Genomic DNA, 115,343 nt, shown 5'->3' on the forward strand with positions numbered 1-115,343 from the left:
GCCGCAACCGGATCACACCGGGCGCGGTGGTCACCTCCAGTTGTTCCGCGTTGGTGATACCGGACTCGGTAAGCCAGTCGCCGCCGATAATCACCTCGCCGTTCTCCCGTACCCAATCCGCCCCCAAATCCTGCCTGACCTCACACAGCGCTTCCCAGGTGGCCTCATCGGTAACGCTCGTCATCCATAACCGGTGGTGCTGGCGCGTCAGTTGCAACGGTGTGCCGGGGGTAAATCCCAATGAGAAAAACTGACTGGCTCTGCCAACCTGAGCATCAGCCTTGACACGGGTACACTGGGCTTCAGCAATATTGAAAACAAAGCCGATTTCAAGGCTGAACATCAGGGCGGGAGTTTGAGCACTGGCGGGCCGGTGGGTTCTGACCTGTTGAGCAATCTGGGCGGTGTGGCATTGTCAGGGCTGGGCAATGACGGCCATGCCGAGGGCACCACGCAGGCGGCAGTCGCGGATGGCAGCATAACCATCCGAGAAACGGACAAACAGCAGCAGAATGTTGATGACCTGAGCCGGGACACCGACAATGCGAACGACCGCATCGATCCGATATTTGATAAGGAGAAAGAGCAGAGGCGGCTGAAGGAAGCGCAACTGATTGGCGAGATAGGCGGTCAGGCAATGGATATTGCGCGGACGCAGGGGGATATCAACGGGCTTGAGAAGGCTTTGAAGCATCATCCCGAGTTGAAAGGTGATGCGAAAGCGCTGCGCGAGACAAAAGAATACCAAGCTGCAATGCAGAAATACGGCACGGGCAGTCCCCTGCAACAAGGCCTCCAGGCGGCGACGGCGGCGATACAGGGTCTGGCCGGTGGTGATATGGCGAAAGCGCTGGCAGGGGCTTCCGCCCCGTATCTGGCTGAAGTGATTAAGAAAAGTACGGGAGATAATCAGGAGGCCAACCTGATGGCTCATGCGGTATTGGGTGCCGTCGTCGCCAAAATAAATGGCGACAGTGCGCTGTCAGGGGCTTCGGGTGCAGCGATGGGTGAGTATATCGCCCAGCAGATGTACCCGGGGGTGAAACGTGAAGATCTGAGTGAAGAACAGCGTCAGACCCTGAGCGCGTTAAGCACCTTAGCTTCAGGACTGTCGGGGGGATTGGCCGGAGACAGCACCGCTGACGCCGTTGCCGGAGCGCAGGCTGGGAAGAATGCGGTTGAGAATAACTATCTGAGTGCTAAACAGATAGATGCCTGGTCAGCAGAAATGAAATTTTGTCAGGCTGGCGGCGGCGACTGTAGTGGGATCATTAAGAAATATGAAGAGCTGAGTACTGCCCAGCAGCAACAGCTAATCAGTGACTGTGCAGCCAATCCGACAACTTGCCAACAGAAATATGGTGATGTCTTGGCGGATAGTCTGGCAGTGAAGCAGGCTATAGATCGTGCCTTGGGTGAAGATATCCCGATCAAGATGGTGTATGACCTGACGGCGACTTGGATGCATCAAATGCAGGTCGACGGAGTTATAGCGACCAATAAAGTCTCTGAGGCTCTCCAGAAAGAATATGGACTGGATGAAGTTCAGGCTGGCATTATAGCAAGTACAGCGGCTTCGGCATTTGGAGGAATTAGTAAGGCTGGTAAGCCTAATTATACCTTAAATAAAGATGGTTCTATGCTCGGTATAAATGGCCCAACGGTTCCAAGTAAAACATTGTGGATGGGTAAAGGGAAAGAGAGAATTGATGTTGAGAATCCTGCACCAGGAAAGAGAGCAGGCCAAATACATTATCAGGATAATAGTAATAACAAGTACTATTATGATCCTGTTACACAAACATTCCCTGAAGCACCTAAAAGTGTGAATGATAAGTTGAAAGATCCTGCTTTCAAAAACGCTATAGATAAAGGTATGACTAAATACCTGGGGGAAAAATAAGATGTTAGTTAACTACTTAATGCTCCCTCATCTTGAGGCTGCTTGTTGGGAGGATATAGAAAAACTCAATCTTCCTTGTGAGTTAAATGAGATTATAGAACAAGGTTTTGTTGAGTTACATGGTTGTTTTTTATCAAAAAAACTACTTGCTTATTGTAACTCTGTTACTCCTGATGTTTTCGAGGATGAAATTGCCTTCGAATGTTTTGTAAATTCTATTCATATAGAAGATTACGTAAGTGAAAAGTATTTTCAATATTCAATTGTTTTTTGTAATTCAATAATTAAGAAATGGAATGAAAATTATGTTGACTGTTTGAATGTTATTATATCGTTAGATGATGAAACATTATTGCCAACAGTAAAGTTCCATTTAAAAAGAAAAGGTGTCTCATGGTTGGATGAAGATAATCTTGACTCAAGTATTCAAGCTGTTTTAGTAACTGTGAATGAAATTAATAAGAATAAATTATAAATCATCAAATTTACTGATTAAGAAACCCCGGCCAGTTGGCCGGGTTTTTTGCTTTTATACCCTAAAAACTTCCACTTCCCGCCGCCGCAACCGGATCACACCGGGCGCGGTGGTCACCTCCAGTTGTTCCGCGTTGGTGATACCGGACTCGGTAAGCCAGTCGCCGCCGATAATCACCTCGCCGTTCTCCCGTACCCAATCCGCCCCCAAATCCTGCCTGACCTCACACAGCGCTTCCCAGGTGGCCTCATCGGTAACGCTCGTCATCCATAACCGGTGGTGCTGGCGCGTCAGTTGCAACGGTGTGCCGGGGGTAAATCCCAATGAGAAAAACTGACTGGCTCTGCCAACCTGAGCATCAGCCTCGACACGGGTACACTGGGCTTCAGCAATATTGAAAACAAAGCCGATTTCAAGGCTGAACATCAGGGCGGGAGTTTGAGCACTGGCGGGCCGGTGGGTTCTGACCTGTTGAGCAATCTGGGCGGTGTGGCATTGTCAGGGCTGGGCAATGACGGCCATGCCGAGGGCACCACGCAGGCGGCAGTCGCGGATGGCAGCATAACCATCCGAGAAACGGACAAACAGCAGCAGAATGTTGATGACCTGAGCCGGGACACCGACAATGCGAACGACCGCATCGATCCGATATTTGATAAGGAGAAAGAGCAGAGGCGGGCTGAAGGAAGCGCAACTGATTGGCGAGATAGGCGGTCAGGCAATGGATATTGCGCGGACGCAGGGGGATATCAACGGGCTTGAGAAGGCTTTGAAGCATCATCCCGAGTTGAAAGGCGATGCGAAAGCGCTGCGCGAGACAAAAGAATACCAAGCTGCAATGCAGAAATACGGCACGGGCAGTCCCCTGCAACAAGGCCTCCAGGCGGCGACGGCGGCGATACAGGGTCTGGCCGGTGGTGATATGGCGAAAGCGCTGGCAGGGGCTTCCGCCCCGTATCTGGCTGAAGTGATTAAGAAAAGTACGGGAAATAATCAGGAGGCCAACCTGATGGCTCATGCGGTATTGGGTGCCGTCGTCGCCAAAATAAATGGCGACAGTGCGCTGTCAGGGGCTTCGGGTGCAGCGATGGGTGAGTATATCGCCCAGCAGATGTACCCGGGGGTGAAACGTGAAGATCTGAGTGAAGAACAGCGTCAGACCCTGAGCGCGTTAAGCACCTTAGCTTCAGGACTGTCGGGGGGATTGGCCGGAGACAGCACCGCTGACGCCGTTGCCGGAGCGCAGGCTGGGAAGAATGCGGTGGAGAATAACTATCTGAGCGTGTCTGAAAAGACAGAGCTTGAGTTAGCGAAGCAGAAACGCCAGAACAGCAAAGACCCGGCAGAACGCGAGCAGGCGCAGCAGAAGATCAATGAACTGCGTGAAAAGGATATCGCCAGCGACAAGAAAGTGATTGATGCCTGTAGCAATGGTAATGCAGGGAGTGCGGCATGTGCCAGTGCGAGACTGGAGGTTATCACGGCCAAAGGTGAGTATGAAACCGGGCCATACAACTCGAAGGTGAGCCAGCAATACTCTGATGCTTACGGCCAGATAGTGAACCTGTTGAATATCACCAGTGTTGATGCGCAGAATCAACAGCAGGTGAACTATGCCATGGTGCAACTTGGCGTAGATAAAGCCACGGCAGCGGCATATATCGAAACCTATGATGGGATGAGGATTATTGCGGCGTCATTATCACCAGTGTTGGGTAGTGCTGCTGCTAGTAAGCTAGGAACACTTACAAATACGATTACTACAGCAGAAAAAGCACAATCCTCTCAGATAATTAAGAATTATGGTCCTCTTGAGTCAGGTCCATTGGGTAATCCTAATGATCCACGAGCACCTGCATCTACGTTCAGAAGTGGAACTTATAGCGAAAAAGTTGCCGAAAAAGATATTTATTTATACAGAGATTACGGAGGATCAGCCAAAGCAGATGGTCGTTTTTGGACGCCGGAACCATCAAAAGGACCTTTGCAGTCTCAGATGAATAGCGCGGTATTGCCGGAGTGGGGAAATACATTCCAAAACCAAGCGATTATAAAAATACCAAAAGGAACAGTGTATTATGAAGGTGCTGCTGCATCACAAACTGGCACAACAGGAACAAAACCAACTTTATCTGGAGGAGGTACACAAATATTCCTACCAACTCCTGAAAGTGAGTGGGTCATTAAAAAATGAATACTAAAGAGCTGATCGAAAAATGGGCATCAGGGCGTAAATCATTTTACTTTTTTTTACCTGATGGCCCTTATGGTAGGCCTTTTGATAATCAATATCTCATTGATAAAGTGGAAGAAGTCAATGGTGATATAATCATTAAATTTAAAGAAGGTTTAGCTCTACGCTTTACAGGAATGGTGAATGTTGTTGATGATGGCTGTAACCTTTTGATAAATAATTATAATTCATGTGATCTTGTGATAAATGGTTCCCTTGAAAAAAGTTTTGATTACGGTGAAGTAGCGTTAAGTGGTTTTTAAAGTACCCCCGGCCTTGGCCGGCGTTCTTGCTTACCCTTTAGCCGCCAACTTGATCACCAGTTTCCCCTGTTCGGCGGTAATACTCACCGGCTGGCCGTGGGTGAAGCCCAACGCCTCCAGCCATCTCCCCTTGATGGTCAGTTGCGGCAGCTGGTGCGGCCTGCCACCGTTGGTGCGATACCCAATCCGCCCCCAAATTTTGGCGCTGCTGACTGGCCTCGCACGTACGGGCAGTCCCCTGCAACAAGGCCTCCAGGCGGCGACGGCGGCGATACAGGGTCTGGCCGGTGGTGATATGGCGAAAGCGCTGGCAGGGGCTTCCGCCCCGTATCTGGCTGAAGTGATTAAGAAAAGTACGGGAGATAATCAGGAGGCCAACCTGATGGCTCATGCGGTATTGGGTGCCGTCGTCGCCAAAATAAATGGCGACAGTGCGCTGTCAGGGGCTTCGGGTGCAGCGATGGGTGAATATATCGCCCAGCAGATGTACCCGGGGGTGAAACGTGAAGATCTGAGTGAAGAACAGCGTCAGACCCTGAGCGCGTTAAGCACCTTAGCTTCAGGACTGTCGGGGGGATTGGCCGGAGACAGCACCGCTGACGCCGTTGCCGGAGCGCAGGCTGGGAAGAATGCGGTTGAGAATAACTCGCTGAGCGGTGACCAGGCACGTGAAGTGGCGAAACAGGCCGCTGAATCTTTGAAAAATCAGGTCAGGGATAAGCTGGGTGAAGGTACAACGTCTTCCATTGCGAACGGCATTATCAATGCCCTTGCAGATACCGGTGATGCAGCATTAGGTTCTGCGGACTATGCTGCTGATGCAGCAATGGCGCTGGCAGCGTGTGCAGTCGGAGACAGCTACTGTAGCAAGGCAATGAGCGACCTGTCTGGGAAGAATCAGGCGGTGGCGGACAGTGTCACCGCGCTGATGAAGAGTGAAACCTGGGAAGCGCTGAAAGATAGCGTGATACAGGCGTCAGAAGGGGATCAGGCGGCGCTGGAAGCCACGGGCGGGATGATCGCGGGGATTTTGCTGCCGGGTAAGAAAGTACCGGATCTTGTTAAAGCGGTTGATCCAAATATCAAGATCGCTATGGGTACAACAGTTGGTGATTTTGAGAAAAACCTGGCATTCCTTTCTCCCTGAGAACGAGTGGCGATGGTCAAGGAGACAGCTCCACAGGTCGCAGCAGCAAACGGAATGGTCAAAGACAACAAACTGACCAAACTAAATAATCGTGATGTATACCGTGGACTGGATGGGAATCTTTATGCTCTTGACACGCAACATGGCCGATTTGAGGCTGTGACATCAAAGGGTAAGCATTTGGGTGAGGTTGATTTCTCTATGCAAAAAATCCCTAACACCATAGATAAATCCGGTGGCCATGATTTAAAGGTGAAGTAATGAAATTAGTTGATTATAAAAATAAATCTATCAAACGCGGTTCAGTCTTCAGATTGCCAGCCGTTTGGCCTTATGAAGCGTGGGTAGATTTTATGGTTATTGACTTGTTTGATGCTCACGGCTTGGTTGTATCTTCAGGTCACAAGGCTGGATTAATTTTAATATCTTTACCTGTTGAAAGTGGTTCAACTGAAGGTAGGGCTTTAAGCACCGAATGGGTTATCAACAATTGGGCTGAATGGATTTATCCAGAATGCGATGTAGGAGATGTTCATATACTTGATGGATATGTAGTGATGCCCATCGAATAATACAAATCCCGGCCAACAGGCCGGGATCTTTGCTTTTAAGCCCGAAATCCTCCCACTTCCCGCCGCCGCAACCGGATCACACCGGGCGCGGTGGTTACCTCCAACTGTTCCGCATCAGTGATCCCAGACTCGATGAGCCAATCCCCGCTGATGATCAGCTCGCCGTTCTGCCGTACCCAATCCGCCCCAAATCTTGGCGCTGCTGACTGGCCTCACACAATGCGTTCCCAGGTGGCTTCATCGATGACGCTCGTCATCCATAACCGGTGGTGTAGTGGATCAGTAATACCGGACACCTCAATAGCCTGTTAATTTAATGACAGCCAATTGAGGTAATTGATAATGACTCAACCTAAACAGGCCAAACGTCATTTTTCTCCTGAATTCAAACTGGAAACTATTGAGCAGGTCGTTAAGTATCAGCGGTCAACCATTGAGGTTGCACGCGCTCTGGAGCTGGATCCCAGCCAATTGCGTAAATGGATACACCAGTACAAAGAAGAAGTCAGCGGGGTGACGCCGGACAATCCTGCACTGACACCAGAGCAACGTGAAATCCAGTCGCTCAGAGCGCAGATTAAACGGCTGGAAATGGAAAAAGAAATACTAAAGCTGCGCTCTTGATGTCAGATTCCCTGAACAATTCTCGTTAGTTAAGAAACTCAGGACGCGCTTTCCTGTTGCCTTTATTTGCAATGTGTTCGGGATCCATCGTAGCAGTTATCACTACTGGTTAGGTCGGCCACGGCAACCTGATGCAAAACGCATCGTCTTACAGGGACGGGTTTGTGAAGTACACCGTGTCAGTAATGGCTCAGCGGGAGCAAGAAGTATTGCCGAGATGGTGAGTGCAAAAGGTGTCCAGTTAAGTCGCTGGCGAGCCAGTAAAATAATGAAAGAGCTTAATATTGTCAGTTGCTAGCAACTGGAGCATCGCTACAAAAAAGCCCCAAAAGAGCATGTGGATATTCCTAATCATCTGGACCGCCAGTTTGCAGTAACAGAGCCTAATTAAGTCTGGTGTGGCGATGTGACCTACATATGGGAGGGTAAACGCTGGGCTTATCTGGCGGTTGTTCTGGATTTATTTTCTTGAAAACCAATAGGTTGGGCGATGTCGTTTTCGCCGGACTTAGCCCCGACAGGAAAAGCGTTAACGATGTCCAGAGAAGCTCGGGGGAAACTGACAGACGTTATGTATCATTCTGACCAGGGAAGTCACTATACCAGTAGATAATTCAGACGTTTACTGTGGCGGTATCGGATGAAACAAAGCATGAGCCGGCGTGGAAATTGCTGGGATAACAGTCCAATGGAGCGTTTTTTTCGTAGCCTGAAGTCGGAGTGGGTGTCAGACAGTGGGTATACTAATTTTAACGAGGCCAGCAGAGCAATAACGAATGACATCATTGGCTATTACAGCCAGTTAAGACCCCCACCAATATAACGGTGGATTGACGCCCAATGAGTCAGAGCGATTATTTTTGGAAAGTTCTAAAACCGTGACCACTTCAGTGTTGCAGGAAACGAGGAAAAGCGCGGATGACTGGTTTTCTTAGTAACCACCACGGTTGCCGCCCGCTTTTCGTGCCGGGTGGCAGTGTACTATTGACTGAGTCATAACTTTCTAAGTTGCCAAGCCGGCAGTGAACTGAAACATTATATCAGCCCTCCCATCAGAAACGTCTTAACCCAACGCCGCCAGAACCATATTTTATTCGTGAAAATATACTCGTAGCATTTCCCGCCAGCTGGCTGTACCCGCACGAGCATATACAGTTCAGTAGTGGTATGCTAATGTAAATTTCCTAAAAAATTTATAAACACTGAGATTGAAGACTGCTATTATGTATATTCGTCAGAGAGATGATAATTATAGTGTTGACTCATTTGTAAAGATCTCGTTGGTCATCCCTGTATTTAATGAAGAGGAATCAGTTGAGTTATTTGTCAACTATGTAGACAACCTATTTTCTAAGAATAAAGAATACCAGATTGAATTTGTGTTCATTGATGATGGTAGTGTCGACAGGACTTTACCTAAGCTAATCTCTTTGCAAGAAAAAGAAGACCGGGTTGTAATTGTTGAGCTTACACGTAATTTTGGAAAAGAAGCCGCATTAACTGCAGGAATATTTAATGCGACAGGTGATGTCGTTATTCCGATTGATGTTGATTTTCAGGATCCGCCAGAAGTCATCCTCAAAATGCTTGATGAGTGGAAAAAAGGCTATGAAGTCGTACTTGGCGTGCGAATTGATCGATCGTCCGATACCCTGATGAAACGGAAAACCGCCAGTTGGTTCTATAGGATAATAAACAAGATGTCCAGAACCAAAATACCTGAGAATGTAGGTGACTTCAGATTAATGGATAGATGTGTTGTCGAAGCATTGAAACAATTACCTGAAACCCATCGTTTTATGAAGGGAATTTTTTCTTGGCTGGGATTCAGAACCACCAACGTTGAATACATCCGCCCTGAAAGAATCGCAGGTACCACTACATTCAATGGCTTTCGCTTATGGGGACTCGCACTCGAAGGCATCACAAGTTTTAGTTTAGTGCCATTGAAGATATGGACTTATATCGGAATCATTTTTTCAGTTTTATCGCTGTTTTATGCGGTATTTATTTTCTTAAAAACACTATTTTTTGGGACAGACGTGCCAGGCTATGCATCATTAATTATTACCATTCTTTTTATTGGTGGCTTGCAGTTAATGAGTACAGGTATTATCGGTGAGTATCTTGGCCGTACCTATATGGAATCAAAAAGAAGACCCATTTTTTTAACTCGCCAGATCTATAAAAAAAACAAGGATTAAATATATGGATCTTAAAGAAACAGAAATACTCGGCGATGACGTTAATACACATTGGTATTACCTTTCAAAGGCCAAAGCGCTCACCAATCTTCTGGGTGATTTTTCACCAAAAAAAATCATGGACATTGGTGCCGGTTCTGGTTATTTCTCAAAATCATTGCTTAATAAAACAGCGGCCAAAGAAGCCTGGTGTGTCGACATCAGCTACGAGAAAGAAGAATCTTCTAGGGAAAACGGAAAGCCAATCCACTTTGTGCGTAGCGTAGGTGAAACCGACGTCGATCTGGTATTGCTAATGGATATACTGGAACATGTTGATGATGATGTTGGTCTTCTTCAGGAATATGTGGATAAAGTTCCTTATGGCACAAAATTTTTAATTAGTGTGCCAGCCTTCGAATGGTTGTGGAGTTCACATGATGACTTCCTTGAGCACCGAAGAAGATATACCTGCCACCAGCTAGAAAATGTCGTTAAGCTAACAGGTCTGTCTATTGACAGGTCATGCTATTATTTTTGTTCCGTGTTACCATTAGCTATTGCAACGCGTCTTATCTCACGAAATACAGAGAAAAAAGAATCTCAGCTTAAAAAACACAGCAAGTTGGTGAATGCTTTACTAAAGATGCTTTGTTCATTAGATTTTCTGTTCTTTAAGAAAAATAAGATCGGTGGTTTAACGGTGTTCTGCTATGCCGAGAAAAAAGAAAAAAAACATTTATAACATGCATATTAATATAATGATGTCAGTAAAGTCGGTAACGTTTCGGCGATTTGTTATTACAGGGATGTTAGCGACAATTTTACATTTTATCACTGCTCTTTTTTTAATCTTCAATCACTTGCTAACGCCAGCATTTGCTAATGCTTTTGCTTTCACGATGACGACAATTATTTCGTACTTTATTAACACATTATGGTCTTTTTCACAAAAAATAAGAGCCAAAAACACATTTAGATATGCAATCACAGCATGTATTGGATTTACACTCTCTTATTCCATTGCTTCAATTTCCGGATATTTATTTGTTAACCCAGTCATCAGCATCATTTTTGTCGCAGCATTTGTTCCCCCTGTGATTTTTTTTATTCATAAGAAATGGACGTACCTGAATTAGAGGAAATAAAGATGTTTAAAAACATAGCTAACAACAAAAGTATTCTATTGCTGATAATATTCATTCTCCTGTACATTCCCGTACTCTTTTCGAGAACAGATATGTGGGATGGTGTAATACTTGACCATGCAATATCATTAGGGCGTAGCGACGTTTATCATGAATGGTTTAGCGAGGCCGGTTTATATCTCACGGCATTCTTCTATGACCCATTGGCTTTTTTGAAAGAATTTTACCCGTTTTCCGGGCAGATATTAACATTATTTTTCTTATATTTTTCCGCACTAGAAATAACTCGACTGTCAGAGACGATATACAAAATATCAGAAAAAGAATCGACCTTAGTAGGTATTTTTTATTTACTTCTTCCTCTCTGGTCAACTTTTTTTTCGACAATTTATTTGATGCATTCAGCTACAATTTTCATAGCTCTGTTAAGTGCAAGGTTGGTGATATGCAATCGTTATCCATTGCTCACGATAATATTAATTCCAGTTACGTTTCAGCAAGCATCAATGGCACCCCTTATTCTTTCGATCTTTATGCTATACGCGATAGAGAATAAATTTAAAAATATCACATCTATTTTTTTATTCTCTCTATGGGTTATTGTGTCATTTTTCATATTGCGCTCAATTTTTACAACAACAGATCTCTATTCTGGCTACAATAAAATTTCTATAAATAACTTACAGAATATCTATCTATGGGAGGCCTTTTCGTTAAGTATTGCACTCTGTCTTGGACCAGTTGTTGTTTATTTTATTCTAACTGCTAAGAAGATGAGTAAAATATCTAGTGCAGGCTTAGTCATTGCGCTTATCGCAACAATAATCCCATACATTACAGTAGGGAAAGAGCCATCAACTTCTGACTTTGTAAATATGCAGGGAAATTCAATGCGTTTCCTTTTCTCTTGCGCTCCTATACTGGCACTAATATTTGCCTATACATTACAATATAAACCACTCAAGAAACCAATAATAATAATTATCATGTTATATATGTTTTCATTATTTATTAGCGCGCAACATGCAAAAGTTAATGAAGTAATGTATCAACGAGCTTTCATCGCAAGTATAAAAAAACATCCAGAATTGAATGGAAAGGTTATTACTATTATCACAACAGACAATCTTAACCTCTATGAGTACGCCTATTTATTCACTAAGGCTTTTGGTGTTAACAAAAGCATTATACTTACAAATGATTCTGTCCCAGATCCTGTTATTTACAAAAAAGACTCATACCGCGTAAAATATATGCAAGCTAGCATAGAAAATATGACAGATGCCAAGATTATTGATGTAACATCACATATGGATAAGGTGGGTCCGTTACGGATGTATTGGGAATATTTGTCAAATGGCAGCCTGCCTGAGCTGGTAACCATCAAAGAGAGGTGATTCACAACACAGCAGACATTCAGCTAACAGGGACTGAATAAAACCACAGGTCACGTGGAGGGGGAAAGAATTCTTAGGCCACAGCAATAAGACCAACCGGCTGCTGATGCACATCAATACGTCTGCAGCCCCTGATATCGCGTAGCCCACGCCGCCCGAAGTGTAGTCCAGTTAACATTCAGGTTAGCCAGTCGACAGCTTTTTTGGGCGGCATAAATGTCGCCACTGGTTCATGATCACGATGTGGATTCCTCACTGACCTGCAACTGTACTCCCCCCTGAATTTAGGTCTTAGTGCTTAGTAGAGTTCTCTGGTTAAAATACAATCAACAGGAGAACCATCATGAAGAAAGTACGTTTTACTGAAACTCAGGTCCTGATGGTTCTGAAATAAGTTGAGGGTGACCGGCATGTAAAAGATGTCTGTCGAGAAAATGGTGTTTCAGAAACCAGCTACTACAGCTGGAAATCTAAATATGGAGGGATGGAATCCTCTGATATCAAGCGCATGAAAGAACTTGAAGAGGAAAATCGCCGACTAAAGCAGATGCATGCCTCCCTGAGCTTAGACCATGAAATTCTTAAGGATATCGTGGCAAAAAAACTATAATGGCATCAGAAAAACGCGAACTGGTTCAGTACGTTATGACGGAGCATAAGATCAGTGAGCGCTGCGGATGCCGAGTTATCGGTATCAGTCGTAGCCTTTTACATTATCGCCCGAATACTGTACGCGATATTCCGGTGATAGAAGCGTTGCAGAAACTGGCACAGTAGTATCCGGCGTATGGCTTTGGCCTGATGTTCGACAAATTACGCCAGTCAGGGCGGATATGGAATGCGGAACGTGGGACGTGGGACGTGTTTACCGGATATATTACCTCTTGCAGCTCAATCTTAGGCGTAAGGGGAAAAAACGATTACCAAACAGGGATCCCCAACCGTTGGTTGCCCCATTAAAAATGAACCACTGTTGGTCAGTTGATTTTATGAGTGATGCTTTGATTGATGGGCGGGCGTCGACTCAGGTTGTTCAACGTAGTTGATGATTTTAACCAGGAGGCACTGGCCGTCAAGGTTGATTTAAATATACCAGCTCACTGCGTAGTCAGAATATTAGAAAGGATCAGTGCAGAAAGTGGTGTAGTGGATCAATAATTCAGGACACCTCGAAATCCTGTTAATGTTAAAACAGTGAACGTGAGGTGATGCATGATCAAAAATCGTCGGATTAAACGCACATTTTCCCCAGAGTTCAAACTCGAAGCTATCGAACAGGTTGTTGAATACCAGCGAGATGTACGGGAAGTCGCTCAGGCGCTCGAACTCAACCCTGACCATTTGCGCAAATGGATACGGCTGTATAAGCAGGAAATTCAAGGTATTGAGCCCGTTGGCAATGCCATTACTCCTGAACAACGCGAAATTCAGCAGCTTAAAGCACAGATAAAGCGTCTTGAGATGGAAAAAGAAATACTAAAGCAGGCTGCCGTGCTGATGAGCGAAGCCCCCGGAAAGTTATCGCGCTAATCACACGGCTAAAAGCAAAGTTGGCCTGTGCAGATCCTTTGTCATTTATTCGGTATTCACCGTAGCGTTTATTACGCGCAGGTAAAGCGTCCTGTTAATGCACAAAGAATTGAAAATGCACAAAGAATTGAATTACGAAGTCGGGTGAGAGAATTCCATGACTCTCAGTCGTGGTGCTGCAGGTAGTCGGGCAATCAGTCAGATATTGCGCCAGAGTGGCGTTAATGCAGGTCGATGGCTGGCGCGACGACTGATGCAGGAATGCGGGCTGACTAGTCGCCAGCCTGTTAAACATCGCTACCGGGTAAATGAAGACAACAGTCCGGCATTACCAAACTTATTGAACCGGCAGTTTAACCCCGCCACACCAAACCGCGTCTGGTGTGGTGATATCAGTTTTATTCGCCTGCAGGACAGATGGTGCTATCTCGCGCTTGTTATTGATTTATATTCACGCCGGATTATCGGTTCAGCCCTCTCATTAACCGCTGATGCTGATGTGGTGTGCCGGGCTTTGCGTAACGCTCTGGAAACACGACCTCGTGATGGCCGTCTGCTGTTTCATTCAGATCAAGGGGTTCAATATAAAAGCAATAAATACAGGAAATTACTCTGGCGTGATGGGGTAATGCAAAGTATGAGTCGCAGAGGGAATTGCCTGGATAATTCGCCGATAGAAAGAGTCTTTCGCAGCCTTAAAAGTGAATGGCTTCCGAAAGGTGGTTATAGTGATTTTAGCCATGCAGTACGCGATATAAACCAGTGGATAAATGGTTATTACAACGTTTATCGCCCTCATACGAACAACGGTGGTTTACCGCCTTGCCTGCATGAAGAAAAGTGGAGACAGGTTATTCCGGTGTCCTGATTTTGTGATCCACTACAGATACTTACAGTGATCGAAAAAACGCAAAAACAATGCCAATGGAAATTGGCGCATGTCGGCCATGGAAGAAGACCAGATAGCAGCCCCCATCGGTAACAAGTAATGCTGGGTAAAATAGTGGGAAAATCCTTCTTGTTGCAGAAAATCGTCCACCGTTTGAGTCGCAATACCGCCACTTGCCAGGTTTTTCTTACATCGGCGATTGAAACGCATAATCTCTGCCAGTAAGCGATAAAAACGCGGGCTAAGCAGGTTAAGACGTTGGGCAAACAGGGTATTGAGCGTATGACCGTTGTATTCCAGTCCACTACGTGGATGCGTAACCGAGAAGCTCATCTCCGTGGGTTGACCACTAATGCCCAATTCGGCTAATCGAGCAATAAATTGTGGATAGGTCCGCTCGTTATAGACAATAAATCCGGTATCAATAGCGTAGCTGCGCCCTTCCAACGTGATGTCCACGGTCGCGGTATGCCCACCGGGGTAATTATTAGCTTCAAACAGTGTAACCTGATGTTTTTTCGCTAACTTCCATGCACAGGTCAAACCGGAAATTCCGCTACCAATAATGGCAATTTTCATTGGGTTACCTCACCAAACGCTTGGCAAGCCAGCGTTGTAGAGCTTGTGGAAGTAGACCTGTCAGTCGTAACAGCGCGGCGAATAATGGAGGGAAAGCAATTTCAGCGGCTCCTTTTCCCAGGCCACGGCGAATATAGTGCGAAGCCTGCTTAGGGGTGATTATCATCGGCATGGTAAAATCGTTGCGGTCAGTCAGCGGTGTGGCAACGAAACCGGGTAATATCAGCGAAACATTAATACCGGATTTTGCCAAATCCACTGCCAAGCTACGGGCAAAATAGGCAAGTGCAGCTTTTGAAGCGCCATAGGCTTCTGCGCGCGGCATGGGTAGCATGCTGGCTGTTGATCCTACCAGAGCGATGCGACTTCCGGACGACAGTTGTGGTAACAGAACATCTAAACAATTGATTGGACCTAGAAAATTAGTATTAAGTACCCGAGCAACCCGTTCAGCCTCTACGACACCATTATCAAGGTATTCACAGGTTCCAGCACACAAAATCACCAGATCGGCCGGACAGTGCGCTAACGCCTTACGCGTGGCAGCTAAGTCGGTTATGTCGAAATGGCGCGCTGTAATCGCAGGGTTATGCATGCCAAGATCCATCAGCCGATTTTCATCACGCCCACAGGCCGTCACTTGCCAGCCTTCTGCAGCATAATCAAGCGCCAGTTGCTGTCCAATACCGGAACTGGCTCCAGTGACCACTACGTGTTTCATGCTTGTAGCCTCTTCTTCAACTGGAGAATAACGCCGCCGATCAGCGGTATGTGTTCATAAAGCATGGCTCCCATATCGTAATAGTCGCGCTGATAAATAATCCGCTGTTCGGTAAAGCGCAACAGGCTGATACCCTCTAAACGGAGTAAGGCACCACGGCGCAGGCGGGGATGGGCATAAGCCATTTGCCAGCACACGGAGACTTGTTGATCATGGTGTTGAATATCCGTGAGGGTAAAGCAGCAAGTGTTTAACTTACTGATCAACCGTTGAAAATAGGCTTCAAGGGAACTCAATCCCTGATGTTCTCCGACTGGATCGATAAAGTGGATATCGCGATGATAAACATCAGGTAGGTCAACCAGACGTGCCGCATCCAGTGTGGTATAGAATTGCGTAAAACGGGCCAGCAGTGCTTCTGCGTCACTCATGGCGGAGCTCCGAAGTAAGGGGTAGCGCTGTATGGTTATTAATAAGTGTAATGTTCAACTCAGCATCACACCAAACAGCTAACTCGTCGTCATTGAACTGTTGACGACGCACCTTCAGTGCGTTGTGGTTTTAACCAGCCATAGCGCCGTTGCCAGGCACGTAGCGTTACCGGATTAATGCCACAAAGTTGAGCTACCTCACTGATACTGCATATCGCTATACTATTTACTTTGCCTAAAGCACCAGTACATTAACCATAGTGAATAAATCTAAAACTATACAATAAATTACCAATCGTAAAAGTTTCTATTCAATGGGGTTCACTTCAGCGTGGCCCTACGCCACTAAGCCTATTTAAACTGGCTAAATAAAAAAGGCTAAATGTCGGATTCTGTGACATCTAGCCTTAGTAATAAAATAGCCAACCCAGTTTTTAAAGCAATGCTTTAGCTTTTAGTTGCTGATATTCGCTTTCTGTAATTGTTCCTTCATCCAACAATTTTTTGGCGTCAGAAATCTGTTCTGCTGGAGACTTACCTGCAATATGACGAATATAATCATTGGTATCAGCAACAGATTTCTGCACTGTTGAGCGATACCGCTGCGCCATACCTTTGCCTCGGGTAACGAGATACAAAAGAGAGGTAAGCAGTGGGATGAATAGCAAGAATAAAATCCATATTGCTTTGTAGAACCCATTCAGCTCATGGTCTCTAAATAAATCGGAAATAACTTGGAATAGAATCAATAAGTAAGCGATAAAAAAGAAAATTGAGAACGTGGTCGCCAGAATATCCCAAAGAGTAAGAAAGTGATTGGTCATAGTGTCTCCCGACAGTAAATAAATTAAGGGAATAATATTACAATAAAACTCCAATTATCTGTTTCATATTAATAATAGCTACTATCGCGAGTTTAAGACTAAATTATTATCGCTTCTGATAAATAGCGTAATCACTGCCCGATAGATCGGGCTATCAACCGATAAAATTGTGCCGCAGGCCATAATCCATCACTTTGCGGATGTTGATATTGCTCTTTGCGTATTATATGTATTAGTTCGATGCTGACCAGTATGTGTCATAAACGTTGCGGTGATCTATTGGTGCTGAGTGAATCGGATTTTACGCATGGTACTTTCCTCCGGGACACATTCAGTGTGTCGGAAGATCTCTAAAAGTGAATGGTTTTTTTAAGCGGGAGACTGACAACTTAGCTGCGGTATCCTAGAAAAGACTAAGAGCCTACGTTTTCACGTAAGCCCTTGATATTTGGTGGCCCCTGCTGGACTTGAACCAGCGACCAAGCGATTATGAGTCGCGTGCTCTAACCAACTGAGCTAAGGGGCCATACTTGGGCGCTGATTATACGGTAGTTTTTATCTTGCGGTCTAGAGCTGAAAAATCAGATGGACGTTTTATGCACAAAATTAAGGTTTTTTACGAATATAGTGGGGAATAGTACCAAAATAGAGAGCGACTTCAGGCTGAAAAGAAAAACCCCGACATGAACTGCGCCTTAATCAGTTGGTGTCCAACTTTTGGGGTACAGTTCAATCTGCCGGGGTTTATTGCTGCTGCCGACGATTAGTCGTCGAGGAAGCTACGTAGAACTTCGGAGCGGCTTGGGTGGCGCAATTTACGCAGTGCCTTCGCTTCGATCTGACGAATACGTTCACGGGTAACATCGAACTGCTTACCGACTTCTTCCAAAGTATGGTCAGTGTTCATGTCGATACCAAAACGCATCCGCAGAACTTTAGCTTCACGGGCGGTCAGGCCAGCCAACACATCGTGAGTTGCCGAACGCAGGCTCTCGGAAGTTGCAGAGTCCAACGGCAGCTCTAACGTTGTATCTTCGATGAAATCGCCCAGATGTGAATCTTCATCATCACCAATTGGCGTTTCCATAGAGATCGGCTCTTTCGCGATCTTCAGCACTTTGCGGATTTTGTCTTCCGGCATCAGCATACGTTCTGCTAATTCTTCCGGTGTAGGTTCACGCCCCATTTCCTGCAACATCTGACGGGATATACGGTTGAGTTTGTTAATCGTCTCAATCATATGTACCGGAATACGGATGGTGCGCGCCTGATCGGCGATAGAACGGGTGATTGCCTGACGAATCCACCAGGTAGCATAGGTCGAGAATTTATAACCGCGACGGTATTCGAACTTATCTACTGCTTTCATCAGACCGATATTACCTTCCTGAATCAAATCAAGGAATTGCAGGCCACGGTTGGTGTATTTTTTAGCAATAGAGATAACCAAACGCAGGTTAGCTTCGACCATTTCTTTCTTCGCGCGACGTGCTTTGGCTTCACCGATAGACATGCGACGGTTGATGTCTTTTACCTGCTCAATCGTCAGACCGGTTTCTTCTTCGATCTGACGCAGTTTTTGCAGGCTGCGTTGTACATCATCCGATACGTCTTTCAGTTTTTCTGACCACGGTTTACCCATAGCCAGTGCCGCTGCAAACCAGGTATCGCTGGTTTCGTTGCTAGCAAACAGTGTGACGAAGTTTTTCTTCGGCATTTTGCACTGTTCAACACACAGTTTCATGATAATGCGTTCTTGAGTACGAACGCGATCCATCATGGTACGCATGTTGTTAACCAGATAGTCAAACTGCTTAGGTACCAAGCGGAACTGCTTGAATACTTCGGAAAGCTTCAGGATCTCAGCCGCAGCACTGATATGGCTACGACCGTTTTTCTTGATTTCTTTCCGTGCGTTTTCATATTGTTCACGCAGGTCAGAGAATTTCTGACGCGCCAGTTCCGGATCGATGCTGTTATCGTCTTCGCTGTCGTCGTCTTCATCTTCATCTTCGTTTTCATCATCGCCCATTTCTGCGGTGGACAATTCTGAACCTACGTGGGTTGCTGTTGGTGCAATATCTTCTTCGGCATTAGGGTCAACGAAGCCGATGATCAGGTCGGACAGACGAGCTTCGCCCGCTTCAACGCGATCATATTGTTCCAACAGGTAAGTGATGGCTTCAGGGTATTCTGCAACTGAACATTGCACCTGATTAATACCGTCTTCGATACGTTTGGCGATGTCGATTTCGCCTTCACGAGTCAGAAGTTCAACGGTACCCATTTCACGCATATACATGCGGACCGGATCGGTCGTACGACCAATTTCGGATTCGACACTGGATAACACCTGCGCTGCAGCTTCAGCCGCGTCATCGTCGGTATCATTGGTGTTTTCGGCCAGCATTAAATCATCAGCATCAGGCGCTTCTTCCAGCACCTGGATACCCATGTCATTAATCATCTGGATGATGTCTTCGATCTGATCGGAATCGACGATATCTTCCGGCAGATGGTCATTGACCTCAGCATAGGTCAGGTAGCCTTGCTCTTTACCACGGGTGACAAGTAGCTTCAGCTGTGACTGCGGGTTTTGCTCCATAAGACGGTATCCACACTTCAGAGTATTTGGGTTGGTGTCGGTCGGCGAAACCGCCAACAATAGCATTTGGGGCCATTTTTTTCGCCGCTGCCCGCTATGGCGGCATATTGCAGGGAGTCGCCCCTGCATTTATCGGCAATTAAGCCGTTGGGTAATTCATTTTTTCTTGGCTAACGCAAGATTCAAAGACCAAAGCTCTTTACGTTCTTCGGCGTTTAATCCGTGTGTGCGATCGCGGGCAATCAATGTTTCCTGACGCTGTTCTAAAATTGAGTCATAAAGACTCGTCAGCGTATCGACAAAGGTTGGTTCGATCATCTCCTCTGCAATCATGTGGTTCCAAGTTGCTAAGGTTTCAAGCTGTTGGCTGAATTTATTATCACGATACAGCTCCAGTAACTGGCCAGTAGTCAGCCCCGGCTGGGCTAGACAGGTATTTACCAACTCAATGAATAGCGGTAAACCTGCTAGTTTTGCTTGCTCAACTCCCTGTAGTGAGGGAATAAGTGTAGCCAGTTGTGGGTTTTGTACCAGTAGCCCTATAAGTATACGCATGGTTGTGCGTTTTAGCTGGGGCGGTTGGTAGCTATTCGTATTTTCAGCCAGTTTAGGCATCAGTTTATCCAACTGACTATCATCCAGGATGCCTAATTTGTTACCTAATTGCTGACGCAGATACAGCCGCAGCGTTTCTCCCGGCACCTGACTGATTAAAGGTAGCGCAAGGGTGCTTAATTTGGCACGTCCGTCTGGGCTGCTCAAATCCACCTGTGGCATCAATGTTTCAAACAAAAAGGTTGAGAGCGGCTGCGCCTGCTCCATCCGTTGTTCGAATGCATCTTTGCCTTCTTTGCGTACCAAAGTGTCGGGATCTTCTCCATCAGGTAAAAACATAAAGCGTAGCTGACGGCCATCGGTCAGATAGGGCAGTGCAGTTTCCAATGCTCGCCAGGCGGCATCTCGGCCAGCCCTATCGCCGTCATAACAGCAAATAACCTGATCGGTGGCGCGGAACAGCAGCTGAATATGTTCAGCCGTCGTTGAAGTTCCAAGTGAGGCAACGGCATAATCAATGCCGAATTGCGCTAACGCCACCACATCCATATAGCCTTCCACCACGAGTAAACGTGTTGGATTGGGATGAATAACCTGTGCTTCATACAAGCCGTATAACTGGCGGCCCTTATGAAAAATCTCTGTTTCCGGGGAGTTGAGGTATTTAGGAACGCCATCACCCAGAATTCGCCCACCAAAAGCGATGACACGCCCACGCTTATCGCGGATCGGGAACATAACGCGTTCACGGAAACGATCGTATGTCCGTCCTGTATCATTAGTCACCAGCATGCCAGCATCGTTCAGTGCTGTACGACTTTCGGCATCACGGCCAAAGCGTTTTAACGCGTTGTCCCAGCCTGCCGGAGCAAAACCAATGGCGAAATGACGGATAATATCTTCACTCAACCCGCGGTGTTCAAGATAACCACGTGCCTGTTTGGCTGTCGGGCTGTTGAGTGATTGTTGATAGAACGCGCTAAGCTGATCCATCAATTGATACAGATTTTGTCGTTGGTGACGTTCTATTTGCGTGCTGCCGGTTCCTGCCTCGTAAGGTACTTCCAGCCCGTGCATAGTGGCTAATTCTTCGATACTTTCGACAAACTCCAGTCGATCGTAATTCATCAAAAAATCTACCGCATTGCCATGAGCACCACAGCCGAAGCAATGATAAAATTGCTTGTCGCCATTAACGGTGAATGAAGGCGTTTTCTCATGATGAAACGGACAACACGCGTGATAATTTTTGCCTTGCTTCTTCAGCTTTACCCGGGCATCGATCAGATCGACGATATCGGTTCTAGCCAGCAAGTCATTGATAAATACCCGCGGGATTCGTCCAGCCATAAGCCCCTATTCGCTAGTCCATAAACGAGAATAAGCCGCGCATTCCTTTCGGAAAGCACGGCCTTCGTTGCAACTACTCGGTCTGCGCGTTCTTGGTAACTAACAAATCACGCTGTAGGGTTGCCCCCAAAGAATTAATACAGACGAGTGCGGCGTGCGTTTTCGCGAGCCAATTTCTTCGCGTGACGTTTTACAGCAGAAGCTTTAGCGCGTTTACGTTCGGTAGTCGGTTTTTCATAGAACTCACGACGACGAACTTCAGCTAAAACACCTGCTTTTTCACAGGAACGTTTGAAACGACGAAGAGCTACGTCGAATGGCTCGTTTTCACGTACTTTAATTACCGGCATGTGCCTCTCACCTCAATAGAAATCGGTTTCTGCTGGCCAAGTGCCAGCCTTCTCAAAATGGTGCGGAATTTTACTTCAATGGATGCTGCGTTGTAAAGCACCACAGCAAATTGAAACAGGCACGCCCCTGTATGACCGACTACTGTTTTAACGTCAGAAGTGCGGTGGGCGCTGATTATATACTAAACAGCGGTATGGGTCGAATGAATCAACAATTTTTTCAATTATAGTGAGACTCAACAACATTCTGACGTCCTTCCGCTGGGAAATCAGACTATTGGGTAGTGAAATGATACTTTCTGAAAAACTAAATAAATGGTAAATGGCAGAAACCATGACTGTCCGCTCGGTTGTGGTAAACTGTCCGCCGCACGTGAATGATGGGAAATGTAATGCGAGTTTTGGGTATAGAAACATCCTGCGATGAAACCGGAATTGCAGTTTATGACGATGAAACCGGTCTGTTAGCCAACCAATTATACAGTCAGGTCAAACTACATGCTGATTATGGCGGTGTGGTTCCTGAGCTGGCATCGCGCGATCACGTGCGGAAAACCGTGCCGCTGATTCAGGCTGCGTTAAAAGAAGCCAATCTGCGCCCTGAAGATATTGATGGCGTGGCTTATACTGCCGGGCCTGGTCTGGTTGGCGCGTTATTGGTCGGAGCCACCATTGGCCGGGCATTAGCTTTTGCCTGGAATGTGCCAGCAGTGCCTGTCCACCATATGGAAGGCCATTTACTGGCTCCGATGTTGGAAGACAATGCGCCGGAATTTCCTTTTGTCGCACTATTGGTTTCCGGTGGGCATACACAATTAATTAGCGTAACAGGCATCGGTGAATATCAGTTGCTTGGTGAGTCGGTTGATGATGCTGCTGGTGAAGCCTTCGATAAAACCGCCAAATTGTTAGGGCTGGATTATCCCGGAGGGCCAATGTTGTCGCGCATGGCTCAGCAAGGCAATTCCACTCGCTTTACTTTTCCACGTCCAATGACTGATCGTCCTGGGCTGGATTTTAGCTTCTCTGGTTTGAAAACCTTTGCCGCCAACACGATTCGAGCTAATGACAATGACGATCAAACTCGCGCAGATATCGCTCGCGCCTTTGAAGATGCAGTCGTAGATACGCTGGCAATCAAGTGTAAAAGAGCATTGGAACAAACCGGATTCAAGCGTTTGGTCATCGCCGGTGGTGTTAGTGCCAATACAACGTTACGCACCAAACTGGCCGAAATGATGCAAAAGCGTGGCGGTGAGGTTTTCTATGCTCGCCCTGAATTCTGCACTGATAATGGTGCGATGATCGCCTATGCTGGATTGATCCGACTGAAAACCGGTGTGGATAGTGAGTTGGTGGTGTCGGTGAGGCCGCGCTGGCCATTAGCTGAACTACCGAAAGTCTGAGCAGGGCTGCGGCTGTGTTGCCGCGTCATTTCGGGATGCTCACAGACCGATGTATGCTCCGCTCCCTCAATGTCTAGCGCCTTGCCTCGTACCTGCTCAGTCATTCGGTTTTTGTGGTCTGAGCAGGGCTGCGGCTGTGTTGCCGCGTCATTTCGGGATGCTCACAGACCGATGTATGCTCCGCTCCCTCAATGCCTAGCGCCTTGCCTCGTACCTGCTCAGTCATTCGGTTTTTGTGGTCTGAGCAGGGCTGCGATCATTGTTATTTCGAATATCGAGTGTCAGCTGCGTTAACTCAATCTTCTAATTCCTGTTTTTCAGCTTCTTCTGCAGCCGTTTTCTGTTTCTTCTTTTTCAGTTTCTCCCAAATCTTGCTTTCCTGCCCGCGCCATAAACGCTGAATATTATCGTGGTGACGCATCAGAATCAGGCAAGAGAGCATGGCGACAGGGAAAGTAAACTGTGGCTTGAACCACCAGACATAAAAAGGAGCAATTAGGGCACTGACAATGGCACCTAAGGAAGAGTAACCGCTGAGCAGCACCGTCAGTAGCCAAGTGCCGGTCATCAAACCGGTCAGATCCCAGCCGATAGGTGCAATAGCTCCGAATGCCGTCGCGACCCCCTTTCCCCCGCGGAAGTTGAAAAATACCGGATAAATATGGCCTAGGCAGGCTGCAATAGCGGTTATTCCGAGATAAAGAGGGGAAAGATGTAAGAGATAGGCGATCCACACCGGCAACATGCCTTTTACCACATCAAAAACCAATACCGCCGCTGCCGCGGTACGACCACCGATACGCAGTACGTTGGTGGCACCGGGATTACCCGAACCATGTACGCGAGGATCAGGCAATTTTGCGATCCGACAGACCAGAATCGCGCTGGAAATTGAGCCACACAAATACGCGAAGAGAATCATACCAAGCGCGATAGCACTCATAACGCCGCCCCGTTTAATAATGGTCGTTTTAATCGCAACATCTGTGGATAATACGCATATTCGGCTGGAAGTGATATCCAGTAGGCGTAAAAACAGAGAATGACGTGATGGACATCGTATTTATTGAACAGCTTAGCGTGATTACCACCATCGGTGTGTATGACTGGGAACAGACTATTCGACAGAAGTTGGTGTTCGATATCGAAATGGGCTGGGATAACCGTAAAGCAGCCGCCAGCGATGATGTTCGCCATTGTTTAAGCTACGCTGATATCAGCGATGCTATTTTACAACATGTTGAAGGGCAGCGTTTTGCGTTGGTTGAAAGAGTGGCAGAAGAGGTTGCCGATATTTTATTGCAGCGCTTCGCTTCTCCTTGGGTGAGAATCAAGCTGAGCAAACCTGGAGCGGTGGCTGAAGCGCTTAACGTCGGTGTGATTATTGAGCGCGGACAGCGAACCAATTGATTTTTCTGACAGTAAAATGCCATAAATATGCAACCATCCATCGGTAAGCTGGTCGTATTAGTTTGGGTGATATTTTTAATTTAACTGAATTTAAACGGCATTGTTTCTGCAACATTGCCGTTTTTTTGTGGTTTTCTTTGATTGGGATATGGGTAGCGTAGATGACGGATATGTATTCGCTGTTTGTGGCATTTGTTCTGGGCGTTGTGGAAGGTTTGACCGAATTTTTGCCGGTTTCCTCAACGGGTCATATGATCATCGTCGGCCACCTACTGGGTTTCACCGGTGAGAAAGCAGAAACCTTTGAAGTGATTATTCAATTAGGTTCGATTCTGGCGGTGGTGGTGGTGTTCTGGCGTCGTCTATTTGGTCTGATCGGGATTCACTTTGGCGGTAAAAAAGTGGCCAATGATGGTCAGACGGGGGGGCATTTGACCCTGGGACACGTTTTATTGGCGATGATTCCTGCGGTCATCTTGGGCCTGGTATTCCATGATGCGATCAAGTCACTGTTTCAGCCTCAAAGCGTCATGTATGCCTTGGTTATCGGTGGGTTACTGTTATTGGCGGCCGAATGGCTAAAACCTAAAAATCCTAAAGCGGTCGGGTTGGATGACATCAGTTATCGTCAGGCATTTATGATTGGTTGCTTCCAATGTTTGGCTCTATGGCCGGGTTTTTCTCGCTCGGGAGCGACGATTTCTGGCGGTATGCTGACTGGCGTCAGCCGCTACGCGGCATCTGAGTTTTCGTTTATTCTGGCGGTTCCGATGATGCTGGGTGCCAGCGGATTGGATTTGTATAAGAGTTTGCACTTCCTGACTTGGGGCGACTTTCCGATGTTTGCCGTCGGTTTTGCTACGGCGTTTGTGGTGGCTCTGGTTGCGATTAAAACCTTCCTGTCAGTGATTAAACGTATTTCTTTCGTTCCTTTCGCTATTTACCGTTTTGTGGTGGCTGCCGCAGTATATTGGGTCTTTATGTAAGTCCTTTGGTGTGGGTGACTCACCTAAATGGCCCTGTATTTGCAGGGCTTTTTGTTTCTGCGTCATTGATAAATGAGCTGGGATTGTCCGTCTGATACTACGCGCAGAGCGTATTTTAGCGAATTTGGCTAGAAGTTTCGCCTAGCGACAGTTTCCACTCGGCTAGCGCTTGCTGGCGGCGGCGTTTGACTTCATCTCGAATCGCCAGGCCTTGTAGGCCACTGGCAACCACTTCCTTGACCGACACGCTATTGGCTATGTTATAGGCTGCGCGTAAATAATCGGCCTGCGGATAAGGATTATGTTCAAAACCGGTACGGCCACGGGCATCTGCCTCGCTGGCGATAATCATTTGCTCCAATCTTTCAGGCTTGCGCCAGACATCAATAGCATCAAATAACTTCAACAAGGTTTCCGGACGAAGTCTATCGATTGTGTGAATCAAATCATGATATTCCGCCACCAATTTTGCCAAATCCCGCACCGGATTCGGTACCCGCAAGCGCTGACAGAGTCGCTCAACTAATTTGATGCCCGCTGGGCCATGACCGTGATGACGAGGCCAAAACTCTTTTGGTGTTAAACCTTTACCAAGATCGTGGCACAGCGCGGCAAAGCGAATAGCGACTTCCGAACTGAGCTGGGCAGCAATGGTTAGCGTCATCAGGGTATGAATGCCGGTATCAATTTCAGGGTGCCATTTTTCCGGTGCCGGTACGCCAAATAGCGCATCAATTTCAGGGAACAGTACTGCCAGTGCGCCGCAATCACGTAAAACCTGAAAGTAAGTCTGTGGGCTTTGGCTGAGCAAGGCTTTTTCCGTCTCTTTCCACACTCGTTCTGGCGTCAACGCTGAAAGTTCGCCATTGTCGGCCATTTGACGCATTAGAGCTTGTGTCTCCGGAGCAATGGTAAAGCCCAGGTTGGCAAAACGGGCGGCGAAACGAGCGACGCGCAGTACCCGCAGCGGATCTTCAGCAAAAGCAGCAGAGACGTGACGCAAAATACGGTTTTCCAGATCTTGCTGGCCATGGTATGGATCAAACAGTTCGCCGTCTGAATGCTGTGCGATGGCGTTTATGGTGAGATCCCGGCGCAGCAAGTCTTCTTCTAACGTGACATCAGGCGCGGCATAGCAGGTAAATCCGGTATAGCCTTGACCGGACTTTCGTTCTGTCCGCGCCAGTGCATATTCTTCGCGGCTAACCGGATGGAGAAACACCGGAAAATCTTTTCCAACCTGTTGATAGCCTTGGGAAAGCAATTGCTCTGGTGTAGCGCCGACGACGACCCAATCCCGCTCGGTAACGGGTAAATTGAGTAAGTTGTCGCGTACGGCACCGCCGACCAGGTAGATATTCACTGTGATGCTCCTGATAACCATCTTCTCAATGGTTCTGAAATAATAAGGCTTAATGTTGGGTTAGAGTATAGCGGGGCTGGCAGTGCAAAGAAAATCGGCCGCCGATGGCAGCCGATAATGTTCGATTTAACACATCCCGCGATTAATTCATCCAGCGGTTTTTTTTCTTACGACTTGGAATCAGGTGCGGTAGCATCAAACCCAGAATCAGGCCGAGGCCAGCAACACCACCACCGTACATAAACCATTGCAAAATAATGGTGCGTTGTTTGTCATCCAGTTGCAGATTGACGGCGTTGACTTTTTTCTGTGCCACAATCAGCTGATTTTTTAACGCGGTATTTTCTTGCTTCAACGCGTTAATGACACTATCGCTGGCCGCCACTTTCTGCTGCATTTCGGTGGTGCGCTGATTCCAGCTATTATCAATATTGGCCAGTTTATCGGTTAAGGTTTTAACCTGTTGTTCCAAATCGGGCAAACGCACTCGCATACTAGGCGATTGACTTAACTGATCCATGGGAATCCAGGTTGTCCTCCCTTTATTATCGCGAATTTGGCCATAATTTGCCGCTTCATTGACGCTGATCAGGGTGACTTCCTCGCCAGCATTCAGTGTGCCGAGGATACGGTATTGGTTACCGGGGCCGCTATGGACGTAGGTGATTAGCTCATCAGAGATGTAGCGTTTTTCTTCAGCGTGCGCGCCCCAACTTATGCTTAAACTCAGCATAGCGAGGCAGATTAGGCGTAATTTCTGCATTAGATCATCGTTTGTGAGTGAATTTATGGAGCGATAGTAGAGTGTTCAGTTTGCCGACGCAACGCATAAACAGGAATGAGAACTATCTTACTCTCAATGCCGGTGCGGGTTTGATGCCTTTTTTCACCGTTTTGGTAGCGACTCAAATTAGTCTGATCAAGCTTGTAGGGCAGACTCGCTAAATCAGGTTAAAATAAGCTTTGGCTCGCGCCTGTTGTCTGGGTTATTCGTTAGAATAAACGGTGTAAAGCAGGCAAACTATCGCGAATCGCGCATAATGCCCACAATCTCGTAATATATCGGTGTGAATGAAATTATGACTGTTGAAATAGAATTAAAATTTATTGCTACTCCAGCAGCCATTGCTGCATTGCCGGATCAGATTGCGTCCTGGCCCCATGAACATTCCGCGCCACAGACATTAACCAATATTTACTTTGAAACCGAAGACAACCGTCTGCGTGAGAAGGATATGGGGTTACGCATCCGTGGTTGCGATGACCATTTCGAAATGACGATAAAAGCCGGTGGCAAAGTGGTGGGCGGTCTGCATCAACGTCCTGAATATAATGTAACAATAGATAAACCCATACTGGATTTGGCACGTTTCTCCGCAGAAATTTGGCCAGCAGATTGGGATATTGCAGCACTCCAAGCAGAGCTGAAGCCCTTGTTCCAAACCAATTTTATGCGTGAGAAGTGGGTGGTTACTTACAAGGATAGCCTGATAGAGCTGGCTTTGGATCAAGGGACTATCAACGCTAACGATCTTAGTGAAGCTTTGCATGAAGTTGAGCTGGAACTGAAACAGGGGCATCAGGCTGATTTACTGGCGCTGGCGACCGAGCTGGCGCAAAACGGTGGTCTACGTCAGGGTAGCCTGAGCAAAGCGGCCCGTGGTTATCATTTGGCACAGGGCAATCCGGCACGTGAGATTCGTCCACTGTTGGTATTGCAGCCGCCAGCTAAATCTACCGTTGAGCAAGGAATGGTGGCGGGGCTGGAAATGGCGCTGGAACACTGGCAATACCATGAAGAACTGTGGCTGCGTGGTGATGCGGTTGCCAACTCAATGATAATTGAAGCTTTGGCGATGATTCGTCAGGTTATGACTGTATTTGGCGGCTTGGTTCCACGCAAGGCCAGCACTGAGTTACGGGCGTTACTGACGGAGTTAGAGCCTTTGCTGGCGGCAAAAAATGCGGATGCAGAAATACTGTGTTACAGCCCAGTTTATCTGAAATGTAAGTTGGCACTCACATCATGGCTAGTCAATGCGGGTTGGCGTCCATTTATCGATGCTAAAGGTCAGGCAAAGTTTGATGGTTCTTTTAAGCGTTTCGCCGATATCATGTTAAGTCGCAGCGCCGCCGATCTGAAAGAAACTTTTGCTCATCATATGGATGATGATGGTTATCTGGCGCAACTGCCGCGTTTGAATCGCCAGATTTTAGCTTTCCAACTGCTATCTGGTTTTTATCCGCAGAACGAATGGCATCCTTATATTGACGGTTGGTTTGGCCTGCAACAGGCAATTGCCGAGCGCCAAGGGCATTGGCGTGATACCGCTCGCAAAGAGGCGTTATCTCAGCCTGCGTTCTGGCTTAATGGTGCTGCTGCGAGATAAATGATTAACAGCCTGAGGTTAATGACAAAGTGCTCGCAGTGGTGCGCAAACAGGCAGATCGTCAAGATGTCGTGAATACGTCCTGGTAGGCTCGTTCCGCGCCATCCCTGGTGCGGACGCTTGACTCTTCACCCTGTTTTCCCCACCAGAGATTGCAGGATCGAGGTTTGTCAGCCGTCTGAGCCTGCTTTTGCCGGCTGTTTTTGTATAGGAATTCGAAATGTTGCCACTTTCATCAGAATTACAGCTACAGGTGCAGAGCATAAAACTGCGTTTTCAGGAACTACCAGTTTGTCCGGTATTGACCGATGAAGACGTTTCAGTGCTGGCGTTAAGTGATTTTGTCAGCGATATGTTGCTGATTCATCCTGAATGGCTGGAAGAACTGCACCAGCAGCCGCCACGGGCAGATGAGTGGCAATGTTATTCTGATTGGCTTGGGCTGGCACTTGGCGAAGTGCAGGACGAAGCAACTCTGATGAAAGCGTTGCGCCTGTTTCGGCGGCGGATGATGGTACGAATTGCCTGGTCGCAGACGTTGAAGACCAGTACCACTCAAGAGACATTGCAACAATTGAGCTGGTTAGCTGAAAGTATCATTGTTGCTAGCCGGGATTGGTTGTATCACACCTGTTGTAAAGAGTGGGGAACCCCTTGTAACAATGACGGAGTACCTCAGCCGCTGCTGGTTTTGGGAATGGGAAAACTGGGCGGTGGAGAACTGAATTTCTCCTCTGATATCGATCTGATTTTCTCTTATCCCGAAAATGGACACACTCGAGGCGGCCGCAGAGAATTGGATAATGCCCAGTTCTTCACTCGTTTGGGTCAGCGACTAATTAAGGCGTTAGATCAAAAAACCATTGATGGTTTTGTATACCGTGTCGATATGCGTTTACGGCCTTTTGGCGATAGCGGGCCGCTGGTGCTCAGCTTTGCCGCTCTGGAGGATTACTATCAGGAGCAAGGCCGCGACTGGGAACGTTACGCAATGGTAAAAGCTCGACTGATGGGTGGAACCGATGATCAATACAGTCAGGAGCTAAGGCAGACTCTGCGGCCGTTTGTTTTTCGTCGCTATATTGATTTCAGCGTTATTCAGTCGTTACGCAACATGAAAGGTATGATTGCTCGCGAAGTGCGGCGGCGTGGGTTGAAAGACAATATCAAACTGGGCGCGGGTGGTATTCGGGAAATTGAGTTTATTACGCAGGTATTCCAGCTGATTCGTGGCGGTCGTGAGCCGCGATTGCAAGAACGCGCTTTATTGCCAACATTGCAGGCTGTTGCTGAACTGGGATTGTTAACTCAGCGGCAGGTTGATGATCTTTGCTTCAGCTATTTGTTTTTACGACGATTAGAGAATCTATTGCAGGCGATTGGCGATGAACAAACCCAAACCTTGCCGAGTGATACACTGAATCAGGCGCGTCTGGCATGGGGGATGGACAAACGTAACTGGGCGGATCTCAACGAAACGTTAGATAATCATATGCAGACAGTCCGTTTGGTCTTTGATGATCTGATTGGCGACGATACGCCTGATGTAGGCGAAGATCCCAGTTACGGTGTTTATAACAGTTTATGGCTGGATGTATTGGAAGAGGCTGATTTAGTACCGCTGACGCCACATTTGGACGAAAATGCCCGCCGACAGTTGCTTAATCTGCTTACCTCTTTCCGCCATGATGTGGATAAACGCACTATCGGCCCGCGTGGGCGAGACAAGCTCGATCAACTGATGCCGCGCTTGCTGGCTGAAGTGTGCCCACGCAGTGATGCGGATATTGCTCTGAGCCGCCTGATTCAACTGTTGCTCAGTATTGTTACCCGCACAACTTATCTTGAATTGTTACTGGAGTATCACGCGGCACTGACCCATGTTATCAGGCTATGCGCTGCATCGCCGATGGTGGCCAGCCAACTTGCCCGTTATCCAATCCTGTTGGATGAGTTGCTTGACCCTCATTCTCTGTATCAAATCCTTGCCCCTGATGCCTATCGTGATGAATTACGCCAATATCTGTTGCGAGTGCCAGAAGATGATGAAGAGCAGCAATTAGAAGCTTTGCGTCAATTCAAGCAGGCCCAGCAATTGCGTATTGCGGCAGGCGATATCACAGAAGCGCTACCCGTAATGAAAGTGAGCGATCACTTAACCTATCTGGCTGAAGCCATTATTGATGCGGTGATCCAGCAAGCCTGGAACCAAATGGTCAAGCGATACGGTCAGCCGACACATCTACAGCATCGCGAGGGGCGCGGTTTTGCCGTCGTCGGATATGGCAAACTGGGCGGCTGGGAACTGGGCTACAGTTCGGATTTGGATCTGGTCTTCCTGCTGGACTGTCCGCTAGACGTCATGACTGACGGTGAACGCAGCATTGATGGTCGCCAGTTCTATCTACGTTTGGCTCAACGGGTCATGCATTTATTCAGTACCCGTACATCCTCAGGGATTTTGTATGAGGTGGATGCGCGGCTACGACCCTCCGGTGAATCAGGCATGCTGGTAAGCACCATCGAGGCCTTTGCCGAATACCAGCAAAGCGAGGCTTGGACTTGGGAGCATCAAGCGCTGGTGCGAGCACGTATGGTTTATGGTGACACAGCTTTGCATCAACAGTTTTCGGCTATTCGTCAGCGTATTTTATGCACGCAGCGTGACGCTCTGACTTTACGGCAGGAAGTCCGTGAAATGCGTGAAAAAATGCGTAACCATCTTGGCAGCAAGCAGCGGGATATCTTTGATATCAAAGCCGATGCTGGCGGCATTACTGACATTGAATTTATCGCTCAGTATTTGGTGCTGCGCTATGCTGCCGCAGAGCCACATTTGACTCGTTGGTCAGACAATGTGCGTATTTTTGAGCTAATGGCCAACTACAATATTATGGAACCACGGGAAGCGGCGGCCTTAACCAAAGCTTATGTCACCATGCGAGATGAAATTCATCATCTGGCGTTGCAAGAATTATCCAGTAAAGTACCAACAACTTGCTTTATGGCAGAGAGAGAGCAAGTGGCTGCTAGTTGGCAACATTGGCTGGAGTGAGTCAGTGTTGATGCATAATATGGGTTTCTGGGGCGTAAATCGCCCCTTTTTCTTGCCTTGTATTTGAGTTTGAGCGCGGGATCTCAAGCATTGTAAACGTCTGCTAAGCGGCACTATTTTTTTGCCATAGGCCACGCAAAAAATGAGAAAACCGCTATTCAAGAATGTCGAACTGTACTGAAATCTCGTTGCTACGGCGTAATAAGGCAAAGCGATTTTAATGGTATGTGAAAGCTTGTGATATTATCAGCCGCAATATAATGACCTGTTTTGGAGCTAAGGGATGAAAGTGACTCTGCCCGATTTTCGCCGCGCGAGTGTGCTGGTGGTTGGCGATGTGATGCTGGATCGCTATTGGTATGGGCCGACCAGTCGGATATCACCAGAAGCACCGGTACCGGTGGTAAAAGTGGATACCATCGAAGAGCGTCCGGGTGGTGCCGCCAACGTAGCGATGAATATCGCTTCCCTTGGTGCCGCGTCGCAGTTGGTAGGATTAACCGGCATTGACGACGCGGCAAGGGCACTGACCAGTAAGCTAAATGAAGTCAACGTACGCTGCGATTTTGTTTCCCTGCCGACTCACCCGACTATCACCAAATTGCGGGTACTTTCCCGTAATCAACAATTGATACGCCTGGATTTTGAAGAGGGTTTCGACGGCGTCGATCCGCAGCCAATGTTTGATCGTATTCAACAGGCCTTGCCGCACATTGGTGCGCTGGTACTGTCTGACTATGCCAAAGGCGCACTGGTTAGCGTTCAACAGATGATCACATTGGCTCGTGCTGCCAAAGTTCCGGTATTGATTGATCCTAAAGGTAGCGATTTTGAACGTTATCGCGGTGCGACCTTGTTGACGCCAAATCTGTCCGAATTTGAAGCCGTGGTTGGTCGTTGTAAAAATGACGATGAGCTTGTCAGCCGTGGCATGAAATTGGTCGCTGATTTTGAGCTGTCGGCGTTACTGGTAACGCGTTCCGAACAAGGCATGACCTTACTGCAACTCGGCCATCCGCCGCTGCATTTGCCTACTCAGGCGCAGGAAGTGTTTGATGTTACGGGTGCGGGTGATACGGTTATCGGGGTTCTTGCCACGGCTCTGGCCGCAGGTAAAACGCTGGAGGAATCTTGTTTCTTGGCTAATGCCGCTGCCGGTGTGGTCGTGGGCAAGCTGGGGACATCAACGGTTTCTCCTGTGGAACTGGAAAATGCCATTCGTGGTCGTGCCAGCACGGGTTTTGGCGTAATGACCGAAGAACAGTTAAAGACGGTGGTCCATCAGGCACATCAGCGTGGTGAAAAAATCGTCATGACCAACGGTATTTTCGATATTCTCCATGCGGGCCATGTTTCTTATCTGGCCAATGCCCGCAAATTGGGCGACCGTTTGATCGTTGCGGTAAACAGCGATGCATCGACCAAACGCCTGAAAGGGGAAAAACGCCCCGTTAACCCATTGGATCAACGTATGATTGTGCTCGGTGCATTGGAGTCTGTCGATTGGGTTGTATCCTTTGAAGAAGATACGCCACAGCGTTTGATTGCGGGTATTCTGCCGGATTTGCTGGTCAAAGGCGGTGACTATAAACCGGAAGACATTGCCGGTAGCACCGAAGTTTGGGCTGCGGGTGGTGAAGTTAAAGTACTTAACTTTGAAGATGGTGTTTCCACGACTAATATTATTCAATCGATCAAGAATGGACGGGGCTAACCCGGTCTGATTGGTTATGATAAGGACGTAGGTAAACTGACGCTTTGCCAGTTTACCTGTTTGAGTATCTGGCCTGCGGATATACCGAGAATGCCAATATCAACGGCACTCGTAATATTTTAGCTGTGGGCACGCCGCGCTGGCCGGTGAAGAGATGGCCGCTGTAGGCCGCTCGACGAAGTAGCAACCCAGCGAGGAGAGTCAGACCCCGCTCTGAACGTGCCAGGAATTCGTGCCCTTTAGAGCCACGAAGATGCCAAGTATGAGTGACGTCATCGGATTTTGACTGATATTGCCGAAGATGACAATATCGACAGTAAGAATATAATAAATTGATTTAAAAAGAAAAAGGGGCGATTTATTTAGCCCCTTTTTTGTCGATATTTTTTGGCAGGCATAAATTATGCCGCTAATTACTCGCCAGTTTTTTCTGTATTGTCTGGTGCGGCAACTGGCGCAACATTAAATTTTGCTTCCAGTTCGCCCATTCGTTGTTCCAGCATCGCCAGCTTCTCGCGGGTGCGCAATAATACCTGAGTCTGAACGTCGAAATCTTCACGATTAACCAAATCCAGACGGGTTAATTGGGATTGCAGTACCTGACGGATTTTCTTTTCGACATCATCCCCGAACTCGCGAATACCTTTAGGCATGGACTCATGCACCTGGCGGGCGATTTGTTCAATTTTTTTCGGGTCAATCATGGTGTTTCCCTAATTTGATGTTTAGTGACTGTCTATTAGTGTACTGCCTGACGCCAATTCTATAAACCTTTGCGCTAGGGTTTAATTCTGCATTTTGCCAATTGCCCGGACGAATCATTAGCGTTATAGTCTTCATGCTTATTCTCAGGGCGGGGTGAAAGTCCCCACCGGCGGTAAACCGTGATCAGGTACTTTATGTGCTGCATTGTGGAAGCCCGCGAGCGCTCACACTGGGTGGTTAATTCGACTCAGTGTAGAGGTCAGCAGATCCGGTGTGATTCCGGGGCCGACGGTTATAGTCCGGATGGGAGAGAGTAACGGTATCTGCTGGGCATACTGCTCACTTGCGTTATTTTTGCCGTATATTGGCGAACACTCCTCAAGACCGCCCTGATTCTGGTAATCGATAATTTAATGAGGTTTTTACCATGAATCAGACCCTTCTATCAGATTTTGGCACGCCTTTTGAGCGTGTAGAACATGCATTGGACGCTTTGCGAAATGGCAAAGGTGTGATGGTGTTGGACGACGAAAACCGCGAAAACGAAGGTGACCTTGTCTTCGCCGCTGAAACCATGACCGTGGAACAAATGGCTCTGACAATTCGTCACGGCAGCGGGATTGTGTGTCTGTGTATAACCGAAGAGCGCCGTCAACAGCTCGATCTGCCAATGATGGTGACGAATAATTCCAGCCAGTTCCAGACGGCTTTCACCGTGACTATCGAAGCGGCGAAAGGCGTGACTACCGGCGTGTCGGCCTCCGACCGTTTGACCACGATTCGTGCTGCGATTGACGATAACGCCAAACCTGCCGATCTGAGTCGCCCTGGTCACGTTTTCCCGTTGCGCGGTCAACCTGGTGGTGTGCTTACTCGCCGTGGTCATACTGAAGCATCAATCGATCTGGCAACGTTGGCGGGCTTTAAACCGGCTGGTGTACTGTGTGAATTGACCAACGATGATGGCAGCATGGCACATGCCCCAGAAGTGATTGCCTTTGCTAAACAGCATGATATGCCAGTGGTAACTATTGATGATCTGGCGGAATACCGTTTGGCTCATGCACAGAAAGCCAGTTAATCAATCAACGGCGGCATCACGGATGCTGTAAGGTTGAACTGACTGAACTCACCGGGTTTTATTTTCCGTTTAATGGAAGGTAGCCCGGTTTTTTTATTGTGTAATCTAGCTGATTTTCGGCTCAGGTCGTATCTATCTAGCCATTCAAATTTCTTGACTATCTTCTTCATACTTATCCAGCTGTGTAACGAAAAGAATGCGCGTAATCTAGCTATCAAGGCGTAATTAGCGCGGTGATTTCACTAAACAGTAAGGATTTTCTATGAATACCTCTCGTATGCCAGCACTGTTTCTCGGCCACGGTAGCCCGATGAACGTGCTGGAAGAAAACAGTTACACTTTGGCATGGCGTGAGTTTGGTAAGGCGATCCCACACCCGAAAGCCATTTTGGCTATTTCTGCTCACTGGTATACCCGTGGCACTGTGGTAACGGCAATGGAAAAACCACGCACTATTCATGATTTTGGTGGTTTTCCGCAGGCGCTGTTTGATACCCAATATCCGGCTCCCGGTTCGCCCGCGTTGGCAGCCCGAGTTCAGATGTTGCTGCAACCTGCTGATGTGATGGCCGATACCCACGAATGGGGTTTGGATCATGGCACATGGGGTGTCTTGATAAAAATGTATCCAGATGCTGATATTCCGGTCGTGCAGTTAAGTATTGATGGTACCAAACCGGCGGCGTATCACTATGAGTTGGGTCGTAAACTGGCAGCGCTACGTGAGGAAGGCGTATTGATTGTGGCTAGTGGTAACGTGGTACATAACCTGGGAATGGTTAACTGGAAGGATGAGGCTCTTCCTTACCCTTGGGCTGAATCATTCCAGCAGTTTGTCCGGGATAATCTTGATTATCAGGGTGATAATCATCCATTGGTTAACTTTATGGATCACGATGGCGCAGCGCTTTCTAACCCGACACCGGAACACTTCCTACCGTTACTCTACATTTTAGCTAGCTGGGACGGAAAAGAAGCGATTTCTCTGCCAACCGAAGGGATTGAAATGGGATCGCTGAGTATGTTGTCCGTTCGCTTGGGTTAATAGCATAATTTATTGATGTAAAAAGGGAAGACATTCGCCTTCCCTTGATCATATTACGGATAGAGGTTAGCCCAGAATAATATGCGGGTAGAAACGTGAAAGATCTTGAGTGATCAGATCGCGATCTTCCCGAAGTCCGATACCGCAGGGTTGATCGTTGACTAGCCAACTACCAATCAGCGTGTAGCTGTCGCCAAAGCGTGGTAGCGGATGGAATTGCTGGACGATCATGCCTTCTTCACCATAAGGGCCATCGACACGAGCAACTTCTTTGCCATTCTCTACGATTTGGATATTAGCTCCCTCTCGTGAGAATAATGGCTTGATCACATAGTGATCCATCGGTGGATGTTCGTCTTCGGCAAAATAAGCGGGTAACAAATTCGGGTGATTTGGGAACATTTCCCATAGCAATGGTAGCAGAGCTTTATTTGAGATAATGCTCTTCCACGCAGGCTCCAGCCAACGAACGCCAGCATCTTCAAGTTTGGTAGAAAACATCTCGCGGAACATAAATTCCCACGGATAGAGTTTGAACAAATTGCCGATCACTTGATTATCCAGATCGGTAAATTGCCCTTTCTCACCCAAACCGATTTCTTCCATAAACAGGAATTCGGTTGGTAAGCCAGCTTCCAGCGCACAATCCTGTAGATATTGCACTGTACCACGATCTTCTTCCGTATCCTGGCAGCAGGCTAAATGCAGCAAACTAAAACCGTGGTTATCCCGCAGATCAATAAAGCGTTCGATCAGTTTTTCCTGCATGCTATTGAACTGATCGGCATCGCTGCTCAGATTGCCTGCATTAATCTGATCTTCTAGCCACAGCCATTGGAAAAATGCCGCTTCATACAGCGAAGTTGGTGTATCTGCATTGTTTTCTAACAATTTTGCTGGATTTTTGCCGTCATAAGCCAAATCAAGACGGGAATACAGTGAAGGTTGATTGGTGCGCCAGGAGGTGCGAACGAAGTCCCAAACGTGCTTAGGAATTCGGAATTTAGCCAGCAACTCATCGCTGTTCACCACTTTCTCAACCACTTGTAGGCACATCTGGTGCAACTCTGCAGTGGTGTCCTCCAGCTCTTCAATCTGAGCGAGAGTAAATTCGTAATAAGCATCTTCACACCAGTAAGGTTCGCCATACATGGTGTGGAATTTGAAGCCAAATTCAGTGGCTTTTTCGCGCCAGTCCGGACGCTCGCTAATGGGTAAACGTTTCATTAATCAGACCTTAGCCACCCATGCTGCGAGAGCCGGATTTAGATGATGTCGCACTGCTGCGCTGCATAGAGGTCTGTTTAGCTACTGACTCACCAAAACCACCACGGGTAATGGTGTTGGTGATAGCCGGTTTCGGTGCCAATGCAGTTTTTGGCACAGTCATGGAGCGGCCAGTGGTGGCTGAACCGTAGTTTTTACCGCTTGCATCGACAAACTTGCCGTTAGCTGGGCTGGTGGCTGATTTGGAAGTAAACAACGGTTGGCTTGCGCCGCCGCCCATCATACGGCCCATCATGTAACCTGCCATCAGAGGCATCCACATGCTACCGCTTTGCTGCGGTTGTGCCGTTGCGCCCGCTTCTGCCGGAGCAGCCGTTGGTGCAAGGCCAGCCTGAACCGGAGCCTGAGTACATTGAGCTTCGCCAAATTCTGCCACGCAATCTTCGCGAGTTGCATATTTAGGCGCAGTTTTAGCCGCTTCCTGCAAAGCATTATTATAAGCGGTTGTACACTCAGCGCTTTTGGACGGATTGGCTTGCGAACAGTCGTCTGCATTCTGATACAAAGAGACGGTTTCGTCGGTTTTTTCACAGCCAGCCAACATAAATACGGCACTCACTGCTAAAGCGACGGGTGCCAAGCGGTAGTTGCGCCATGATTTACGGAATGTCTCTTGATTGATGTTTTTAGTCCGTTTCATCGTCATTGGTCCTATATCCGGGCTTTTCGCCCTTTCCCAGTTGGTTGGTCATACAGCGTTGCCATAAGAATAGGGGAAAGATGTATAAAATTAAAGCGTGTGTGTAGACCAGCAGCATACTTTACATTGCTATACGTAAAGCTGCGTGCCAGCTATCTTTCTTGGTTGGCAAAAAATGCTTGAGCGTGACCAAGGTCAGCAAGAGACAGATAAATTATCCGGACGCAGAAGATACTGCGTCCGGAGACGACAACCGACAAAAAAGGAATGCCGGCGGTTAGTTGCGGAACGGATTACCAGCGCTACGCGTTGAGGTAGCGGTTGGTTGGCTAACTGGAGCGGTTTGCGCTGAGGTTTGAGCGTAACTGCTGGCGCTAGCACTTTGGCTGCTTTCCGAAGTGACTTTGGTCGCCGATGTTGAAATCGGTTTATCCAGAGCACCATTCAACTCCATCAGGTCGTTTTGGTTCAAGGTACCCAGTGAGGATTTGATCGTCAGTTCGTTAATCAGATAATCATAACGAGCATTGGCCAGTTGCTGCTTGGCGTTATACAGCGCAGTTGTGGCGTTCAACACGTCTAGAATGGTTCGAGTACCGACTTGATAACCGGCTTCTGACGCATCTAATGAACTTTGGGCAGAAATCACGGCCTGTTTGAACGCATTGATGCTGCTAATGGACGCCGAAATATTGTTATAGGAAGAGCGCACGGTCTGAACGACGGAACGATGGGCGCTTTCTAATTGTTCGCTGGCACCAACAAAGCCATATTGCGCTTGTTTTACCTGTGAGTTGGTCGCACCGCCACTATATAACGGCAGGTTAAAGGACAACCCAATGCTGTTCTGGCCAGCATCGTTACTACGTTGCTGATCGCTGACGGCATTACCACTGTAACGGTTGTTGCTAATTTTAGAACTGGCCGTTGCATTGATGGTTGGCATATAACCCGTTTCTGCCAGTTTAATCTGCTCACGAGCCAAATCCTGGCTCAAACGGGCAGAAAGCAACGTTAGGTTGCGTTTTTCCGCTTCGCTCAGCAGGTTATTAACCGCATCTGGGCGCTTGGTTTTCAGGCGATCAACATTGAGTGAGGCCAATTCCGGATAGTAAACACCGGTAATCTGGCGCAGGTTTTCCAGTGCGTTATCCACACCATTTTGTGCGGTAACTTCTTGCGCCAAAATGCTGTCATAGGTTGCACGGGCGTTCTGCACATCGGTAATCGCAACCAAACCGACGTTAAAGCGTTGAGTCGTTTGATCCAATTGACGATAAACTGCTTCTTTTTGCGCTTCGGTGTAAGACAGAGTGTCAATCGCCCGTAACACGTTGAAATAGGCGATAGCGGTATTGAGAATCAGCTGTTGTTCACTAGTCTGAAATGTAACATCCTGAATACCAGCAGTTTTTTCTTGTAAGGTCAGTGCGCGCCATTTCGACATATCAAAAATGGTTTGTGTTAGCGTCAGTGAGCCCGCAGTGACGTTACTGTTTACACCATTGCTGTCGCGGAAACCTTGGCTATAGGCATAATCTGCGCCTAAACCAAGTTGTGGTAACAGTGGGCTGCGTGATTCATTGATTTTTTCGAATGCAGCATCACGATCGGCGGCAGATTTACGTAAGTCTGGGTTACTTTCCCGTGCTTGTTTGTAAACTTGCAGCAGGTTCTCTGCCTGGCTCATGGTACTGAAACCGGCAAGGCTCAGTCCGATAAGAAGGGGGAGCAGTTTCTTCATTTGCATTCCTTGTTGTGCAGCAGTTGTGCGCAAAATATTGCCATGGTAACTGACGATAGACGAATTGTTGCCGATTCTATCAGAGTCTGCCAGTGGGATAAGGTGGCTGATTGTGCCATCTTGCCTTTATTTATCTAAATCTAACACAAACATACGCGAGTATTCTTCCAACCATTCCCATAAGGCTATCACGCTTGCTATTTTAAGCTCGGGCGGCATAGCCTGCCTGCCAGTTTCATTTTTATGCCCCACCGCTTTCAGTGTCGGCAATAGGGGTGTCATAAAAAATTAGCATATCGACATAATACTCAGGTAGGAGAAAAGTATATGACATTGTCTAAAGGGTCACCGGTTACTTTTAGCAAAGATGATGTGGAAATTATTGCACGCGAATCTCTTTACAGCGGTTTTTTTTCCTTGAACCTGTACCGCTTTCGTCACCGTTTATTCAACGGTGGCATGAGTGGTGAAGTAAAACGGGAGATTTTTGAGCGTGGTCATGCTGCAGTACTGTTACCTTATGATCCGGTGCGGGATGAAGTGGTGCTGGTTGAACAACTGCGTATTGCGGCGTTCGATTCCAGCGATTCGCCTTGGCTGTTGGAAATGGTGGCTGGCATGATTGAGCCTGGAGAGAGCGTGGAAGATGTTGCGCGTCGCGAAGCGCAGGAAGAGGCCGGTATTACCGTCGGCCGTTGTAAACCAGTGCTGAGTTATCTGGCTAGCCCAGGCGGCACCAGTGAACGGTTGTCGATTATGGTGGGTGAGGTGGATGCCACTACTGCTGCGGGTATTCATGGTTTGGAAGAAGAGAATGAAGATATCCGGGTGCATGTGGTTAGCCGTGAACAAGCCTATCGCTGGGTAGAAGAAGGCGCGATCGATAACGCCGCCTCGGTGATTGCATTACAATGGCTGGCGTTGCACCATCAATTACTAAGAGAAGAGTGGAAAAATCATGTCTAAGCGTTATGTGCCTGATTTTCCTGAAATGATGCGGATATGCGAAACCAATTTCGCACAATTGCGTCGTTTAATGCCGCGGGTTGATAAAGTGAACGAAAGCGTGGCTTACCAGGTTAATCACACTCGTTATCGCTTGACCATTTTGGAGTCGACCCGTTACACCACGGTTGTAGAGATAGTGCAGACTGAACCGGTAGTGGGTCATTGGGGACTGCCTTCGATGTCGGTACGGCTTTATCACGATGCCAGGGTGGCGGAAGTGTGTGCCAGTCAGCAGATCTCCCGTTTCAAAGCAAGTTATGATTATCCGAATAAAAAGTTGCATCAACGGGACGAAAAGCATCAAATTAACCAGTTTCTTGCTGACTGGCTGCGCTTTTGTTTCGCGCATGGCGCTGTGGCGGTTCCGGTTTGTTAGACAGACTTAACACAAGGATACCAATTGGAAAGCCTGTTTGAGCTGCCTATGGCGAGTGGGGCCAGGGTCAGAATATTACAAATAACAGATACCCACTTTTTGCTGGTGAGGATGAAACCTTGCTGGGTGTGAATACCGGCCGTAGTTATCGCGCCGTTCTGGATGCGGTGATTGCCGAAAAGCACCCCTACGATCTGATTGTAGCGACTGGCGACTTGGCTCAGGATCATTCTGTGGCGGCCTATCAGCATTTTGCGAAAGGCATCGCCCGTTTGCCTGCGCCTTGCGTTTGGCTGCCGGGAAATCATGATTTCCAGCCAGCGATGGTCGATGTGTTGGCCGAGGCTAATATTGCGCCATCAAAGCAGGTGTTAGTCGGTGATAACTGGCAAGTCATCTTATTGGATAGCCAGGTGTTTGGTGTACCTTACGGCGAACTAAGCGAACATCAACTGGAGTGGATGGAACGATGCCTGATGGCTTATCCGCAGCGTTATACGTTGATATTGCTACATCATCATCCCATGACCTCCGGTTGTACCTGGCTGGATCAGCACAGTTTGCGTAATGCCCATGTTTTAGCCGCGGTGCTAACGCGCTATCCCCGAGTGACCACATTGCTGTGTGGGCATATCCATCAGGAACTGGATCTCGATTGGTATGGCAAGCGCTTACTGGCCAGCCCATCCACCTGCGTGCAATTCAAACCACATTGTACTAATTTTACTTTGGACACCGTAGCGCCGGGATGGCGTTACCTCGATTTATTGCCGGATGGCACTTTGGAAACAGAAGTGCGTCGTTTGGACAGTGACGAGTTCAACCCTAATATGGACGCGGACGGTTATTAATGAATACACTCCTCTATCTGCATGGTTTCAACAGTTCTCCACAGTCGGCGAAAGCCACTGCGCTGAAAGGCTGGTTACAGGAACATCATCCGCACATTGAAATGCTGGTGCCGCAGTTGCCGCCTTATCCGGCCGAGGCTGCCGCAATGCTGGAGGAGATTATCATGAATCGTTCCGGTCAGAATATCGGGATGGTGGGTTCCTCTTTAGGTGGTTATTTTGCCACTTGGTTATCCCAGTGCTTCAGTATTCCTGCGGTGTTGGTCAATCCGGCGGTGCGGCCTTTCGAGCTGTTGATTGATTACCTCGGTCAAAATCAGAACCCCTACACCGGCCAGCAATATGTGTTAGAGTCTCGCCATGTTTATGACCTGAAAGTCATGCAGATTGATCCATTGGAGTCGCCTGATTTACTCTGGCTGCTGCAACAAACCGGGGATGAAATCCTCGATTATCGGCAAGCCGTTGCGTATTACACGCCTTGCCGGCAAACGGTAGAATCAGGTGGAAATCACGCCTTTGTAGGCTTTGAACACTACTTTGCACCGATTGTGAATTTTTTAGGGCTAACGACGGCCTGACACAGGGCGGTGTAAACGCCGCCAGATACGGTGGGTGTAATGGCCCATCAGGCCTGTCACCGCTAGCCCTCCAACCCTTAGCCGAACATAAATCAAACCATGACTCAATCCAGCTATAACGCTGATGCCATTGAAGTACTCAGCGGTCTAGAACCAGTGCGTCGTCGTCCGGGCATGTATACCGACACCACGCGCCCGAACCACCTCGGCCAAGAGGTCATAGATAACAGTGTCGATGAGGCGCTGGCCGGTCATGCCCGCCGCATTGATGTCATTTTACATGCTGATCAATCACTGGAAGTGATCGATGATGGTCGTGGCATGCCGGTAGATATTCACCCGGAAGAAGGTGTACCAGCCATCGAGCTTATTTTCTGCCGTTTGCACGCCGGTGGTAAGTTTTCTAATAAAAACTACCAGTTTTCCGGTGGCTTGCACGGCGTGGGTATTTCAGTCGTTAATGCTCTGTCACGTCGGGTAGAAGTGAATGTGCGCCGTGATGGGCAGGTTTACAGTATGGCCTTTGAAAACGGCGATAAGGTGCAGGATTTGCAGGTGATTGGTACTTGTGGCAAGCGTAACACTGGCACCAGCGTTCACTTCTGGCCTGATGAGTCTTTCTTCGATAGCCCGCGTTTTTCTGTTTCCCGCTTATCGCATTTGTTGAAAGCGAAAGCGGTGCTGTGTCCCGGCGTTGAAATTGTCTTTAAAGATCTGCTTAACAATACCGAACAGCGCTGGTGTTATGCCGATGGTCTGACAGATTATCTGATGGAAGCGGTTAATGGTCTGATTACCTTGCCGGAAGTGCCATTTGTCGGTTCTTTCGCCGGAGATACGGAAGCCATTGATTGGGCATTGTTATGGTTGCCAGAAGGCGGCGATTTACTGACGGAAAGTTACGTCAACCTGATTCCGACCATGCAAGGCGGTACTCACGTTAACGGTTTACGTCAGGGATTGTTGGACGCCATGCGCGAGTTTTGTGAATTCCGCAATATTTTGCCGCGTGGTGTGAAGCTGTCAGCTGATGATATCTGGGAGCGTTGTGCCTATGTTTTGTCAGTCAAAATGCAGGACCCACAATTTGCCGGCCAAACCAAAGAGCGCCTGTCTTCCCGTCAATGTGCGGCTTTCGTTTCTGGCGTGGTGAAAGATGCTTTTAGCTTGTGGTTGAACCAGAACGTGCAGGCAGCAGAACAATTGGCAGAGCTGGCCATTTCCAGCGCCCAACGGCGGATGCGAGCTGCGAAAAAAGTGGTGCGCAAGAAGTTGACCAGCGGCCCCGCGTTGCCTGGAAAGCTGGCAGATTGCACTTCGCAGGATCTCAGCATGACCGAGTTATTCCTGGTGGAAGGGGACTCTGCGGGTGGATCGGCTAAGCAGGCACGGGATCGCGAATATCAGGCCATCATGCCGCTAAAAGGCAAGATCCTGAATACTTGGGAAGTTTCTTCAGATGAAGTCTTGGCATCACAGGAAGTGCATGATATTTCCGTGGCGATCGGGATTGATCCAGACAGCGAAGATTTGAGCCAACTGCGTTATGGCAAGGTTTGTATTTTGGCGGATGCGGATTCTGATGGGTTGCATATCGCTACTTTGCTGTGCGCCCTGTTTGTGCGTCATTTCAGTTCGCTGGTGCGTGGTGGCCATGTGTACGTGGCGATGCCACCTTTGTACCGTATCGATTTGGGCAAAGAAGTATTCTATGCGCTGGATGAAGAAGAGAAAGCTGGCGTACTGGAGCAGTTAAAACGTAAACGTGGTAAGCCTAACGTTCAGCGCTTTAAAGGGTTGGGTGAAATGAACCCGCTACAGTTGCGTGAAACAACGCTCGATCCCAATACCCGTCGTTTGGTGCAGTTGACCGTTGATGATAGCGATATCGAGAAAACCATGGCGGTGATGGATATGTTGTTGGCGAAGAAGCGTTCCGAAGATCGGCGTAATTGGCTGCAAGAGAAAGGAGATACCGCAGAAATCGAAGTGTAACGTTTCCTTTTTGAAGATCTCGCTGCCAAACCGCGCCCGGCTGCACCTTTGCAGAACCGGGCGTTGTCATCTTTGGCGCTTGACCATAGCTTCATTTTTGCTGAATCTTACGGTTAAATGACTTAACTATTTGCCTAGGCGTCAATAATGAAAATCACCCTGGAAGAATTACAGGCTTTTATCTCTGTAGTAGACAGTGGTTCGATCACGGCGGCGGCAGGACAGCGTAATCAAACCACATCGGGTATTAGCCGGGCGTTGAGTCGTTTGGAGCAAAAGCTGGAAACGACCTTGCTACGTCGCACCACGCGTCGCCTTGAATTGACTGGGGAAGGCGAACTGTTTCTGGCTCACGCGCGACAAATTATTGACGCGGTTGATGATGCCGAAGAACAAATTGCACTACGTCGGCTAAAACCCGCCGGACGGTTGCGGATCAATGCGGCGGTACCTTTTATGCAGCATGTCATCGTGCCGATGATCGGTGGCTTTCGCGCGTGCTATCCACAAATTGATTTGGAATTGAATACTGACGATCTGAATATTGATTTGCTGGAACAGCGAACCGATATTGCCATTCGACTTGGGGTTCTGCGCGATTCCACTATTCATGCCCGTCGATTGGGTGCTAGCCGCCTGCGGATCCTCGCCAGTCCGGAATATATCCAGCGCCACGGCGCGCCAAAAACCATCGAAGAATTGTCCGAGCATAGTCTGCTTGGTTTCACTCAGCCGGAATCGTTGAATCAGTGGGCATTGCCTTACCTGCCGGGTGGCGGTTCATCCATCGTGCCCACCGTGGCGGCATCCAGCGGTGAAACGTTACGGCATCTGGCGCTACGAGGAGAAGGGATTGTCGAGTTATCCGATTTTATGACGCGGGAAGACCAGCTCGTTGGGCGATTGGTTGAAGTGCTGGTGGAGCAAACTCTGGAAAGCTGGCAACCGATTAATGCCGTGTATTATCGCAATACACCATTGGTCGCGCGTATTACCTGTTTTCTGGATTATCTCACTGAACAGATTCGTATACAGGGTCGTCATTGGATTAAGGCTTAACTGCCGCCAGTAAGTGGAAGCGTTTCGCCCAGCCTAACAGCGACCGGGCTTGATGTTGATATTCAGGTGTAGGGTGATGATGGCCAGCGATTATCGAAGAAACTGCGTCGTTAAATGTTGGCGATAACGGGCAATATCACCAGCAATATCAGGCTGTTTGATTACGTCGTTACACATAAAAGTCGGCAAAGGTTCCATACCCAGAAACTGATTGGCCTTGTGAATGGGCAGATAAACACCGTCGACGCCCACGCCGTGGAAGAACTGTTCTGGATCGGTAAAGGCTTCAACAGGTGCATTCCATGTCACTGAAAGCATGTAGGTTTTACCTTGAAGTAATCCGCCGGAGCCATATTTTTTATTATCGTCGGAACGGGTACGACCATCACTTTGATACAAACGACCGTGGCCTTCAGTAAAGACATCATCAATGTATTTTTTTAGCGTCCAGGGTGGCCCCATCCACCAGGCTGGCATCTGATAAATGAGAGTATCAGCCCAGAGGAAATTTTCGATTTCGGTTTCAATATCATAACCTTGGTCAACAACGGTGATCTTGACCTGATGACCGAGTTCCTGCAAACACTCGACGGCTTCGGTGGTCAGGGTGTGATTCAATTCCCCTTTAGAATGGGCAAACTCTTTCATTGCATTAATAATCAATATGTTACTCATGTCATACTCCTGATAGTGTAAAGACAACCAGTGAAAACAACATGCTGTATCAATCGCGATTATTATTTTCTGGCTTACCTTTTGTGCTGAGCATGCTAATGATTGTTTGGCTATAAAGAAATAGACCTTGAGTCAGAACAGTATTGACTGATAGGCAACAAAGAGCGGAGATTTATCGTGAATTGTGCTGACGGCGGCGATTCAAGCCCTGGCGGCTGAATAGGTAACATGGGGCAATAGAGCCAATATTCACCCGACCAGATCGTTTTGGATTTGTGACAGTTACCCTGCATATGAGTTACTATCGCGAGCAGAAATCTACAATGAACTTTCGGTGTTGATCGGCTATCAGCCAGAATCTTCGAGCCAGAGTCTGAGGATAATTAAGTAATGAGTGATTTGACTCATGACGGTGCAGAGCGCCTACCGCTGCACACTTTTACTGAAAACGCCTATTTGAACTACTCCATGTACGTCATCATGGATCGGGCGTTGCCGTTTATTGGCGATGGTTTAAAGCCGGTACAACGCCGAATTGTCTATGCGATGTCCGAGCTGGGTCTGAGCAACAATGCCAAATTTAAGAAATCAGCTCGTACCGTCGGTGACGTTTTGGGTAAATATCATCCCCATGGCGATAGCGCTTGCTATGAAGCTATGGTGTTGATGGCGCAGCCATTCTCTTACCGTTATCCGTTGGTCGATGGCCAAGGGAACTGGGGGGCACCGGATGATCCAAAATCCTTTGCTGCCATGCGTTATACCGAATCCCGTCTGTCCAAATATGCCGAAGTGCTGTTGGGAGAACTGGGTCAAGGTACGGTGGATTGGGTGCCAAACTTTGACGGCACCATGCAAGAACCGAAAATGCTGCCTGCGCGTTTGCCGAATATTTTGCTGAACGGTACCACTGGGATTGCGGTGGGAATGGCAACGGATATTCCACCACATAACGTGCGGGAGATCGCTCAGGCGGTAGTGGCGTTGATTGATAAGCCGCAAACCTCGCTGGAAGAATTATTGGAGTTTGTACAGGGGCCTGATTTCCCGACCGACGCTGAAATCATTACGCCACGGGATGAAATTCGCAAGATTTACCAGAATGGCCGCGGCTCTGTGCGGATGCGTGCCGTGTGGAAAAAAGAGGATGGCAGTGCAGTGATCACGGCGCTGCCCCATCAGGTTTCTGGTGCCAAAATACTGGAACAAATTGCCAACCAGATGCGGGCGAAAAAGCTGCCGATGGTGGAGGATTTACGTGATGAATCCGATCATGAAAACCCTACTCGCCTGGTTATTGTCCCGCGCACCAACCGGGTGGACATGGAACAGGTCATGAACCATTTGTTCGCAACCACCGATCTGGAACGCAGTTATCGCATCAATATGAATATGATCGGTTTGGATCATCGCCCATCGGTTAAAGGTTTGATGGCGATCCTGACTGAATGGCTGGAATTCCGCCGGGATACTGTGCGTAAGCGCCTGAATTATCGTCTGGATAAGGTGTTGAAGCGTCTGCATATTTTGGAAGGTTTACTGATCGCTTTCCTGAATATCGATGAAGTGATTCATATTATCCGCACCGAGGATGAACCCAAGCCGTTGCTGATGCAGCATTTCGGTATCTCCGAAACGCAGGCCGAAGCCATTCTGGAGCTGAAACTTCGTCACCTTGCCAAGTTGGAAGAGGTGAAAATTCGCGGCGAGCAGGAAGAGTTGGCGAAAGAGCGGGATCAATTGCAAGCGCTGCTGGCTTCAGAGCGCAAATTGAATACGTTGATCAAAAAAGAAATTCAGGCCGATGCCTTGGCGTATGGCGATGAACGTCGTTCACCGTTGACAGAACGTGGCGAAGCTAAGGCAATGAGCGAGCACGATATTGTGCCATCTGAGCCCGTGACGATTGTACTGTCCGAAATGGGTTGGGTACGCAGTGCCAAAGGCCATGATATCGATCCAAGTGGATTGAGCTACAAAGCTGGAGACAGTTTCCGCGCCGCTGCGCGTGGTAAGAGTAACCAACCGGTGGTGTTTATTGACTCTACCGGTCGCAGCTATGCATTGGATCCACTAACGTTGCCTTCTGCCCGTGGGCAGGGAGAGCCGTTAACCGGCAAGCTGACACCACCGCCGGGCGCCACGATTGAACAGGTATTGATGGCACCAGACGATCAAAAACTGTTGATGGCTTCCGATGCCGGCTACGGTTTCGTTTGTACTTTTAGCGATTTGGTCGCCAAAAACCGCGCGGGCAAGGCGATGATCAGTTTGCCGGAAAATGCCAAGGCACTGACACCGCTAGAAATTCATGGCCCGGATGACATGTTGCTTTCTATCACGGCAGCTGGACGGATGTTGATGTTCCCAGTGGCTGATTTGCCGGAATTATCGAAAGGGAAGGGGAATAAAATTGTCTCTATCCCAGCGGCACAGGCAGCAGCAGGGGAAGATGGTTTGGCGTGGCTGTTTGTATTGCCACCACAAACATCGGTAACGCTGTACTTTGGTAAACGTAAACTGATCTTACGCCCAGAGGATTTACAGAAATTCCGAGCTGAACGTGGGCGCAAAGGCTCACCGCTACCACGCGGCCTACAGAAAATCGACCGTGTGGAAGTGGATGCGCCAGTACGCCCGGAATCTCCTGAAGCCAGCGAGTAATTCTTGTCCCAAAGCGAATAGCCACAGACAGTGAGCGGTGGCTATTCGCATCGATACCGTCCTGACCGGTAGTCTGTTTGCTGTGGCCGGTCATGGCTATTGAACCATTTCTCCAGATTATTTGAACCTACTGTGACGGCGTTTTATTATGGCGATGAATCTACGCGGTGTTTTGCATCGCAGCCGCTATACTAGCGTCGATTAGGTTTTCAAGAGGTTGTTATGTTATTAATTTTACGCGCGATACTGGCGATTTTTTATTGTTTACTGGTGTGTGTGTTTGGCTCAATTTATTGTCTTTTCAGTCCGCGAAATCCTCGTCACGTCGCGACTTTCGGACATTTGTTTGGCCGTATGTCGCGGCTGTTCGGCATTGAAGTTGAGCAACGGATACCGGCTGAAGTGGCTAACTATGGTAACTGTGTCTATATTGCCAACCACCAGAATAACTACGATATGGTCACCATGTCGAATGTGGTACAACCTGGCACCGTTACTGTTGGTAAGAAAAGCCTGCTGTGGGTTCCGTTGTTTGGGCCACTGTACTGGCTGGCTGGCAACCTGCTGATCGACCGTGATAATCGCGCCAAGGCTCACGGAACTATTGCGCAAGTAGTGGAACAGGTTAAAAAAAGAAATATTTCTATCTGGATGTTCCCAGAAGGTACCCGCAGCCGTGGTCGTGGCTTGCTGCCCTTTAAAACCGGCGCTTTCCATGCGGCAATTGCCGCCGGCGTGCCGATTGTCCCGGTCTGTGTTTCCAATACCAATGGCACTATTAATCTGAACCGTTGGAACAATGGGCGAGTCATTGTCGAGATGCTGCCACCCATTGATACCCGCGGTTACGGTAAAGAGAATGTGCGTGAATTGGCTGAACATTGCCGCAACCTGATGGCAGAAAAGATTCAGCAGTTGGATGCCGAAGTGGCTGAACGTGTGATAGAAAAAAAATAGCGATTCCCCAGTATGTTATCGAATACGCTAGAATAAAAATGCTTTTATTTTAAACGACTCTGGTCGTTAGTGTTTTGCTCTCCTGTATCCCCGTGGTGTCGGTGGGCAAAATTTTTGCATACGGTTTGTTAGTGCTTTTCACGGAGAAGATATGTCACTCAGTCGTCGCCAGTTCATTCAGGCTTCGGGCTTGGCGCTTTGCGCAAGTTCACTGCCGTTGAGGGCACAGGCTAGCGGTAGTCAACAACCTTCCTTACCGGTTCCCCCTTTACTGGAATCCCGTCGTGGACAGCCGCTGTTTCTCACCTTACAGCGCGCCCATTGGGCATTTATCTCTGGTCGTAAGAAGGCGGAAGTGTGGGGCATCAACGGTATGTACCTCGGGCCAACGGTCAGGGTTTACAGTGGCGATGATGTCAAACTGATTTACAGTAACCGCTTACCAGAACCTGTTTCTATGACCATCAGTGGGTTACAAGTGCCGGGGACCTTAATGGGCGGTGCAGCGCGCATGATTTCACCTGGTGTTGACTGGTCTCCGGTGCTGCCAATCCGTCAGGCGGCGGCGACCTGCTGGTATCACGCCAATACGCCGAATCGCATGGCTCCCCATGTGTATAACGGGCTGGCGGGTATGTGGCTGGTGGAAGATGAAGTGAGCAAAGCATTGCCGCTACCGAGTCATTACGGTGTCGATGATTTTCCGATTATTTTGCAAGATAAGCGCTTGGACAACTTTGGTACACCCGAATATAACTCGCCAGCCAAAGGCGGTTTTGTCGGTGATACCTTACTGGTCAACGGCGCACAGAGTCCATTTGTTGAGGTTTCCCGTGGTTGGGTGAGACTACGATTGCTTAATGCTTCCAATTCCCGCCGCTACATTCTGCAAATTAGCGATGGACGGCCTTTTCATGTGGTGGCCAGCGATCAGGGCTTCCTGCCGGCACCCGTTGCGGTGCAGCAGCTTTCGCTAGCGCCGGGCGAACGGCGAGAAATACTGATTGATATGTCACAGGGCAGTGAAGTTTCGATTACTGCGGGGGAATCTGCGGGCATCATGGATCGTCTGCGCGGGTTATTTGAACCCTCAAGTATTCTGATTTCTACGCTGGTTCTGACGTTGAAACCTACCGGACTGTTACCTCTGGTCACGGATAATTTACCCATGCGCTTACTGGCTGATCAGATTCTGGATGGCAATGTGGTTCGTTCCCGTGAATTCCGTTTAGGCGATAATCTACCGGGAATCAATGGCGCAATCTGGGATATGAATCGGGTTGATGCTCAGGCACAGCAAGGCACTTGGGAACGTTGGACATTGCACGCCGATATGCCGCAGGCATTCCATATTCAGGGCGTCTCTTTCCTGGTGAAAAATGTTAACGGTGCGCCAGCAATGGCAGAAGATCGCGGTTGGAAAGACACGGTTTGGGTCGATGGTGATGTGGAGCTGCTGGTGTACTTTAATCAGGTTTCTTCCGAGCATTTCCCGTTCCTGTTCTATAGTCAAACCTTGGAAATGGCTGATCGTGGCTCTGCTGGTCAGCTCATTACTCAGGCTGCACCCGCCGCTGCATTTTAATACTTGCCTCTAATCAGGTTCGGCCTTCGTCGAACCTGTATTTAATCCTCTTATAATCAATTTATTATCTATCCGGCATTTTCTCGTACCGGTATCAGTATTGCCGAGAAGGATAAAGTCTCCTTCCTCTTTATATGGATAAATGCGTATAATCGCCGCCCGGTGACAATTTCTGACCCGCATCCTCTCTCCATTTCCTGATAAAGAGTATTGCCATGAGTACCAGTCTGATTCAGCCCGAACGCGATCTGTTTTCCTATACGCCTTATTGGGCCGAGTGTTATGGCACTGCGCCTTTTTTACCGATGTCCAGAGCGGAAATGGATCAATTGGGCTGGGACAGTTGCGATATTATCGTTGTCACCGGTGATGCTTATGTTGACCATCCCAGTTTTGGCATGGCGATCGTGGGGAGAATGCTGGAAGCGCAGGGATTTCGGGTAGGAATCATTGCTCAACCAGATTGGACCAATAAAGACGATTTTATGCGTTTAGGCGAGCCAAATCTGTTTTTCGGCGTGACCGCAGGCAATATGGATTCAATGATCAACCGCTACACGGCCGATCGTAAATTACGTCACGATGATGCTTATACGCCGGATAATAAAAGCGGTAAGCGGCCTGATCGCGCCACTTTAGTTTATAGCCAGCGCTGTAAAGAAGCCTATAAACATGTGCCAGTGCTGCTGGGTGGCATTGAGGCCAGTTTACGGCGTATTGCGCATTATGATTATTGGTCTGACACCGTAAGACGTTCGGTGATTATTGATGCCAAGGCCGATATGTTGGTGTATGGCAACGGCGAACGGCCATTGGTTGAAGTGGCACACCGATTGGCGGCAGGGGAAAAGATCGCCGACATTCAGGACGTGCGTAATACCGTGGTGATTCGTAAAAGCGCATTGCCCGGCTGGAGTGGTGTCGATTCTACCCGTTTAGATAAACCGGGACGCATTGAACCGATTCCGAACCCTTATGGCGACGATTTGGCCTGCGCGCCGGATAATCAGGGTGAAAGTACCGAAGCCAAGCCGATTACGGTACGAGCGGCAAAGCCGAAACCGTGGGAGAAAACCTACGTCTTGTTACCTTCCTATGAAAAAGTGAAGGCAGATAAAGTGTTATATGCGCACACTTCGCGCATTCTGCATCATGAAACCAATCCCGGCTGTGCACGCGCCTTGATGCAAAAGCATGGCGATCGCTATATCTGGATTAACCCTCCGGCCATTCCGCTCAGCACAGAGGAAATGGACAGCGTATTCGCTTTGCCTTATCAACGCATTCCCCATCCTGCGTATGGTGAGGCGAAAATTCCGGCTTACGATATGATCCGTTTCTCAATCAATATCATGCGTGGTTGCTATGGTGGCTGTTCCTTTTGTTCGATTACCGAGCATGAAGGGCGGATTATCCAAAGTCGGTCAGAAGATTCCATAATCCGTGAAATTGAAGAAATTCGCGATAAAGTTCCAGGATTTACCGGTATTATCTCCGATCTTGGTGGGCCAACAGCCAATATGTACATGCTGCGTTGCCAGTCGCCACGCGCTGAGCAAACCTGTCGCCGCGCATCTTGCGTCTATCCTGAAATTTGTACCCATATGGATACTAATCACCAGCCAACCATTGCGTTATATCGCCGAGCACGAGATCTTAAAGGGGTAAAGAAAATCCTGATTGCATCTGGCGTTCGCTACGATTTGGCGGTGGAAGATCCGCGTTATATCAAAGAGCTAGCGACTCATCATGTTGGCGGCTATCTGAAAATTGCACCGGAACATACCGAAGAAGGGCCACTTTCTAAGATGCTAAAACCGGGTATGGGCAGCTATCAGCGCTTTAAAGAGCTGTTTGATACCTATTCTAAGCAGGCGGGAAAAGAGCAGTATCTGATTCCGTACTTTATCTCTGCTCATCCAGGAACCCGTGATGAGGATATGGTTAATCTGGCATTGTGGCTGAAAAAGAACCGTTTCCGCCTGGATCAGGTGCAGAACTTCTATCCGTCGCCATTGGCGAACTCCACTACCATGTATTACAGCGGTAAAAATCCGTTGGCGAAAGTGGACTATAAAAGTGAGGACGTGGTGGTGCCGAAAGGTGATCGGCAACGTCGTTTGCATAAAGCTTTACTGCGTTATCACGATCCGGCTAACTGGCTGATGATCCGAACTGCGCTGAATGAGATGGGAATGTCGCACTTGATTGGTAGCCGGAGAGAGTGTCTGGTGCCAGCGCCTACGTTGGAAGAGCAGCGCGAGGCGCGGCGTGCTTCGCGGCATCATACGCCGGCCTTGACTAAACATACGGCGATAACTCGCCAGCGCCAACCTGCCAGCCCGCGTAAGGCTGATCAGACAAAATCATCAGTGGCAGAGTCTCGTTCGGCGACCAGGGCTACAAATTCCACTCGGAGTAAGCAGAAGGGGCACTAAGTCTAGCGGGTAGCCTGTGGGATCTGTGCTCACACAAGACCACCTGTCCATGTTGAGGATGACCATCCATCACTGAGGTGATGGATGAGCCAGCGGTGCGGGATCGCCCAATTCTTTGTTTTTCAATCATAGATTTCAATAAAACTCAAAGCAGCATCAGCTAAAAACTATCCGGATCTGGCCCCAGGCGATGGCCTATATCCAGCTTGGCAATATCACTGAGTTCGTCTTTTTCCAGTTTAAAATCAAACACCTCAAAATTTTCTCTAATTCTGTTTGGTGTGACGGATTTAGGAATAACAATCAGGCCATTATCCAGATGCCAGCGAATAACAATTTGCGCCGGTGTTTTATCGTATTTTTGTGCTAGTTGGTGGATAAGTGGTTGATCGAAAACACCTTCCCCGCCCTGCGCCAGTGGGCTCCAGGATTCCGTTGCAATATGGTGTGTGGCATTCCAGGCATGAAGCTGGCGTTGCTGTAACAACGGGTGTAGCTCAATCTGGTTAATTGTCGGTGCGACACCGGTTTCATCCAATAGACGCTGTAGATGAGGAATGTGGAAATTACATACGCCGATGCTGCGGATCAGACCCTGCTCTTTCAGTGTGATCAGTTTCCGCCAGGCATCCACATAACGATCCTGTTTTGGATCTGGCCAGTGAATCAAATATAAATCGATATAATCCAGTTGAAGTTTCTTCAGACTGGCTTCCAGCGCCTGCTGAGGATGCGACTGGTCTTCATTCCACAATTTGGTGGTAACAAACAAATCCTTCCGCGGCACGGTGGCCGATCTCAGCGCTTTGCCTACACCTTCTTCATTCTTATAGATGGCCGCAGTATCGATTGAGCAGTAACCTATTTCCAGTGCTTTCGTTACCGCTAATTGTGCTTCCTCATGACTTGCTTTCCATACACCAAGACCTAATTGAGGCATAAGATTGCCATCATATAATTTGATAATAGGCTGATTTTTCATACATATTCCCCTGACTTGGCTCGAGAGCAACACTCACCCTTCGAGCGTTGCTCTTTGTATTCAGTGTAGCTGACAATCTGTTTATTGATTATCAAGGTAACTATTTTTATTCATAAATAGTGCATATATAACGAAAAATATAAGTGTTTTTTCCGGCGAGTCTGAAGGGTGATGCCAGGCTCCCTGGCAATGAGGTTGACCCAGACCACGATATTTTGGCAGAAATTGTTCAACTGATTGGTGCGACATTTGTTCTCCCATCAATAAACGAGATGCGATCAGACCAAGAGTGAATGGCAGCGCCAGAAAAGAGGATGGTGTTATCCCTGAGTCGGGATCGCAGTTGGGTAAAAATCTGTAGTGATGACCTTAAGTCTAGCAGTAAATAGCTTAAATAGTGGTTAAAACGATATTATTCACATCGGTACTATGATGAGAAAAGGGTAAGAAATTACGCTTACCCTTTGTTATTTACTTAAATATCAGGTCAGATCGCTGCTTCATAGATGCGTTTGCTCTCTTCCAGCGTAATGTCGCCGTGTTCCCCTAAATGATGGTAGCCGTGTTCGTCCAGCTTATTGATTAAGCTTGGGATGGTGCTGCCGTCTAGGCCGTAATCGGAAAGGTGAGTTGGCACGCCCATACGTTCGAAGAAATCACGGGTAGCAGCAATAGCTGCGTCGATGCGTTGATCTTCGCTACCTGCGTGCAGATTCCAGACTCGTTCCGCATATTGCAGCAGTTTGGCTCGTTTCTGCTCTTTTTTGGCTTCCAGCAATGAGGGTAAGACGATCGCCAAAGTTTGTGCATGATCCAGACCGTGCAGAGCGGTCAGTTCGTGACCCAACATATGGGTTGCCCAGTCCTGCGGTACGCCCGCACCAATCAGGCCGTTCAACGCCATAGTCGCACTCCACATAATATTGGCGCGCACATCGTAATCTTCCGGATTTTCTAGCGCTTTTGGGCCTTCTTCGATGAGCGTCAGCAGCAAGCCTTCGGCAAAACGATCTTGTACTTTGGCATTCACCGGATAAGTCAGATATTGCTCAATGGTATGTACAAAAGCATCCACCACGCCATTGGCAACCTGACGCTGAGGTAGCGTATAGGTAACAACCGGATCCAGAATGGCAAATAACGGTTGTACGAACGGTGAGAAGAAATGACGTTTATCACCTGTACTACGGCGGCTGACAACGGCACCATTATTGGTTTCGGAACCGGTGGCTGGTAGCGTCAACACTGAACCCATAGGGATAGCCTGAGTGATCTTACTACCTGTGGTTTCCAGAATCTGCCACGGATCTTCAGGATAATTGACGGCGGCGGCGATAAATTTGGTGCCGTCCAGCACTGAACCGCCACCCACGGCCAATAGGAAATCGAAATGGCTGGCGCGAATCATCTCCACAGCTTTCATCAAGGTTTCATAGGAAGGGTTAGGCTCAATACCGCCAAACTCTTCAAATTGATGATTTTTCAATGCCTGATGGACTTGATCCATCACACCGTTTTTTTTCACGCTGCCGCCACCGTAGGTAATCAACACACGGGCATCGGCTGGAATCTGGTTAGCCAATTCTGCAATTTGACCGGCACCGAACACGACTTTGGTTGGGGTATGAAGGGTGAAATTTTGCATGATTTGATGATCCTCGAGTGGTTGTTTAACGAGCTGATGAACCATATAAACCTTAAACCTTCAGCGATAAATTGAGTCGCGGAAGTGATACCTACGAAGGCTTGGGAATAATATGTCTCGGCTGCATTCTTTGGAGACTATTGTGGGTAAATTAAGCGTATAGCTCAATGCACATTTCTGCCTGCTTATTGCCTATTTCTCCAAACCACTGTAGAAAATAAGAGAAATAAAGCAAAATCAATGCTGGTTTATTTTTTCTGATAGATGAGAGTGATATGGCCGCCATCGACGATATTCAACAGCTAATGGCCGAGCAGGTCGCCCGATTGGCACCTGGCAACGGGTTAACACCCTCGGCGGTTCCCCGGGTGAACATTCTGTTTTCTGATGTGCATCATCCGCGAACACCCGTGATGTATACCCCCAGCATCGTGATTATTTTTCAGGGTAAAAAAGTCGGTTATCTGGGGAGTAAAATTTTTCAATATGATCCGAAAAACTACCTGCTACTGACGGTTCCATTGCCTTTTGAGTGTGAAACTTTCGCCAGCCCAGAGAAACCGTTAGCCGGCTTGTCGATACATGTTGATAGCCAAATGCTACAGGATTTACTGGTGGATATCGGTGACGACGAGCTGGATAAACCCCGAGGTAACACCAATGGGGTAAACGCGGCTTTGCTAACGGAAGAGATGTTGTGTGCAACGGAAAGGTTGCTGGATGTGATGGAGAACCCACTGGCTGCTCGCGTATTGGGGCCGCAAATTGTACGGGAGATTCTATTTTATGTGTTATCTGGCCCTTGTGGTGCGCCGTTACAGGAGTTGGTTAACCGGCACGGTCATTTTAATCAAATTGCCAGGGCATTGCGACGCATTGAAAATCAGTTTGCCGAAAATTTGAATGTGGAACAATTGGCGGCGGAAGTGAACATGAGTATTTCGGCATTCCACCATAATTTTAAGGCGGTGACGAATACTTCGCCACTACAGTATTTGAAATCCTACCGTCTGCACCGGGCTAGAGTTTTGATGGTGCATGATGGCCTGAAAGCCAGCACGGCGGCGATTCGGGTGGGTTATGAGAGTGCTTCGCAGTTTAGTCGGGAGTTTAAACGCTATTTTGGGCATACGCCTGGTGATGAAGTGGCTAAATTACGTAGCAACCCAGTATGACCAATACACCGATCTCCGCGCGAATGCGACATGATCGGTGCGTCTGGTCGTATTATTCGGCGATACTTTTACGTTTACACCACACCACAATCAATGAGCCTGTTAATCCAGCGAACAGCAATACCATCGGTAGAATCATCAGTGCGGTCATAACCTGATTTTCATAGTGTTTAACCAGCGGGATTTGGCTGAGAGCAAAACCCAACCCGACGACGGCACCCACCCACAACATGCCACTTATCCAGTTGAATAGCTGAAAACGAGCGCTATTCAGACCAGAGATCCCGGCTAGCGTAGGTAGCAGCGTACGGATGAAAGCCAGAAAACGACCGATCAATAACGCAGCCAAACCGTGGCGGACAAAGAGTTGATGCGCCCGCTGGTGATAGTGTATCGGTAAGTGTAACAGCCAGCCTTTCACCACTTTGGTATCACCCAGCCATCGCCCCTGAATATAACTCAGCCAGCAGCCTAGACTGGCGGCAACGGTGAGAATAATCAGCGTGGGAATAAAGGCCATGACGCCTTTGGCAATCAATGCGCCAGCCAAAAGTAGTAAGCTATCGCCGGGGAGGAAAGAGGCGGGTAGCAGGCCGTTTTCTAAAAATAAAGTGGTAAAAAGTATGCCGTAGATAACCCAAATTATGTTGGGATCAGCAAGTTTACCAAAATCCTGCTGCCATAAGGCATGAAGGATTTCGCGTAACACATCCATTTCTCTTCCTGTTTGCCTGTCTGTTGGGGGGGATGGCTCGTTAAATCTCTCGCAGTGTATCTGGAACCAGCCTGAGCCACATTGATCTTATCCTCAATAACCAAAAATTAGCAGGGTATATTCACTTTGTTGATGGTTTATAGAAGATAGCCGGTGAAAATGACAAGGAGTTGCCTGCCATCTTCGCCGCTTTATGCCATGTTACTGGTTTTCGGCGATACGAGAGAAACCTGCGGCCAAATCTTCGATCAAGTCCTGTGTATTTTCCAGACCCACATGAAGGCGCACCAGCGTACCTTGTAGTAAGGTCGTTTCATATTTACGCATTGATTTAATATCTTCTGGTTGATAAGCCAAAATAAGTGACTCAAAACCGCCCCAGGAAAACGCCATACTGAAGTGTTGGAAATGATCCAGAAAAACTTCCAATTGTTGCTGGGTCAGACGCTGTTTTAACTCAAAAGAAAACAACCCATTACAGCCAGAGAAATCGCGCTTATAAAACTCATGACCTTTACAGTCCGGCAGCGCTGGGTGGTACACACAAGCCACTTCCGGGCGCTGAACCAACCAGTTGGCCACTTCGATACCATTGGCTGCATGCTGCTTTAGGCGAACGGCCAAAGTACGCAAACCACGACTGGCCAGATAAGCCGTATCGGCATCCACCATTTGCCCCATTAGATACGAATCTTCACGTAATTGCTCCCAGCAGCGGGCATTGGCTACGGCGATACCGAGCATGGCATCAGAATGGCCAATGATGTATTTCGTACCCGATTGAATAGAAATATCGATGTCGAAATCAAGTGCCTTAAACAGTACGCCCGCAGCCCAGGTATTATCCATCATAATAATGACTTCAGGCGCTACGGTACGAATAGCTCGTACAATAGCCGGGATATCCTGCACTTCCATCGTCACTGAACCGGGTGATTCCAAAAATACGACTTTGGTATTGGGTTGCAATAGATCAGTAATGGCGCAGCCAATCAAAGGATCAAAATAAGTGGTGCTAACCTGCATCCGCGTCAGGATTTTATCGCACAAACTTTGGGCTGGCTCGTAAGCTGAGCCAGTCATCAGCACATGGTCGCCTGCGGAGATAAAGGCCAAAATGGCGTTGCTGATCGCGGCTGCACCACAAGGATACAAAACACAGCCAGCACCACCTTCCAATTCAGTCATGGCCTCCTGCAAGGAAAAGTGGGTCAATGTGCCACGACGGCCATAGAATAATTCGTTTTTACCACGGTGAATGGTGGCGTATTTTTTGGCTTTGACGCTGTCAAAAACCAGAGATGAAGCGCGCTGAATCACAGGATTAACCGAGCCTTGGGTGAATCTTTTGCTTCTGCCTGCGTTTACCAACGCCGTTTCTAATTTTTTCGAGGACATAGACGCCATTACCTTGTCTGGTTAGTAGTAGTCTGGATTGAATTGTCAGTCATAAAGAGAATCGCTAATAAATTAAGTTAGCATGATGAACATCTGTTGTGGCGGGCTTTTCTCTTGATGACGAGCAAATAGGGCGAGCTGCGGTGTAAACCAGTTGATGCGTAAATTAATGCTGTAAAATAGGATAAAAGAGAGCGTTTATAAGTAAAAAACGGTCATTTAGTGCATTTGATGCCGACAAAATGACATGCATGATTGTTACTTGTTTAGCTTAGGTGTTATCACCGTTTTTCCTCAATGGATGGTGTAAAAAATTGCGATTTCGTCATTATTTTCCTTAATTATCTTTTAGATAAGAAATTTCGCTCAAATACTAATGATAATTACTATCAATTCGTCATTTGTTTGATATGATCGACCACTGATTTCGTCCTTAAATTAATATGCATATTGGGTGGAGGCTCAGCGTGAAAATAGCGGGCAAAAGTATGGAATATAAATCATTCGCCGCAAGCTGGATGGCTTGGGGAATGACATTTTGGCGCAGTATGATGGCGCTCTTATTCGTTGCTGGTTTATCCGGTCAGGCTCAGGCGGCTCCAGGGAATAGTAGCGCAGTGGCTGCCAACGTAGTTCCCACATCTACGCAGCATACTGCTGCTATATCAACGCCGTTACCACAGCCAGAGTTGACCTCTGTGGCGACCGCGGCATCACCAGCGTCAGCGGTTCAACCGGTGACTACCGCGGCACCTGTTCCGCAGGGGCTGGCCATGGATTTATCCGTTTGGGGCATGTACCAGCACGCGGATGTCGTGGTGAAAGCGGTTATGATTGGCCTGGTATTGGCTTCGGTTGTGACTTGGAGCATTCTATTTTCCAAAGGTATGGAGTTATATCGTGCTCGCCGCCGTTTGCATCAGGAACACATGGTGCTCGGTTCCGCGACAAATCTGAATGATGCATTGGCACAGGCTGATGATTTCGCACCAGAAAGTATCAGCGGCATGTTGCTGCGCGAAGCTGAAAATGAGCGCCAACTGTCAGCAGGCTCTAGCGATAATAGTGGCACCAAAGAGCGCGCTTCTTTCCGTCTGGAACGCCGCGTTGCTGCTGTTAGCCGTCAAATGGGTAAAGGCACCGGTTTCTTGGCAACTATTGGTGCGATTTCACCGTTCGTCGGTCTGTTTGGTACCGTTTGGGGCATTATGAACAGTTTCATTGGGATCGCTCATTCACAGACGACAAATCTGGCCGTCGTTGCACCGGGTATCGCTGAAGCTTTGCTGGCAACGGCGTTAGGTTTGGTGGCGGCGATTCCTGCGGTGGTTATTTACAACATTTTTGCTCGTTTGATTGCGACCTACCGCGCCCATGTGGGTGATGTGGCCGCACAAGCATTATTGCTGTTGAGTCGCGATCTGGATCTGGCTAACAGCACCGAAGAAAAATCATCAAGCCAACCTCACCAACTGCGTGCGGGGTGATTTATGGCGATGCACATGAATGAAAACCCGGATGAAAGTGGCGAACTGCATGACATCAACGTAACACCTTTTATTGATGTCATGCTGGTGTTGCTGATTATCTTCATGGTGGCCGCGCCGCTGGCAACCGTGGATATCAAAGTGGATTTGCCCGCCTCTTCCGCCGCGCCACAGCCACGGCCAGAAAAACCGGTATTTCTGTCGGTTAAAGCAGATCACCAACTGTTTGTTGGCGATCTGCCTGTAGATCGTCAAAGTCTGTCTACAGCATTGGATCAACTAACGCAGTCCAATAAAGAAACCACCATCTTCTTCCAGGCGGATAAGAGCGTGGATTATGAGACGTTGATGAGCGTAATGGATTCACTACGAAAATCAGGTTATCTCAAAGTCGGATTAGTCGGTATGGAAGCGGTTAGCGCACAATAATAACCTCGCTGGCGCGACAAAATACAATTGCCGCGCCAGTCATCCCTTCATCAGTTAACCGGTGTATTCGTACCGACTTTATCACTCACCAGCGCACTGCGTATGCTATCTTCCAACTCTTTGGTATTCATCGCCAAATAGAAATTCTCCGTATCGACACAATCCTCTGCCCAATTAATGTAATGATTTGCAGACGGGTTATATCCAATACCAATAAAAACTATTCTTCCTACGGTTTCCCTTATTTTTTTGCACATACCGTGTTGCACTAGCTGCCGGGAAATATCGACGTTAACTCTAACTTCCTTCGCGGAGGTGATGGTTTTATCATGAACTACTGCGGTTGTTGGGTAATCGTGACCATCGGATAGAATGATCATTAACTTGTTATGGTTAACGCCATCCATTAATAAATCTGCTCCTTGCATTATTCCAGAACTGACGAGTGTAGAGCCTCCCTCATTCATTGTTTTTATCACATTTAGATCATCAATATCTTTAGCCAAAGATATTGGATAAGCATTTGATGAATATAAGCATAACTCATCGTGAACATGATCTAACGGAATAACTATCTTTTCATTGTTTGTGCCTATATTCTCTATGGTTGCCAAATAATCAATGTTTTCAGTGATCGCTATCATATATTTTTCTTGATGAGCTTCTGTGTTTCTTTCTATCTCATTTGACGGGATAGGATATATTTTATTTTTCTCTTTTGGCATAAAATGAAGACTGCACTTCTTATTATCAGCAGATTTTGTTCCCCATGAGAACGGTGAAAATGAAATAGTACTATCTTTATTAGCAGTATAAATGTCATCGGCAATCTTAAAAAAAATCCTTTTTAATTCATCCAATTTACTCAAAACTTCCGGATCATCTGGATTATGAAAATCACCTTCCATTGAACCAGAGAAATCAGTGACAAAGACAACATCCATTGCCGGAACATCTTTTATTGCCGCTGCACTGCCACCAATAATAAAATTATCGTGATCTATTAATAATGATGTAAAAGGAAATAGTGTAGGTTGCTCTATATTTGCATCTATATGGTATTGACTTAATTGTGTGTGATAAAGGCGGTCTGGATTTTGCTGATAATTAACTGTTATATTATTATATTGTGTTAATTGATGACGATGCCCAAGATAAAAGTTAATATATGCAGAGATTAATTCGTTATTCCTTGTGTCATTTTTAGCATTATTTTCTGCCGTTAATGCTAATGCACCTTGTTCTAGAGCGTCAGAAAGCTTTATTTTATTATTTATTAGTTGAGTGAAATCAAATAATAGCATAATAATCGCGATAAAAAACGGGAGTGAAATAAAAAATGGAATGATTATCCCGCCTTTTTTATTTTCCAAAAACATGAGTATGGTATTTAGCAATGGTTTGTTTTTTTCTAATCTATTGAGTAATAAAATTTCTTTTTTTTGCATAAATAATACTCCCTATATGATTATTTATTACATTAGTCAATCAGGGTTACCTTTCAACCATGATGGCAGAGGATTGCATTTGCCTAAAAATTGGCGGATAAAAAATAAAATTATTTTCCCAACGATCAGTTGATACACATAAAATAACTTGGTATAGCGAAAGCCAGCGCCCAATTTCACTTTTTGGTGCCAATGGTATCGCAGAGCTAATATCATTTGTCGGAATACATCCGGCATATATAAAGGTTCCTGCTGGATTTTCCTTCTGTAACTTCTGCACCGACATGGTGGATGAACCCTCCTCAAAATGAATTTCACGAACTGAAATGATTATGTCTTTATCATTAAATCCATGTTTAGATAAAATATTCACAGCTAGTAATCGTAATTGTTCGACTTGATCACTATTGACTAACGGGTTTTTATTATAAAATTGCGTTCTTTCGCGTAATAGGCTCGTAAGTGAATAGACTGTACGATCTAATTTCCCCTGTGTAGTTTGATACTGTACCCACGTAAATAATAGTTGAATGAAAATAATAAGCAGAATGCTGATGATAATAGACTCAATAGTGATTGAACCTTTGTGGTTAAGCTTTAAATAGCGAGCGTTCATATTCCTGAACAAAGATGACCTCACGAGATAGCAAACTATTGGCCCACGAACTGGATATGGGAATGAAAATAGGTTGATATGAATAATTTAGGCGATATATACCGATCGGATGATTGTCTGCATTATAATAATAATTATCTGTAATAAGATCGGATAGGCTATCGCTAAATTTTACTTCCAACATAAAATTATTATTAGTAGTGATGATATGGCCAAAAGACCCCATTTGTTGATTTAAACTCTCTTCAAAAATATTATGATAATCCGATTGGTTTGATGCTTTGGTGTTTTTTGCTTTTTTTGCTGCATTTGATATAGCTAAATCCAATATATTTGAAGTATAAATAAATCGTGATGCTTCAGCTATACTTATCAATAGGAATAGAATTGGAATGATACCTAGAGCCAATTCTAAGACAGCTGAACCTTTACTGTCGCCACATAATCGTTTGAAAATATGTCCCATCACTTATTCTCTTCACTCATTTTATCCGTTTTACTAAGTGCTATAAGTAACTCATCAATATTATCAGAGAGCCCTTCTGACTTTATTATTTTACGCGCATATGTAATATCGCCCATTTTAACGAGTGAAAAGATAAGATTATGTAACATTGTCTTATCGGCCTTGCCATCTAGATAACCTGGAAGTAATAATCTGACTGATTCCTCATAGCGCTCATCGAGCATAGCGACAACGGAAAGATTATTTAATGCAGCTTGCTCTGGGAAAAATAGCGAGCGAGCAGTTTCTAGCTCCTTTCTGGCTTGAGCCAAATTGCCATTATTAGCTAATGCAATGCCATGAAGGTTATGCAGTTCGGCAGATTTTAATTTTTTCATTAATAATCTATTTGTAATGAGAAGCGCTTTTTCATTTTCACCAAGGTTGATTAAATTTTTGGCAATAAGCATATTAACTTCATCATTATCTTCTGACTTCAAACTTTCCAAATAGTAAATTGATGATTTACTATTTCCAATGAGGTAGTAAACCTCGGCAAGTTTAAATCTTATTTTATTATCTTCCTTTTGCTTTAATACATCACGGTACAAATCGATCAATCCATGATGGTTTTTTGCCTTGATGAAGATACTTTCGCGATACTGAAAATCTTTATCTGTTATATTTTTTGGGTTTTGGCAGCCACTAAGAAGGAGCAATATAACTATCATTATCTTATATTTAGTTATCAGCATGATATATAAATCCTAATATACTAGGTGAAAGTATTAAAACTATGAATGGAATTACCATAAATAAAAACAATGGTAACGTTAACTTGGTTGATAACTTGGATAAAATTTCTTCGGCTATAAGCAGTTGCATTTTCTTTATTTCGGCTGATAGTGTGTTGAGTTGTTCATATACAGTAGAGCCAAAACTGAGACTGTATTGCAATGTACTACAAAACATTTTTATTTCTGTCGACGGCGCAACTATTGATACTTCTTTTATTGATTTTTCCAAACCTATTATTTCTGATTTTTTCATAATTTTATTAAATAACATTGATAAATCTCTATTTATTGATTCAAAGTTTTTTGCTGTGTGAGTTAGCGCACTTTCAATCGTCATTCCTGCTTGAATACAAGCTGCAACCATATCAATAAATAAAGGAATTGCTTCGGTCAATAACTTTTTCTTTTTCCTTAATAGCATATTTTTTATTAAATTAGGTATGATTATAGATGCCGTTGCGATAAATATTAAAATATGAAGGGTATATTTTTCATAAATATCAATACTAATAAAGCTAATTGATAAAACCCATATGGATAAAATTAAAAAACAAGCAGTGATTAACATTGCCTTATATTTACTTAACAAAACAGGCGGTAAGTTTATAAGGTGAGAGAAATCTTCTTTTATTTTACTTTTGGTTGTAATTTTCTTTCTATTATTGTCATCTATATTGTTAACCTTATTATAGATTTTTATTTTTTTTGATTCTTGAAATTTAATAAAGTAAATATATAATGGTGATAACAATATTAGTATGTAAGTGAATATTATCATGCAGCCCTCGAAATCATGTTTCTAATAATAAAAATCCCAAGAATCTCACTTATTACAATGTAACTTATTATTTCTTTCCCGACGTCTTGAGACCATAGGGTCTCAATGGAATTTGGATCGATATAATATAAGAATGCCGTGAAAACTATAGGAATTAAAGAAACAACATTAGTTGTCATTCTTATTTGAGCCGTCATAATGGCTTTTCTTTGCTTAAGTTTATTGCTTTCTGTAATACCTTTATGCATTTTTTTTATCAGGTCACTTAACTGCCCACCTTGCTTTATATTAAGCAAAATAACGGAGGTGAAAAAATGAAACTCAGCATAATTGAATTTTCTATATGCATCATTGAATACTATTTCAGGTGCCTCACCTAAGTTTAACCTACGATAAATAAGGTTAAACTCGTTACCCAGTTCTCCTTGAATTTCTTTTCCGCACCGTTCTAAAATTTGATTAAGATTAGCACCGCTACTGGCTGCCATATTCATAATCGTCAGAACTTCAGGAAAACTTTCATTAAAGTGTTTATTTTTTTGCTTTGTTGATAATATTATTTGTACTATCAAAACAATCACAATCGAAATAATAAATGTAAAAGTTGGGTGAGTTAATGATATATGGTTATTTAACTGGTAAGTAGCAATAAGAAAACCGACTGGAAGAAAAATATGCGCCATTTTTTTCTTATGGAAGATATATTTCAAATACGTAATATATTCAGATTTTGTCTTGTTCTTATTAAATAATGAAATGATTTTAGCAATGATGCCGATTGGTAATTTTCTTTCTTTAACATTATAAATAGAATGCTTTATTTTCAACCATTTATTTATGCTTAAAATAAAAACAATCAATCCAGTCACAATTAATAATATGCTCATTCTTGTTCCGCTGAGAAAATTTTATTTAACTCATCCCCAAGACCATGTACATCAGCATGAGTTCTCACAATGGACCGCATAAATAATCCGTGGCAGATAAAATCACCCTTTACGTGATTATTCTCATCACGACCGTCTAATTTTTTATATGTAAATATATCCTGTATGATAACATTTTCCCCCTCTATCCCCATGATTTCACTGATATTTTGTACTTTTCTGGAACCATCATTCATTCTGGAAACCTGAATGATAATATTAATTGCTGAAGCTATATTCCTTCTGACGGTGCTTATTGGCATATTGACTTTACCCATAAGAATCATACTTTCTAACCGAGCAATAGCATCTCTTGGTGTATTCGCATGTAAGGTTGACATTGAGCCATTATGACCCGTGTTCATAGCTTGAAGCATTTCGAATGTTTCCTCCCCTCGACATTCACCAATAATTATCCTGTCAGGACGCATCCGCAGTGAGTTAATAACCAAATCGCGCATAGTTATTTCCCCTGTATTTTCTAAACTGGCTAAACGTGTTTCCATTCTGATGACATGGGGTTGCTCTAGACTAATTTCGGCAGCGTCCTCCAGAGTGATAATTCGCTCATTTTCTGAAATATATTTTGACAGAGCGTTGAGAAGTGTCGTTTTCCCCGATCCCGTCCCTCCTGATATTATAATGTTAACCTTGCAACTGGCGGCAATAATCAAAAAATTAGCCATGTCGCTGCTTAGGCTCTCCATATTGACTAGATCTTCTAACGTACGTTTATTTTTACTAAATTTACGAATAGATAATACTGTACCATCAAGAGCAATAGGTTGGATGGCAACATTTATTCGGCTGCCATCAATCATTCTGGCATCGGCAAGCGGTCTACTTTCGTCAATTCTACGATTAACATTTTGCATTAGACGTTTGGCAATATCGGTTAATTGGCTATTATTTATAAACCGCAGATTAGTTAACTCTAATAAACCTTTTCGCTCGATGAAAATTTTTTCTGGTCCATTAACCAATATATCGCTAATTGAGTCATCTTCCATTAATTCTCTGAGAGGACCAAATCCGGTAATTTCATCGGCAATGCTATCGATCATGTAGCGTCTGTCTTGGGGATTTAAATCATATTCATTGTTTTGAAATAGTTCATCATATACTTGGCTTAATAATTCAACTAATTTTGTGCGTTCATGGATAAATGACTCAATAATATTAATGTCGATGTTGCTTAACATTTTATCACGAATAAACTCTTGGGTGGATAATGTTATTTCCATAATTATTCTCTATTCTCTATTCTCTATTCTCTATTGTTTCTATGTAAGTTTAAGTATTTTATTTAGCCAGGAATATGCGGTAGGTTTGTTGTTAATATCTATAGCCAAAACTCTTTTGGCTAATCTTCGGATGCTAATTCTTTTTTTTTCAAAGTAATTATTACTGTTTTATTTCTCTCTTGGTTTGTTAATGTAATTTATTTTTTCGTCAATATTTTTCGATAATAATGATTGAATGTCCTGGGTTGATAACATAGAGCTTGTCAACGGTCTGCTTTCGTTTAAACACAAAATAAATCTAACTTTATGATTATTTTCAATTCTATGTTTTTCAAGCGTCTTTATCATTTTTTTCGCAACTCTAACTGATACCATACTATGATCTAATAAAATAATGATGCAATGAGATTGTTTTATATATTCATCTAGCTCTTCGGTGGAAGTGTTATGAATTGATTGGTCAAATATAATAAAGTTATGTTTTTTATTATTGTTCTCATTTATGCTGTCTAGGCTGTTTTCTTTAAGTAACATAAGATCTAAGTCTTTATTATAGTTAATAGTGTTCTGATCTATTTTTTTTTCACTCAGTAGATCAATGTCTTGTGACCCATGATTACCTTGAATGAGTAGAGTGGGCGATTTTTTTATTTCACTTATTGCATTTGCCAAATGAAAACTGATCAGCGTTGTTCCTACGCCACCACGGCATCCAAACACACTGATAAAAAATGCCCTGCGATCACTCTCTATCTGAATGCCTTTTTGTAAACGTTGCGCTAGGCCATCAATTTGTGAGGCACTTTGTAAATACAGCAAGCCTTGTTCAATAAATCGTTGAGAGTTTGAGATTGAATCATTATCGCCTATAATTATGCACCAGCTAACACGAGGGATATGAGTTTTTATTAAATTTTTTATTGCATCGATATCTGTGTGATATGCAATATCAATGATTACACCATAACTTGAGGTGGATATGTGAAATGTGTTTTTTTCAAATATATCGACCCTTACTTCATCTATTTCAAACTCATCTGTTATTCTAATTTGCTCAGATACTCTATCTATTATTTCTGCTCTATTACTTATTAATGAGACGGTTTTTTTTGTGTTAACTTCTTTTTTTGAAATTAAATTGCTATTGATAATAAGCTGCATGGTGTCACCATTTGTAAAGTGTGCCATTATAATTATTGGATGAATAAAGCATGTTGTTGTGTAGCGCACAGCCAAGATTATCGTTAAAATCTGACCTATAATTATTATGATTGTAATAGCACTTGTTATCCTTTTGTTTTAGATAGTAGTATTTAATTTCGATTAAGTTATCTGCGTTTTTTATCTCCTTTTTCCTATCAATGATGATCACTTTTTTATTTTCCAAGCCATGCTTGATAAAATCGTTTCTAAGCAAGTTTATTTTATTAAGGTTTTTTTTGTTTGAGTATAATATTTCAATTTTAGTTATGTTTTTCTTCTTATCGACTATGCCTTGTGAAATGCTATTTGGACTAAAATCTGATAAAACATCATATATGTAAAGTGTATTTTCTTCGGTGTATTCCTTAAAGAAATGGTTATTTTCTGGTTTTATCGACATATGTGCAGAGGAGAAAGATGATACCAATAATAATAGTAGGGTAGTAAGTGTTATCATTTGATAAATCCTCCTTGACTGAGAAATTTCTTCGCTAATTTTTCCTGCTTTGATTCACGTATAAATGTGTAATTGAAGAATCGTTCAAGCGTTGAAGTTTTCATAAAATCAGGTAGCCCAACATCTTTGCTTTGCATCGGCTTAACCAGATTAACGGTTGCGATAACAACTAATTCGCTGCGTTTTGTCTGGGTTCCCGTTTTACGAAATAGAGCTCCTAAAATAGGAATATCTCCAATAAGGGGGATTTTTTTCAAATTTTCTTTATCTTCTCTACTGATGAGTCCACCGAGAATAAAGCTTTCGCCATCTCCTAACTCTACCGTTGTTCCTGCTTTTCTTGTGCGTAATGCAGGATAGGAACTACCACCATCAACATTAAACATTTTATCGAGGCTGCTGACTTCTTCGTCTAGCTTGACTCGAATACGTTTACTTTCACTGACTTTTGCACCGATATTTAATTTAATGCCGAATTCTTTATAGCTAACATTGATTGTATTCTGAGTAGTTGAAACAATTGGGAGTTCTCCACCAACCAGGAACGATGCGGTTTCACCTGAAAGTACCGAGAGATTAGGTTCAGCTAATACTCTGGCAACAGATTCATCATTAATTGCCTGAACTAACGTGCTGATTTTTCCGGCATTGAATTGGGTAAAGTGAAAGCTGCCGCTCACGTTACCGATAGTGCTCCAGTCCAAACCAATATTATCTGTGAAGTCTTTTGTGACTTCTGCGATGGTGAGTTTCACATTTACCTGATTAGTGACCGGTATGGTGATTTTATTAGTAATATTGCTGTGACTATGGATGGTGTAGCCCCATTTTTCCTGCCGTACCGGCACGCTACCAATGGCGTTTGCGACGATCTTTTCGATAGTCTCTCTGGCTTCTTCAGTCTGGGCGGTGCCTGTCAATATATAGCCTTCACCCAGTTTATTGATGTTTATCTGACTGTCCGGATACTCTATTCTTATGCGCTTCTTGGCTTTGCTTATTATTTTGTCTACGAATACAGCGACTTTATGAATGGGTTTATTTTTTTTATCAAATAAGTTAAATTCTGCCAAACCTTCTTCTTTAGCATAAATAATAATGCTATTTGTCCCTATCAGTTCATAATCGGCAACTTTAGTTGCAGATGAAAAAATAGTGTCTATTTCATCTTTTACATTTATGATGTGTGACTCTCCCGTGGCTAAATATAGTGCTTCTGCATGACAGTTAGATGTGCTGATACCACAAGCCAGAAGCAGAAACAAAGGGAGTATTATATTTTCCATCATATTTTTTGATTTTATTTTATTCATCCTCTTAATTCTCTTACCTTACGCAGTCGTGGTATGATATTTTCTGTTGTGATCACCGTGTCAGCATGATCAAAAGGTGTAAGAATAATATCCCCAGATTTTTCCAACGTATGAATAGACAGTAGATCTTGTTCATTCATCGTGACTTCTATATAGCCTATTAATTTTTCCGCATCCCTTATATTTCTTTCATTATTTTTTGATAACTCATCTTCAGTAAATTGCTTTACTTTTATCACTGTCATAGCACCAGTTATTTTATTCAATGAATAACTGTTTCTTCTGGTGGCCTTTAAATCTTTTGTCTCCAGTGACATCCCATTGCGTTCTGATCTATCTTGGTAAACATCCAATGTTCTAAGACTTAATGTGAGTTTGTCACCCACTTTAGTCATATTCAGTAGGTAACTATCTTTTTTATAAATATTAAAAAAATAGACTATCTCATTAGCTTGTAATGTATACTTATAGTAATCATGATTTTCTGGTAACGAAATCATATCATGAGTGATATAGGAGCCTTTTTTTATCCCGATTTTAGCGATGGCTCCGTTGAAATCTTTTATTTTTGATATATCTACTTCTTTCTTTTTGCTTGAAGACTCAACAATTTCACTGGATAGGATATAGTCATCTTTGTTCAATAATGCCCCTGGTTTAATATCTTTATTAGCGATGGCAATAGAGATTTTTATATCCTCATCCTTAATTACATTTAAGTTGATTATATCCGTCGGATGGTCTTTTTTTGCAAATAGACCAATCAATCCTATAGATATAATAAATATTGATAGTATTATCATGGCTCTATGGTTCACTTGTTATATCCTTTTAGATTATGGTGTCAGGTGTTTTTTAGCTGAACAGTGACAGCGAAAAACCTGAGGCAATCGCTACGCCATAAGGTACTCCTCTTTCTTTTATGTCAGAGCGTGATATAACCAAGCCAATAATCATTACAACACCACCCATAATGGCTGTGTAAGTAATAAAGTGATATGTTTGCATCGGTGTTAACGTGCAAGCGAGTACCGTTATCATTTTTACATCACCACCCCCGATTAATCCAAATATAAATATAATGAAACCAATGGTTAATATTATTAATGGAAAGATAAGTGAAATACTACCACGATAACTAAAACTAAACGCCATTGCAGTAAACAGCATGCTAACAATTAAATCATTACCAATTATTCGGTATCGGATGTCGGTATAGCAGGCCCATAGTAATTGTAATAAAAGTAATGATAATAATAGTAAGTGGATAATCTCCATTATCGCTATTTTCCTGGGTTTTATAGAGGAACGCGGTGATTGTTCACCGCGTTTTTGATGGTTAAATAAAACCTCTATTTATAAAGAACCTACCGCTGTTACCTTGGTAATAAGGTCAGTAACTAACCCCGAAATTTCTGCTTTAAAGGTTGTCATGATAGCTGCACTGAAAGCCGCTATCAGAACGTATTCAATAATGGTACCTTTATTATTTTTAGCAAATTCTTCGATTTTTATTTGGGCAGACACATAGGCTTTAGTCATAACGTTTTTCATATAAAATCCTTTTAAGGTTAAATGGTTATTTTACAAACTACAAACCGCTCTCTCCTCGGAAGTAGTGGATTAATTAAAACGTTTTTTTTATAGAAATTCATTTTTACATCCCAATAACTCTTTAAAAATAAATATTTGAGAACTACGGCGATTTTTGATGTGTTACTTATTTAAATAAATAATTATCAAGATTGTTAGAGATGAAAGCCAGCAAGTGGCAAGGAAGGTTAAGCTGTAAAAGAAGATTTTTTTCCAGCGATGATATGTATTCATTCTGAACATCTTGGTGGCGGCGGTTTTTTCGTCATCACCTAGGTTAACTGCATGCAGAGTAGTGGTCGAGATAAGCGGATGTTTATTTTTTCCTAAGATATCGTTTGCTTCAGTGACTAATAAAGGCATGGCCGAACCGATATAGCGAACTCCTTTACGTGGAATAGTATGAATCAATGATTCATTCAGACCTACTTGATTGAATGCTTTTCTTAGCATATAAATCTGCCCGTAATAGCTACTTTCACTGATAGCGCCATTTTGTTCTTTCCAGACTTCGTTAATAATACTTTCTTTATCTGTAATGCCATTGAGAAGTAATTGAAGAAATCGGATATTATTTTCGGTTAGTATTACTGGTGGTGCATCGGGGCCGTGCAGATAACGTCTTGCTGGCGAAAAAATCACGCCGTTTTCGAGTTCAAACTCATTCTCAGTGTTATTTTTTGTCATACTGAAGAGTACCTGTTATGTGTGGTTTATTTAGTCTTATTTTTAAAGTAATCAACGCTGTTTTTTAACTTTTCATTTCATTTTTTTATTGATGTCTCAATTCAAACTTTAATAAATACAATCCTCCTTATTGGAAAGTCTACGTTATTAAATTCTAATTATTTTGTCTTTATAAAAACATCTCAACTTTCTTAAAATTAGTTGTTAAATTTGAACTTTTTTATTTATTCTGTTTAAGTGTCTTTTTTTCTTTTTGTTTTACATTCTGACTTTTTGAGTTTTATGACGTATTCTATTTTTTCCTTTATGTTATATTTATAATATAACTTTGTTATTGATGGATATTTTTAATGTGAATATTTGAAGATGACAGTTTTTATTGCGGGTAACACTAGAGGGGGGAGTATGGGCAGGCGAATGAGAGTTCGCCTCAGACAGTAGACAAACCTTGATTTTGCGATCTCTGGTGGGGAAGGCCGTTAGAAGAGTCAAGCATCCGCGCCAAGGATGGCGCGGAACGAGCCGACAAGGACGTATTCACGGTGTCTGGACGATCTGCCGGTTTTCACCGCGGCGAGCATTTGGTCATTAACCTCCGGCGAGCCGGTGTTCACCTGATAATGCGAAAAGAGATTAGCTACGGGCGTGAGCTGCAGCACGCTCTACTTGTTCATCGGTCGGACGTACTCCAGTATAAAGAACGAATTGTTCAACGGCCTGGATGGCGATGACTTCTGCACCGCTGATAATTTGCTTGCCATGAGCGCGACCATAGCGAATAAATGGTGTTTCTACCGGTAGAGCAACCACATCAAACACTATTTTTGCCTGGTCAATAGTCGCAGGTTCGAAAGCCAATGCATTGGCCTCGGTACCCGCTGCCATACCAATAGGTGTGACGTTAATTAGCATGTCGGCCACCAAATCACCCACTTCAGCCTGCCATTGGTAGCCATAATTATCGGCCAGCAGTTTGCCGGTTCTTTCATTACGAGCAATGATATGACCGTGTTTAAAGCCAGCGTCACGTAGTGCTGCGACCACTGCTTTAGCCATTCCGCCACTGCCGCGTAAAATAAACGAGGTTTCTTTTGGTACCTGATATTGGCTCAGTAACCTGGCAATAGCGATATAGTCAGTATTATAAGCGCGCAGGAACCCATCATCGTTAACTATTGTATTGACTGATTCAATAGCGGTAGCAGAGGTATCCAGCTGGTCTAAGAATGGAATACAGACTTCTTTAAACGGCATTGAGACGGCACAGCCACGGATACCCAGAGCCCTTACACCGCCGACTGCCGCCTCAATATCTGTCGTGGTGAAGGCTTTATAGATGTAATTGAGATCCAATTCCTGATACAGGAAGTTATGGAATCGGGTACCAAAGTTACCCGGCCGACCGGCCAGTGATATACACAAACGGGTGTCTTTGTTGATCTCACGACTCATCGTTAATCCTCATTAAATAATACCTGTACATAGCTTGTCAGAGTGACTGATGAGGTTAAAGTCTATCACGCTGAAATTGAATATCGGATAACCATAATCAATGCGCTATCGTGAATTTTGCCAAAGGTGATATTCCGTTGAATAAAACGTCATCATCAAGGTGACCGGCAGGTAAAGCACCAAGAGCGTCAGCGAGCAAGCTGCTCTGTGATGTTCTGGATATATTGACCAGCGCGTTTTAGGTGGCGAGGTGATAGAACGCCATTTTTCGTTTTTTACCGTGTGACGGAAGTTGAAATCTACATCGCTTTCCGTCGGTAATGATGGCAGGGCGTTAGGAGCGGGCTAAAGGTCGATGGATATCGGCGGCCAGTTTAATTGGTGAAATAGGCGTCGGAACCTAAAGATCCGCACCGATCGTTTGATCGGCGCGGCATAGCGACTAAATTAAGTCTTACCAGGAATAGCTGACGGTTGCGGTAGCTGACCGGCCCGGGGCGTAGAAACAGGTATCGTTTGATGAACAGGTCGAAACGTATTTCTTATCAGTGAGGTTACTGAGGTTAACCTGCACCGAAGTGCCTTTCAGCGTCGGGACTGCGTTGCCCAGCTGGTAGCGCATCATCCAGTCATAGACGGTAGATGCTGGAACTTTGAAGGTGTTTTTTCTGTCCCCCCAACTGGTGCCGATATAGCGAATGCCAGCACCGGTCGATAAACCATCCAGTACGCCGTTGTCGAAGGTATACATTCCCCACAGTGCCGCAGCGTGGTGCGGAATGGTTACCGGCATTTTACCTTGCTCGCCAGCACGGGTGGTTTCGCGGGTTTTTGCCGTGGTGTAGGTATAAGACAAAATCAGGTCGAGATTGTCGTTAAGGGCACTTTTTAACTCGGTTTCCAAACCTTGTGACTGAACTTCACCGACTGGGATATCGTAGTTCAGAATGGGATCTCGTTGGTTGATGTTTTTTTGGCGCAAATCGTACAGAGCTGCGGTCATCAAGGTTTTGCTGCCCGGCGGTTGGTATTTGACACCGGCTTCCAATTGACGGGCAGTAATAGGTTTCAATGCTTCGCTACCTGGCGCTCCTTTACCGGTGTTCGGTTCAAACGAAGTACTGTAGCTGACGTAAGGAGAAATACCGGAATCAAAGGCATACAGTACCGCGGCACGACCGGTGAAAGCGTTGTCATCCTGCTGGGTCAGTTTGTTCGTGATGCGGCTCAATGATTTGAGTTGTGACCAGTCATAACGACCCGATAGCAACAGGTTCCAGCTGCCATATTCGATTTGGTCCTGCAAATAAATCCCCACCTGATCCAACTTATTCAAGTTGTCATCAATGAGCGATAAATCACTTTCTTTAATATTCAGTCCATAAACGGGTGAAACCCAGTCCAGATTATATTTACTGCCTCGATCCATGAGGAATTGGCCGTCAATTCGACTGCGTTTGTAGTCAAATCCGGTTAATACCGTATGATTTAACTCGCCAGTCCAGAAATCCGCCTGTAATTGGTTATCAACCGAGAATTCGCCGGATTGTTGTCTTTCAATTTGTGCACGGCGGTTCATTGTTCGGTTATCCGCCTGCATATCCATAAAGACCAGATAATTATAATGCTGTTTGATTTGGGTGTAGCGCAGGTTCTGACGGAATTTAAAGGTGTCGTTGATATAATGCTCTAAGGCATAGCCGACAGAAGTTTGTTCACGCCATGACTGGTCAAATGCCGGATCGCTGACGTTAAAGTCACGCGGAATATAACCGTACTGAGTCGGAACCAGTAATCCATTTTTCGGTAAGAAGTTACGAGAGCCGGCTTCCGGTTCACGTTGATAACTGGTTAATAATGTAAAACTGGTATCTTCATTCGGTAGGAAAGTGATGGCCGGAGCAATGGCAAAACGCTCTTGTTTAAATGTGTCTACTGCATCATGTTGGGTACGACCAATACCGTTTAAGCGGTACAGTACTTTTCCTTCATCATCCACGACACCACCAAAATCAAATGCGGCTTCAGCCAGATGATTATTACCGGCTCGTACCTGAATTTTATGAATGCTTTCAGCCGTAGGACGTTTGCTCACCATATTGATCAGGCCGCCGGGGTTAACCTGGCCGTATAAAACAGATGCCGGGCCACGCACCACTTCAACACGTTCCAGCATCCAGGGATCAATCTGACCAGCACGGCGCACACCGCCAACGGAGCTGTAGCTTAAACCATCCAGAAAACGTGGTACGGAGCCAAAGCCACGAATGGTGACTTCATCATTCAGGTTTGATGCACCGCGATACTCAGCAATAACCCCAGCGGTATAACGTAATGCCTGTGCGACAGAACTGGCATCCTGAGCAGCCATTTGTTCCCGGGTAATAACAGAGATTGCCTGAGGTGTCTTAATCAGAGGTGTATCAGTTTTGGTGCCAGTCGTATTATGGGTGGCGACAAAACCGGTATCTTGCTGCCCAGTGGTCTGAGCCACTACCACCAATTTATCTTCCTTGGTGGTAGTCGCCGTTTTATTCGTTTCGGCCTGAACAGCCATTGATGGAATAAGAATAAGCGCTGAGGTAAATAGTAATGTTTTTGATGTGGTTCCAACACGCAGTGGTAATTTCCTTGGCAGCAATTTGCCCGAAAGATCAAACATGATTTATCCCTTACCTAGAACACAATAAATAAAATAACAAGTGGGTTATACCCTCCGTTTTTCAAGCTGTAGCGATGTTGGCAGCTGTTAACTTATCTCTATCGCTTAGTGATTCAAGCGGATGAAATTTATTGTTTTTAGCCCCTAACTACGTTTTGAAATCTATTGGGCAAAGTGCCATCCAGGCTTAAATTTACCTGGTATTACGCACTGTCAGATCTGACTTATCGTGCATCCCAGCCAAACCTTAACTCGGTGTCTCCAAGGCTGTTTACCCAGCCACATTGATTGCATCGCTATGTCCATATCAGTATTAAGGTTTTGTTTTTTTGTAAAACAGCACCCATTTTCCTTTGGGTAAAGCGAATCTAAGTCGATGCATTAGAGCGAATAGTAACTATGTTATTGCAAACACAAATAGTTCTCAATATTATTTGTGTTTACTTTTAATCCCTAATATATATGTATCAATCATAAGTCTGCTTAATTGTTGTCAGGATCGAGATAGGGAAGTTAAAACAGCTAAAACAGCGAGGAAAGGGTGTGAATGTAGTCAACCGTTATCCCGTTAGCCAGAACTGGTTAACCGACCCACAGGCAGGTAGTGAGTCATGGTGGCAGATGGTGGCGCAGTGGGGTACTCCACTGGTCGAGTCAGTCAGCACCGAGCAGGTGAAATTGACTTTTTTATGGCGTGATCCACAGGGTAACGCTCAGCAGTCAGCATTAGACCGCGTCTATATTGATGTGAACGGTGTCACTGACCACCATAGTTTCTCGCCTGAATATCTGAAACGCCTCGGTGATACCGATGTTTGGTATTGGCAGACCGAAGTAGAAGCGGATTTTCGTGGTAGCTACAGTGTCATTCCGGTGACCGCTGCACAGTGTTTGCAATTACCGGAAGGTACGTATGAACAACGACGTATGGCGCAGCGTAATGGATGGATAGCTCTGCTTGAACTGGCCGAATGCGATCCGTTGAACCTGACTTGTCCACATTACAGTCATCGCGGAACTGCACTTTCTGCGGTGCATCTTTCCGCCTCTCTTCCACAGCCCGCCTGGCAATCTGTCGACGCTGGTAACCCGCAATCACTGGATCTTGAACGTTTGCACAAAATCGATTGGGGCAGCAAATTGCTCGGTAATACTCGCAAAGTTTGGCTATACACAACTGGTAAAACCGATCATAAGCAAGATCGGCCATTGGTGATTCTGCTGGATGGTCAATATTGGGCACAGGGGCAACCAGTTTTTGGCGTGTTGGATCAGCAAACCGCTAGCGGTCAGTTGCCTCCTGCGGTGTATGTCTTGATCGATGTCATCGACCCGCAGCATCGGGGCGAAGAATTACCCTGTAATCCGACATTCTGGCAGGCGATTCAGGCTGAATTATTGCCGCAGGTGGCGATGTTGGAGCCATTTAGCGAACAGGCGTCACGCACCGTCGTTGCAGGGCAAAGTTACGGTGGTTTGGCGGCGTTATATGCCGGTTTGCATTGGCCGCAGCGGTTTGGCTGTGTGCTCAGTCAATCGGGTTCATTCTGGTGGCCAAGTGTCGACGATTCCATGCTGATGCCTGATGGCCGCTCAGACATGGCTGGCTGGCTAACCGAGCAGGTTAAAAACGGTGTTGGCAACGATCATCAACTGACTATTTTTATGGAGGCTGGACACAGGGAGGACGTGATTTATCAGGTTAATCAGGCGATGCGTCAGGTATTGGGTCAATCCTCTCACCGCGTTGAGTATCGCGTTTATTCCGGTGGGCACGACGCCATCTGTTGGCGGGGCGGATTAATCGACGGGCTGCATTATTTACTCAATCCTAAAACTGAAAGTGATAAATATGATCAATGAAAATCAGGTAAACCCTTTTGATGACGAAACCATTCCTTTTCTGGTGCTGATCAATGAGCAGCGTCAGTACAGTCTGTGGCCGGAATTCAGCGCGATTCCTGCGGGTTGGGAAAGTGTATTTGGCCCAGCATTGCGCGAAAGCTGCGTGCGTTATCTGGAAATGAATTGGACGGATATGCGTCCGTTGAGCCTGATTAACGCACAGTCAGAATAACCGCCAGCCGGAAAGACCAGAAATATTATCGACGGACAGATACCGGAATCACCGGATTCTTGATACTTGCCAAATAAGGAATTTTTGCCGTGTCAGAGGTTTCAACCCTAACTTTTTCTGCCGTAACCGAAAGTGAATTTCCGTTAGTCGCCGCTCAGCCGGGCATCTGGTTTGCCGATCAGATTTCCGTGCAACACAGCGCTTATGCCGTTGCGCATTATATCGAACTGCGTGGCAGCCTTGATATTGAGCATTTCCAGCTCGCACTCCGTCAAGGACTGGCTGAAGCCGATACCGTTCAGGCCCGTTTTGGTCTTGGGGATTTGGGGCCGGTACAGTGGTTATCTCAAGGCGTCGATCCGCAGCAGATTTTGCCTGCGGAATGTCTGGATCTGCGCGATCAACCCGATCCTATCGAGAGCGCTCGACGGTTAATGGCAGCGGATCTTGTTGCCAGCGAGTCAGTGGCGGCAGGACAGCTTCAGGGTTATCGCCAAATTCTAATCCGGGTGAATCCGGCAGCCGATCAGCCTCAAGATGGCGAGTGCTGGTTGTGGTACCAGCGTTATCACCATTTGATGTTGGATGGTTTCAGCTTTACCGCATTGACACGGCGTATTGCTGAGATTTATACCGCCCGACTAGCGGGAGGTTCTGCTGGGAATAATCCGTTTACTGCGTTTAGCGAAGTAGTCGCCGAGTATCTGGCTTATCAAGGCTCGGTAGCCGAAGAGAAAGATCGTCAGTTCTGGCTACAGCATGCGGCCGCGCTTCCGGTGCCGGTTTGTCTGGCTGTTCCCGGAAAAAATGCTGACGAGGCGGGGTTATCTCCTTTGCCGTTACGCCACCATTTTCACGTTGATCCGGCACAATTTTCAGCGATTGTTGATATCGCTAAATCACAACGGCTGTCTGAGCCAGAGATAGCCGTTGCCGTTGTGCTGAGTTATTTATATCGCCTGAGTGGACAATCGCATCTATCCGTTGGTTTTCCGTTTATGCGCCGTATCGGATCGGTGGCGATCGATGCACTTGGCCCAGTGGTGAATGTGCTGCCGTTACAAGCCAGAATGCAGGACGACCTCACGTTGGTTGAAGTGGCACAGCGCGTGGCGCTTGAGCTGAAAGCGCTGCGGCGACACCAACGTTATGAAGCCGATCAGCTGCGGCGTGATTTAGGTCTGGTTGGTGCAGGTCAGGATCTGTATGGCCCAACGATCAATTTTAAACTGTTTGAATATCAATTGGATTTTGCGGGTATCAGCGGGATAACTCACCAAATGGCTTCTGGCCCAGTCGAGGATCTCGAATTCAATTTGTATCTTGATGAAGGAAAACTCAGCATTGAATTAACGGCCAATCCGGCGCGTTACACCGAGCAGGCGTTGGTACTTCACGGTAATCGCCTGCAGCTGCTGATTCAGCAGTTCAGTGCCGATCTTCAGCGCCCACTGGCAGCGTTGCAGATCTTGCCGGACGGGGAAATGGCACAATTGCAGCAGTGGGGACAGGGGGCGAAATGGCCGGTTCCTGCGGGAGTCACGACGCTGCTGGATATTTTACATCAGCAGGTTTTGCGCCAGCCACAGGCAATCGCGCTGGAATGCAATGGGCATTCTCTCAGCTTTGCCGAGCTGGAAGCTCGCGCGCTACAATATGCCAGCCTATTGAACGATCTTGGTGTTGGCAGACAACATGTGGTGGCGGTGGCGCTGCCAAGAAATGAAGAGGCGCTGGTGGTATTACTCGGCATATTGGCAGCCGGAGCGGTTTATCTGCCCCTGGATGTCGATTACCCGCTGGAACGTTTGAATATGATGTGTGCCGATGCGGCACCGATAGTGTTGATCACTTGCCAATCTTTGTTGGCGCAACTGCCGACGGTGGCTAAAACACTGTGTGTAGATCATCCGGATTTCTGCACAATGCTGTCTGATGCGTCGCCGTGTCAGGTTAACCATCATCCAGAGATGTTGGCCTATATTATCTACACCTCGGGTTCTACTGGTCGGCCAAAAGGCGTAATGAATACGCATGGTGGATTAGTCAATTTACTGCTTTCCCACCAGCGCAGCATGATTCCAGCGGCGGAACAGCAACGCTTGCGCGTGGGGCATTCCACGTCTTTCTCCTTTGATGCCGCTTGGGATCCACTGATCTGGATGCTTCTGGGCCATCAGTTACATATTTTCAGCGACCTACAGCGACAGGATGCGCAGACGTTAGTGGCGGCAGTGCGGGAACAGCAGATTGATGTACTGGATCTGACACCGCTATTTCTTCAGCAATTGCTGGATGCCGGTCTGATAGATAAGGCGTTCCATCAACCTCGTATCCTCGCCGTTGGCGGAGAAGCGATTTCTACCGCGTTGTGGCAACGGCTACGGCAGCAGCCTGATCTACAGGTATTCAACCTTTATGGACCAACCGAATGCACCGTCGATAGCTTGCAGGCGTCGATCCGTCGTTCATCGACACCGGTCATTGGCCAACCGATTGCCAATATGCAGGTGTGGGTGCTGGATCGGCAACTTAATCTTTTGCCTATCGGTGTGGCGGGTGAATTGTATTTGTCTGGTGCGGGTCTGGCTCGTGGCTATTTGCACCGCCCTGATCTGACAGCCGCGCGTTTTATTGCCAATCCGCATGCTAACGGGCAATTGATGTATCGCAGCGGTGACCGGGTGTGTTGGCGAGACGATGGTCAGTTGGACTTCCTGGGGCGTACCGATAACCAAATCAAGGTACGCGGTTTCCGCGTTGAATTGGAAGAGGTAGAAAATGCGTTATTGCAACTACCGCAAGTGATGGCGGCGGCGGTGATTGCCGAACCATTAGCTGGCAGCTATCGGTTGTTGGGATATTGTGCGTTGACGTCGGCATGGGACGATCATGACGCCTTGGCACAACAATTACGCCGCCAACTGAGCGAGCGTTTACCCGAATATATGGTTCCCGCAACCTTAATGCTATTGGAGCAATTACCGCTGAATATTAACGGTAAAGTAGACAAAACCGCGCTGCCAAGCGCGCGTTGGTCGACGGTTGGTGCAGGACGTGCAGCAGACACGCCACAGGAAAAGATCGTATGTGCCGCCATTGCCGAGGTGTTGCACTTAGACAGTGTCAGTGCCGACGACGATTTTTTCCAACTCGGAGGCGATAGTATTTCTGCGATGGCTTTAGGTAGTTATCTGCGTCGTCATAAATACCGTTTGGCACCGAGAGAGATCTTTGCGCTACGAACGCCAGCCGTGATGGCTGAAGCGTTGCAACCTTTGGCTCAAACGGCGGTTTCGTATCAGGAATATACCCGTAGCCTGCCACCACAACTGATGGCTGCCGCGCAGGCTAAATATGGTTCCGTGGCTGAAATACTGCCGGTATTACCGTTGCAACAGGGGCTGCTATTCCACGCTCAGCTTGGCCAGGAAGCCAACAACTATAATGCCATCAGCCGGTTTGAATTACTGGGCGAATTAGATGTAGCCCAATTACGCCGTGCATTGGCGAGCCTACTGGTGCGTTACCCGCAGTTGGCCGCTATTTTCGATACTGAATTACACCGTGAACCGCTGCAAATTTTGCCTCAAATCGATCCTGCACAAATCAATGTGCCGTGGCGAGAAATGGATCTCTCGGCGCTGACAGATAAACAACAACTGGCTGAATTCCATCGTCTGGAAACTTCGTTATTAGCGAAAGATCTGATCGCTGGCACCCCGCAGCCATTATTGGAAGCGGTGCTTGTACGTTACGCTGCCGAGCAGCATACGCTGTTGATCGTCGCTCACCATTTGATCGGTGACGGTTGGTCATCGTCCATTATATTGCACGATCTATTACACAGTTACGCTCAGCAGCCGTTGCCGCCGCTTAAAGTCAGTTACGGATCGTTGATTAATCAGATGACTCAGCGGGATCTACAGCCAGATCGTCAGATCTGGCAGCAGGCGATGCAGGGCGTGATGCCATTGATACTGCATCCGGATGCCGATTCAGCCGGGCCGGTACGCGAACTGGCGATTGAACTGGATAGCGAGTTGGAAGCCGGATTGCTGGCATTACAGCGGCGGGAAGGTTTAACGCTGAATACCTTGCTGCAAGGCGTGTGGGGGACTTTGTTGGGGGCGTTGACTGGGCGTAACGATGTGGTGTTCGGTTCGCCAGTGTCAGGCCGATTCAGCGCCGTTGAAGGTATCGATCAGCACGTCGGTTTATTCAGCAACACCCTTCCGGTCAGAGTGACATTACAGCCGGACTTACCCTTGCTGCCCCAATTATCAGCCTTGCAGCAACGGCAAATTGAGCTGTTGGAGCACGATGGATTGGGCTTGGGCGAAATTCAGCGCCTGGTTGCGGCCAATACGCTGTTTGATACGTTGCTGGTGGTAGAAAACTATCCGGAGAACAGTGAACTGCATCAACGGGCGTTCGGCGGTTTACGCTGTGCCAGCTTAAATAACCGTGGCTATACACATTATCCGCTGACGCTTCTGGCGCTGCCGGGTGAAAAACTACAGTTACAATTGGAATACCGCGATGCAGTGAAAGATCCGCAGCGCGTGGCACAGCGTGTGATCATGCTGCTGGAGTCTCTGATTCGGCAGCCGGAACGGCCACTGGCGGCCTTGGATCTGCAAACGGCGGATGAAAAAGCGCTACTGGCCGAGATTAACCGTACCGGGATTGAACTACCGGCGCTGACCTTATGTGATTTGATGGCTGAACAGGCGCGAAAAACGCCGCAGGCGATAGCGTTGCTGGATAGTCGGGAACAGATGAATTATCGGCAAATGCGCGAGCGAGTCACTGCACTGGCTGCTTATCTACAACGTCAAGGAGTACAAGCCGGTGATCGTGTAGCCGTCGCTTTGCCGCGTTCAGTGAATCTCAGCCTATCGCTGATGGCGATTTTGGCCGCCGGGGCAGCCTATTTACCGCTGGATACCGGTTATCCTGACGATCGTTTGGCTTATATGATCCAAGATGCTCAACCACGCTTGATCATCACACTTAGCGAGTTGGCACCGCGTTTTGCTGATCATGGTTCGCTATTGTTACTGGATCAGTTAACGCAACCTTGGCCGGTTGCCACCGCATTTACTGCGCCATCGATTTCTCCGCATCACCCGGCTTACCTGATTTATACCTCGGGATCGACCGGGCGGCCTAAAGGCGTCGTGGTTTCTCACGGCGCTATCGTCAACCGCTTATTGTGGATGCAAAACGCGTATCCGCTGGGTAGTGATGATGTGGTATTGCAGAAAACCCCTTGTAGCTTTGATGTCTCGGTATGGGAGTTTTTCTGGCCGATGATCACGGGAGCCAGATTGGTGATGGCTCCGCCGGAAGCTCATCGCGATCCTGAGGTGCTGCGAGCCATTATGGAAGATTACCGCGTCACCACTGCCCACTTTGTCCCTTCCATGTTGGCCGCTTTTGTCAGTGCCATGCATGGACAGGATCGTCCTTGCATGAGTCTACGCCGAGTATTCTGTAGCGGTGAGGCGTTGTCTCGCGAGTTGTCAGCGCTTTATCAGCAGATATTTGCTGCGCCGTTACATAATTTGTATGGCCCAACGGAAGCGGCGGTGGATGTCACGTATCAGCCGGCATCCGGCGCGGATCTGGCGCGAGTCATGGGCAGTAGCGTGCCGATTGGTAAACCGGTGTGGAACACCCAGTTGCGTATTCTCGATCATTTACTGCGACCGGTTCCGATGGGCGTGGCTGGCGATCTTTATCTGTGCGGAGTGCAATTGGCGCAGGGGTATTACGCCCGCCCGGATCTAACTGCCAGCCGGTTTGTTGCTGATCCTTTCGCGGTTGGCCAGCGTATGTATCGCACCGGTGATATTGCCTGTTGGCTGGCTAATGGCGAAGTTGAATATCTGGGGCGCAGTGACGATCAGCTCAAGATCCGTGGACAACGGATCGAATTGGGGGAAATTGAATCCGCGATGCTGGAACGGCCAGAAGTCCAACAAGCGGTGGTAGTGGCACGAACATGGGGAACCGACGACGGTGCGCTGGCCGGAGCCGATAGTCGGCAGTTGGTGGGCTATATCGTTCCGGCGGGACAACCAACGGTGGATACTGACGCTTTACGCACGGCGTTAGCTGAACGATTACCTGCGCATATGGTGCCAGTGGTGATCATTAGTTTGAATGCGTTTCCTTTAAGCGCCAACGGTAAATTGGATCGCAAAGCTTTGCCAGCACCCGTCAGCCGGTCGAATGATGGCGGACGTGCGCCTGCGGCCGGTTTGGAACGTCTGATCGCCACACTGTTTGCCCGTTTATTGAGTATAGAATCTGTCAGTGCTGATACCGATTTCTTTGCTTCTGGTGGTCATTCGCTGCTAGCGATGCGTCTGGCGGCAGATTTACGTCGGGAACTGAAACAGCCAGTGGCGGTTGGGCAGGTGATGGTGGCTTCGACTGTTGCCAGTCTGGCGGCCGCGCTGCGTCAGCCAAAATCCATACAGAGCCAGAATGACATTGGTTTTGCTGAAGTCATGACGTTACGTCAGGGTCAGGGGCAGGGGCATCCGTTATTCTGTCTTCATCCGGCGTCGGGTTTTTCTTGGCAGTTCAGTCAGCTACCACGCTATCTGGCTGGGAAGTGGCCGGTGCTGGGGCTGCAATCGCCGCGTCCTGGTGGTGCTATTGCCGAATGCAGTGATATGGATGCGGTGTGTGAGCATCATCTGATGACATTACGTCGTATCCAGCCACAGGGTCCGTATCATCTGATGGGATATTCTCTGGGTGGCACCATCGCGCAAGGTATCGCGGTAAAACTACAGGAATTGGGTGAAGAAGTAGCATTTCTCGGCTTGCTGGATACTTACCCACCGGAAACTCAGGATTGGCATGCGCCGATAGAAGCTGAAGCTCTGGCTGAAGTGGCGCGTGAGCGCGAGGTGTTTATGGCGGTAGCGGGAGATGAACAAGAAGAACGGCGTAATATGTTCGAACAAATCCAGGCTAACTATGACGATGCAGTCGGTTTGTTATCGGCGGCGACCACGGCGGTTTACCACGGTGAAACCACGCTGTTTGTCGCCACTCAAACCCAACCTGAAGGGGATACGCCAGCAGCTATCTGGGCGCCTTATGTGAAAAATCTGCGCACGTATCCATTGGATTGTTCGCATATCACCATGATGTCACCGGATACGCTAAAAGTTCTCGGGCCGCTTCTTGACCAACTGTTAGGCGATATTGGCAGTTTGGGACAAGGAGGTTAAACCGATTGATTGAGGCCGGTGATTTATCGGCCTCAGATAATTAACTGTTCTTGAGTCCTGTTGCTTTAAGCTGCACTTTAGCCATCTCCTTCAATATGGCATCGAATGGCTTGTTCTGCTGGGCGGTATTTTTAGCCACATTACAGCGATTTTTTGCAAAAAGATCCTGGCCTGACACCTGCGGATTGGACGTCTCTACTTTCGGCGCATTGGCTTGTGCTACTGCATTGAGCATGGCATTTGATGGTAACGGCGGTGGTGGGGGCGCTTCTCCGGCGTTGAAGGGCGCAATAACAGGGGTGGGTATTAATGAGGGCGTAATCGTTTTGCTTGGTTCCAATTGGGGGCGAATGACGCGAGGCATTTCCTGAGCCGCAGGGCGTTCAGTCTTCAGTTTTATCTGTTTTTCAGCGCTATGTTTTACAATAGTATCATGCAGTTTTTTAACCGCTTCGATCCCTCCAGCGGCTTTTTCTACGGCTTTATTGAGCGCATGGCTTGGCGGTAGTATCTTGCAGCCGGTTAAATCTCTCGCTTTTCCAGCGACTGGTTTTTTACCATTTTCAATGAATTGAGCATTAATTTTTTCGAATTTATTCAGAAATGAGCTGAGATTTGAACGCGGTGCTTGGGGAGCATCAGCGATTTTTTGTTGCCCCGTAGTCTCGTTAACGGCGGTGGTTTGCTTGGTGGCTGCGGCTGAAATCATGCCAGAAGGGCGGGTTAATAACGTATTTTGGTTTTTAACCGAGGCAATCTTATGGGCGAAAGCTGCTGCTAACGGTGTTCTATCACTCGTATTGATATTGGTAGCTTGACCTTTTTTCTCAATAGAAGCTATGTGGATGATAGTGGGCGGTGTGTAGATGGCTCTCATTTTATGCATCCTGATTGATTTGATAATAAACAATCAATGATATGCATTACTAATATCCATTTATTTCATAAACAGATTATCTGACGTAATAACGTCTAGCAAAAGATGGGAGTTATCACTCACCACCCTGACCAGGCTAATCTAACGGCTAGCGGCGTTCACCCCGGCCTTTGGGGATCACCAGAGGAGTATGGGAAACCGGGTCGTCAATAATCATGCAAGGCATACCAAATACCTGCTCCACTAAATCGGCGGTGATCACTTCACGAGGTGGCCCCTGGGTCACAATCTTGCCGCACCGCATGGCAATAATATGTGTTGCGTAGCGACAAGCATGATTCAGATCGTGCAATACTGCGACTAAAGTATGCTGGCGTTGGCGATTCAGATCACCGAACAATTCCAATAGTTCGATTTGGTGGGCAATATCCAGGTATGTAGTGGGTTCGTCCAACAGCAACAACGGTGTTTGCTGCGCCAGTACCATGGCAATCCATACTCGCTGACGTTGACCTCCAGACAGCGAGTCCACAGTGCGATCCGCCAGTTCACTGACGCCGGTGGCCTGCATAGCTTCACTGACCGCCAACTGATCCGCATAAGCCCATTGCTGGAGCAATTTTTGGTGTGGATAACGGCCACGAGCGACCAAATCCATGACGCTGATACCATCCGGAGCCAGCGATGTTTGCGGCAGCAGGCCGAGGTTACGGGCAACGTATTTGGTGTCGTAGCGGGTGATACTTTTGCCATCCAGAATCACCTGACCGGCCTGAGGTTTTAACAGGCGGCTTAAGGCACGTAACAGCGTTGACTTACCGCAGGCATTCGGACCGACAATGACGGTAAATTCACCATCAGGAATCGAAAGATTCAGATTTTCACTGATTATCTTTCCTTCATAGCCTAAGGTTACGGCATCGGCCTGTAAGCGGTTAGTGGTGATATCTGAAGCAGTAGAATGAATAATATTCATGATCGGCGAGACTCGCGGATTAATAGCCAAATAAGATACAGACCACCGATGCTGATGGTCACCACGCCTACCGGCAGTTGATTAGGTGAAAATAGATGCTGAGCGCATAAATCGGCGGCAGCCAGTAATAGTGCGCCCATCAGCGCGGAAGCGCAGAGGGTGACGGAGGGTGAACCAGTCAGGCGGCGGGCGATCTGCGGTGCGGCCAGTGCAATAAATGAAATTGGGCCAGCGGCAGCAGTGACCGCCGCCATCAGGATCACACCCACTGCCATTAACCCAAGGCGGGTTTTTTCTACTGGAATACCCAGCGCGCCTGCGGCGTCATCCCCCATCTCCAATAACGGAATCCGACGGCTAAGCAAGGCAACGATCACCATAGCCAGCAGGATAAATAGGGTGGAGGGTGCCGCTTTCGCCCAAGTGAGGCCATTGAGAGAACCGGCTCCCCAGGCTGCAGCACTGAGTGCCGCTTCCAGTGATGCGGTAATGCTTAGCCAAGTATTAAATGCCGTCAACATTGCACCGACGGCGATCCCGACGATAATCAACCGAAATCCCTGAATTCCCTGACGGTAAGCCAGTAGGTATACCGCCGTGGCCGCGAGTAGACCACCAGCCAGCGCGCTGCTGGCAATTTCAAAATAGCTGCCGTTAAACATGATGATAGCAACCAGTGCGCCGCTATAGGCTCCGGAGTTAAAGCCAATAATATCCGGGCTGCCCAATGGGTTACGGATCATCGATTGAAACAATGCGCCGCTGACGCCTAACGCAGCACCGAAAATCAGCGCCATCGTAGCGCGAGGTAAACGCCACTGGGTCACGATGGTGCCAATATATCCGCTACTATTGCCGAATAATGCCTGGATAACCTGCTCGAACGACAATTTAAGCGTGCCGAGCGTTAAGGCAGATAGCCCCAGTAGCAGACAAGCCAACAACAGTAATCCGCATACCCATACACTGCGAGGCCGCACACGTAGATTCACTGCGCCGTCGCGGTGACCGATAATCCAAGGTTGAACGGCAGGTTTCACAGGGATGTCATCCTTGCATTACGCCGCACCAAAATAATTAACAGCGGTGCGCCGATAAAGGCGGTGACTACGGAAACCCGCAGTTCACCGGGAACCAGAAAGCGGCCGATAATATCGGAGAACAGCAGCAAAATTGGCGTCATTACCAGCGTAAAGGGCAGAATCCAGTTTTGATTCGGGCCTACCAGCCAGCGAGCAATATGCGGCACCATGAGACCGATAAAGGCAATTGGACCGACCGCTGCGGTCGCCGCACCACACAGTAAAGTGACGGCAACCACCGCCCAAAACTGGGTACGACCAATATGAGCCCCCAGAGCTGCGGCCAAATCCTCACCCATATGCATGGCATTTAGTGGGCGAGCCAGTAGCAAGGCAATAATAGTCCCGACGACAATAGCGGGCGTAACGGCTATCACCACCGACATATTGCGAATATCCAGAGAACCGGCTTCCCAGAACCGCACACTGTCGTAAACCATTGGATGAGTTAATGATATGCCAGATGAGATACCGGCTAATACCGCACCGATGGCGACGCCAGAAAGCGTCAGACGTAACGGATTAACCCGCCCGGAACCCAGGGTTCCGACCCAGTAAACCAGCAGCGTTGTTATCATTGCGCCGATAAAGGCGAAAACCATATAACCGCCAATGGCATTGGCACCAAATACGGTAATACCGACAATAACGGCGAAACTGGCACCCGCATTGACGCCAAGAATACCGGGATCCGCCAATGGATTACGGGTCAGTGCCTGAATCACGGCTCCCGCCAGCCCCAGTGCTGCACCGGCTAATACACCCATCAAGGTACGCGGTAAACGAGAGGCTAAAATCAGCATACTGTCCTGCCCGTGGTATTCCCCCAGCAGACTTTGCCATACCCGTTGCAGAGGAATGGCTTTCGCGCCAAACATCAGGCTACAGGCCATGATGATCAACAGCAGAATAAGGCATAAAAATAGTCCGAACAGACGGCGGCGGTCGTTGGAAAAACGGCCTGCCTGTAGGGTACCCATGGGCATATTGTGTGCTTTATTAAATGACATAATTATCTTCTTTAATAAAATGATTCTTGTTATCGTTTTGATTATCATTATTATTTAAGTTATGTTAGCACGAGTCATTAGCGGATGACATCAGCAAAATCTTGCGATTCTCCGAGTGACACCTCACTTTTTCGGTCATAGGGCCATGTCCGGCAGTCTCCCTGCCGACATTAATGGATTAGATCATCATGGCAAAGTCACCCATTCTTTTGGATTTCAGTCTGTTAAAGAATAACGTTAATTTTCGGGCAGTTTTTATTGCCCGTTTGATTTCGGTTTTAGGTTTGGGGATGCTGACCGTTGCGGTTCCCGTACAGATTCAGGCCATGACCGGTTCGACCCTGCAAGTGGGGCTAGCTGTCACATTGGATGGTCTGGGAATGTTTGTCGGATTGCTACTGGGTGGCGTGCTGGCGGATAGGTTTGATCGCCGCCGATTGATTTTATTTGCTCGCTTTACCTGCGGCCTGGGGTTTGTCGGTCTGAGTATCAATGCGTTTTCTGCCACGCCGTCCCTATTGGCATTGTACGTATTGGCGACTTGGGATGGTTTCTTTGGTGCGTTGGGCATGACGGCGTTAATGGCCGCAACGCCATCATTGGTGGGACGGGAGAATCTGGCTGCCGCAGGCGGGTTGAGTATGCTGACTGTCCGGCTGGGATCGATATTATCACCGGCAATCGGTGGTTTAATTATCGTTTATGGTGGTGTGGGCTGGAACTACACCATTGCGGCGGCAGGTACTCTGCTGACGCTGCTGCCTTTATTACGATTACCACAAATGAAGCCAACGATTAGCAGCCATCATCAACACCCGCTGCGGGCGTTGGCTCAGGGTATTTCCTTTGTCTTCAGCAACAAGATTGTTGGTTCAGTGGTACTGTTAGGCTCTTTGGTCAGCATGGTGGGGGCGATTCGGGTGCTATTTCCAGCTCTGGCCGAGAATACCTACCATGTCGGTGCTTCCCAGATTGGTATTATGTATTCGGTGGTACCTCTGGGAGCCACCCTCGGTGCCTTTACCAGCGGTTGGGTTGCGCAGGTACGCCGTCCCGGTATGGTACTGATGTTTGCTTCGATTGCGGCGTTTTTATCGATTGCGACGGTGGGAATGACGGAAAATTTCTATTTGGCATTGCCTGGATTGGTCGTATACGGCTATCTGGGTTCAATCAGTGGATTACTGCAATATACGTTGGTACAAAGTCATACGCCGGATGCGCTGTTGGGGCGGGTGAACAGTCTGTGGAATGTGCAGTTTGTTACCGGTGAATCCCTCGGTGCTTTGGGGCTGGGTTTGTTGGCTCGCCTGATGACCCCAGCATTGGCAGCATTGTCCTGTGGTCTTGCGGCGGCGGGATTAGGGGCGGTGATTGCGGTTTGCGTTCGTCCACTGCGGCAGGCGACGATGGGTAGTGCTGAGCTGGAGGAAGTGGCGATTCCGGTGAAACGATAATTAAATCCCCGCGATGTGGGTAACGATCCGTGTTAATGCACGGATCGTTTAGGCCATGGGCACTGATGTTCACTGAATGGTTATCAACCGAAATCCGTTCAGATTTTACATCAATCTTTGTTAAACAACGTCTTAATTCTCTGTAACATATTGCTGGCGCTATAGTAATCCAGGCGGAAGGTGTCGTTGCCCATCGGGTAAACTCGATCTTGTTGTAAGGGGGTCAGATGGACAAGAAACTGATTTGCTTTGAGCGCCTCGATGGCTAAATGATCTCCGGAGAATAATAGAAAAGTGTTGCCATTTAACCCCTCCGCCAGTCTCTCCCCACCTAACTGAACGATATCTTTACGATATCCCATACTGGTATTGCCACGAACATCCTCGGGAATCTCTGCCAACCTAAAACCTAGCTCCTGTAATAATTTCCCTTGTGCTGAGTTTTCTGTCCACATATTGGCCGTTTGCCCTCCGGGTTGATACACGAAGGCCGAAACCGGCTGTGGTGGTAAGGTAATGCTGCTTTTTACCTGTTCCATCTGCTGCGAAAAATCAGTGATAACCCGCTCAGCATCGGCTTCATGGCCGGTAGCCTGCCCTAAAACCTGAGCCAATTCCTGCCAGCTTTTATCGTCGTAATTGATAACCAGCGTTGGGGCAATGGCCGACAGTTGCTCATACAGTTTCAGCGCCGAATCGCCACCGGTGGCTGAAATAATGATCATATCGGGTGCCATGCTGGCTACTGCTTCGGCGTTTGGTTCGGTTTGATACATCGGCACCAGATTGCGTGCTTTTGCTTCTTTAGACCATTGGGTAAAGAATCCCTGATCATCTGCCACCGTGGTATTAGGCACTGTGGCACCGGTGCCGACCAACGGCGCATTAATTGCCAGTAAAGTCCCAGTCATGGTGATGCTGGTTGAAACAATGCGCCGCGGTGGATGGGAAATTTGGATATCACCTTTGGCGGTTCTCACTATTCGTGGCCATAACTCACTGTTTTTGCTGGTGGCGGCGGGAGGTGAAACGTCCACCGTTTCATCGGCGGGTTTGCATCCGCTTAGCAAAAAAATGGTGAACAGAGCCAGCAAGGCTGAAAGAGTCAGACGGCGGGATATTAGCGTAACGCTATGAAAAAAAAGGGACATGGCGAAAGTTATTCTCCTGTTTTTCGCGTTTCAATATAAGGAAAAATAATCAATATGATATTTACATTGATTGACAATATGAAAGCATCATCGTAATTTATCACGCTCAAGGGAAATGATAGTAATTATTATTACCATTACCATTTAGATTGTGGTGGAGGTTTTTGTGGCACAGAGTGGCACTGAAGAGCATTTGGTTAACCCACTTTTCTCAGCGACTTCCTCGGCATTTTTATTTACTTCGGCGCATCGAAGTATAAAAACCGAGGGAATTGCGGAGCGAATCACTCAAAAAGCACAGGACGGTGCAGATTACCTTAGTGCATTACAGGCGTCGATCAAACAGGCATTTATCCGAGCGCGAGCCGACGGACAGTCACAGCCGATTGTTGTCGGGGTGTTCCCCTTTGATACGACTCAGGCCACTCAGCTATTTATCCCCCAATCCTATCAATTTATTCACCGTCAGGATCTGGTCGATTGCGCCGTCAATGACCAACGCAGCCCGATATCGGTAGTCAATTGGCGTAGTTTGCCGAACGAGCCGGAGTTTAAACAGGCCGTTTCACGGGCGGTAGAAACGTTTCGTCGCGGGAAAATCCACAAGGCGGTACTGTCGCGAATTTTAGAAATCGAAACCGAAACACCGATCAACACCAACCAAGTGATCAATCACTTATTACGGCAGAACCCTGGTGCATATCATTTCCACGTACCTCTGGCAGAAGGCGGTGTTTTGCTCGGTGCCAGTCCGGAACTTCTGGTTCGTAAAGATGGCAATCAGGTTTATACCAACCCGTTGGCGGGTTCGGCAAAGCGTCAGAACGATGTGGAGAATGACCTTGCTGTTTCTCAGGCATTATTGAATTCCGGTAAAGATCAGTATGAACATCGGTTGGTTATTGATGAAATCCGCCGCTTGTTGGCTCCATATTGCCGGTCATTAAATATTCCGACGCAGCCATCACTCATTCATACGGCTGCATTATGGCACCTTTCTACCGCCATCAGTGGCGAGCTGGAAACCAGCCAGATTTCGGTACTGCAATTGGCCTGTTTACTGCATCCAACGCCAGCATTATGCGGATTGCCGACCGCTTTGGCTCGCCAATTAATCAGTCAGTTGGAGCCTTTCGATCGTGGCTTGTTTAGCGGAATCGTTGGTTGGAGCGATGAGCAGGGCAACGGTGAATGGGCGGTGGTGATTCGCTGTGCCACGGTAGATAAAACCCAAGTTCGCCTGTTTGCTGGGGCCGGTATTGTGATGGCTTCTCAGCCGGCGTTGGAGTGGGCGGAAACGGAGGCCAAGCTGGGAACCATGTTGAATGCTTTGGGTATTCAGCCACAAGGAAGTTTGCCATGAGCATTGAGTTTACCCGCTGGCCTGCGGAAGTTGCCCACCAATACCGGCAAAAAGGTTATTGGATTGATTTACCGTTAACGGATGTACTGGCTCGTCAGTGCCAGCTACGACCACAGGCGATAGCGGTCATTTGTCGTGAACGACAGTTTAGCTATCACGAAATGAACTGCGCTTCTGACCGTCTGGCTGGACGATTGACACGGCTGGGGCTGCGCTGTGGTGATACGGCATTGGTACAATTGCCGAACGTGGCTGAATTCTATCTGGTGTATTTTGCGTTGTTAAAGATGGGCGTCGCCCCGGTCAATGCCTTATTCAGCCATAACCGTCTGGAATTAAACGCTTATGTTGAGCAGATTCAGCCACGTTTGTTGATTGCTTCGGCCAGTCATCCATTGTTTGCTAACGCTGAATTTGTTTCTCAATTGCGGCAAAAATCACCGCTACTGGAACAGATTATTATTGATGGTGCGACGGATTATGCACCGTTGTTGCACCGCTTACTCTATGAAGAAATAGACGAACAACGGCCTGCATTTTCACCCTCGGCGGCGGATGAAGTGGCCTTTTTCCAGCTTTCAGGCGGCAGTACAGGTACGCCAAAATTAATACCTCGCACGCATAATGACTATTATTACAGTGTCAGAGCCAGCGTGGATATCTGTCAAAACGATGAGAAAACTCGCTATTTATGTGCACTACCTGCTGCCCATAACTATCCGCTCAGTTCTCCCGGTGCATTGGGTATCTTTTACGCCGGTGGTTGCGTGATTCTGGCACCAGACCCCAGTGCCATGAGCTGCTTCCCGCTGATTAAGCGTTATCAGGTGACGATGACATCGCTGGTTCCACCTGCGGTGGCGCTGTGGTTGCAGGCTGCCGAACATTTCGGCCGCGAGGATCTGGTCAGTTTACAATTGCTACAGGTTGGCGGAGCGAAACTGAGTGAATCTCTGGCGCGTCGAATTCCCCAGACGTTGGGCTGCCAGTTGCAGCAGGTTTTGGGAATGGCCGAAGGCCTGGTGAACTATACCCGTCTGGATGATAGCGATGAACATATCTTCACCACGCAGGGGCGTCCCATCAGCGCCGATGATGAAATCAAGCTGTTGGACGAGAACGGGCGAACGGTCGCGCCGGGTGAAGTGGGTGAATTAGTCACCCGCGGTCCTTATACCTTCCGTGGCTACTATCGCAGCCCGCAACATAATGCCAAAGCCTTTGATGAAGAAGGTTTTTATCATTCAGGCGATTTGGTGCAAATGACCCAAGATGGCTACCTGCGGGTGGTTGGACGTGAGAAAGATCAAATTAATCGCGGTGGCGAGAAAATTGCGGCTGAAGAAGTGGAAAATCTGCTGCTGACCCACCCAGATATTATCCACGCGGCGCTGGTTTCCATGCCTGATGAAATGATGGGTGAGAAAAGCTGCGCCTTTGTCGTGACTCGTGACGCTAATCTCAAACCGCTCCATTTACGTAAATATCTGCGCGTTATCGGGGTGGCGGAATTCAAATTGCCAGATCGGTTTGAAATGGTCGATACCCTGCCGGTGACACCCGTTGGAAAGATTGATAAGCGGCTATTACGACAAAGAATTCAGACCCAACTCAATACTATTGCTGAATAAGGAGACTTCTCATGGCGATTCCAACTCTTTCTGCTTATCCGCTACCTCAGGCTAAACAGATCCCGGTGAATAAAGTGGACTGGCAATTTGATCCGGCTAAAGCCGTACTGTTGATCCATGATATGCAGGAGTATTTTGTGAGCTTCTACGGCGACAATAATCCCCTGATCCAGCAGGTGATCGAGCATATTGTTGTCCTTCGTCGATTCTGTAAAAGTAACGGTATACCGGTGATTTATACCGCTCAGCCGAATAATCAAAGTTCAGAGGATCGGGCGCTACTCAACGATATGTGGGGGGCGGGTCTAAACGATCATCCGGCAAAACAGCGAGTAGTCCATGCGTTAACGCCTGATAAAGATGACAAGATTCTGGTGAAGTGGCGCTACAGCGCATTCCACCGTTCGCCGTTGGAATCGATGATGAAAGAAATGGGGCGGGATCAACTGGTGATCTGCGGCATCTACGGTCATATCGGCTGCATGATCACCGCCACTGATGCTTTTATGAAAGACATCAAACCTTTTATGGTGGCGGATGCGGTAGCCGATTTCACGTTGGAAGAGCATCTGATGGCGCTGAAATATGTCGCCACGCGCAGTGGGTGCGTACTGTTCACCGAGGATTTGCTGGGTAAAAGCACGGCAGCGGCGGAAAAATTCAGCAAAGAAGCACTTAAAACACAAATCCTGGCGTTGATAGATGAAAGCGCCGAAGACTTTGATGAAGATGAAAATCTGATCGATTATGGACTGAACTCTGTTCACATTATGGCGTTGGTGACCGAGTGGCGTCAGCAGGGAATCACGTTGAGCTTTGTCGATCTGGCCAGGGCACCGAGTCTGAATGGCTGGTGGGCAGTGTTTGAAAAACAATGCCTGATGGGAGCGAAATAATGGTGCAAATGGATTTTACCGCCAAGCGTGTCTGGGTCACCGGTGCTGGTCAGGGGATCGGTTTTGAAACGGCCAAACTGTTCGGTGAGTTGGGTGCAGATGTACTGGGACTGGACAAAGCCTTTCCTAATGGAAATTACCCGTTTACCACCGTAGTGGTCGATATCAGCCAGCCAGCGCAGGTAGCTGATGTTTGTGAACACTTACTTGAGGATGTGCCACGGGTGGATGTGCTGGTTAATGCTGCCGGAATTTTGCGCTTGGGAGACATCGAGGCGCTGGGGCTGGACGACTGGCAGCAATGTTTTGACGTTAATGTTTCTGGCGCTTTCTATATATTGAGACACTTAATTCCCTACTTTAAACAACAGGGTGCCGGTACGGTAGTTAGTATCGGTTCCAATGCTGCTCATGTGCCACGTATGCAAATGGCGGCTTATTGTGCCTCCAAGGCGGCACTCACCAGTTTTAGTCACTGTGTGGGATTGGAGCTGGCTCCTTACGGTGTTCGTTGCAACCTGGTTTCTCCTGGATCAACGGATACCCCGATGCAGCGCGGCATGTGGCAAGCGGCGGATGCTGAACAGCGCACGATTGCCGGTTTCCCTCAGCAATATAAATTAGGTATTCCTCTGGGAAAAATTGCCACACCGCAAGAAATTGCGCATACGGTCGCTTTTCTCGCATCGGATCTGGCTAGCCATATCACGTTGCAGGATATCGTTGTTGATGGTGGTGCCACGCTGGCAGCTTGATGGATGATCCGATGCAGGAAATGGTCACGGATTTGATCGAAAGATGGAGCCGGTTAACGCCAGAATCCATTGCGGCAAGGGAGGCCAATGGTACCACCATTCGCTATGCTCAACTCGATCAGGATGCTAACCGTATTGCCAATTGGCTAAACCAACAAGGAATAGGGGAGCACTCCCGAATTGGCGTGTTGACCGGTGGCGATCCCGCTTTTCTGGTCGCATTATTGGCGGTTTGGAAAGCCGGAGCCTGCTACGTGCCGCTGGATATTCACTATCCTGCTGGGCGCTTGAGCCATATGATTGCCGATGCTGGTCTGACGGTGATTCTTGGTGCAGGCAACGGAGAAGCGCTGGGATTATGGCCGTGTACGCGTTATTTCGACATAATCTCACCGTCATTTCGTCAGGCTATTACGCATTGGCCAGCACATTGTCCACCCGCGATAGTGCGTAAACCGCAACAGTTGGCTTTGATCATTTACACTTCTGGTTCTACCGGTGTGCCAAAAGGCGTGATGATTGAGCAGGGAGCGTTAGCCAATGTTCTGCGGGATCATGGCGCAGGATTGCAGGTAACGGCAGCGAGCCGTGTGTATAGCGCTCTGTCTCTGGCGTTTGATGCCGGGAATATGGCGGCGTTATTACCACTAAGCTGTGGTGGGGAATTGGTTCTGGGCAGTGGTGATACCGCCAGTGTGACGCAAAGTAGCGCAAGCCATTTATTCCTGCCGACAGCGTTGTTAACCCATCTTGATATTACAGCCGAAGGATTACCCCATCGGATTGCTATTGGTGGTGAAGATTGCCCGCAAAATCTGGCCAATCGTTGGGCGGGAACCGTGGCGTTATATAACTTATACGGTCCGGCAGAATGCACGGTCACCGCTCTTTATGGCCAACTCTATCCCGGTGAACGGGTGCATATTGGCCTGCCGGTCGCTCATATTCAGCCGTGGATTCTGGATGAAGACGGCACTGAATGTCCACCGGGGGTGGCGGGTGAACTGTATCTGGCCGGAGCGGGATTAGCCCGAGGCTATCTTAACCAACCGCAGCTTACCTCCCAGCGCTTTATTCAATGGTTATCGCCGCAAGGCCATCCGCTGCGTTTATACCGAACCGGAGATAAGGTCAAAAAGCTGGCCTGTGGCAACTATCAGTTTTTGGGGCGGATAGAAGAAGAGATACGTATTGGCGGTTACCTGATTGATACCACGGAGGTTGAGTGGCAATTGGTGCGAGTATGTCCTTTATTGCAGCAGGTAAAAGTGGTCGTACAACGGCAAGGGGCGGAAGCGACGTTGCTGGCTTTTGCCACATGGTGCGGATGCTATCCACCTTGTTTAGCAGAACCTCGCCGGATTCTGTGTGATTTGGCTCATCGCCTGCCGGAATATCTGGTTCCCAGCCAGTTACATTTGATCAATGAAATGCCGTTAACACCGAGCGGGAAACTGGATAAAAAACGGTTGCCGAAATTGGCAGCGAAAACCGGCTTGGTTTAATGCCTGATACAGAGAATCCCAGTTAAAACTGAAGTGAACTTTTGTTTATTCGATCTCTCCATCATGACCTTTCTCCGAACAATCGCTCTACCTAAACGGGGATCGGCCGATATGCATGGGGATATTAACACCATGGATCAGAATCAATCAGGGCTAATTTATCGTGGCAGCATGGAAGTTTGTCTGTTTATGATGAAATCAAACAATTGAATAAATATGTTTATAAGATATCGCTGTAAATTTGATACTATCAATTTTAGGTGGTTAGATTGTATTTTTATTTTAAACTCAGGGTGATTATCATGTGCGTTGATGTTTTTATTCGATTAGATATATGGAAGTTTCATTTATAGAAGTTAATTTTTTTCTGTAAAAATAGATTCTGCTCGGTACGGGTATTTTTATATGTTTAAAAGGCATTAATGAGTTAATGATAGTGAATAAAGTGAGATTTATAGTGAATGGAATGTGAAATAATTTATTTTCGCTATTTCTTGGTGCTGATATATCAGTGTACCGATAGCTTATATTGATAAAAAAAATACTTAATAAGCCTAAATACTAGGTGAAAATAACGTGTTAGTTCTCATTCTTTTCAATAGTAATCTGATATGGCAGACAGTATTCGCGCTATAACACGGAGTTAAAAAACGGATAGAAACTATATGACTTAAACCGGTTATTTTGCGCGTAGTAGCCTCCTTTTCCCCTCTGTAATTTGCCTGTTATGCAGCTATTCCCCTGTTTATGAAGGTTTCCTACACTCTTTTTAATACTGTCATTAATGGTGGTTTATGCTGGCGATTCTTTCTACTGTTTTATATTTTTAACATTATTTAGGATTAGAAAAACTAATCCATAGATCCGAATGTAGACTCCGTTGCATTTTTTGAAATTAATAACTACACGCAATATCAGACCCACTGTATTTTGCTATTTCCATCACATTAATACAGTTTTTTGTACCGTAGCATGCTGGCGTATTAAATCTTTTATTCTTAGAAGTTTTACTTTGCAAGGTCATAAAAAATGAAAGTTTATAATAACTTACCTATAACCATCAATGACATCATTGATGCGCAGAAACGACTGCAAGGGAATATTTACAAAACCGGGCTAGCAAGATCCAATTATCTGAGTGAGCGTTGTCATGGCGAGATTTACCTCAAGTTTGAGAATATGCAACGCACGGGATCGTTCAAAATCCGTGGGGCTTTTAATAAGCTAAGCTCACTCAACGAAGAAGAGAAAAGACAGGGCGTTGTTGCGTGTTCGGCTGGTAATCATGCACAGGGTGTTTCCCTTTCCTGCGCGATGCTGGGAATTAACAGCAAAGTAGTCATGCCAAATTGCGCACCTAAATCGAAAGTTGCGGCAACCAGCGATTATTCCGCTCAGGTAGTGTTACATGGTGAGAATTTTAATGACACCATCGCCAAAGCCAGCGAAATTATCGAGCTGGAAAATCGTATATTTATCCATCCTTTCGACGATGAAAAAGTTATTGCCGGGCAGGGTACTATTGGACTGGAAATTCTCGAAGATCTCTATGATGTCGATAACGTGATTGTACCTATTGGCGGTGGCGGATTAATCGCTGGTATTGCGATGGCAATTAAATCAATTAACCCAACCATTAATATTATCGGCGTGCAATCGGAAAACGTTCACGGCATGGCGGCATCTTATTATAACGGCAGCATTACGAATCATCGTACAACCTCAACTCTGGCTGATGGCTGTGATGTGGCACGTCCGGGAATTTTGAACTTTGAAATAGTCAAGGCGCTGGTTACCGATATTGTGCTAGTGACGGAAGATGAAATCAGAAAAAGTATGATTGATCTGATTCAACGCAACAAGATTGTTACTGAAGGTGCTGGCGCATTGGCATCTGCGGCATTATTAAGTGGGAAATTAAAAGATTATATCACGGGTAAAAAGACCGTCAGCATTATCTCAGGCGGTAATATCGATTTATCTCGTGTATCACAAATAACGGGATTAGGCAGTATTTCGTAAAATATCTTAATAAGGAATTTATTAATGGGTATCGATAATACTATTTCAACACCAATTGAAGCAACTACGTGGCGTAAATCAGACACAACCTGGACCTTGGGGTTATTTGGTACAGCAATCGGGGCTGGGGTCTTATTCTTCCCGATCCGCGCTGGTTTTGGTGGACTGATTCCTATCTTGATTATGCTGGTTCTAGCTTATCCTATTGCCTTCTTATGCCACCGCTCGTTGGCTCGTCTGTGTTTATCCGGTAGTAATTGTTCAGGTAATATCACGGAAACTGTCGAGGAACACTTCGGAAAAACTGGCGGAGTCGTCATTACCTTCCTCTATTTTTTTGCTATTTGCCCATTGCTGTGGATTTACGGCGTAACCATCACCAATACCTTTATGACCTTCTGGGAAAACCAGCTTCAACTGGCTCCGCTTAACCGTGGTCTGGTGGCGTTAGGGTTATTGTTGTTGATGGCGACGGTGATTTATTTCGGTAAAGACCTGATGGTTAAGGTCATGAGTTTTCTGGTCTTCCCGTTTATTGCCTGTCTGGTGCTTATTTCGGTTTCACTGATTCCTTACTGGAACGCCTCTGTTATTGAACAGGTGGACTTTAACCAGATTTCGTTATTGGGGCATGATGGCATATTGGTTACCGTGTGGTTGGGTATTTCCATCATGGTGTTCTCGTTTAACTTCTCACCGATTGTTTCTTCTTTCGTCGTATCGAAACGTGAAGAATATGAACCGGAGTTTGGTCGCGAATTTACAGAGAAAAAATGCTCGCAGATTATCAGTAGAGCCAGTCTGTTGATGGTTGCAGTGGTGATGTTCTTTGCCTTTAGCTGTCTGTTCACTCTGTCTCCACAAAATATGGCTGAAGCCAAAGCACAGAATATTCCGGTACTCTCTTATCTGGCTAACCATTTCTCTAGCATGGCCGGCAGCAAGTCGACCTTCTCTATCACGCTAGAATATGCCGCATCGTTGATTGCGCTCGTTGCCATTTTCAAATCCTTCTTTGGGCATTATCTCGGTACGTTGGAAGGCCTTAATGGCTTGATTATCAAATTTGGCTGCAAGGGTGACAAAAAGAAAATCACCAGCGGAAAACTCAACCTGATCAGCATGATATTCATCATGGGTTCAACCTGGTTGGTCGCCTACATCAACCCGAATATCCTTGATTTGATTGAAGCCATGGGCGCGCCAATTATCGCATCACTGCTGTGTTTACTGCCGATGTTCGCCATCCATAAGTTGCCTTCCCTGGCCCGTTTCAGAGGCCGCCCGGAAAACTACTTTGTGACCATCGTCGGTCTGCTGACCATCTTTAACATCGTCTACAAATTAATGTAAGTACGGCGCTGAAAACCCTCTATTACCCAATAAGAATGGGCGGAGTAATGACATGACTTTAAACCCTACAGTGCTGGTTATTAACTGTGGTTCATCATCCATTAAATTTTCAGTGCTGACTGCTGGCGATTGTGAAGCGATTATCTCTGGCATTGCCGATGGTATCGGTACTGAAACCGCTTTTTTAATGGTGGATAAAACCACTCGAATTCAGTTGGACAAAGGTAGTTATGCCGATGCATTAACGGCTATTTCTACAGAACTGGAAAAACGTGGCCTGAATCAATCTATCTCCTTGATCGGCCATCGTATTGCTCATGGTGGCCAAATATTCAGTGAATCGGTGCTGATCGATGATCGGGTGGTGGAAGAAATAAAAAAAGTTTCGCCACTGGCTCCGCTACATAATTATGCCAATTTGCATGGCATTGAGGCTGCCCGCCAGCTATTCCCTGGAATTAGACAGGTTGCGGTATTTGATACCGGTTTCCACCAAACTTTAAAGCCTGAGGCCTATCTTTACGCATTGCCTTATCGTTATTTCCACCAGCAAGGTGTGCGGCGCTATGGATTCCACGGCACCTCTTATCGTTACGTTGCAGGGAGGGCGATTGATTTTTTGGGACTGGATGCGCACGACAACGGTCTGATTATCGCCCATCTCGGTAATGGTGCCTCTATCTGTGCAGTTCAGGATGGTAAAAGTGTCGATACTTCCATGGGGATGACACCGCTGGAAGGCCTCATTATGGGAACTCGCAGCGGTGATGTGGACTTCGGTGCGCTGGCTTATCTGGCACGCAAAACGGGGCAGAGCCTGGAAGATCTCGATCATACCTTGAATAAAGAATCCGGACTGCTGGGGATTTCCGGTTTATCCGGCGATTTGCGAGTATTGGAACAGGCATACCACGAAGGACATGAAGGCGCACATTTGGCGATCAATGCCTTTGTGCATCGATTGGCGCGACATATAGGCGGACATGCCAGCTCGCTGCGCCGCTTTGATGCTCTGATTCTGACGGGGGGCATTGGTGAAAACTCATCGCTGATCCGCGAATTGACGCTGAAACGTCTTGCCGTTTTCGGTATTGAAATTGATCCAGCCAAAAATAACCGATCGCAGCACGGATCATTACGCGTTATCAGTGCTCCATCATCACGGGTAGCGGTGGCGGTGATCCCGACCAATGAAGAGAAAATGATTGCACTTGATGCTGTTCGTCTGGGTCATGCGCAACAGGACTCTGCGATTCTAGACGCCGTTTATTAACCGTGACGTCCCATAAAGTACCCACTTATATGCTGTTTATTGGAGTTCGTTAATGAATACCGATGTTGATATAAATAATAAAAAATACACCGATGCCTGGTTGGGATTCTGCGGGAATGATTGGTGCAGTGAAATTAACGTTAGGGATTTTATTCAGCAAAACTATCGTCCTTATGAAGGTGATGAGTCGTTTCTGTCAGAAGCGACACCGGCCACTCTGAAATTGTGGGAACAGGTGATGGAAGGCATTCAGTTGGAGAATGCCACCCACGCTCCAGTAGACTTTGACGATAATATTGCCACCACTATTACGGCGCATGGGCCAGGCTATATCAATCAAACGCTGGAAAAAATCGTTGGGCTACAAACCGATAAACCGTTAAAGCGTGCATTGCATCCTTTTGGCGGTATCAACATGGTACAAAGCGCGTTTGACGCTTATGGCCGCGAGATGGACGCTGATTTCAAATATATTTTCACTGATTTACGCAAAACCCATAATCAGGGTGTGTTCGATGTGTACTCGCCAGAGATGCTGAAATGCCGTAAATCTGGCGTATTGACCGGTCTGCCGGACGGCTATGGACGTGGGCGAATTATTGGCGATTACCGACGTATTGCACTCTATGGCATCGCCTATCTGGTTCGCGAACGCGAGTTGCAGTTCGCCGATTTGCAGTCACAGCTTGAACAGGGCATTGAGCTGGAAAGCGTGATCCGGTTGCGGGAAGAATTGGCGGAGCAGCGTCATGCGCTACTGCAAATTCAGACGATGGCCGCCAGCTATGGATTTGATATTTCCGCGCCAGCCAAAAATGCCCGCGAAGCTATCCAGTGGCTTTATTTTGGTTATCTGGCGGCGGTGAAATCACAAAATGGTGGTGCGATGTCACTAGGGCGCACCGCAACATTCCTCGATATTTATATTGAACGCGACTTAGAACAGGGTGTATTGAACGAGCAGGAAGCGCAGGAACTGATCGATCATTTCATTATGAAGATCCGCATGGTGCGCTTCTTACGCACCCCAGAGTTTGATTCGCTATTTTCCGGCGATCCCATTTGGGCGACGGAAGTACTCGGTGGCATGGGATTGGATGGTCGCACATTGGTCACCAAAAACGCCTTCCGCTATCTTCATACACTGGAAACCATGGGCCCAGCACCGGAGCCGAATCTGACCATTCTATGGTCGGATGCGTTACCGCGCCCATTCAAAAATTATGTGGCTCAGGTTTCCATTCAAACTTCGTCGCTACAGTATGAAAACGACGATCTGATGCGCCCTGATTTTAACAGCGATGACTATGGGATTGCCTGCTGTGTTAGCCCAATGGTACTTGGCAAGCAAATGCAATTCTTTGGTGCGCGTGCCAATCTGGCAAAAATTCTGCTGTATTGCATCAATGGCGGCGTGGACGAAAAACTCAAAATTCAGGTTGGCCCGAAATGTGCGCCGATGGAGGATGAGGTGCTGGATTATGAAAGGGTTATGGCCAGCCTCGATGTATTGATGGACTGGTTAGCTGTGCAATATATTAGCGCCCTAAACCTTATCCACTACATGCACGATAAATACAGTTATGAAGCTTCGCTGATGGCGCTGCATGATCGTGATGTTTACCGCACCATGGCGTGTGGTATTGCCGGACTTTCAGTCGCGGCAGATTCACTTTCGGCGATTAAATATGCCAGAGTGAAACCGATCCGTGATGCTGATGGGCTGGCTGTCGATTTTGCTATTGAAGGCGAATATCCACAGTACGGTAATAACGATGAACGCGTCGATAGCATCGCCTGCGATTTGGTTGAACGCTTTATGAAAAAAATCAGTAAGCTACCGACTTATCGTAATGCTGTACCGACTCAGTCGATTCTGACTATCACCTCCAATGTCGTGTACGGTCAGAAGACCGGTAACACGCCAGATGGTCGGCGTTCTGGTATGCCGTTTGCCCCTGGAGCCAATCCGATGCATGGTCGCGATCGTAAGGGGGCGGTAGCGTCACTCACATCGGTTGCCAAGCTGCCGTTTAAATATGCCAAAGATGGGATTTCCTATACCTTCTCGATCGTACCTGCGGCTCTGGGTAAGGATTCCCCAATCCGTAATAATAATCTGGTTGGGCTATTGGATGGATATTTCCACCATGATGTCGGCGTCGAAGGCGGGCAGCATCTCAATGTCAATGTGATGAACCGTGAAATGTTACTCGATGCCATAGATCACCCGGAAAACTATCCGAATCTGACGATCCGGGTTTCCGGCTACGCGGTGCGCTTTAACGCCTTGACTCTTGAGCAGCAAAAAGACGTCATTTCCCGTACTTTTACTCATTCGCTATAATATTGCCCTCAAGCCCTCCTTTTTGACGGAGGGCTTTCTATTTTTCAACTGCCAACTGCCAACTGCCAACTGCCAACTGCCAACTGCCCAGCTTTGCGATAGCGCATTTTCGGGGCTGAAACCTGCGCCGTTATTTCTTTGGGTATATACTGAAATAGCTCAGTCAAAAATGTTTCTGGCTCTACCTTTGTCGCTGATCTATACCGATATTATTCGATCAGCAATCCGCGAAGTAAAAACCAAAGAGTAAGGTTTATCATCATGACTCGGATTTTCACTTTAACGCTATCCCCCTCGCTAGACAGTGCAACGACGACCGCAAAGATGTACCCAGAAGGAAAGCTGCGCTGCACCGTTCCTGTTTTTGAGCCCGGCGGTGGGGGAATTAACGTTGCTCGTGCCGTTGTTTATCTTGGCGGTCAAGCGACGGCTATTTTTCCTATCGGTGGCCCGACCGGTGAACATTTGAGTCAATTGCTCGTTGAGGAAGGCGTGCAGACAGAAACGCTAAAAACTCAAGATTGGACGCGACAGAATCTGCATGTTCACGTAGACAATAGTGGTGAACAATTTCGTTTTGTCATGCCAGGGGCGCGACTGAATGATGCAGAGTTTGAGCAATTAATGTTGCAAGTCCAAAAAATACCGACTGACTCTATTTTAGTGATTAGCGGCAGTTTACCTCCAGGTATATCCACTGAAAAGTTAACTCACTTGATTCGGCAGGCTAAATTAATGGGGCTTCAATGTATTGTTGATAGCTCAGGTGAGGCATTAAAAGCGAGTCTGGATTTGGGGGGGCTTGCCCTGGTAAAACCTAATCATAATGAACTTTCTGCGTTGGTCGGTCGACCCTTGGATAACCCTGATGATGTACGCAGTGCTGCTCAGGAGATAGTTCAATCCGGAGGTAGTCAGCGGGTTGTCGTATCCCTTGGGCCGCAAGGAGCCTTAGCCGTTGATCGTGAGCATTGTGTACAAATTGTGCCCCCGCCGGTGAAAAAAATGAGTACCGTTGGCGCTGGGGATAGCATGGTGGGTGCCATGACCTTGAAGCTGGCAAATGGTGCGGAACTGCTTGATATCGTACGTTTTGGTGTAGCGGCTGGGAGCGCAGCAACGCTGAATCTGGGGACGCGTCTTTGTTCATTGGCGGATACCCAACGTTTGCACGATTATCTTTGCAAAAATTAGTGGGTGGGATGCTCCGGTTTAAACTAACCATCTAGCTCACGTAGATGTGGGTGGAGCATCCTATTTAAGTTCTTGAAGTCTGTCACCTGTGTCACTCAGAACCTCGGTTGACATTTGAGCTTACATACCCAATTTAGTTTTTAACACTTCATAAGGTGTTTTTCCACCATGTGCTGAATGGGGGCGATGACAGTTATAAAATGCCTCCCATTCCGCTAATTTTTCATGGAGGTCAACATCACCCGTATAATCGATAAGCTGATAAAACTCCTGTTTGTCGGTCAGATGAGAACGTTCTACTTTTCCATTTAATCTCGGTGTCGCTGGTTTGATATAAACATGCTCCATACCTAACTCGTGCACCTACCAGTTAAATTTCGCCTGGAATTCATGGCTATTGTCTGTCCTGATGGTTTTTATTCGGAAAGGAAATTTATTCACAACGTAATCAATAAAATCAATCGCATTGGCTTGATTATGCCGCCCATAAATTTTTAAGGCACGTATCCGAGTCGCATCATCAATTGCGGTATATTGAAAACGCTTAATCCGTTGGCCATTAAGGCTATTAAAAAACAAGAAGTTAACATCAACCTGCACATGATGCCCCGGAACCTGTTTCTCATGGCGCTTGAACAACGGCTTAGAGCGTTGTCGTTGATTTTGTGGAAGTTGATTTAGTCTATTTCGAAGAAGGACGTAATAACAGCCAGAGCGAGATACCTTGATATTATGAAATCGTAACAAGTACCACGATATTCTCTGAGGTCCAAAATGATAGGTTGTGCGCAAGTAAATTATTTGCTCTTCAATGTGCTTTGCCACTCGTCGAGTAGGATTTTCTGGGCAAGGCTTATGATTGATTAACCCTTGTTCTCCATAGCACTCATAGGCTTTTTTCCATGTGTAATAGGTTTGCCTGCTAATACTAAAATGTCGGCAGGTTTTAGCGACATTTTTGGCATTATTTGCATAGTTTAAGGCTTTTGTTTTGAGCGCTATATCTCGCTTCGCTTTAGCATTCATCATATCCAGACCTCCGGCTACAGTTAGAAAACACTAACTGTTCACCGAGGTCCAGATTTTCATAAGTTCAAATAATTATTTACGGATAAGTTCTAAGTCACTATGTGTCAGCGATCTGGTAATACTAAACCCATGATTTACTTCGGTTAGCAGATAATCTTCCGGTTTGAGATAAGTTCTTAACGTCGGGTAGTCGAACGAATCAGGTCCTATCAATACCCTACTTCCCGGGAATTTTTCTGCAGTATCTAAGACACATTCGATATTTGCACACATTTTATACCTACTTTCTATATCAGGTAAGATGTTAACAAATTGATAATTAGTTATTATTACTCCATCACCAAGAGTGTCTAAGGTAGCGTAGATCAAATTATTAACTGTGGGCCATACAATGTTTCGCCGTCCTTCCTTCGCAATATTAATAAAACGCTGCTCTCCAACAAAAAATTGCAGAAGGCCTGAGAATATAACGGTAAAAACAATGGCCAGTAGCTGAAAGCGTGCAACTGTCAATGTACGTGTATTAAAGGCCCATTTACATCTCCATTTAGAGAAAAAGGATGCAATTTTTCTCAGGGAGAGGAGTTCTTTAATAACACCAGACTCAAAAATAGATGCGCCACATATTGCCGACACGCCTAACATTGCAATCAAGAACCAGCCATTTCGCTCATCATAAGAACAGCAATTAGAATAGACAACGAATGCAATGCCGGCTCCAAGAAGATATATCAGACCAATCTGATTGAGTGTACGTTTTAGCGCTATCAGGTTAAACGCTGCAAACGTTAGCATCAGAAACAGTGGAAACTTTCCAAACATTGAGATGACATTCGTCCAGCTATGCATGTAAATACTGCCACCAGCTGATGCCGAAGTGGCGAGGTTCATGAGATGTGTCAGGTTACCTAACGGTTCAGGCTGAGCCGTTGCTGTGGAAAAGATATGCATGAACGTTATCATCGGTACGATCAGAGACAATAGCCTGATAATATACCAGCTAAGACGTTTCGATCCGCGCAGGCCGATTAACAGTAAAGCTGTACCCACAATAAGGGCACTCAGAACGCCAGGCTGTTTGGTAATAGCACCCACACCGGCGAAAAGTGCTGCTGATAGTGTATAGTGGTCGGCCTGATCATCCTCTTGGTTGGCATTTCCCGCTAAATAAATAGCAATTCCACTAATAAGAGTTAGCATCATTACTATTGGGTCGGCAAGTCCAGAAAGTAGTAACGAGTTATTTAGAATAACCCCCCATAGTAGGATAAATATCAATACAGCTGCGACTGTGCGCTTAGCAACAGCTAGCATCACATTCTGCAATATAATAATAACAGGGAAAACCACCAATAAAAACTTAGATAAAACCCAAATCATTGGGCTTCCCTGAGCCTTATAAATAAGTGACCACAAGCCAGGTATGAATATAGGGTATGCTGCAGAATATGGGTGATAGGTATTGTTGAATAACTGAATGGCCCAGTTGTTCCATGATGCGTTCACATCCCAACCGGAAAGGACAACTTGTCCATCAGCTAATGATTTAATCGCGCTAACAGGACTTAGTATACATCCTATAACTATCAAAATAGTCAGTAAAAGTAATGTGTGGAAATTAAAATATACGAGAATACCAGTAGTTCTTTTCAGACTCCATAAAGTAACAACAAGCACAAGTATGAGAATAAAGAATGAAAGGTTACCCAAATTTAGCCAGTAAGATAGAAATACTAATAGCCAGCTCAACCACATTGATTTAGCGGAGGATAGCACTATCTTATTCAGTAATTCTATTCGACTTTTCTCTGGCCAAGAAAAACCAGCTAAGGAAACACAAAGTGCTAACCCAATGGCACCGTAGAAAAGCGTCATTCATTATCTCCAATTGTCAGGGCTACATATGGCGTAAATTTTACATTCGATAGAATTACAGCAGCCTTCGGGTCAGCATAGTTTAAATCAATCGCCACTTTGAAATAATGTGCATTGTGAGGGATTTTATTCAATTCTTTGCCATCCGAGGAAAAGATGCCGTCAATATGAACCGTTCCATTATTTTTTTTGACTAGGCGATTCCAAGCAATACCAAACATGTGCGTTTTCGGCTCCGCGAGCAATTTTTTATTTTCATCATAGAATAAAACCCCGGCAAAAATGGAAGATCCAACATCATTTTTTCCATCACTAACGGTCATAATATCCAACGACATTTTGTAGATTGCAGAATTATCAATTCGAAGCATTTTCCGGCTGTATAGCGAGATAGGTCCGATAAAAAGAGATCCACTACGGTATATCTGTTGGGTTAGTATAAGCTGCTCTTGGAATACTTGTTCAGAATCACGAGCATCACTGAACTTAGAATAATTTATAGAATTAATAGAGAAATTATCCCAGAGTCCAAACTTGATTTTTAACTCCTGTTGATATAAAGATATAGTACCGATTGAGAGCCATGTAATTAATGCCGTTGCAACACAGCGAAATGTATGCTGCGAAAAAAAATCACTATTATTTGATTGAGTAATTTTATTGGAAATTTCTATTGAATCTTTCAATTTTACTTCTCCATTACTTCGGCGAGCTTCATTAATTTCATATGCGCTTTGCGCTATGCGATTTTGAAATTTTTGTTTTAAATATAAAAGCTTTCTGAACATAGAAGTTAAATAAAAAAAGTCCAAGCGTTGCCAGCATGTAAATGAATACTTTTGGTAATTCTAAATATTTTTCTACTATATCAATCAATGGAACAAGTATAAGTATATTGAGTAACACTAGAGCCAAGTATTTAGTAAAAGAAATATAAAATTCATTTCCTGCTTGATAGACAAAATTACGAGCTAGATAGAAATAACCAACAGTACCTACTGTACGGGCAACCAGAACAGATATTGTGGTTGAATTTGTCAAAAGATCAACAAAATGGAAGGTCAAAAAATCTACCAATGCTAATAACAATGAAACTAACATACCCCGAAATAAAATAGCATAAATCTTTGCAGAATCTTGAATTTTTCTAAAGTGAGATGAAGGGTTTCCTGGTTCGTAAATGGTCTGAATAATTACCTCATGGCATGCTCCTTTTTTTACAAAAAGAATAAGCGCGGCTAACTCAAAATCGTATCTCTGTTCTGAAATCGCGAGCAAATCTGAATAAAATATCTGCGGAATATATCTTAAGCCAGTTTGGGTGTCATTGACATGTCCCCCATGGGTCCAACGAAAAAGTCTCACAGTTAATTCGTTACCGAACTTGGATCTCAGTGGAGTATTTTTATTAAATACTCGACGCCCAAGGATTACGGAATTCTCAGTTTCTATACCGGCCTTCATTACACGAAAGACATCTACCGGTAAGTGTTGTCCATCGGCATCAACGGTTACAATGAAGGGAATTTCTCTATCTTGTGCGATCTTGATTCCTGTTTTAAGCGCAGCACCTTTTCCCTGATTAACATCATGGGTAATGACCTCAATTCCACGATCTCTCAAAATGGAAAATACTTGCAATGCGACGTCAGTAGTTGAACCATCATTAATAATAAGTAGTGGTAATATCTGATCGTTATTATGCATATATTCAAGTAACTCACCAACCAATACAATCAATGTTTGGTCCGGTTCATAAGCCGGTATAACAATCATAAAAAACCTCATCTTATTTAAAATAAACAGCTTAAACTTATAATCCAGAGCCTAAAGCTTATCCAATATCATGTAATCCATGATGTTTTATCTGTCCGTTAGGGCCATTGATTTCCATTCTAGACGTATCATACCCCCCTTACATAGAGATTTTTCCGGACAACAAAATATCATTTAGTCTCCTCTGAGATACTGCCGGGCGTGGTCGTTGATGAAAATCTGAACCTGTTCCCAGAATGAGGAATCGCAAGTAACCGATTCATACGCCCAGGGACTCTGACCTGTCCGGTCGAGTATTCCGGTTGTGACTTTCCGATCTATATGGATGCATCAACATCAACCTGAGTGGTTCCGACATATTTCAGATAACTGACCAGCATTTCCTGTTTTTTGAACCACGGAATTTAGAAAAAAGCCGCGCTGGCAGCACCAACTTTAATTAGACGGCGTAGATGATAAACTATATTTATGCGACTAACTATCAAAGAGTAGTGGCATAGTTAATTTGGTCACCTGCACAGAGTTGATATCATCATCTCATCGTCAAAACAGAGTAGCGCTTAAGCTAGGCGTAAATACTATTGGTGGAAACACCGAGTCGTGAAGAAACCTCCGAAATGGGATATCCTTGCGCTGTGACCTGCTTTACGGAATTCTTCAGTAAACGTTTTGACTGACATAAACACTCCTTCATTAGGCCTCGATTATGAGGCAAAAAGTGTTTAGGAAACCCGAATCTATTCGCTTCACCGCTTTAGGCATACGGTAGCGACCAACCTGATGAAGTCCCCGGATCGCAATATTCAGGCCGTCAAACGTCTGTTGGGGCACTCCAGCTTACGGTCTACGTTGGAGTACATTGATGAGGATATTGATTCTCTGAGAGAGCTTCTGGAGCAGGAACTGATGAGATGAGTCGCCGTGGTATGCCGAGAAAGGATATCTCCTTGACATAATTTGACATTTGCCTTCGAAGTCTGTAAAAATCAAACGCGAAAAAACCCGCATGCTACAACATGCGGGCCTTTCAAGAGCCTTTTTACAACAACTGGGTAATGGTATTGTTGGTTGAAACCTTCTAACCACACCTTTGGTTATTGGGCATCTGGACTCGCTTTAGAACCTGTCATTTTTTCATCCTGAACGAATGACAAGCGCTTCTGAATAAGTGGTGCCCGGACTCGGAATCGAAATAAACTACCTGATTTATTGTTATTAAACGATATTATTGTATTCGATAAATGTAGAGGCCCCCGTTAAGGCCCCCGGAATGTTTTGCATCAAAAAGGGAATAGGTTTGATGATTTTTTCTCCTGCGAGAATATTACCTGTTATTCAGGGTGGTTCCAGATAACGGAACCACCCTGAGCATCAACTATAATGTAATCTGAGGATGTTTAATACCGCATGCATGGGCATACCTGACCAATGTGTCAAGGCTCGCTTTAACGATATTAGACTCCATGCGGGAAACAGTGGGCGGTGTTACCCCCATTCGTTCTGCAACCTGCGCACGGGTTAATCCTGCATGGCGACGCCATTCTGCCAGCATGATCTGTAAACGCTCTTTACGCTCTTCGGCTTCATAAGCGGCTTGTACTTCTGGGTCAGACATTAAATCAGCCCTGACGGTATCCCAGGCAATGCCTTTAACTTTTGTCATATAGCATCTCCTCTAATCGCTCAAACGCGAGGGTTATCTCCCCTGACGGTAATTTCTGCGTTTTCTTGATGAACACGCGCAGTAGATAGATATTTTTTCCTTTCTGATAAACATACAATCCCCTGGCAATATCCGTTCCCATCGTTCTGAGTTCAAACAAACCGTCTCTGACGGGTTTGCTGTCGGGCTCTCGTAATGCCGTGGCATTCATTTTAAGCTTATCAATCAGGCGGATCATTTTAGCCCTGATGACTGGCGGTAAACCTGCTATTTCATCAGGCACTTCATCATGTAAAATCACATTAAACACAGAATACTCCTCTATAGAGAGATATTGCCTTTTAAGCTAAGTTAAGTCAAATGCTAATTAACGAGTGATCGACTAGATTAGCCTGATCTTCAACATACCCGGTAAGATCTGGGTTATCGCTTCAGTTTTCTACAGAGGTTTTATGATCCGCCAGCCATACAAAGAAAGTAAGACGGAGTTCGTATTACCTGGCTGTACGTTCCGGGAGCACGCCTGGGT

General features: G+C 46.4%; 88 protein-coding genes, 1 tRNA gene, 11 pseudogenes and 1 riboswitch (1 of these 101 running past the window's edge). Of the genes and pseudogenes, 49 read left to right on the forward strand and 51 right to left on the reverse strand.

What is annotated here, in order from left to right; all coding sequences use genetic code 11:
* A partial coding sequence (locus DJ39_RS18415) for a hypothetical protein (RefSeq protein WP_248700200.1) occupies nt 1-184 on the reverse strand: 184 nt, incomplete at its 3' end.
* A 93-nt stretch (nt 185-277) separates the two neighbouring features.
* Here DJ39_RS18415 and DJ39_RS18315 point away from each other — a divergent pair.
* Nucleotides 278-1,207, forward strand: a pseudogene (locus DJ39_RS18315) (VENN motif pre-toxin domain-containing protein); the annotation flags it as partial.
* Between the two features lie 697 nt (nt 1,208-1,904).
* On the forward strand, nt 1,905-2,378 hold the full coding sequence (locus DJ39_RS03980) for a hypothetical protein (RefSeq protein WP_038251149.1): 474 nt from the start codon (nt 1,905-1,907) through the stop codon (nt 2,376-2,378).
* A gap of 54 nt (nt 2,379-2,432) precedes the next feature.
* On the opposite strand, the gene DJ39_RS18420 is transcribed toward DJ39_RS03980, so the two are convergent.
* Nucleotides 2,433-2,645, reverse strand: coding sequence for a hypothetical protein (locus DJ39_RS18420; protein ID WP_071708583.1), 213 nt, complete (start codon nt 2,643-2,645; stop codon nt 2,433-2,435).
* Nucleotides 2,646-2,738: 93 nt separating this feature from the next.
* On the opposite strand from DJ39_RS18420, the pseudogene DJ39_RS17715 reads away from it, so the two are divergent.
* The 11 genes and pseudogenes from DJ39_RS17715 to DJ39_RS17840 form a co-directional block, all read left to right on the forward strand.
* Nucleotides 2,739-4,572 (forward strand): annotated as a pseudogene (locus tag DJ39_RS17715) (VENN motif pre-toxin domain-containing protein); the annotation flags it as partial.
* Nucleotides 4,569-4,874 (forward strand): hypothetical protein, encoded by a 306-nt coding sequence (locus tag DJ39_RS03995; protein ID WP_038245716.1) that lies wholly within the window; start codon nt 4,569-4,571, stop codon nt 4,872-4,874. The pseudogene DJ39_RS17715 and the gene DJ39_RS03995, both read left to right, overlap by 4 nt.
* Nucleotides 4,875-5,100: 226 nt before the next feature.
* A pseudogene (locus DJ39_RS18430) lies at nt 5,101-6,282 on the forward strand (VENN motif pre-toxin domain-containing protein); the annotation flags it as partial.
* Entirely contained in the window at nt 6,282-6,593 is a 312-nt protein-coding gene (gene imm45, locus DJ39_RS04005; protein ID WP_038251150.1) for an Imm45 family immunity protein, read from the forward strand. The pseudogene DJ39_RS18430 and the gene imm45, both read left to right, overlap by 1 nt.
* Before the next feature lie 342 nt (nt 6,594-6,935).
* Nucleotides 6,936-8,152 (forward strand): annotated as a pseudogene (locus DJ39_RS17720) (IS3 family transposase).
* A gap of 288 nt (nt 8,153-8,440) precedes the next feature.
* Nucleotides 8,441-9,421, forward strand: coding sequence for a glycosyltransferase family 2 protein (locus DJ39_RS04015; RefSeq protein WP_004723346.1), 981 nt, complete (start codon nt 8,441-8,443; stop codon nt 9,419-9,421).
* A 4-nt stretch (nt 9,422-9,425) separates the two neighbouring features.
* Nucleotides 9,426-10,145, forward strand: coding sequence for a class I SAM-dependent methyltransferase (locus DJ39_RS04020; protein ID WP_004723345.1), 720 nt, complete (start codon nt 9,426-9,428; stop codon nt 10,143-10,145).
* Nucleotides 10,146-10,164: 19 nt separating this feature from the next.
* The gene (locus DJ39_RS18435; RefSeq protein WP_367683261.1) at nt 10,165-10,539 is read left to right on the forward strand and encodes a GtrA family protein; all 375 of its coding nucleotides are present in this window, start codon (nt 10,165-10,167) and stop codon (nt 10,537-10,539) included.
* 11 nt (nt 10,540-10,550) lie between these two features.
* The gene (locus DJ39_RS04030; protein ID WP_038251154.1) at nt 10,551-11,945 is read left to right on the forward strand and encodes a hypothetical protein; all 1,395 of its coding nucleotides are present in this window, start codon (nt 10,551-10,553) and stop codon (nt 11,943-11,945) included.
* Between the two features lie 343 nt (nt 11,946-12,288).
* Nucleotides 12,289-13,088: pseudogene (locus tag DJ39_RS17725) on the forward strand (transposase); the annotation flags it as partial.
* Between the two features lie 69 nt (nt 13,089-13,157).
* Nucleotides 13,158-14,343 (forward strand): annotated as a pseudogene (locus tag DJ39_RS17840) (IS3 family transposase).
* A 27-nt stretch (nt 14,344-14,370) separates the two neighbouring features.
* Here DJ39_RS17840 and DJ39_RS04055 read toward each other — a convergent pair.
* The 9 genes and pseudogenes from DJ39_RS04055 to rpsU form a co-directional block, all read right to left on the reverse strand.
* Nucleotides 14,371-14,943 (reverse strand): annotated as a pseudogene (locus tag DJ39_RS04055) (FAD-dependent oxidoreductase); the annotation flags it as partial.
* Between the two features lie 4 nt (nt 14,944-14,947).
* Nucleotides 14,948-15,664, reverse strand: coding sequence for an SDR family NAD(P)-dependent oxidoreductase (locus tag DJ39_RS04060; protein WP_038251156.1), 717 nt, complete (start codon nt 15,662-15,664; stop codon nt 14,948-14,950).
* Nucleotides 15,661-16,095, reverse strand: coding sequence for a nuclear transport factor 2 family protein (locus DJ39_RS04065; protein WP_004723330.1), 435 nt, complete (start codon nt 16,093-16,095; stop codon nt 15,661-15,663). The genes DJ39_RS04060 and DJ39_RS04065 overlap by 4 nt, the downstream gene beginning before the upstream one ends.
* Nucleotides 16,096-16,174: 79 nt before the next feature.
* Nucleotides 16,175-16,316 (reverse strand): annotated as a pseudogene (locus tag DJ39_RS17320) (MerR family transcriptional regulator); the annotation flags it as partial.
* Nucleotides 16,317-16,529: 213 nt separating this feature from the next.
* Nucleotides 16,530-16,919: an SHOCT domain-containing protein gene (locus DJ39_RS04070; RefSeq protein WP_004723329.1), complete on the reverse strand. Its 390-nt coding sequence runs from the start codon at nt 16,917-16,919 to the stop codon at nt 16,530-16,532.
* A 449-nt stretch (nt 16,920-17,368) separates the two neighbouring features.
* Nucleotides 17,369-17,445 (reverse strand) — tRNA-Ile (locus tag DJ39_RS04075).
* A gap of 237 nt (nt 17,446-17,682) precedes the next feature.
* A complete protein-coding gene (gene rpoD / locus DJ39_RS04080; RefSeq protein ID WP_004723328.1) occupies nt 17,683-19,524 on the reverse strand; it encodes an RNA polymerase sigma factor RpoD in 1,842 nt (613 codons plus the stop codon).
* A gap of 156 nt (nt 19,525-19,680) precedes the next feature.
* Nucleotides 19,681-21,429 carry a DNA primase gene (dnaG, locus tag DJ39_RS04085; RefSeq protein WP_004723327.1) on the reverse strand — a complete coding sequence of 583 codons (1,749 nt, stop codon included), beginning with the start codon at nt 21,427-21,429 and terminating at the stop codon, nt 19,681-19,683.
* Nucleotides 21,430-21,563: 134 nt separating this feature from the next.
* Nucleotides 21,564-21,779, reverse strand: coding sequence for a 30S ribosomal protein S21 (gene rpsU, locus DJ39_RS04090; RefSeq protein ID WP_001144069.1), 216 nt, complete (start codon nt 21,777-21,779; stop codon nt 21,564-21,566).
* Between the two features lie 392 nt (nt 21,780-22,171).
* On the opposite strand from rpsU, the gene tsaD reads away from it, so the two are divergent.
* Nucleotides 22,172-23,185 carry a tRNA (adenosine(37)-N6)-threonylcarbamoyltransferase complex transferase subunit TsaD gene (gene tsaD / locus DJ39_RS04095; protein WP_038244918.1) on the forward strand — a complete coding sequence of 338 codons (1,014 nt, stop codon included), beginning with the start codon at nt 22,172-22,174 and terminating at the stop codon, nt 23,183-23,185.
* A 295-nt stretch (nt 23,186-23,480) separates the two neighbouring features.
* Here tsaD and plsY read toward each other — a convergent pair whose 3' ends face one another.
* Nucleotides 23,481-24,128, reverse strand: a complete 648-nt coding sequence (gene plsY / locus DJ39_RS04100; RefSeq protein ID WP_004721063.1) for a glycerol-3-phosphate 1-O-acyltransferase PlsY — start codon at nt 24,126-24,128, stop codon at nt 23,481-23,483.
* A 107-nt stretch (nt 24,129-24,235) separates the two neighbouring features.
* Between plsY and folB the strand changes: the two genes are divergently transcribed.
* Together folB and bacA are read left to right on the forward strand one after the other, a co-directional pair.
* Complete coding sequence (folB, locus tag DJ39_RS04105; RefSeq protein ID WP_004721060.1) at nt 24,236-24,595, forward strand: bifunctional dihydroneopterin aldolase/7,8-dihydroneopterin epimerase; 360 nt, start codon at nt 24,236-24,238, stop codon at nt 24,593-24,595.
* 161 nt (nt 24,596-24,756) lie between these two features.
* Entirely contained in the window at nt 24,757-25,581 is an 825-nt protein-coding gene (gene bacA / locus DJ39_RS04110) for an undecaprenyl-diphosphate phosphatase (RefSeq protein WP_004721058.1), read from the forward strand.
* Between the two features lie 115 nt (nt 25,582-25,696).
* Here bacA and DJ39_RS04115 read toward each other — a convergent pair whose 3' ends face one another.
* Nucleotides 25,697-26,944, reverse strand: coding sequence for a multifunctional CCA addition/repair protein (locus DJ39_RS04115; protein WP_004721055.1), 1,248 nt, complete (start codon nt 26,942-26,944; stop codon nt 25,697-25,699).
* A gap of 142 nt (nt 26,945-27,086) precedes the next feature.
* Nucleotides 27,087-27,707, reverse strand: a complete 621-nt coding sequence (locus DJ39_RS04120; RefSeq protein ID WP_038244914.1) for a TIGR04211 family SH3 domain-containing protein — start codon at nt 27,705-27,707, stop codon at nt 27,087-27,089.
* Between the two features lie 316 nt (nt 27,708-28,023).
* Here DJ39_RS04120 and DJ39_RS04125 point away from each other — a divergent pair, with 316 nt between their 5' ends.
* The 3 genes from DJ39_RS04125 (at nt 28,024) to hldE (ending at nt 34,103) form a co-directional block, all read left to right on the forward strand.
* Complete coding sequence (locus DJ39_RS04125) at nt 28,024-29,334, forward strand: CYTH domain-containing protein (protein ID WP_038251158.1); 1,311 nt, start codon at nt 28,024-28,026, stop codon at nt 29,332-29,334.
* A 220-nt stretch (nt 29,335-29,554) separates the two neighbouring features.
* On the forward strand, nt 29,555-32,389 hold the full coding sequence (glnE, locus tag DJ39_RS04130; RefSeq protein WP_004721047.1) for a bifunctional [glutamate--ammonia ligase]-adenylyl-L-tyrosine phosphorylase/[glutamate--ammonia-ligase] adenylyltransferase: 2,835 nt from the start codon (nt 29,555-29,557) through the stop codon (nt 32,387-32,389).
* Between the two features lie 283 nt (nt 32,390-32,672).
* Complete coding sequence (gene hldE / locus DJ39_RS04135; RefSeq protein ID WP_004721046.1) at nt 32,673-34,103, forward strand: bifunctional D-glycero-beta-D-manno-heptose-7-phosphate kinase/D-glycero-beta-D-manno-heptose 1-phosphate adenylyltransferase HldE; 1,431 nt, start codon at nt 32,673-32,675, stop codon at nt 34,101-34,103.
* 413 nt (nt 34,104-34,516) lie between these two features.
* Here the strand turns inward: hldE and ubiK are convergent, their stop codons facing one another.
* The gene (ubiK, locus tag DJ39_RS04140; protein WP_004721042.1) at nt 34,517-34,807 is read right to left on the reverse strand and encodes a ubiquinone biosynthesis accessory factor UbiK; all 291 of its coding nucleotides are present in this window, start codon (nt 34,805-34,807) and stop codon (nt 34,517-34,519) included.
* Between the two features lie 136 nt (nt 34,808-34,943).
* A riboswitch (FMN riboswitch) is annotated at nt 34,944-35,127 on the forward strand.
* A 108-nt stretch (nt 35,128-35,235) separates the two neighbouring features.
* Between ubiK and ribB the strand changes: the two genes are divergently transcribed.
* Entirely contained in the window at nt 35,236-35,889 is a 654-nt protein-coding gene (gene ribB, locus DJ39_RS04145) for a 3,4-dihydroxy-2-butanone-4-phosphate synthase (RefSeq protein WP_004721039.1), read from the forward strand.
* A 262-nt stretch (nt 35,890-36,151) separates the two neighbouring features.
* On the forward strand, nt 36,152-36,934 hold the full coding sequence (gene ygiD, locus DJ39_RS04150) for a 4,5-DOPA-extradiol-dioxygenase (RefSeq protein WP_004721037.1): 783 nt from the start codon (nt 36,152-36,154) through the stop codon (nt 36,932-36,934).
* Nucleotides 36,935-37,000: 66 nt separating this feature from the next.
* On the opposite strand, the gene DJ39_RS04155 is transcribed toward ygiD, so the two are convergent.
* From DJ39_RS04155 to tolC, 3 genes are all read right to left on the reverse strand, one after another.
* Nucleotides 37,001-38,161 (reverse strand): glutathionylspermidine synthase family protein, encoded by a 1,161-nt coding sequence (locus DJ39_RS04155; RefSeq protein ID WP_004721034.1) that lies wholly within the window; start codon nt 38,159-38,161, stop codon nt 37,001-37,003.
* 10 nt (nt 38,162-38,171) lie between these two features.
* On the reverse strand, nt 38,172-38,861 hold the full coding sequence (locus DJ39_RS04160; RefSeq protein ID WP_038244950.1) for a DUF1190 family protein: 690 nt from the start codon (nt 38,859-38,861) through the stop codon (nt 38,172-38,174).
* Nucleotides 38,862-39,138: 277 nt separating this feature from the next.
* Complete coding sequence (tolC, locus tag DJ39_RS04165; RefSeq protein WP_038244905.1) at nt 39,139-40,605, reverse strand: outer membrane channel protein TolC; 1,467 nt, start codon at nt 40,603-40,605, stop codon at nt 39,139-39,141.
* A gap of 327 nt (nt 40,606-40,932) precedes the next feature.
* On the opposite strand from tolC, the gene nudF reads away from it, so the two are divergent.
* From nudF to DJ39_RS04195, 6 genes and pseudogenes are all read left to right on the forward strand, one after another.
* The gene (nudF, locus tag DJ39_RS04170; RefSeq protein ID WP_004721025.1) at nt 40,933-41,571 is read left to right on the forward strand and encodes an ADP-ribose diphosphatase; all 639 of its coding nucleotides are present in this window, start codon (nt 40,933-40,935) and stop codon (nt 41,569-41,571) included.
* Nucleotides 41,564-41,989 carry a DUF1249 family protein gene (locus DJ39_RS04175; RefSeq protein ID WP_038244903.1) on the forward strand — a complete coding sequence of 142 codons (426 nt, stop codon included), beginning with the start codon at nt 41,564-41,566 and terminating at the stop codon, nt 41,987-41,989. Before nudF ends, DJ39_RS04175 begins: the two co-directional genes overlap by 8 nt.
* Nucleotides 41,990-42,013: 24 nt before the next feature.
* Nucleotides 42,014-42,840 (forward strand): annotated as a pseudogene (gene cpdA, locus DJ39_RS04180) (3',5'-cyclic-AMP phosphodiesterase).
* Nucleotides 42,840-43,421 carry an esterase YqiA gene (gene yqiA / locus DJ39_RS04185; protein WP_038244897.1) on the forward strand — a complete coding sequence of 194 codons (582 nt, stop codon included), beginning with the start codon at nt 42,840-42,842 and terminating at the stop codon, nt 43,419-43,421. Before cpdA ends, yqiA begins: the two are co-directional and overlap by 1 nt.
* A gap of 99 nt (nt 43,422-43,520) precedes the next feature.
* A complete protein-coding gene (gene parE, locus DJ39_RS04190; protein WP_004721020.1) occupies nt 43,521-45,416 on the forward strand; it encodes a DNA topoisomerase IV subunit B in 1,896 nt (631 codons plus the stop codon).
* Between the two features lie 147 nt (nt 45,417-45,563).
* The gene (locus tag DJ39_RS04195; protein WP_004721019.1) at nt 45,564-46,475 is read left to right on the forward strand and encodes a LysR family transcriptional regulator; all 912 of its coding nucleotides are present in this window, start codon (nt 45,564-45,566) and stop codon (nt 46,473-46,475) included.
* 90 nt (nt 46,476-46,565) lie between these two features.
* Here DJ39_RS04195 and DJ39_RS04200 read toward each other — a convergent pair whose 3' ends face one another.
* The gene (locus DJ39_RS04200) at nt 46,566-47,150 is read right to left on the reverse strand and encodes an NAD(P)H-dependent oxidoreductase (RefSeq protein WP_004721017.1); all 585 of its coding nucleotides are present in this window, start codon (nt 47,148-47,150) and stop codon (nt 46,566-46,568) included.
* A 390-nt stretch (nt 47,151-47,540) separates the two neighbouring features.
* Between DJ39_RS04200 and parC the strand changes: the two genes are divergently transcribed.
* The 4 genes from parC to DJ39_RS04220 all read left to right on the forward strand — a co-directional run bounded on the left by parC (nt 47,541) and on the right by DJ39_RS04220 (nt 54,794).
* Nucleotides 47,541-49,814 carry a DNA topoisomerase IV subunit A gene (parC, locus tag DJ39_RS04205; RefSeq protein WP_004721016.1) on the forward strand — a complete coding sequence of 758 codons (2,274 nt, stop codon included), beginning with the start codon at nt 47,541-47,543 and terminating at the stop codon, nt 49,812-49,814.
* 222 nt (nt 49,815-50,036) lie between these two features.
* Complete coding sequence (locus DJ39_RS04210; protein WP_038244892.1) at nt 50,037-50,771, forward strand: 1-acylglycerol-3-phosphate O-acyltransferase; 735 nt, start codon at nt 50,037-50,039, stop codon at nt 50,769-50,771.
* 151 nt (nt 50,772-50,922) lie between these two features.
* The gene (gene ftsP, locus DJ39_RS04215; RefSeq protein ID WP_004721013.1) at nt 50,923-52,356 is read left to right on the forward strand and encodes a cell division protein FtsP; all 1,434 of its coding nucleotides are present in this window, start codon (nt 50,923-50,925) and stop codon (nt 52,354-52,356) included.
* Nucleotides 52,357-52,571: 215 nt separating this feature from the next.
* Nucleotides 52,572-54,794 (forward strand): YgiQ family radical SAM protein, encoded by a 2,223-nt coding sequence (locus DJ39_RS04220; protein WP_004721012.1) that lies wholly within the window; start codon nt 52,572-52,574, stop codon nt 54,792-54,794.
* A 160-nt stretch (nt 54,795-54,954) separates the two neighbouring features.
* On the opposite strand, the gene dkgA is transcribed toward DJ39_RS04220, so the two are convergent.
* Both dkgA and yqhD read right to left on the reverse strand, forming a co-directional pair.
* Complete coding sequence (gene dkgA, locus DJ39_RS04225; RefSeq protein WP_004721010.1) at nt 54,955-55,776, reverse strand: 2,5-didehydrogluconate reductase DkgA; 822 nt, start codon at nt 55,774-55,776, stop codon at nt 54,955-54,957.
* Between the two features lie 487 nt (nt 55,777-56,263).
* Nucleotides 56,264-57,421 carry an alcohol dehydrogenase gene (gene yqhD, locus DJ39_RS04230; RefSeq protein ID WP_004721007.1) on the reverse strand — a complete coding sequence of 386 codons (1,158 nt, stop codon included), beginning with the start codon at nt 57,419-57,421 and terminating at the stop codon, nt 56,264-56,266.
* A 275-nt stretch (nt 57,422-57,696) separates the two neighbouring features.
* Here yqhD and DJ39_RS04235 point away from each other — a divergent pair, with 275 nt between their 5' ends.
* Nucleotides 57,697-58,596 carry an AraC family transcriptional regulator gene (locus DJ39_RS04235; protein ID WP_004721005.1) on the forward strand — a complete coding sequence of 300 codons (900 nt, stop codon included), beginning with the start codon at nt 57,697-57,699 and terminating at the stop codon, nt 58,594-58,596.
* Nucleotides 58,597-58,648: 52 nt separating this feature from the next.
* Here DJ39_RS04235 and DJ39_RS04240 read toward each other — a convergent pair whose 3' ends face one another.
* Nucleotides 58,649-59,311, reverse strand: coding sequence for a DedA family protein (locus DJ39_RS04240; protein WP_004721003.1), 663 nt, complete (start codon nt 59,309-59,311; stop codon nt 58,649-58,651).
* 201 nt (nt 59,312-59,512) lie between these two features.
* Nucleotides 59,513-60,709, reverse strand: a complete 1,197-nt coding sequence (gene metC / locus DJ39_RS04245) for a cystathionine beta-lyase (protein WP_004721000.1) — start codon at nt 60,707-60,709, stop codon at nt 59,513-59,515.
* 467 nt (nt 60,710-61,176) lie between these two features.
* Between metC and exbB the strand changes: the two genes are divergently transcribed.
* Both exbB and exbD read left to right on the forward strand, forming a co-directional pair.
* Nucleotides 61,177-62,196, forward strand: coding sequence for a tonB-system energizer ExbB (gene exbB, locus DJ39_RS04250; protein ID WP_004720999.1), 1,020 nt, complete (start codon nt 61,177-61,179; stop codon nt 62,194-62,196).
* A 3-nt stretch (nt 62,197-62,199) separates the two neighbouring features.
* A complete protein-coding gene (gene exbD / locus DJ39_RS04255) occupies nt 62,200-62,625 on the forward strand; it encodes a TonB system transport protein ExbD (RefSeq protein WP_004720996.1) in 426 nt (141 codons plus the stop codon).
* Between the two features lie 50 nt (nt 62,626-62,675).
* Here the strand turns inward: exbD and DJ39_RS17110 are convergent, their stop codons facing one another.
* From DJ39_RS17110 to DJ39_RS04335, 16 genes are all read right to left on the reverse strand, one after another.
* Nucleotides 62,676-64,073 (reverse strand): TadE/TadG family type IV pilus assembly protein, encoded by a 1,398-nt coding sequence (locus DJ39_RS17110; protein ID WP_004720994.1) that lies wholly within the window; start codon nt 64,071-64,073, stop codon nt 62,676-62,678.
* 46 nt (nt 64,074-64,119) lie between these two features.
* The gene (tadF, locus tag DJ39_RS04265; protein ID WP_038244882.1) at nt 64,120-64,689 is read right to left on the reverse strand and encodes a tight adherence pilus pseudopilin TadF; all 570 of its coding nucleotides are present in this window, start codon (nt 64,687-64,689) and stop codon (nt 64,120-64,122) included.
* Nucleotides 64,664-65,155 carry a TadE family protein gene (locus tag DJ39_RS04270; protein WP_038244878.1) on the reverse strand — a complete coding sequence of 164 codons (492 nt, stop codon included), beginning with the start codon at nt 65,153-65,155 and terminating at the stop codon, nt 64,664-64,666. Before DJ39_RS04270 ends, tadF begins: the two co-directional genes overlap by 26 nt.
* The gene (locus DJ39_RS04275; protein ID WP_038251159.1) at nt 65,155-65,889 is read right to left on the reverse strand and encodes a tetratricopeptide repeat protein; all 735 of its coding nucleotides are present in this window, start codon (nt 65,887-65,889) and stop codon (nt 65,155-65,157) included. Before DJ39_RS04275 ends, DJ39_RS04270 begins: the two co-directional genes overlap by 1 nt.
* A complete protein-coding gene (locus tag DJ39_RS04280; protein ID WP_038251160.1) occupies nt 65,876-66,709 on the reverse strand; it encodes a type II secretion system F family protein in 834 nt (277 codons plus the stop codon). The genes DJ39_RS04275 and DJ39_RS04280 overlap by 14 nt, the downstream gene beginning before the upstream one ends.
* On the reverse strand, nt 66,706-67,596 hold the full coding sequence (locus DJ39_RS17845) for a type II secretion system F family protein (RefSeq protein WP_038251162.1): 891 nt from the start codon (nt 67,594-67,596) through the stop codon (nt 66,706-66,708). Before DJ39_RS17845 ends, DJ39_RS04280 begins: the two co-directional genes overlap by 4 nt.
* Complete coding sequence (locus DJ39_RS04290) at nt 67,593-68,879, reverse strand: TadA family conjugal transfer-associated ATPase (protein WP_004720979.1); 1,287 nt, start codon at nt 68,877-68,879, stop codon at nt 67,593-67,595. The genes DJ39_RS17845 and DJ39_RS04290 overlap by 4 nt, the downstream gene beginning before the upstream one ends.
* Nucleotides 68,880-69,047: 168 nt before the next feature.
* The gene (locus DJ39_RS04295) at nt 69,048-70,040 is read right to left on the reverse strand and encodes a CpaE/TadZ family protein (RefSeq protein WP_004720977.1); all 993 of its coding nucleotides are present in this window, start codon (nt 70,038-70,040) and stop codon (nt 69,048-69,050) included.
* Between the two features lie 4 nt (nt 70,041-70,044).
* Nucleotides 70,045-70,539, reverse strand: a complete 495-nt coding sequence (locus DJ39_RS04300; RefSeq protein WP_038251163.1) for a hypothetical protein — start codon at nt 70,537-70,539, stop codon at nt 70,045-70,047.
* Nucleotides 70,536-71,852: a type II and III secretion system protein family protein gene (locus DJ39_RS04305; protein WP_038244863.1), complete on the reverse strand. Its 1,317-nt coding sequence runs from the start codon at nt 71,850-71,852 to the stop codon at nt 70,536-70,538. Before DJ39_RS04305 ends, DJ39_RS04300 begins: the two co-directional genes overlap by 4 nt.
* Entirely contained in the window at nt 71,849-72,670 is an 822-nt protein-coding gene (locus DJ39_RS04310; protein ID WP_038244859.1) for an SAF domain-containing protein, read from the reverse strand. Before DJ39_RS04310 ends, DJ39_RS04305 begins: the two co-directional genes overlap by 4 nt.
* Before the next feature lie 37 nt (nt 72,671-72,707).
* A complete protein-coding gene (locus DJ39_RS04315) occupies nt 72,708-73,130 on the reverse strand; it encodes an A24 family peptidase (protein WP_038251166.1) in 423 nt (140 codons plus the stop codon).
* A 78-nt stretch (nt 73,131-73,208) separates the two neighbouring features.
* A complete protein-coding gene (locus DJ39_RS04320; protein WP_004720966.1) occupies nt 73,209-73,406 on the reverse strand; it encodes a hypothetical protein in 198 nt (65 codons plus the stop codon).
* A 162-nt stretch (nt 73,407-73,568) separates the two neighbouring features.
* Nucleotides 73,569-74,132, reverse strand: a complete 564-nt coding sequence (locus tag DJ39_RS04325; protein WP_004720963.1) for a winged helix-turn-helix domain-containing protein — start codon at nt 74,130-74,132, stop codon at nt 73,569-73,571.
* Between the two features lie 633 nt (nt 74,133-74,765).
* Nucleotides 74,766-75,584, reverse strand: coding sequence for a shikimate 5-dehydrogenase (locus DJ39_RS04330; RefSeq protein ID WP_004722012.1), 819 nt, complete (start codon nt 75,582-75,584; stop codon nt 74,766-74,768).
* A 454-nt stretch (nt 75,585-76,038) separates the two neighbouring features.
* Nucleotides 76,039-78,246, reverse strand: coding sequence for a TonB-dependent siderophore receptor (locus DJ39_RS04335; RefSeq protein ID WP_004722010.1), 2,208 nt, complete (start codon nt 78,244-78,246; stop codon nt 76,039-76,041).
* Nucleotides 78,247-78,789: 543 nt separating this feature from the next.
* Here DJ39_RS04335 and fes point away from each other — a divergent pair.
* From fes to DJ39_RS04350, 3 genes are all read left to right on the forward strand, one after another.
* Entirely contained in the window at nt 78,790-80,109 is a 1,320-nt protein-coding gene (gene fes / locus DJ39_RS04340; RefSeq protein ID WP_004722008.1) for an enterochelin esterase, read from the forward strand.
* The gene (locus DJ39_RS04345; protein ID WP_038244851.1) at nt 80,099-80,323 is read left to right on the forward strand and encodes an MbtH family protein; all 225 of its coding nucleotides are present in this window, start codon (nt 80,099-80,101) and stop codon (nt 80,321-80,323) included. Before fes ends, DJ39_RS04345 begins: the two co-directional genes overlap by 11 nt.
* Before the next feature lie 89 nt (nt 80,324-80,412).
* Complete coding sequence (locus tag DJ39_RS04350; RefSeq protein WP_004722003.1) at nt 80,413-87,579, forward strand: non-ribosomal peptide synthetase; 7,167 nt, start codon at nt 80,413-80,415, stop codon at nt 87,577-87,579.
* 40 nt (nt 87,580-87,619) lie between these two features.
* Here the strand turns inward: DJ39_RS04350 and DJ39_RS04355 are convergent, their stop codons facing one another.
* The 4 genes from DJ39_RS04355 to fepD all read right to left on the reverse strand — a co-directional run bounded on the left by DJ39_RS04355 (nt 87,620) and on the right by fepD (nt 91,524).
* Nucleotides 87,620-88,456, reverse strand: a complete 837-nt coding sequence (locus tag DJ39_RS04355) for a hypothetical protein (RefSeq protein WP_038251168.1) — start codon at nt 88,454-88,456, stop codon at nt 87,620-87,622.
* 148 nt (nt 88,457-88,604) lie between these two features.
* The gene (locus DJ39_RS04360) at nt 88,605-89,432 is read right to left on the reverse strand and encodes an ABC transporter ATP-binding protein (protein ID WP_045844292.1); all 828 of its coding nucleotides are present in this window, start codon (nt 89,430-89,432) and stop codon (nt 88,605-88,607) included.
* Nucleotides 89,429-90,472 carry an iron-enterobactin ABC transporter permease gene (fepG, locus tag DJ39_RS04365; protein ID WP_038244842.1) on the reverse strand — a complete coding sequence of 348 codons (1,044 nt, stop codon included), beginning with the start codon at nt 90,470-90,472 and terminating at the stop codon, nt 89,429-89,431. The genes DJ39_RS04360 and fepG overlap by 4 nt, the downstream gene beginning before the upstream one ends.
* On the reverse strand, nt 90,469-91,524 hold the full coding sequence (gene fepD / locus DJ39_RS04370) for a Fe(3+)-siderophore ABC transporter permease (RefSeq protein WP_004721996.1): 1,056 nt from the start codon (nt 91,522-91,524) through the stop codon (nt 90,469-90,471). The genes fepG and fepD overlap by 4 nt, the downstream gene beginning before the upstream one ends.
* 188 nt (nt 91,525-91,712) lie before the next feature.
* Here fepD and entS point away from each other — a divergent pair, with 188 nt between their 5' ends.
* Nucleotides 91,713-92,981 (forward strand): enterobactin transporter EntS, encoded by a 1,269-nt coding sequence (gene entS / locus DJ39_RS04375; RefSeq protein ID WP_004721991.1) that lies wholly within the window; start codon nt 91,713-91,715, stop codon nt 92,979-92,981.
* 110 nt (nt 92,982-93,091) lie between these two features.
* Here entS and fepB read toward each other — a convergent pair whose 3' ends face one another.
* Nucleotides 93,092-94,132 carry a Fe2+-enterobactin ABC transporter substrate-binding protein gene (gene fepB, locus DJ39_RS04380; RefSeq protein ID WP_038244836.1) on the reverse strand — a complete coding sequence of 347 codons (1,041 nt, stop codon included), beginning with the start codon at nt 94,130-94,132 and terminating at the stop codon, nt 93,092-93,094.
* Nucleotides 94,133-94,298: 166 nt separating this feature from the next.
* Between fepB and DJ39_RS04385 the strand changes: the two genes are divergently transcribed.
* From DJ39_RS04385 to pfkB, 10 genes are all read left to right on the forward strand, one after another.
* The gene (locus tag DJ39_RS04385) at nt 94,299-95,495 is read left to right on the forward strand and encodes an isochorismate synthase (RefSeq protein WP_049687795.1); all 1,197 of its coding nucleotides are present in this window, start codon (nt 94,299-94,301) and stop codon (nt 95,493-95,495) included.
* Nucleotides 95,492-97,126: a (2,3-dihydroxybenzoyl)adenylate synthase gene (locus DJ39_RS04390; RefSeq protein WP_038251170.1), complete on the forward strand. Its 1,635-nt coding sequence runs from the start codon at nt 95,492-95,494 to the stop codon at nt 97,124-97,126. The genes DJ39_RS04385 and DJ39_RS04390 overlap by 4 nt, the downstream gene beginning before the upstream one ends.
* An 11-nt stretch (nt 97,127-97,137) precedes the next feature.
* Nucleotides 97,138-98,022 carry an isochorismatase family protein gene (locus tag DJ39_RS04395; protein ID WP_004721984.1) on the forward strand — a complete coding sequence of 295 codons (885 nt, stop codon included), beginning with the start codon at nt 97,138-97,140 and terminating at the stop codon, nt 98,020-98,022.
* Nucleotides 98,019-98,777 carry a 2,3-dihydro-2,3-dihydroxybenzoate dehydrogenase gene (gene dhbA, locus DJ39_RS04400; RefSeq protein ID WP_370274473.1) on the forward strand — a complete coding sequence of 253 codons (759 nt, stop codon included), beginning with the start codon at nt 98,019-98,021 and terminating at the stop codon, nt 98,775-98,777. Before DJ39_RS04395 ends, dhbA begins: the two co-directional genes overlap by 4 nt.
* The gene (locus DJ39_RS04405; RefSeq protein ID WP_004721982.1) at nt 98,777-100,282 is read left to right on the forward strand and encodes an amino acid adenylation domain-containing protein; all 1,506 of its coding nucleotides are present in this window, start codon (nt 98,777-98,779) and stop codon (nt 100,280-100,282) included. Before dhbA ends, DJ39_RS04405 begins: the two co-directional genes overlap by 1 nt.
* 1,029 nt (nt 100,283-101,311) lie before the next feature.
* On the forward strand, nt 101,312-102,304 hold the full coding sequence (gene tdcB, locus DJ39_RS04410) for a bifunctional threonine ammonia-lyase/L-serine ammonia-lyase TdcB (protein ID WP_004721979.1): 993 nt from the start codon (nt 101,312-101,314) through the stop codon (nt 102,302-102,304).
* 24 nt (nt 102,305-102,328) lie between these two features.
* Nucleotides 102,329-103,657, forward strand: coding sequence for a threonine/serine transporter TdcC (gene tdcC, locus DJ39_RS04415; protein ID WP_004721978.1), 1,329 nt, complete (start codon nt 102,329-102,331; stop codon nt 103,655-103,657).
* Between the two features lie 52 nt (nt 103,658-103,709).
* Nucleotides 103,710-104,930 (forward strand): propionate kinase, encoded by a 1,221-nt coding sequence (tdcD, locus tag DJ39_RS04420; protein ID WP_038244832.1) that lies wholly within the window; start codon nt 103,710-103,712, stop codon nt 104,928-104,930.
* A gap of 52 nt (nt 104,931-104,982) precedes the next feature.
* On the forward strand, nt 104,983-107,277 hold the full coding sequence (pflB, locus tag DJ39_RS04425; protein ID WP_004721971.1) for a formate C-acetyltransferase: 2,295 nt from the start codon (nt 104,983-104,985) through the stop codon (nt 107,275-107,277).
* Between the two features lie 261 nt (nt 107,278-107,538).
* Nucleotides 107,539-108,471, forward strand: a complete 933-nt coding sequence (pfkB, locus tag DJ39_RS04430) for a 6-phosphofructokinase II (protein WP_038244831.1) — start codon at nt 107,539-107,541, stop codon at nt 108,469-108,471.
* A 120-nt stretch (nt 108,472-108,591) separates the two neighbouring features.
* Here the strand turns inward: pfkB and DJ39_RS04435 are convergent.
* The 4 genes and pseudogenes from DJ39_RS04435 to DJ39_RS04450 all read right to left on the reverse strand — a co-directional run bounded on the left by DJ39_RS04435 (nt 108,592) and on the right by DJ39_RS04450 (nt 113,151).
* A pseudogene (locus DJ39_RS04435) lies at nt 108,592-109,500 on the reverse strand (IS481 family transposase).
* A gap of 72 nt (nt 109,501-109,572) precedes the next feature.
* Nucleotides 109,573-111,375 (reverse strand): hypothetical protein, encoded by a 1,803-nt coding sequence (locus DJ39_RS04440; protein ID WP_038240961.1) that lies wholly within the window; start codon nt 111,373-111,375, stop codon nt 109,573-109,575.
* On the reverse strand, nt 111,372-112,061 hold the full coding sequence (locus DJ39_RS04445) for a hypothetical protein (RefSeq protein ID WP_004723367.1): 690 nt from the start codon (nt 112,059-112,061) through the stop codon (nt 111,372-111,374). The genes DJ39_RS04440 and DJ39_RS04445 overlap by 4 nt, the downstream gene beginning before the upstream one ends.
* A gap of 37 nt (nt 112,062-112,098) precedes the next feature.
* Nucleotides 112,099-113,151 (reverse strand): glycosyltransferase family 2 protein, encoded by a 1,053-nt coding sequence (locus DJ39_RS04450; protein WP_038240965.1) that lies wholly within the window; start codon nt 113,149-113,151, stop codon nt 112,099-112,101.
* Between the two features lie 735 nt (nt 113,152-113,886).
* Between DJ39_RS04450 and DJ39_RS17330 the strand changes: the two are divergent.
* Nucleotides 113,887-114,066: pseudogene (locus DJ39_RS17330) on the forward strand (tyrosine-type recombinase/integrase); the annotation flags it as partial.
* Nucleotides 114,067-114,526: 460 nt separating this feature from the next.
* Here DJ39_RS17330 and DJ39_RS04455 read toward each other — a convergent pair.
* The 3 genes from DJ39_RS04455 to DJ39_RS04465 all read right to left on the reverse strand — a co-directional run.
* Nucleotides 114,527-114,814, reverse strand: a complete 288-nt coding sequence (locus DJ39_RS04455) for a helix-turn-helix domain-containing protein (RefSeq protein WP_012104592.1) — start codon at nt 114,812-114,814, stop codon at nt 114,527-114,529.
* Nucleotides 114,801-115,124: a type II toxin-antitoxin system RelE/ParE family toxin gene (locus tag DJ39_RS04460; RefSeq protein ID WP_004722490.1), complete on the reverse strand. Its 324-nt coding sequence runs from the start codon at nt 115,122-115,124 to the stop codon at nt 114,801-114,803. The genes DJ39_RS04455 and DJ39_RS04460 overlap by 14 nt, the downstream gene beginning before the upstream one ends.
* Before the next feature lie 184 nt (nt 115,125-115,308).
* Nucleotides 115,309-115,343: the 3' end of a DUF4942 domain-containing protein gene (locus tag DJ39_RS04465; protein ID WP_004722491.1), read on the reverse strand. The gene runs 832 nt beyond the window's last position; the window shows 35 of its 867 coding nt (coding positions 833-867); its start codon lies off the right edge, out of view; the stop codon is at nt 115,309-115,311.

This window comes from Yersinia ruckeri ATCC 29473, assembly GCF_000754815.1.
In the GTDB taxonomy this organism is placed as follows: domain Bacteria; phylum Pseudomonadota; class Gammaproteobacteria; order Enterobacterales; family Enterobacteriaceae; genus Yersinia; species Yersinia ruckeri.

Bases quoted from the DNA above. Each gene is read 5' to 3' on its own strand.
- DJ39_RS03980 (WP_038251149.1), top strand. From the start codon at position 1,905: ATGTTAGTTAACTACTTAATGCTCCCTCATCTTGAGGCTGCTTGTTGG.
- DJ39_RS18420 (WP_071708583.1), bottom strand. From the start codon at position 2,645: ATGACGAGCGTTACCGATGAGGCCACCTGGGAAGCGCTGTGTGAGGTC.
- DJ39_RS03995 (WP_038245716.1), top strand. From the start codon at position 4,569: ATGAATACTAAAGAGCTGATCGAAAAATGGGCATCAGGGCGTAAATCA.
- imm45 (WP_038251150.1), top strand. From the start codon at position 6,282: ATGAAATTAGTTGATTATAAAAATAAATCTATCAAACGCGGTTCAGTC.
- DJ39_RS04015 (WP_004723346.1), top strand. From the start codon at position 8,441: ATGTATATTCGTCAGAGAGATGATAATTATAGTGTTGACTCATTTGTA.
- DJ39_RS04020 (WP_004723345.1), top strand. From the start codon at position 9,426: ATGGATCTTAAAGAAACAGAAATACTCGGCGATGACGTTAATACACAT.
- DJ39_RS18435 (WP_367683261.1), top strand. From the start codon at position 10,165: ATGTCAGTAAAGTCGGTAACGTTTCGGCGATTTGTTATTACAGGGATG.
- DJ39_RS04030 (WP_038251154.1), top strand. From the start codon at position 10,551: ATGTTTAAAAACATAGCTAACAACAAAAGTATTCTATTGCTGATAATA.
- DJ39_RS04060 (WP_038251156.1), bottom strand. From the start codon at position 15,664: ATGAAACACGTAGTGGTCACTGGAGCCAGTTCCGGTATTGGACAGCAA.
- DJ39_RS04065 (WP_004723330.1), bottom strand. From the start codon at position 16,095: ATGAGTGACGCAGAAGCACTGCTGGCCCGTTTTACGCAATTCTATACC.
- DJ39_RS04070 (WP_004723329.1), bottom strand. From the start codon at position 16,919: ATGACCAATCACTTTCTTACTCTTTGGGATATTCTGGCGACCACGTTC.
- rpoD (WP_004723328.1), bottom strand. From the start codon at position 19,524: ATGGAGCAAAACCCGCAGTCACAGCTGAAGCTACTTGTCACCCGTGGT.
- dnaG (WP_004723327.1), bottom strand. From the start codon at position 21,429: ATGGCTGGACGAATCCCGCGGGTATTTATCAATGACTTGCTGGCTAGA.
- rpsU (WP_001144069.1), bottom strand. From the start codon at position 21,779: ATGCCGGTAATTAAAGTACGTGAAAACGAGCCATTCGACGTAGCTCTT.
- tsaD (WP_038244918.1), top strand. From the start codon at position 22,172: ATGCGAGTTTTGGGTATAGAAACATCCTGCGATGAAACCGGAATTGCA.
- plsY (WP_004721063.1), bottom strand. From the start codon at position 24,128: ATGAGTGCTATCGCGCTTGGTATGATTCTCTTCGCGTATTTGTGTGGC.
- folB (WP_004721060.1), top strand. From the start codon at position 24,236: ATGGACATCGTATTTATTGAACAGCTTAGCGTGATTACCACCATCGGT.
- bacA (WP_004721058.1), top strand. From the start codon at position 24,757: ATGACGGATATGTATTCGCTGTTTGTGGCATTTGTTCTGGGCGTTGTG.
- DJ39_RS04120 (WP_038244914.1), bottom strand. From the start codon at position 27,707: ATGCAGAAATTACGCCTAATCTGCCTCGCTATGCTGAGTTTAAGCATA.
- DJ39_RS04125 (WP_038251158.1), top strand. From the start codon at position 28,024: ATGACTGTTGAAATAGAATTAAAATTTATTGCTACTCCAGCAGCCATT.
- glnE (WP_004721047.1), top strand. From the start codon at position 29,555: ATGTTGCCACTTTCATCAGAATTACAGCTACAGGTGCAGAGCATAAAA.
- hldE (WP_004721046.1), top strand. From the start codon at position 32,673: ATGAAAGTGACTCTGCCCGATTTTCGCCGCGCGAGTGTGCTGGTGGTT.
- ubiK (WP_004721042.1), bottom strand. From the start codon at position 34,807: ATGATTGACCCGAAAAAAATTGAACAAATCGCCCGCCAGGTGCATGAG.
- ribB (WP_004721039.1), top strand. From the start codon at position 35,236: ATGAATCAGACCCTTCTATCAGATTTTGGCACGCCTTTTGAGCGTGTA.
- ygiD (WP_004721037.1), top strand. From the start codon at position 36,152: ATGAATACCTCTCGTATGCCAGCACTGTTTCTCGGCCACGGTAGCCCG.
- DJ39_RS04155 (WP_004721034.1), bottom strand. From the start codon at position 38,161: ATGAAACGTTTACCCATTAGCGAGCGTCCGGACTGGCGCGAAAAAGCC.
- DJ39_RS04160 (WP_038244950.1), bottom strand. From the start codon at position 38,861: ATGAAACGGACTAAAAACATCAATCAAGAGACATTCCGTAAATCATGG.
- tolC (WP_038244905.1), bottom strand. From the start codon at position 40,605: ATGAAGAAACTGCTCCCCCTTCTTATCGGACTGAGCCTTGCCGGTTTC.
- nudF (WP_004721025.1), top strand. From the start codon at position 40,933: ATGACATTGTCTAAAGGGTCACCGGTTACTTTTAGCAAAGATGATGTG.
- DJ39_RS04175 (WP_038244903.1), top strand. From the start codon at position 41,564: ATGTCTAAGCGTTATGTGCCTGATTTTCCTGAAATGATGCGGATATGC.
- yqiA (WP_038244897.1), top strand. From the start codon at position 42,840: ATGAATACACTCCTCTATCTGCATGGTTTCAACAGTTCTCCACAGTCG.
- parE (WP_004721020.1), top strand. From the start codon at position 43,521: ATGACTCAATCCAGCTATAACGCTGATGCCATTGAAGTACTCAGCGGT.
- DJ39_RS04195 (WP_004721019.1), top strand. From the start codon at position 45,564: ATGAAAATCACCCTGGAAGAATTACAGGCTTTTATCTCTGTAGTAGAC.
- DJ39_RS04200 (WP_004721017.1), bottom strand. From the start codon at position 47,150: ATGAGTAACATATTGATTATTAATGCAATGAAAGAGTTTGCCCATTCT.
- parC (WP_004721016.1), top strand. From the start codon at position 47,541: ATGAGTGATTTGACTCATGACGGTGCAGAGCGCCTACCGCTGCACACT.
- DJ39_RS04210 (WP_038244892.1), top strand. From the start codon at position 50,037: ATGTTATTAATTTTACGCGCGATACTGGCGATTTTTTATTGTTTACTG.
- ftsP (WP_004721013.1), top strand. From the start codon at position 50,923: ATGTCACTCAGTCGTCGCCAGTTCATTCAGGCTTCGGGCTTGGCGCTT.
- DJ39_RS04220 (WP_004721012.1), top strand. From the start codon at position 52,572: ATGAGTACCAGTCTGATTCAGCCCGAACGCGATCTGTTTTCCTATACG.
- dkgA (WP_004721010.1), bottom strand. From the start codon at position 55,776: ATGAAAAATCAGCCTATTATCAAATTATATGATGGCAATCTTATGCCT.
- yqhD (WP_004721007.1), bottom strand. From the start codon at position 57,421: ATGCAAAATTTCACCCTTCATACCCCAACCAAAGTCGTGTTCGGTGCC.
- DJ39_RS04235 (WP_004721005.1), top strand. From the start codon at position 57,697: ATGGCCGCCATCGACGATATTCAACAGCTAATGGCCGAGCAGGTCGCC.
- DJ39_RS04240 (WP_004721003.1), bottom strand. From the start codon at position 59,311: ATGGATGTGTTACGCGAAATCCTTCATGCCTTATGGCAGCAGGATTTT.
- metC (WP_004721000.1), bottom strand. From the start codon at position 60,709: ATGTCCTCGAAAAAATTAGAAACGGCGTTGGTAAACGCAGGCAGAAGC.
- exbD (WP_004720996.1), top strand. From the start codon at position 62,200: ATGGCGATGCACATGAATGAAAACCCGGATGAAAGTGGCGAACTGCAT.
- DJ39_RS17110 (WP_004720994.1), bottom strand. From the start codon at position 64,073: ATGCAAAAAAAAGAAATTTTATTACTCAATAGATTAGAAAAAAACAAA.
- tadF (WP_038244882.1), bottom strand. From the start codon at position 64,689: ATGAACGCTCGCTATTTAAAGCTTAACCACAAAGGTTCAATCACTATT.
- DJ39_RS04270 (WP_038244878.1), bottom strand. From the start codon at position 65,155: ATGGGACATATTTTCAAACGATTATGTGGCGACAGTAAAGGTTCAGCT.
- DJ39_RS04275 (WP_038251159.1), bottom strand. From the start codon at position 65,889: ATGCTGATAACTAAATATAAGATAATGATAGTTATATTGCTCCTTCTT.
- DJ39_RS04280 (WP_038251160.1), bottom strand. From the start codon at position 66,709: ATGATAATATTCACTTACATACTAATATTGTTATCACCATTATATATT.
- DJ39_RS17845 (WP_038251162.1), bottom strand. From the start codon at position 67,596: ATGAGCATATTATTAATTGTGACTGGATTGATTGTTTTTATTTTAAGC.
- DJ39_RS04290 (WP_004720979.1), bottom strand. From the start codon at position 68,879: ATGGAAATAACATTATCCACCCAAGAGTTTATTCGTGATAAAATGTTA.
- DJ39_RS04295 (WP_004720977.1), bottom strand. From the start codon at position 70,040: ATGCAGCTTATTATCAATAGCAATTTAATTTCAAAAAAAGAAGTTAAC.
- DJ39_RS04300 (WP_038251163.1), bottom strand. From the start codon at position 70,539: ATGATAACACTTACTACCCTACTATTATTATTGGTATCATCTTTCTCC.
- DJ39_RS04305 (WP_038244863.1), bottom strand. From the start codon at position 71,852: ATGAATAAAATAAAATCAAAAAATATGATGGAAAATATAATACTCCCT.
- DJ39_RS04315 (WP_038251166.1), bottom strand. From the start codon at position 73,130: ATGGAGATTATCCACTTACTATTATTATCATTACTTTTATTACAATTA.
- DJ39_RS04320 (WP_004720966.1), bottom strand. From the start codon at position 73,406: ATGAAAAACGTTATGACTAAAGCCTATGTGTCTGCCCAAATAAAAATC.
- DJ39_RS04325 (WP_004720963.1), bottom strand. From the start codon at position 74,132: ATGACAAAAAATAACACTGAGAATGAGTTTGAACTCGAAAACGGCGTG.
- DJ39_RS04330 (WP_004722012.1), bottom strand. From the start codon at position 75,584: ATGAGTCGTGAGATCAACAAAGACACCCGTTTGTGTATATCACTGGCC.
- DJ39_RS04335 (WP_004722010.1), bottom strand. From the start codon at position 78,246: ATGTTTGATCTTTCGGGCAAATTGCTGCCAAGGAAATTACCACTGCGT.
- DJ39_RS04345 (WP_038244851.1), top strand. From the start codon at position 80,099: ATGATCAATGAAAATCAGGTAAACCCTTTTGATGACGAAACCATTCCT.
- DJ39_RS04355 (WP_038251168.1), bottom strand. From the start codon at position 88,456: ATGAGAGCCATCTACACACCGCCCACTATCATCCACATAGCTTCTATT.
- DJ39_RS04360 (WP_045844292.1), bottom strand. From the start codon at position 89,432: ATGAATATTATTCATTCTACTGCTTCAGATATCACCACTAACCGCTTA.
- fepD (WP_004721996.1), bottom strand. From the start codon at position 91,524: ATGTCATTTAATAAAGCACACAATATGCCCATGGGTACCCTACAGGCA.
- entS (WP_004721991.1), top strand. From the start codon at position 91,713: ATGGCAAAGTCACCCATTCTTTTGGATTTCAGTCTGTTAAAGAATAAC.
- fepB (WP_038244836.1), bottom strand. From the start codon at position 94,132: ATGTCCCTTTTTTTTCATAGCGTTACGCTAATATCCCGCCGTCTGACT.
- DJ39_RS04390 (WP_038251170.1), top strand. From the start codon at position 95,492: ATGAGCATTGAGTTTACCCGCTGGCCTGCGGAAGTTGCCCACCAATAC.
- DJ39_RS04395 (WP_004721984.1), top strand. From the start codon at position 97,138: ATGGCGATTCCAACTCTTTCTGCTTATCCGCTACCTCAGGCTAAACAG.
- DJ39_RS04405 (WP_004721982.1), top strand. From the start codon at position 98,777: ATGGATGATCCGATGCAGGAAATGGTCACGGATTTGATCGAAAGATGG.
- tdcB (WP_004721979.1), top strand. From the start codon at position 101,312: ATGAAAGTTTATAATAACTTACCTATAACCATCAATGACATCATTGAT.
- tdcC (WP_004721978.1), top strand. From the start codon at position 102,329: ATGGGTATCGATAATACTATTTCAACACCAATTGAAGCAACTACGTGG.
- tdcD (WP_038244832.1), top strand. From the start codon at position 103,710: ATGACTTTAAACCCTACAGTGCTGGTTATTAACTGTGGTTCATCATCC.
- pflB (WP_004721971.1), top strand. From the start codon at position 104,983: ATGAATACCGATGTTGATATAAATAATAAAAAATACACCGATGCCTGG.
- pfkB (WP_038244831.1), top strand. From the start codon at position 107,539: ATGACTCGGATTTTCACTTTAACGCTATCCCCCTCGCTAGACAGTGCA.
- DJ39_RS04440 (WP_038240961.1), bottom strand. From the start codon at position 111,375: ATGACGCTTTTCTACGGTGCCATTGGGTTAGCACTTTGTGTTTCCTTA.
- DJ39_RS04450 (WP_038240965.1), bottom strand. From the start codon at position 113,151: ATGATTGTTATACCGGCTTATGAACCGGACCAAACATTGATTGTATTG.
- DJ39_RS04455 (WP_012104592.1), bottom strand. From the start codon at position 114,814: ATGACAAAAGTTAAAGGCATTGCCTGGGATACCGTCAGGGCTGATTTA.